The 92,918-nt window shown below is 39.9% G+C and carries 92 protein-coding genes and 1 riboswitch (1 of these 93 cut by a window edge); of the genes, 20 read left to right on the top strand and 72 right to left on the bottom strand.

The window, feature by feature from the left end:
- Positions 1-415: 415 nt before the first annotated feature.
- From raiA to PCY16_RS04255, 3 genes are all read right to left on the bottom strand, one after another.
- A complete protein-coding gene (gene raiA, locus PCY16_RS04265; protein WP_002883786.1) occupies positions 416-964 on the bottom strand; it encodes a ribosome-associated translation inhibitor RaiA in 549 nt (182 codons plus the stop codon).
- Between the two features lie 78 nt (positions 965-1,042).
- On the bottom strand, positions 1,043-1,705 hold the full coding sequence (locus PCY16_RS04260) for a ComF family protein (protein ID WP_195413399.1): 663 nt from the start codon (positions 1,703-1,705) through the stop codon (positions 1,043-1,045).
- Positions 1,686-3,005, bottom strand: coding sequence for a DEAD/DEAH box helicase (locus PCY16_RS04255; protein WP_021143584.1), 1,320 nt, complete (start codon positions 3,003-3,005; stop codon positions 1,686-1,688). Before PCY16_RS04255 ends, PCY16_RS04260 begins: the two co-directional genes overlap by 20 nt.
- Positions 3,006-3,059: 54 nt before the next feature.
- Here PCY16_RS04255 and PCY16_RS04250 point away from each other — a divergent pair, with 54 nt between their 5' ends.
- A complete protein-coding gene (locus PCY16_RS04250; protein ID WP_021143583.1) occupies positions 3,060-3,686 on the top strand; it encodes a YigZ family protein in 627 nt (208 codons plus the stop codon).
- 101 nt (positions 3,687-3,787) lie between these two features.
- Positions 3,788-4,714 carry a cysteine synthase A gene (gene cysK / locus PCY16_RS04245; RefSeq protein WP_002883742.1) on the top strand — a complete coding sequence of 309 codons (927 nt, stop codon included), beginning with the start codon at positions 3,788-3,790 and terminating at the stop codon, positions 4,712-4,714.
- A gap of 148 nt (positions 4,715-4,862) precedes the next feature.
- Here the strand turns inward: cysK and PCY16_RS04240 are convergent, their stop codons facing one another.
- The 11 genes from PCY16_RS04240 to PCY16_RS04190 form a co-directional block, all read right to left on the bottom strand.
- Positions 4,863-5,522, bottom strand: coding sequence for a CBS and ACT domain-containing protein (locus tag PCY16_RS04240; protein WP_002890017.1), 660 nt, complete (start codon positions 5,520-5,522; stop codon positions 4,863-4,865).
- Between the two features lie 134 nt (positions 5,523-5,656).
- Positions 5,657-6,367, bottom strand: coding sequence for an ABC transporter ATP-binding protein (locus tag PCY16_RS04235; protein WP_002883761.1), 711 nt, complete (start codon positions 6,365-6,367; stop codon positions 5,657-5,659).
- Complete coding sequence (locus tag PCY16_RS04230) at positions 6,367-7,131, bottom strand: ABC transporter ATP-binding protein (protein ID WP_021143582.1); 765 nt, start codon at positions 7,129-7,131, stop codon at positions 6,367-6,369. Before PCY16_RS04230 ends, PCY16_RS04235 begins: the two co-directional genes overlap by 1 nt.
- Before the next feature lies 1 nt (position 7,132).
- Complete coding sequence (locus tag PCY16_RS04225) at positions 7,133-8,083, bottom strand: branched-chain amino acid ABC transporter permease (protein ID WP_002883720.1); 951 nt, start codon at positions 8,081-8,083, stop codon at positions 7,133-7,135.
- A gap of 3 nt (positions 8,084-8,086) precedes the next feature.
- Entirely contained in the window at positions 8,087-8,971 is an 885-nt protein-coding gene (locus PCY16_RS04220; protein ID WP_002883743.1) for a branched-chain amino acid ABC transporter permease, read from the bottom strand.
- A gap of 43 nt (positions 8,972-9,014) precedes the next feature.
- Positions 9,015-10,190, bottom strand: coding sequence for an ABC transporter substrate-binding protein (locus PCY16_RS04215; protein WP_002883756.1), 1,176 nt, complete (start codon positions 10,188-10,190; stop codon positions 9,015-9,017).
- A gap of 154 nt (positions 10,191-10,344) precedes the next feature.
- Positions 10,345-10,626: a YlbG family protein gene (locus tag PCY16_RS04210; RefSeq protein ID WP_195413398.1), complete on the bottom strand. Its 282-nt coding sequence runs from the start codon at positions 10,624-10,626 to the stop codon at positions 10,345-10,347.
- Positions 10,619-11,068 carry a YlbF family regulator gene (locus PCY16_RS04205; protein ID WP_021143581.1) on the bottom strand — a complete coding sequence of 150 codons (450 nt, stop codon included), beginning with the start codon at positions 11,066-11,068 and terminating at the stop codon, positions 10,619-10,621. Before PCY16_RS04205 ends, PCY16_RS04210 begins: the two co-directional genes overlap by 8 nt.
- An 85-nt stretch (positions 11,069-11,153) precedes the next feature.
- Positions 11,154-11,744 (bottom strand): ATP-dependent Clp protease proteolytic subunit, encoded by a 591-nt coding sequence (locus PCY16_RS04200; protein WP_002883818.1) that lies wholly within the window; start codon positions 11,742-11,744, stop codon positions 11,154-11,156.
- 173 nt (positions 11,745-11,917) lie between these two features.
- Positions 11,918-12,547 carry a uracil phosphoribosyltransferase gene (gene upp / locus PCY16_RS04195; RefSeq protein ID WP_002883819.1) on the bottom strand — a complete coding sequence of 210 codons (630 nt, stop codon included), beginning with the start codon at positions 12,545-12,547 and terminating at the stop codon, positions 11,918-11,920.
- Positions 12,548-12,636: 89 nt separating this feature from the next.
- Complete coding sequence (locus PCY16_RS04190) at positions 12,637-15,552, bottom strand: glycoside hydrolase family 68 protein (protein ID WP_195413397.1); 2,916 nt, start codon at positions 15,550-15,552, stop codon at positions 12,637-12,639.
- A gap of 277 nt (positions 15,553-15,829) precedes the next feature.
- Here PCY16_RS04190 and PCY16_RS04185 point away from each other — a divergent pair, with 277 nt between their 5' ends.
- On the top strand, positions 15,830-17,434 hold the full coding sequence (locus tag PCY16_RS04185; RefSeq protein WP_229056604.1) for a glycoside hydrolase family 32 protein: 1,605 nt from the start codon (positions 15,830-15,832) through the stop codon (positions 17,432-17,434).
- Here PCY16_RS04185 and PCY16_RS04180 read toward each other — a convergent pair.
- The 5 genes from PCY16_RS04180 to PCY16_RS04160 all read right to left on the bottom strand — a co-directional run bounded on the left by PCY16_RS04180 (position 17,429) and on the right by PCY16_RS04160 (position 26,121).
- Entirely contained in the window at positions 17,429-18,907 is a 1,479-nt protein-coding gene (locus PCY16_RS04180) for an IS1182 family transposase (protein ID WP_195413395.1), read from the bottom strand. The genes PCY16_RS04185 and PCY16_RS04180 overlap by 6 nt on opposite strands.
- Before the next feature lie 124 nt (positions 18,908-19,031).
- Positions 19,032-20,195, bottom strand: a complete 1,164-nt coding sequence (locus tag PCY16_RS04175) for a MalY/PatB family protein (RefSeq protein WP_195413394.1) — start codon at positions 20,193-20,195, stop codon at positions 19,032-19,034.
- A gap of 10 nt (positions 20,196-20,205) precedes the next feature.
- Positions 20,206-21,300 carry a cystathionine gamma-synthase gene (locus tag PCY16_RS04170; RefSeq protein WP_002890005.1) on the bottom strand — a complete coding sequence of 365 codons (1,095 nt, stop codon included), beginning with the start codon at positions 21,298-21,300 and terminating at the stop codon, positions 20,206-20,208.
- A 293-nt stretch (positions 21,301-21,593) separates the two neighbouring features.
- Complete coding sequence (locus tag PCY16_RS04165) at positions 21,594-24,374, bottom strand: cation-transporting P-type ATPase (RefSeq protein WP_195413393.1); 2,781 nt, start codon at positions 24,372-24,374, stop codon at positions 21,594-21,596.
- Positions 24,375-24,489: 115 nt separating this feature from the next.
- Positions 24,490-26,121, bottom strand: a complete 1,632-nt coding sequence (locus PCY16_RS04160) for a polysaccharide biosynthesis protein (protein ID WP_195413392.1) — start codon at positions 26,119-26,121, stop codon at positions 24,490-24,492.
- A gap of 94 nt (positions 26,122-26,215) precedes the next feature.
- On the opposite strand from PCY16_RS04160, the gene PCY16_RS04155 reads away from it, so the two are divergent.
- Entirely contained in the window at positions 26,216-27,661 is a 1,446-nt protein-coding gene (locus PCY16_RS04155; RefSeq protein WP_195413391.1) for a UDP-N-acetylmuramoyl-L-alanyl-D-glutamate--L-lysine ligase, read from the top strand.
- Positions 27,662-27,723: 62 nt separating this feature from the next.
- Here the strand turns inward: PCY16_RS04155 and PCY16_RS04150 are convergent, their stop codons facing one another.
- The 12 genes from PCY16_RS04150 to PCY16_RS04095 form a co-directional block, all read right to left on the bottom strand.
- A complete protein-coding gene (locus PCY16_RS04150; RefSeq protein ID WP_195413390.1) occupies positions 27,724-28,956 on the bottom strand; it encodes a peptidoglycan bridge formation glycyltransferase FemA/FemB family protein in 1,233 nt (410 codons plus the stop codon).
- A 302-nt stretch (positions 28,957-29,258) separates the two neighbouring features.
- Positions 29,259-29,822 (bottom strand): TIGR00730 family Rossman fold protein, encoded by a 564-nt coding sequence (locus PCY16_RS04145; RefSeq protein WP_195413389.1) that lies wholly within the window; start codon positions 29,820-29,822, stop codon positions 29,259-29,261.
- Positions 29,823-29,886: 64 nt separating this feature from the next.
- Complete coding sequence (gene rbfA, locus PCY16_RS04140; protein WP_002883798.1) at positions 29,887-30,240, bottom strand: 30S ribosome-binding factor RbfA; 354 nt, start codon at positions 30,238-30,240, stop codon at positions 29,887-29,889.
- 93 nt (positions 30,241-30,333) lie between these two features.
- Positions 30,334-33,150, bottom strand: coding sequence for a translation initiation factor IF-2 (gene infB, locus PCY16_RS04135; RefSeq protein ID WP_195413388.1), 2,817 nt, complete (start codon positions 33,148-33,150; stop codon positions 30,334-30,336).
- A gap of 18 nt (positions 33,151-33,168) precedes the next feature.
- Positions 33,169-33,471 carry a YlxQ-related RNA-binding protein gene (locus tag PCY16_RS04130; RefSeq protein ID WP_002883776.1) on the bottom strand — a complete coding sequence of 101 codons (303 nt, stop codon included), beginning with the start codon at positions 33,469-33,471 and terminating at the stop codon, positions 33,169-33,171.
- Positions 33,464-33,760, bottom strand: coding sequence for a YlxR family protein (locus PCY16_RS04125; protein ID WP_195413387.1), 297 nt, complete (start codon positions 33,758-33,760; stop codon positions 33,464-33,466). Before PCY16_RS04125 ends, PCY16_RS04130 begins: the two co-directional genes overlap by 8 nt.
- Before the next feature lie 20 nt (positions 33,761-33,780).
- Positions 33,781-34,980, bottom strand: a complete 1,200-nt coding sequence (gene nusA / locus PCY16_RS04120) for a transcription termination factor NusA (RefSeq protein WP_195413386.1) — start codon at positions 34,978-34,980, stop codon at positions 33,781-33,783.
- Between the two features lie 65 nt (positions 34,981-35,045).
- The gene (gene rimP, locus PCY16_RS04115) at positions 35,046-35,519 is read right to left on the bottom strand and encodes a ribosome maturation factor RimP (RefSeq protein WP_002883745.1); all 474 of its coding nucleotides are present in this window, start codon (positions 35,517-35,519) and stop codon (positions 35,046-35,048) included.
- A 152-nt stretch (positions 35,520-35,671) separates the two neighbouring features.
- Positions 35,672-36,925, bottom strand: a complete 1,254-nt coding sequence (locus PCY16_RS04110) for an LCP family protein (RefSeq protein WP_195413385.1) — start codon at positions 36,923-36,925, stop codon at positions 35,672-35,674.
- Between the two features lie 8 nt (positions 36,926-36,933).
- A complete protein-coding gene (locus PCY16_RS04105) occupies positions 36,934-37,455 on the bottom strand; it encodes a GNAT family N-acetyltransferase (protein WP_195413384.1) in 522 nt (173 codons plus the stop codon).
- Positions 37,448-37,891, bottom strand: coding sequence for a tRNA (adenosine(37)-N6)-threonylcarbamoyltransferase complex ATPase subunit type 1 TsaE (tsaE, locus tag PCY16_RS04100; protein WP_073688670.1), 444 nt, complete (start codon positions 37,889-37,891; stop codon positions 37,448-37,450). Before tsaE ends, PCY16_RS04105 begins: the two co-directional genes overlap by 8 nt.
- Positions 37,892-38,163: 272 nt before the next feature.
- Positions 38,164-39,585 carry an NCS2 family permease gene (locus PCY16_RS04095; protein WP_002883789.1) on the bottom strand — a complete coding sequence of 474 codons (1,422 nt, stop codon included), beginning with the start codon at positions 39,583-39,585 and terminating at the stop codon, positions 38,164-38,166.
- Positions 39,586-39,793: 208 nt separating this feature from the next.
- On the opposite strand from PCY16_RS04095, the gene PCY16_RS04090 reads away from it, so the two are divergent.
- Positions 39,794-40,606, top strand: coding sequence for a Cof-type HAD-IIB family hydrolase (locus PCY16_RS04090; RefSeq protein ID WP_014633589.1), 813 nt, complete (start codon positions 39,794-39,796; stop codon positions 40,604-40,606).
- Positions 40,607-40,650: 44 nt separating this feature from the next.
- Here PCY16_RS04090 and PCY16_RS04085 read toward each other — a convergent pair whose 3' ends face one another.
- Entirely contained in the window at positions 40,651-41,382 is a 732-nt protein-coding gene (locus PCY16_RS04085) for a cyclase family protein (protein ID WP_155214078.1), read from the bottom strand.
- A 378-nt stretch (positions 41,383-41,760) separates the two neighbouring features.
- Here PCY16_RS04085 and PCY16_RS04080 point away from each other — a divergent pair, with 378 nt between their 5' ends.
- The 9 genes from PCY16_RS04080 (at position 41,761) to serS (ending at position 49,922) form a co-directional block, all read left to right on the top strand.
- Complete coding sequence (locus PCY16_RS04080) at positions 41,761-42,768, top strand: PTS sugar transporter subunit IIB (RefSeq protein ID WP_195413383.1); 1,008 nt, start codon at positions 41,761-41,763, stop codon at positions 42,766-42,768.
- A gap of 17 nt (positions 42,769-42,785) precedes the next feature.
- Positions 42,786-43,586 carry a PTS mannose/fructose/sorbose transporter subunit IIC gene (locus PCY16_RS04075; RefSeq protein WP_038675307.1) on the top strand — a complete coding sequence of 267 codons (801 nt, stop codon included), beginning with the start codon at positions 42,786-42,788 and terminating at the stop codon, positions 43,584-43,586.
- Between the two features lie 15 nt (positions 43,587-43,601).
- Positions 43,602-44,516 carry a PTS system mannose/fructose/sorbose family transporter subunit IID gene (locus PCY16_RS04070; protein WP_070575920.1) on the top strand — a complete coding sequence of 305 codons (915 nt, stop codon included), beginning with the start codon at positions 43,602-43,604 and terminating at the stop codon, positions 44,514-44,516.
- Positions 44,517-44,528: 12 nt separating this feature from the next.
- On the top strand, positions 44,529-44,915 hold the full coding sequence (locus PCY16_RS04065) for a DUF956 family protein (RefSeq protein WP_021145046.1): 387 nt from the start codon (positions 44,529-44,531) through the stop codon (positions 44,913-44,915).
- Positions 44,916-45,180: 265 nt separating this feature from the next.
- Positions 45,181-46,173: a PTS sugar transporter subunit IIB gene (locus PCY16_RS04060; protein WP_002883770.1), complete on the top strand. Its 993-nt coding sequence runs from the start codon at positions 45,181-45,183 to the stop codon at positions 46,171-46,173.
- A 67-nt stretch (positions 46,174-46,240) separates the two neighbouring features.
- Complete coding sequence (locus PCY16_RS04055; RefSeq protein ID WP_014633901.1) at positions 46,241-47,056, top strand: PTS mannose/fructose/sorbose transporter subunit IIC; 816 nt, start codon at positions 46,241-46,243, stop codon at positions 47,054-47,056.
- A gap of 14 nt (positions 47,057-47,070) precedes the next feature.
- Entirely contained in the window at positions 47,071-47,982 is a 912-nt protein-coding gene (locus PCY16_RS04050; protein WP_002886601.1) for a PTS system mannose/fructose/sorbose family transporter subunit IID, read from the top strand.
- Between the two features lie 78 nt (positions 47,983-48,060).
- Positions 48,061-48,435, top strand: coding sequence for a DUF956 family protein (locus tag PCY16_RS04045; protein ID WP_002883765.1), 375 nt, complete (start codon positions 48,061-48,063; stop codon positions 48,433-48,435).
- Positions 48,436-48,644: 209 nt separating this feature from the next.
- Positions 48,645-49,922, top strand: a complete 1,278-nt coding sequence (gene serS / locus PCY16_RS04040; protein ID WP_037597435.1) for a serine--tRNA ligase — start codon at positions 48,645-48,647, stop codon at positions 49,920-49,922.
- A 34-nt stretch (positions 49,923-49,956) separates the two neighbouring features.
- Here serS and PCY16_RS04035 read toward each other — a convergent pair whose 3' ends face one another.
- The 8 genes from PCY16_RS04035 to PCY16_RS04000 all read right to left on the bottom strand — a co-directional run bounded on the left by PCY16_RS04035 (position 49,957) and on the right by PCY16_RS04000 (position 57,652).
- Positions 49,957-50,586: a ribonuclease P gene (locus PCY16_RS04035; protein ID WP_195413382.1), complete on the bottom strand. Its 630-nt coding sequence runs from the start codon at positions 50,584-50,586 to the stop codon at positions 49,957-49,959.
- 63 nt (positions 50,587-50,649) lie between these two features.
- Positions 50,650-51,960 carry a ribosome biogenesis GTPase Der gene (gene der, locus PCY16_RS04030; RefSeq protein ID WP_002886596.1) on the bottom strand — a complete coding sequence of 437 codons (1,311 nt, stop codon included), beginning with the start codon at positions 51,958-51,960 and terminating at the stop codon, positions 50,650-50,652.
- Positions 51,961-52,065: 105 nt separating this feature from the next.
- A complete protein-coding gene (gene dnaI / locus PCY16_RS04025; protein WP_073685887.1) occupies positions 52,066-52,968 on the bottom strand; it encodes a primosomal protein DnaI in 903 nt (300 codons plus the stop codon).
- Positions 52,969-52,971: 3 nt separating this feature from the next.
- On the bottom strand, positions 52,972-54,147 hold the full coding sequence (locus PCY16_RS04020; RefSeq protein ID WP_195413381.1) for a DnaD domain protein: 1,176 nt from the start codon (positions 54,145-54,147) through the stop codon (positions 52,972-52,974).
- The gene (nrdR, locus tag PCY16_RS04015) at positions 54,144-54,623 is read right to left on the bottom strand and encodes a transcriptional regulator NrdR (RefSeq protein ID WP_002883820.1); all 480 of its coding nucleotides are present in this window, start codon (positions 54,621-54,623) and stop codon (positions 54,144-54,146) included. Before nrdR ends, PCY16_RS04020 begins: the two co-directional genes overlap by 4 nt.
- 121 nt (positions 54,624-54,744) lie before the next feature.
- Positions 54,745-56,274, bottom strand: coding sequence for a HAMP domain-containing histidine kinase (locus PCY16_RS04010; RefSeq protein WP_118189659.1), 1,530 nt, complete (start codon positions 56,272-56,274; stop codon positions 54,745-54,747).
- The gene (locus tag PCY16_RS04005; RefSeq protein ID WP_002883757.1) at positions 56,271-56,960 is read right to left on the bottom strand and encodes a response regulator transcription factor; all 690 of its coding nucleotides are present in this window, start codon (positions 56,958-56,960) and stop codon (positions 56,271-56,273) included. The genes PCY16_RS04010 and PCY16_RS04005 overlap by 4 nt, the downstream gene beginning before the upstream one ends.
- Before the next feature lie 155 nt (positions 56,961-57,115).
- Entirely contained in the window at positions 57,116-57,652 is a 537-nt protein-coding gene (locus PCY16_RS04000; RefSeq protein WP_195413380.1) for a YceD family protein, read from the bottom strand.
- A 298-nt stretch (positions 57,653-57,950) separates the two neighbouring features.
- Between PCY16_RS04000 and rsmG the strand changes: the two genes are divergently transcribed.
- From rsmG to PCY16_RS03985, 3 genes are all read left to right on the top strand, one after another.
- Positions 57,951-58,664: a 16S rRNA (guanine(527)-N(7))-methyltransferase RsmG gene (gene rsmG / locus PCY16_RS03995; protein WP_195413379.1), complete on the top strand. Its 714-nt coding sequence runs from the start codon at positions 57,951-57,953 to the stop codon at positions 58,662-58,664.
- Between the two features lie 68 nt (positions 58,665-58,732).
- Entirely contained in the window at positions 58,733-60,097 is a 1,365-nt protein-coding gene (locus tag PCY16_RS03990) for a TrkH family potassium uptake protein (protein WP_195413378.1), read from the top strand.
- A gap of 39 nt (positions 60,098-60,136) precedes the next feature.
- The gene (locus PCY16_RS03985) at positions 60,137-60,808 is read left to right on the top strand and encodes a TrkA family potassium uptake protein (protein ID WP_002889958.1); all 672 of its coding nucleotides are present in this window, start codon (positions 60,137-60,139) and stop codon (positions 60,806-60,808) included.
- Between the two features lie 88 nt (positions 60,809-60,896).
- Here PCY16_RS03985 and PCY16_RS03980 read toward each other — a convergent pair whose 3' ends face one another.
- The 21 genes from PCY16_RS03980 to PCY16_RS03880 all read right to left on the bottom strand — a co-directional run bounded on the left by PCY16_RS03980 (position 60,897) and on the right by PCY16_RS03880 (position 79,765).
- A complete protein-coding gene (locus PCY16_RS03980; protein ID WP_037599013.1) occupies positions 60,897-61,727 on the bottom strand; it encodes an energy-coupling factor transporter transmembrane protein EcfT in 831 nt (276 codons plus the stop codon).
- Complete coding sequence (locus PCY16_RS03975; RefSeq protein ID WP_195413377.1) at positions 61,727-63,397, bottom strand: ABC transporter ATP-binding protein; 1,671 nt, start codon at positions 63,395-63,397, stop codon at positions 61,727-61,729. The genes PCY16_RS03980 and PCY16_RS03975 overlap by 1 nt, the downstream gene beginning before the upstream one ends.
- Before the next feature lie 65 nt (positions 63,398-63,462).
- The gene (locus tag PCY16_RS03970; RefSeq protein ID WP_002889953.1) at positions 63,463-64,008 is read right to left on the bottom strand and encodes an ECF-type riboflavin transporter substrate-binding protein; all 546 of its coding nucleotides are present in this window, start codon (positions 64,006-64,008) and stop codon (positions 63,463-63,465) included.
- A gap of 9 nt (positions 64,009-64,017) precedes the next feature.
- Entirely contained in the window at positions 64,018-64,866 is an 849-nt protein-coding gene (locus PCY16_RS03965) for an S-adenosyl-l-methionine hydroxide adenosyltransferase family protein (protein WP_002889951.1), read from the bottom strand.
- 150 nt (positions 64,867-65,016) lie between these two features.
- Complete coding sequence (sstT, locus tag PCY16_RS03960; protein WP_195413376.1) at positions 65,017-66,225, bottom strand: serine/threonine transporter SstT; 1,209 nt, start codon at positions 66,223-66,225, stop codon at positions 65,017-65,019.
- A 122-nt stretch (positions 66,226-66,347) separates the two neighbouring features.
- Positions 66,348-67,040 (bottom strand): methionine ABC transporter permease, encoded by a 693-nt coding sequence (locus tag PCY16_RS03955; protein WP_002883771.1) that lies wholly within the window; start codon positions 67,038-67,040, stop codon positions 66,348-66,350.
- Positions 67,040-68,107 carry a methionine ABC transporter ATP-binding protein gene (locus PCY16_RS03950; protein WP_195413375.1) on the bottom strand — a complete coding sequence of 356 codons (1,068 nt, stop codon included), beginning with the start codon at positions 68,105-68,107 and terminating at the stop codon, positions 67,040-67,042. The genes PCY16_RS03955 and PCY16_RS03950 overlap by 1 nt, the downstream gene beginning before the upstream one ends.
- Complete coding sequence (locus tag PCY16_RS03945; protein WP_301353891.1) at positions 68,100-69,473, bottom strand: M20/M25/M40 family metallo-hydrolase; 1,374 nt, start codon at positions 69,471-69,473, stop codon at positions 68,100-68,102. Before PCY16_RS03945 ends, PCY16_RS03950 begins: the two co-directional genes overlap by 8 nt.
- A 60-nt stretch (positions 69,474-69,533) precedes the next feature.
- Positions 69,534-70,436, bottom strand: coding sequence for a MetQ/NlpA family ABC transporter substrate-binding protein (locus PCY16_RS03940; protein WP_013990049.1), 903 nt, complete (start codon positions 70,434-70,436; stop codon positions 69,534-69,536).
- Between the two features lie 159 nt (positions 70,437-70,595).
- Positions 70,596-71,444, bottom strand: coding sequence for an amino acid ABC transporter substrate-binding protein (locus PCY16_RS03935; RefSeq protein ID WP_301353889.1), 849 nt, complete (start codon positions 71,442-71,444; stop codon positions 70,596-70,598).
- A gap of 165 nt (positions 71,445-71,609) precedes the next feature.
- The gene (locus tag PCY16_RS03930) at positions 71,610-72,326 is read right to left on the bottom strand and encodes an energy-coupling factor ABC transporter ATP-binding protein (protein WP_070575895.1); all 717 of its coding nucleotides are present in this window, start codon (positions 72,324-72,326) and stop codon (positions 71,610-71,612) included.
- 1 nt (position 72,327) lies between these two features.
- Positions 72,328-73,107: an energy-coupling factor transporter transmembrane component T gene (locus tag PCY16_RS03925; protein ID WP_301353887.1), complete on the bottom strand. Its 780-nt coding sequence runs from the start codon at positions 73,105-73,107 to the stop codon at positions 72,328-72,330.
- The gene (gene cbiM, locus PCY16_RS03920; protein WP_013990045.1) at positions 73,104-74,081 is read right to left on the bottom strand and encodes a cobalt transporter CbiM; all 978 of its coding nucleotides are present in this window, start codon (positions 74,079-74,081) and stop codon (positions 73,104-73,106) included. Before cbiM ends, PCY16_RS03925 begins: the two co-directional genes overlap by 4 nt.
- 3 nt (positions 74,082-74,084) lie before the next feature.
- Positions 74,085-74,924, bottom strand: coding sequence for an urease accessory protein UreD (locus tag PCY16_RS03915; protein ID WP_195413373.1), 840 nt, complete (start codon positions 74,922-74,924; stop codon positions 74,085-74,087).
- 1 nt (position 74,925) lies between these two features.
- On the bottom strand, positions 74,926-75,540 hold the full coding sequence (gene ureG / locus PCY16_RS03910; protein ID WP_002889928.1) for an urease accessory protein UreG: 615 nt from the start codon (positions 75,538-75,540) through the stop codon (positions 74,926-74,928).
- A 29-nt stretch (positions 75,541-75,569) separates the two neighbouring features.
- On the bottom strand, positions 75,570-76,283 hold the full coding sequence (locus tag PCY16_RS03905) for an urease accessory protein UreF (protein WP_002889927.1): 714 nt from the start codon (positions 76,281-76,283) through the stop codon (positions 75,570-75,572).
- Entirely contained in the window at positions 76,273-76,725 is a 453-nt protein-coding gene (ureE, locus tag PCY16_RS03900; protein ID WP_002949549.1) for an urease accessory protein UreE, read from the bottom strand. Before ureE ends, PCY16_RS03905 begins: the two co-directional genes overlap by 11 nt.
- Before the next feature lie 140 nt (positions 76,726-76,865).
- The gene (gene ureC, locus PCY16_RS03895) at positions 76,866-78,584 is read right to left on the bottom strand and encodes an urease subunit alpha (RefSeq protein ID WP_002886560.1); all 1,719 of its coding nucleotides are present in this window, start codon (positions 78,582-78,584) and stop codon (positions 76,866-76,868) included.
- A 15-nt stretch (positions 78,585-78,599) separates the two neighbouring features.
- Positions 78,600-78,911: an urease subunit beta gene (locus PCY16_RS03890; RefSeq protein ID WP_301353880.1), complete on the bottom strand. Its 312-nt coding sequence runs from the start codon at positions 78,909-78,911 to the stop codon at positions 78,600-78,602.
- Between the two features lie 11 nt (positions 78,912-78,922).
- On the bottom strand, positions 78,923-79,225 hold the full coding sequence (locus tag PCY16_RS03885) for an urease subunit gamma (RefSeq protein ID WP_002886558.1): 303 nt from the start codon (positions 79,223-79,225) through the stop codon (positions 78,923-78,925).
- Positions 79,226-79,249: 24 nt separating this feature from the next.
- Positions 79,250-79,765: an AmiS/UreI family transporter gene (locus PCY16_RS03880; protein WP_002886548.1), complete on the bottom strand. Its 516-nt coding sequence runs from the start codon at positions 79,763-79,765 to the stop codon at positions 79,250-79,252.
- A gap of 407 nt (positions 79,766-80,172) precedes the next feature.
- Between PCY16_RS03880 and PCY16_RS03875 the strand changes: the two genes are divergently transcribed.
- Positions 80,173-81,564, top strand: a complete 1,392-nt coding sequence (locus tag PCY16_RS03875; protein WP_195413372.1) for a DUF4153 domain-containing protein — start codon at positions 80,173-80,175, stop codon at positions 81,562-81,564.
- Between the two features lie 50 nt (positions 81,565-81,614).
- Here the strand turns inward: PCY16_RS03875 and PCY16_RS03870 are convergent, their stop codons facing one another.
- The 6 genes from PCY16_RS03870 to PCY16_RS03845 form a co-directional block, all read right to left on the bottom strand.
- Entirely contained in the window at positions 81,615-81,947 is a 333-nt protein-coding gene (locus PCY16_RS03870) for a DUF805 domain-containing protein (RefSeq protein ID WP_002886546.1), read from the bottom strand.
- Between the two features lie 110 nt (positions 81,948-82,057).
- Positions 82,058-84,154, bottom strand: a complete 2,097-nt coding sequence (locus PCY16_RS03865) for a peptide cleavage/export ABC transporter (protein ID WP_195413371.1) — start codon at positions 84,152-84,154, stop codon at positions 82,058-82,060.
- Between the two features lie 174 nt (positions 84,155-84,328).
- Positions 84,329-85,228: a helix-turn-helix transcriptional regulator gene (locus PCY16_RS03860; protein WP_049545716.1), complete on the bottom strand. Its 900-nt coding sequence runs from the start codon at positions 85,226-85,228 to the stop codon at positions 84,329-84,331.
- Positions 85,229-85,406: 178 nt separating this feature from the next.
- Positions 85,407-86,057, bottom strand: a complete 651-nt coding sequence (locus PCY16_RS03855; RefSeq protein ID WP_070575879.1) for a phosphatase PAP2 family protein — start codon at positions 86,055-86,057, stop codon at positions 85,407-85,409.
- A 2-nt stretch (positions 86,058-86,059) separates the two neighbouring features.
- Positions 86,060-86,617 (bottom strand): ECF transporter S component, encoded by a 558-nt coding sequence (locus PCY16_RS03850; protein ID WP_080611565.1) that lies wholly within the window; start codon positions 86,615-86,617, stop codon positions 86,060-86,062.
- Positions 86,618-86,698: 81 nt separating this feature from the next.
- Positions 86,699-86,821: riboswitch (FMN riboswitch) on the bottom strand.
- Between the two features lie 106 nt (positions 86,822-86,927).
- Complete coding sequence (locus tag PCY16_RS03845; RefSeq protein ID WP_002886541.1) at positions 86,928-87,437, bottom strand: tRNA (cytidine(34)-2'-O)-methyltransferase; 510 nt, start codon at positions 87,435-87,437, stop codon at positions 86,928-86,930.
- A gap of 277 nt (positions 87,438-87,714) precedes the next feature.
- On the opposite strand from PCY16_RS03845, the gene trkA reads away from it, so the two are divergent.
- On the top strand, positions 87,715-89,064 hold the full coding sequence (gene trkA / locus PCY16_RS03840; protein WP_037598979.1) for a Trk system potassium transporter TrkA: 1,350 nt from the start codon (positions 87,715-87,717) through the stop codon (positions 89,062-89,064).
- 6 nt (positions 89,065-89,070) lie between these two features.
- Complete coding sequence (locus tag PCY16_RS03835) at positions 89,071-90,510, top strand: TrkH family potassium uptake protein (protein ID WP_301353861.1); 1,440 nt, start codon at positions 89,071-89,073, stop codon at positions 90,508-90,510.
- Between the two features lie 22 nt (positions 90,511-90,532).
- Here the strand turns inward: PCY16_RS03835 and yidD are convergent, their stop codons facing one another.
- From yidD to xerD, 5 genes are all read right to left on the bottom strand, one after another.
- Positions 90,533-90,781 (bottom strand): membrane protein insertion efficiency factor YidD, encoded by a 249-nt coding sequence (gene yidD, locus PCY16_RS03830; RefSeq protein ID WP_002886534.1) that lies wholly within the window; start codon positions 90,779-90,781, stop codon positions 90,533-90,535.
- Positions 90,781-91,506, bottom strand: a complete 726-nt coding sequence (locus PCY16_RS03825; protein ID WP_195413370.1) for a pseudouridine synthase — start codon at positions 91,504-91,506, stop codon at positions 90,781-90,783. Before PCY16_RS03825 ends, yidD begins: the two co-directional genes overlap by 1 nt.
- A 91-nt stretch (positions 91,507-91,597) precedes the next feature.
- Positions 91,598-92,179, bottom strand: coding sequence for an SMC-Scp complex subunit ScpB (scpB, locus tag PCY16_RS03820; protein WP_195413369.1), 582 nt, complete (start codon positions 92,177-92,179; stop codon positions 91,598-91,600).
- Complete coding sequence (locus PCY16_RS03815) at positions 92,172-92,885, bottom strand: segregation/condensation protein A (RefSeq protein ID WP_195413368.1); 714 nt, start codon at positions 92,883-92,885, stop codon at positions 92,172-92,174. Before PCY16_RS03815 ends, scpB begins: the two co-directional genes overlap by 8 nt.
- A protein-coding gene (gene xerD / locus PCY16_RS03810) for a site-specific tyrosine recombinase XerD (protein ID WP_195413367.1) crosses the window boundary here: on the bottom strand, positions 92,885-92,918 show its final stretch. The gene runs 728 nt beyond the window's last position; only the last 34 of its 762 coding nucleotides appear in the window; its start codon lies beyond the right edge, outside the window; it ends in the stop codon at positions 92,885-92,887. The genes PCY16_RS03815 and xerD overlap by 1 nt, the downstream gene beginning before the upstream one ends.

The raw sequence follows: 92,918 nt of genomic DNA, 5'->3' as shown, positions 1-92,918 counted from the left end.
ATCTTTAATAATTGTTCGAGCGTTAACTCATTACCGTCATCTGACGATTTATTCTTGTAAATTGACAGGTTATAATTTCTTCTATCATAACCCTGCACTTGGTTTCTTATTCAGTTCTCAAAGGTCTTTGTCTCTCTTAAGACAACTCCTATATTCTAGCAAATCTAGAATGGCTTGTCAACACTTTTTTGAAGTTTTTTCACTTCTCGTGTCCGCCGCCTCTCTCGAAGCAGCTTATTTATAATATCATCTCTGACTTATCTTGTCAATAACTTTTTTAAAGTTTTGGAACCTTTTCAAGTTTATGGCAAGTCTGTTAAGACAACTTTTATATCTTAACATCCAAATCAATACTTGTCAATAGATTTTTGAAAAAAATAAAGGAAGCACGTTTCTCAACCTACTTCCTTTTTTATTATTTAGCTTCAATCAGACCGTAGTTACCGTCTTCTCGTTTATAGAGAACATTAGTTGTATGATCTTCGCTATCAGTATAGATAAAGAAGTCATGACCCAACAATTCCATTTGAAGGATGGCTTCTTCAACATCCATTGGTTTCAACTCAATGTTTTTAGTTCTTACAACTTCAACAGCTGGTGCTTCTTCAACTTGTTCGTTATTAAAATCAGCTGAGAATACTTCTCCTGTTGGAACTTTTTCACGATGCTTACGTGCAATTTTTGTTTTGTTTTTACGGATTTGTCTTTCAATCTTATCAACCACTAGGTCAATAGAACCATACATATCTTGCGAAACATCTTCTGCTCTTAGTGTTACAGAACCTGTTGGAATAGTAACCTCTACTTTAGCTGTCTTTTCGCGATAAACCTTAAGATTTACACGTGCATTCAATTCTTGGTCTTCGTTGAAGTATTTTTCAACTTTGCTAAGTTTACTTTCAACATAGTCACGAAGTGCTTCAGTTACTTCGATGTTTTCGCCACGGATACTATATTTAATCATAAAAGACCTCTTTCTCGCTTGTTAGCGTTTTCTTTATCTTTATTATATCCTTTTCATGAAAATTTGCAAGGATTTTTATTATCTAGCTAGTGAAAAGGTCAAAACTTCTTTAATACCTATACCTTCTAACAGTTGAACCATCTGATATAAAGTGGAACCCGTTGTATAGATATCATCCACTATAATAATCTTATCTGGTAGATTTATACCTTCCTTGAGACAGAAGGCATTATCTTGACTTAGACGCTCCTCGCGTGTTTTTGAGGATTGCTTCTCAATATCTCTTTTCTCAAAGATATCCCGATAGGGAATTCCCTCTATCAATCCCTCAACTTGGTTGAATCCTCTTTCTGCCAAGCGTTCTTCCGATAATGGGACTGGCACTATGGTATAACCTTTCTTCAAAAATGGTTTTAAGTTGTTTTTAATATCTTGTTGAAATATTTTTCTAAGACAATAGTCTCCCATAAATTTATAGCGACTAAAATACTCTTTCATATTTTCCTCATATCGATAAATAGCAAGGTGCTTAGGAATATAGCCTTTTTTCATCCAAAGTTTACAATCAATACAAGCATCTCCATATAACTCTTTATTACAATTTTGACATCTTTCTTTTGAGAGGTTTTTAAACTGATGTTTACATGATTGGCAAGAGTACTCTTTTCTTTGGTTAAACATAATGAGTTCTCTTAATTTTGGTAGTGATTCAATCCAATCATTACATAGCAGACACTTCATTGTTAAACCCTCCTTTTTTATTCATAACCTTTATCTCTTCTCGACACCGAAGCATTGATTTGGATAGTCCTTCATGAAAGAAATAAAGCTTTCCTGTCGGTCTATCTGGTGATCTTCCAACTCTTCCTCCAATCTGAATAAGACTCGAACTAGTATATAAGTGATGATTTGCCATACAAACAAAAACATCTACTTGTGGAAAGGTTACACCACGTTCGAGGATAGTTGTTGTCACTAAGATAGACAGTTCTTTTTTTCGGAACTTCTCTACGATAGTTGAACGCTTCTCGCTTTTTGAGGAAACAAAGGCCATTTTTTCATCTGGAAGATATTTTTGTAGAATACTTGTAAACTTTTCACCTATCGCTATATTTGGAAAGAAGATTAATAGAGGAAATTTTGATTTACGTTGCTTTTTAATCTGATAAAGAAGAGGTCTTGGAAGCTTGCCTCTTGTCAGAGATTTTTGTAATCTGCCCTGCCAGAAGAATTTAGGAAGTACTAAAGGATTTCCATGGAAACGTCTAGCAAGGTGATGCTTTTCTAAAGTCCCAAGTCGAACTTGCTCTTCTAAAGATAATGTTGAAGTCGCTGTTAAGTAAATAAATCGACCGGTTTCGGTCTTCGCCTGTTCTACAGCATGATTTAACATGACATTTCCTACAAAGGGATATGCGTCTACTTCATCTACAATAACTAAGTCAAAACTCTGGTAAAACTTTAGTAGTTGATGTGTGGTAGCTATTACAAGCGGACTACCATCATATGGTTCACTCTCAGCATGAAGCAGGGAAATACTACAAGTAAAATCCCTTTTCATACGTAGAAATAGTTCTCGACAAACATCAACCCGAGGACTTGCGATAGCTACATGACCTTTATTTTCCAGAACATAGGCAACGATGTTATAAATCATTTCTGTCTTACCAGCACCGGTCACAGCATGTACGAGACTATCTTTCTGTTTTTGATAAGTTCTCAAAAGTTTCTCTGAGACCTTAGCTTGATAGGGAGTCAGTTCTCCAAACCACTTCAAAACAGGAAATTCAATTTCTGATGTTTTGGAAGGAAAATAATAAAGTTCTTTTCCTTCTTGGTTTCTACCAAAGACAATACATGCTCTACAATAATACTGACCTCCCGGTAATTGCCAATCTTCCTCTATCCAACTGTAACATCTTTTACATCTAAGTTGTTTATCGACCTTTATCATACCTTCTAATGTTAAAGCCTCTGGGTGATAGTTCACTGGCAACTGCTCTTTCGTAAATAGTCGTCCATAATATTCTTTAGGTACCATATCTTTCTATTCGAAAATATGTTTGAATTCATCTTTTTATGATAAAATTTTTTTATGGATTACAAAACTATTGCCAACGATGGAATCGTTGAAGAAGAAATAAAAAAATCTCGTTTTATTTGTCACTTGAAACGTATCAGCCGTGAGGAAGAAGGAAGAGAATATATCGCTCAGATTAAGAAACAGCATCACAAGGCCAATCATTCTTGCTCTGCAATAATCGTTGGTGATGATGGCCAAATTAAGCGTTCCAGTGATGATGGTGAACCTTCTGGAACAGCTGGGGTTCCTATGCTTACTGTTCTAGAAAAACAAGGTCTTACTAATGTCGTAGCAGTTGTGACTCGTTATTTTGGAGGAATCAAGCTTGGGGCAGGTGGTCTTATCCGAGCTTACTCTGGTAGCGTTGCTCATGCTATTGAAGAGATTGGCCGAGTTGAAGTCAAGGAATTAACAGGACTAACCGTAGAGTTAACCTACTCTCAATACCAAGTCTTTTCCAACTTCCTTGAAAAAGAAGGACTCCAAGAATTTGATACAACTTTCTTATCAGATGTTTCTACTACTTTATTTGTCGAAGAGTCTGAGATTGAAAGACTCGGTCAGGAACTAACCGAATTCTATCAAGGGAAAGTTACTTATGAAAAATCTGGAAAGAAAATCGTTGAAATTCCTATCTGATAGTCAAACGTTATCACAGTGATAAAGAAGATGTATTTTACAAGTTGGCCCTACCGTCGTATACTTAGAACCATCAATCAAAGATTAAGAGGATTTTAAATATGACAATTTACAACTCAATTACCGAACTTGTTGGAAAAACACCTGTTATTAAACTTAACTCTATTGTTCCAGAAGGATCAGCAGATGTTTACGTTAAACTCGAAGCATTCAACCCTGGTTCTTCAGTAAAAGACCGTATTGCTCTTCGTATGATTGAAGATGCTGAAAAGGCTGGTACGATTAAACCTGGTGATACCATTGTTGAACCAACTTCAGGTAACACTGGTATCGGTCTTGCTTGGGTCGGTGCTGCTAAAGGCTATAAAGTTGTTATCGTAATGCCTGATACAATGAGTGTTGAACGTCGTAAAATCATCCAAGCTTATGGAGCTGAGCTTGTTTTGACTCCTGGTAGCGAAGGAATGAAGGGTGCAATTGCTAAGGCTAAAGAAGTTGCTGCTGAACGCAATGGTTGGGTACCTCTTCAATTTGCTAACCCATCAAACCCAGCTGTTCATGCGGCTACAACTGGCCAAGAAATTCTTGAAGATTTTGGTGCAGAAGGTTTGGATGCTTTTGTTGCTGGTATCGGTACTGGTGGTACTATTTCAGGTGTTTCAAAAACCCTTAAGGCTGCCAATCCAAATATCAAGGTTTATGGTATCGAAGCTGACGAATCTGCTGTCTTGAATGGTGATAAACCAGGACCACACAAAATCCAAGGTATCTCAACTGGTTTCATTCCTGACACATTGGATACAAAATCATATGACAGTGTTGTGCGTATTCCTTCTGATGAAGCTATCGCAACATCACGTACATTGGGTAGCCAAGAAGGTTTCCTAGCTGGTATCTCATCAGGTGCTGCTATTGCTGCTGCCCTAAAGGTTGCCGCTGAGCTTGGCGAAGGCAAAAAAGTCTTGACACTCTTGCCTGACAATGGTGAGCGCTACCTCTCTACAACACTTTACGATTTTCAAGACTAATAAAAAAGAAGCTGGAGCATAATGCTCTAGCCTCTTTTTATTGTATAAAGTTAAGCCTGTAGTTCATCAATTACTAGAAAAAGTAAGGATTTTAATCTCATTTCCACTGAACTGTTCCTACAAACTTTCTGTTTTTTTATCCTTGTTATTAGTCTAACTCTTTTGCTTCTGTTTCTGCAATTTCAGTAACTGTAAATCCTGCTTCTACAAAAACCTTCTTGAGTTGTTCAATCCCAATCTCTCCTTCAACTTGAAGTTCAACACGAAGTACAGTGTCATTTTTAGGGGCAACAATTGTACGTTCGATGTTGAGATTCTCACTAGCAATAAGGTTCGCAATTTTTTCCAAAACACGTGGAGTATCTGTAACTTCCAACCCAATACGAATTCCAGCTTGACCATAACCAGAAATTTCCAAGAAAGCACGAAAGACATCTTTATCTGTGATAATTCCTGAAATTTGGTCATTGTCCACAACTGGAAGGACTCCAACCTTATTTTGAAGCATGATATAGATTGCATCCTCAAGGCTAGCATATTTGGAAACAGTAAGGACATTCTTGATCATGATATCTCCTACTTTTGTCTTATTAAGGAGATAATTCATTTCATAAATTGACAAGCTTGTTGCTTTTGATGGTGAGGCCTCCGCCATTGTACCTTCTGTAACAAGCCCAACAAGTTTATCGTGTTCAATTACTGGCAAACGGCGCAAACCTTTATCACGCATAATATCTGCAGCTGCTGCAACTGTTGTTTCTGGTGAGACATAAACTACACGTTTCGTCATAAAATCTTTTACTGCCATGTTTCATTTTCCTCCGAATGATTTCTTACTTGTATTATACCACACTAATTGAAACCGATTGCAATATTTTACTGAAAAATTAGTATTTTACAATCAGCATAAGACGATAGAAAAACGCCCTCGGGCGCTTTTTCTTATCCTCCAAGATAGGCTTTACGAACTTCATCTGATGCAAGAAGTTCTTCACCAGTACCTGAAAGAACTACTTTACCAGTTTCAAGAACATAACCGCGATCAGCAATTGACAAAGCCTTATTGGCATTTTGTTCAATCAAAAGAACTGTAGTTCCTTGCGCCTTAATATCTTCGATAATATCAAAAATTTCTTGAATAAAGATTGGAGCAAGTCCCATTGAAGGTTCATCCAAAAGCAAAAGTTTTGGACGACTCATAAGGGCACGACCCATTGCAAGCATTTGTTGCTCACCACCAGAAAGTGTCGCTGCATCTTGATTCTTACGTTCTTCTAGACGTGGGAAACGTTGGAAGACTTTTTTCAAGAGAGCTGCGTTCTCTTCTTTATTTGTATGAAGGAAAGCTCCCATTTCAAGATTTTCCATTACGGTTAATCCTGCAAATACATGACGTCCCTCAGGTACTTGAGCCAAACCTTCGGCAACAATCTTACGTGCTGGTGTTTTGTGGATGTCGTTTCCAAGATAAGAAATGGTTCCCTCAGTTGGACGAACAAGACCTGAGATGGTACGAAGAATTGATGTCTTACCTGCACCGTTAGCTCCGATAAGAGTTACGACTTCACCTTCATTAACTTCAAAGCTGACGTTTTTTACAGCTTCGATCGATCCATATTTAATTGAGAGATTTTCAACTTTCAACATTGCCATTATGCTTCACCTCCCAAGTAAGCTTCAATAACGCGTTTGTTATTCTTAATTTCATCAGGTGTTCCTTCGGCAATCAAGCGTCCATATTCCAAAACATAGATACGCTCAGTAACATCCATGACCAAACTCATATCGTGCTCAATCAAGATGATGGTAATTCCGAAGTCTTTTTGAATTTGACGAATATGAGCAGTCAATTCAGCTGTTTCTTGTGGGTTCATACCCGCAGCTGGTTCATCAAGGAAAAGAATTTTTGGTTCTGTTGCAAGTGCACGAACAATCTCCAAATGACGTTGTTGTCCGTAAGCCAAGTTTTTCGCAAGTGTATCTGCCTCACCATCCAAGTTGAAGATAGCCAACAGTTTCATAGCTTTTGCTTTTAACTCTTCTTCACTTGAATAGTACTTAGGCAAACGCAAAAGAGATGCAAAGAAATTTGAAGGTTGCTTATTTGATAAACCAACAAGAACGTTTTCAAGTACAGTCATGTCTTTGAAAAGACGGATATTTTGGAAAGTACGTGACAAACCGAGTGAAGCGATTTTATAAGGTGCTTTACCGTTTAGGACTGTACCATCAAGTATAACAGTCCCTTCACTTGGCTCATAGACACCTGTCAAAAGGTTAAACAAGGTTGTTTTACCAGCGCCATTTGGTCCGATAAGCCCAACCAACTCACCTTCATTGAGTTCCATTGAAACATCACCAACGGCAGTCAAACCACCGAAGTTTTTAGTCAGATTTTTAACTTCAAGAAGTGCCATTTTATTTGCCCTCCTTAGATTTATTGAAGAATTTTGAGAGATAGAGTTCTTTTGTTCCAAGAAGTCCACCTGGACGGAAGAGCATTACAAGAATCAAAGCCAAGGCGTAAATAATCATACGAAGGTTTGAAACATTTTGTAGGAACATGTTGATAATACCAAGAACAACAGCGGCAATGATAGTACCTGTGATTGATCCAAGACCACCAAGAACGGCAATGATAAGGTAATCAATTGATTTCATGATGGTGAAGTCTTTCGGCACGACTGTACCGATGTAGCTGACATAAAGTGAACCAGCAATCGCTGAAATCATGGCACCAATAACAAAGATAAGAACCTTCATTTTTGTGACATTAACACCCATTGACTCAGCAGCAATTTCATCTTCACGAAGAGTGATTGCTTGACGTCCAGTTGCTGAACGTAAGAAATTAAGCACCAAAATGGTAATGATTACCACAAAGAAATAAATTACAGGCCAACTAGTATAGGGAAGGATACCTGTCAAACCAGCGGCACCATTGGTCAATTCACCACCATTAACGATAATGATACGGATGATTTCAGCCATACCAAGAGTTGCAATGGCAAGGTAGTCACCTTTCAAACGAAGGGTAGGTAGACCAAAGATAAGGGCAACAATAGCTGCGATGATGACACCGACAACCATTGAGAGGTAGAAACCGTCATATGTTGGCATCATACCAGTGATGATAGCTGATGAATAGGCACCAATTGCCATGAAACCAGCTTGACCAAGTGTAAATTGCCCTGAGAAACCAAGAACCAAGTTAGTACCAAGTCCCATAAGGATTGAGATTCCAATCCCCATTAAGATTTGGATGTAGTAAAGGTTCATGATACCTGAAAGTTCAAGACCTTTCAAGATAAGGAAGAGCCCAATGATAAGACCAAACCAAATAAGGTTTACTTTTAGATTTTTCTTCATGTCTTACACCTTCTCTTTCACATTTTTACCGAGGATACCCGCTGGGCGAACCAAAAGGATAACGATCAAGACACCATAAACGATGGCATCACGGTAACTTGACAAACCAATTGCAGTTGATAATGTCTCCAAAATACCGATAACAAATCCACCAAGTGCTGCACCAGGGATAATACCGATACCACCAAGAACGGCAGCAACAAAGGCTTTAATACCTGGTGTCATACCCATAAGAGGTTCGATAGAGTTATAGTAAAGACCAATAAGGACACCCGCTGCCCCTGCTAGTGATGATCCAAGAGCAAAAGTGAAGCTGATAGTATTATTAACATTAATACCCATCAATTCAGCTGCATCACTGTCTACAGATACGGCACGCATAGCTTTACCCATCTTAGTCTTTTTAACAATCAATTGAAGAGCAACCATAAGGACAAGGGCAACTACCAAGATAAGCAATTGCACATTTGTTACAGAGATTGATCCAAGATGATAAGTCTTAATTGCAATCTTTTGAGGGAATGAACGTGTATCTGCACCTACAAAGAGAACCATGATGTACTCAAGGAAGAATGAGACACCAATAGCCGTAATCAAGGCAGAAATACGTGTCGAATTACGGAGTGGGCGATAAGCCAAGAACTCAATGACAACCCCTAAAATCGCACAGACAAGCATAGCAAAGACAAGGGCAACCCAGAAATTCATTCCGAGGCTATTAATCGCATAGTAACCAACGAAGGCACCCATCATATAGATGTCTCCATGAGCAAAGTTAATCAATTTGATAATCCCATAAACCATGGTATATCCAAGGGCAAGTAGGGCATAGATACTACCCAAGATGATACCATTGACTAGTTGTTGGGGAAGTTGTTCAAAAAACATATATAACCAAACTTTCTAGTTCATTTTTAGTATAGATAACAGATTATTTTTCAATTTCAACGGCTTCCGCTGAAACTTCTTCACCATTATCTCTTTTAACCATAAGAGCTGCTTTAATAGGGTTATGATCCTTATCAATCGTCATTTTACCTGTAACCCCGACAAAGTTTTTCAAATGTGCTAAGTTATCGGCAATATCAACTGATGTTTTCGCACCTTTTGATGCTTCTGCAATCATATAAACAGAATCGTAAGCTAGAGCAGCAAACATATTTGGGTCAGTGTTATAAGCTTTCTTATATGCTTTAATGAAACCTGATGCCTTGTCAGAAAGAGCAACATTTGTTGAATATCCTGATACATAGTAGACGTTTGACGCATTCTTTTTACCTGCAAGCTCAGTAAATTTCGCATCACTAAATCCGTCAGGTCCAAGGATTGGTTTATCAATTCCAAGGTCACGTGCTTGTTTAGTGATAATACCAGTCTCAGTATAGTAACCTGGCATTACAATAGCATCATAATCAAGGTCTTTAAATTTTGTCAAGGCTGACTGATAGTCCTTGTCCCCTGAAGCAAAGGTAGCTTCAGTAACGATTTGACCTTTATATTCACGCTTGAATTCATCCGCAATACCTTTGGCATAATCTGAAGCATTATCATAGTAGAGAACTACTTTCTTAGCATTCAAATTATTGTAAGAATAAGCTGCCAAAACTTTACCTTGGTAACTATCCTTGAAGGTTGTACGGAAAACGAATTTCTTCGTACCATTAGCATCTACCGTAAGGTCATCCTGCGTACCTGAAGGTGTCAGCAAAGGAACCCCTGTTTTTTGTGATACGAGGCTAGCCGCAGCAACAGCACCTGATGTCGCTGGACCAACGATAGCATTTACATTACTCTGAATAGCCAAGTTCGTTGAAGATGTTGAAGCTTCAGCATTTTCAGATTTATTATCTTTTGTGACAAGCTCAAGCTTTTTGCCATCGACGCCACCAGCTTTGTTAATTTCGTCAACAGCCAACTTAATACCATTCTGCTCCGCCTTACCATAGGCTGCAACGGCACCTGTCAACTCCATGTTAACACCAATTTTGATGGTATCGCCAATCTTAGTACCATTGGCATTAGCAGTCACATCTGGTGACTTGCCACAGGCAACCAAGAAAATGGAAGCAAAAAAGGCTAACACAATAAGTGTGATCTTTTTAGACATAAGATTTCTCCTTAATATTTTCTTAAAAAAGTCCACCTTATAGCTTACAGAATTATCAGACAATTGTCAACTACACATAACTAAGCTTTAGCGGCAGTAATCGTTTCCATTACTTTAAGAATAACTCTTTAAAAAGAAAAAAACTTTTCTCTTATTAAAGAGAAAAGTTCTTAAACGGTTCAGGGACTGAGGTGTCGAAACGTTCCAGACTACCTACAAAGTCCATATCAATATCAGAATAGTAAGAAGGCAGAACTTTTTTCACTGCTTTCATTCCATCGAGCTCTTTCAAAATATCCTCGACCTTGTCCTCATCTACATAAAGGTGCACATAACGCATCTTATAAGAATGGTAGACAACATCCCCAAACTTGGCAATTTTACGTAAGTCTCTATTGTAGTATAAATAAACAATAATGCCTTGACGCTTAATCATGACTCATCTTCTCCTTTATGTTAGTGTCTCCCTTTTTATGATGTGGTTTATGAGGGGCAAGAGGTAGCCCAGTATCAATAAAAATCTGGTCTGAAACAGCTTGGGCAATCTCCTCACCAAGATTGGCTAAAATAGTCTGTAAATCGAACTCTGCCCGACGATAGCCAATAACCACCTCGTTTAAATCAATTTGGCGCTTCATTCGCAAAACCTGACGTTTCAACTCTCTCACATCTGGTCTAAAAGCCTCATACGCCTTAGCAGCATCATAGCTATCTTTTAATTCTTGAAATGCAAAGAGTTGCTCTTGAAGTTCTCTGTCATTTTCGAATTTCTGGCGTTTTAAACGGTAATTCTCTATCTCAGGTAGCTTTATAAAACACGAAACAAGACACTCTATAGCTTGATCAATCGCAAGCAACTCCTCATTGATTATTAACATGTTTTCTATTATAACACAAAAAGCCAGATGAAACGGTCCTTATACAACCGATTTGCATCTGACTTTTGTTTAAGACAAGCTCAATTTATTTTAATTGGTTATTAGCCATGATTTCATCGATGAAACCATATTCAAGCGTTTCTTGAGCACTCATCCAATTGTCACGTTCAGCGTCTACATGAACCTTTTCAATTGGTTGTCCAGAATTATCTGCTAAGATTTGCTCCAAGTTATTACGTGTCTTGAGCAAGTGTTCAGCTGCGATAGCCATGTCTGTTTGTTGCGTACCGCCACCAGTACCACCCATTGGTTGGTGAATCATGTACTCTGCATTTGGCAACATGAAACGTTTACCTTTGGTACCGCTTGAAGCGATAATTGTTCCCATAGATGCTGCCATCCCCATAACGATAGTCTGAACATCAGACTTGATGAAGTTCATTGTATCAACAATGGCAAGACCTGCCGAAACGGATCCACCTGGTGTATTAACATAAAGATAGATATCTTTTGTATTGTCTTGAGCATCCAAGAACAAGAGTTGGGCGATAATTGAGTTTGCCATATTATCTTCAACAGGACCTGTTAACATGATGATACGATCCTTGAGCAAACGCGAGTAAATATCATAAGAACGCTCACCGCGTGATGTTTGTTCAATTACTACAGGAATCATATGAATCCTCCTTTTAATATTGTCTTGATGCTATTATATGATTTTAGTCAAATTAGGTCAAATAAAAAACATCATTCTTAGCACTCTTTCTAAAAGAGTGCTAAACTCTTCTATAACAATTTCACTTAAAACTTATTAATCTAGTAAAAAAAGGGAAATTTTCCCTTTTCAACTTATTTTGTACCAAAGAGACGGTCACCTGCATCTCCAAGACCTGGAACAATATAACCGTTTTCATTAAGTTTCTCATCCAATGATGCTGTGTAGATATCAATATCTGGGTGAGCATCTTGCAATTTTTTGACACCTTCTGGTGCTGCAACCAAGCAAACAAACTTGATATTAGCTGCACCACGTTTTTTAAGTGAGTCTACTGCCAAGATTGCTGAACCACCAGTCGCAAGCATTGGATCTACTACAAAGATCTGACGTTGATCAATGTCTTCTGGTAATTTAACTAAGTACTCAACTGGCTCAAGAGTTTCCTCGTCACGATACATACCAATATGACCAACTTTAGCTGCTGGTACAAGGCTAAGGAAACCATCGACCATACCAATACCCGCACGAAGAATTGGAACAATCGCCAATTTCTTACCAGAAAGTTGTTTTTGTACAGTTTTAGTAATTGGTGTTTGAATTTCAACCTCTTCGAGAGGAAGGTCACGAGACACTTCGTAACCCATGAGCATAGCAATTTCATTAACTAGCTCACGGAAGTCCTTAGTAGAAGTATCCTCACGACGGAGGATTGAAAGTTTATGTTGAATCAGTGGATGTGAAATAACTTGAAATTTACCCATAATAGTTTCTTCCTTTGCTTTATATTCACTCCATTATATCAAAAAGGCAAAAAAAACGCTTGCTTTACTGCAAACGTTTTTGAAAAGGATTATTTTTTAGGCAAATGAATCTTTCCTGTGACCAAACCATAGCCAAGAAGAGCTAGACTTGCAATTGCTGCAAAGATAGTCGCCAAGATTGAAAGAATGTTGCTCTTTGAACCTTCTGAATCACTTGGTGTCTTAGGAGTCGTAGCAAGTTTGGCAGCAACTTTAGTATTGTTGTCTTTACTTGACTCATCAGACTTAGTTACTTCATCAGCTTTAGCGACTCCGTGAGACTGAACTTCCTCTTCAGACTTAGCTGGTTTTGGAGCTTCTGTTTCAGTGACAGACTCTTCTTTAACAGGAGTCGTTGAAACAGTTGGTCCAGTTGCTACAATAGCCTCTGGTACTGGTGACGCAATCTCTGTAGCTTGAGCTACTGGACGACGGTCACCCACAGAACTCTCTGTTGAAGGTTTCGCAGGAACCTCTACATGATGATCATCTGATGAATTATTATCATTAGATGGGCGGTCTGTGAAATAAGGGAACGGATTACGAACTGGAGAATCTGGATTCGTCGGCGTTGCTGGTTTATCTTCTTTATTAGTTGATGGTTGATTATTGTCTGCTGGTTTAGAAGGTGTATCTGGTTTGTTAGACTTATCATCAACAGAATGATTACCTTCTGTTGGATTTACTGGTGTTTCTGATTTATCTGATTTCTTGTCTTCACCATCTTTAACAGTTACAGTTAAGACACCGCGAGCTTCAGAAACGCCCGGTGAACCATCAACTGTAGGATAAGTATGTGGTTTAAGACCATAATCTGACACTGCATAATAATCTACGTTATAGTCCTCATTTGGCAATTTAGCACTGTTTTGATCGGCCACGTGTACCAAGCTTTCACTAGATTTATCCCAAATCCAGTCCCCTTGGTTGGTCATCTTAGGAAGAACTTCTGTAGTATCATCTGCATTCATCTTGATGAGGAAGCTTGGAGCCCATGTTGATTTATTCTCAGCACCAGCAATACCACCGCGGTTAGTCATGTAAGAAGTAACCAAGAGAGTATCTGATGATCCTTCAACAGGAACCGCATAGTAAGAATAGGTAGATGTACGCCAGTCAGCTGGAACAGAGGCTGTCAAGACCACACCTGAGCCGTTAAGTGGACGGTATTTCCCACGGAGGCTGTCTGATACGAATCCAAGCATGACAACGTCATCACCGACAGCTTCACGCGCTGCTACAGTACCTTCAGCATCCGTAGATTTGTTGATACGTGAAGCAGTGAAGAGGTAATACTTGCCACCCATCTTAACAACACTTGGACGTTCTACTTCATCAGTAACCATGTGGCTAGTGACAAGCGGTGTGTAAAGTTCAGCTACAGATGGATTTTTCTCATTATCATCAAGTTTCAAGATACCGATAGAACCATTTGCCCATGATGCAAGGTTGTAAAGGTGTTTATTATTAACAATATTGAGGAATGACTTAAGGTTAAAGGCGTCATCTCCTCCATAGTTTGACCATTTGTAAATTTGTTTTTCGCCTTGGTAGTTTTCGTCACCTGTATTTGATTCAAAAATAAGGTAACGGCTACCGTTATCTTCAATGATGTGTGGGTCACGAAGACAGTAGTTATCCGTACGGTCTGGATTACCATCATGGTTATGGTCATCATCAAAAGTACTCATAAATTTAGGATAGCTTTGATAGTGATAATTATCTCCACCAAAGAGAATGTGGTCATTTTCAACTGACTTGATAACAACTTCGTCGTTTTCAACAGCCAAGTTAAGTGTAGCACTAGCCAATTGTTGCCAGTTTAATTTACCACCACTAGTATCATTCTTAGTGTAATAAAGTTGGATACTACCATCAGAGTTAACAGTCGCTGAACCTGACCATTGTTGGTCATCTTCAAGGGCATTGTAACCAAAGATTGGACCCGCATTTTTCCAATGAGTAAAGTCATTATCCCCATATTTTCTATAGAGCAAGTAAATGTGGTTTGAATTTTTATTTGGTGCACCGGCCATTGAAATAACCAACTGGTAACCATTCCAGTTGCTAACTACACCTGACTTAGCATCTTGGACTGGCCAAGAATCCCAAACGTCGATTTCTTCTTTTTTCATCGTTTGGGCATCAACAGTGTTGAAAGCAGGCATATTGATGATTGTATCTGCTTTAAAGTAAGGAACTGCCAATTTGCTGTCTTGCTTCAAGAAGCTAGCAACGATATCTTTCAAGTTACGGTAAGTCAAGCTAGTACCTGTACCCTTGATTGCATCATCACTAAAGTCAACTTTATTAAGTGCTTTAATTTCTTCCTCAGTCAAGGCAACGATTTGATCTGAGGTCATATTATCTTCAACAATAGACTTGATACGACCATTAAGTTTGCTAAGGTTTGCATTAGCAGCGCTGTTTTCAGTAGGTTTAAGGGCTACTTCAGTGTGTGTATCAGCTGTTTCTGAGCTTGCTGTTGAAGTTGGTGCTTCTACTGCAGCCTCTGATGTATGAGCTGGAGCAGAAACCGCAGCAACTGTTGATGAAGGTGTTGTTGCATCTGATGAAGATGTCACTACTGTGCTAGACGCCTTTTCTTCGACTACTGATGGAGTTGTGTTGCTTGGTTGTGTCTCTGTAACTGGTGTAGTTGCAACCTCTGAATGTGCAACTGAAGATTCAACTGCTTCTGAAGTTGCCACACTTGTTGCTGTTTCACTGGCTACCGTTAGAGATGCTGTGCTTGTTTCTGGTGTTGCTGTCGCAGTAGCTACCGCTGGTGCTGTTTCTGTAACTTGATCAGCTTTTACCTGAGTGGCACCCAAAAATGCCAAGGTACCAACGAGCGCTGATGTTGCCCCTACTGTGGCAACCTTACGGATGCTATAACGCATCTTTTTGCACTCTGCTTGCTTTGGTGCTACTGTATTTGACTGTGAATTAACTGTACTATCCATATTAAACTCTCCTTTTAGGTTTTCACATGTTTTATTCTATCATTTTTTAATCTAAATTCCAATCTTTTTTTAATGACAAATTTATATTTTTTGTAAAAAACTATTTTTTTGTTAAAATAATAACTACAAAATAAGTAATTTTATCAGGAAATATCACTATATGGAATCAAAATATTCACCTCTAATTTTAGCTCTCGTTTTTTTAATTTTATTTTTTGTTTTTATAATAAAAAATGAGAACGCTAACAATCCTTCCCAAAAAACAAATAAGGTTTCTATGAGTCAAACCTTTCATCTAGCATCTCATAAAGGATGGTCTAACGACCTACAGACTATCGTGTGGAATCAAGAAAAAAATTACTATGATATCTATTTTCTACACTCTGTGGATGGGGCTACTGATCCTTTTGGACCCAACGGTCAAGATTGGACACATACAACGACTAAAGATTTTATCACCTATAGTAAACAAGAGACTGCTATACCAGCAAAGGGTGGTGACTCTAAAGAAGGATGGCATTCTGCTTGGACAGGGAGTGTAGTCACAGATAGTCAGGGGATTTCTGGTATCCAAAACGAAGAACCTGTCGCCTATTTTACTGGACTCATGGATGATGGAAGCCAGGCAATCTATGCTAGTGAGTCAAACGACAAGGGAGCTAGCTTTACTAAAGCTTTAAAAGATGGTAAACCTTTATTGACAAAGGAACACTCCTATAACGGTAAAGATTTCCGCGATCCTTATGTCTTCCACTTCAAAGACAAATTACTCATGTATGTCGCTGAAGGTGACGCCTTAGGTGTTTATCAATCTCAAGATGGTATCAACTGGACCAAAGCAGATAGCAAGGGAGACTCCAAAATCCTACCCGAAACATTTTTTAAGGGGCGTAACTGGCAGGACAACGCTCCTATCGAGTGTCCCATTCTCAAAACAATGACAACAACTGACGGTCAGGAAAAGCAAGTTCTCTTTTTTGGAGCTAAGGATACAGCTTCAGGCGAAACAACTGGAACCTACTATACTGTAGGGCATTTAGATGGTAACGGCTTATTTATTGTAGATACAGAAACAAAACGCTTAGATCAAGGCTCAGACTATTATGGCGCTAACTTCACTGGAAGCGATCGAATTGAAGAAAGCAACCATAACCTTATCAGTCTTGGCTGGGTTGGTAATTGGAACTACTTCACGTCAGGCATTCACAGTGACCAAGAGGCCAAGAGTGATTTTCTAAAAACTATCGGATTTTACGCTACACCCAGAAAGCTACAACTGGATAAAGACGGTATTATTCAGTCTGCTCCCCTCTATAAAAATGAACAATTAACCCTCAAAAATCAAAACGGCAACATTTCGAGTCAAAGACCACTCACCAGTGACAATAGAAAACCTTGGATTGATAAAAGTCACAATCAAAATGCTAATGGCCTTCTTGACCTTGCTGGAAAAAATAGTTCAGGGTATTACCAACTGCATTTTTCAAATATTAAGAAAGAAGGAGGCTATATCTACATTGATATCTGGCAAGGCTCTGATTACGTTAAAATCGCCTATCAAATAACAAGTGGTACCTATCAGGTCTCTACCTATGCTGCTGAACTGAACAACAGCATGGATGGTAGTCAAACTGCCTCTTCTTACTATTACGATGGTCTCTTGGGTAACGTTCAAGGTTATCAAGCTGACAGTCACTATAAGGAAACTGATAATATCACTATAACGCTTATTACAGACAATCGTAGCTTGGAAATTTTCTTCCCCAATGGCCAAACCTACACTCTAGCCAGATTTAATACCTCTGGCAAGCAGGATGTCAAGGTCTTCTCCACTCAGGAAGATCTTCTACTCAACTTGAAAATCTACGATGTACACTCATAACAATAATAAAAGTGATGCTGTTTGCATCACTTCAGAATGAAGACAAACATCGTTCTTGATGTTTGTCTTTTTTATATTCTTACCTAATTCTCCTATAATCCAATAATATTGAGATATTTGGGTAAAATAAGAGGTCTTTCCTGTCATCATTTTTACTAATTTTTTGATATTTAGGCACGCTAAAGTAAGCCCAACCTTAGCTTCCATTTTGGACTTTCCTTTTTCTCTGGTATAACGTAAGTTGTGGTATTCTTTAGCTGTTCCGAATAACCGTTCTATCGTTTCTTTCCGGTGTTGGTACAGTTCCTTCATCCCACTTTGATGGCGAATATCTTCACAGACTTCTAGGGCATCTTTCCAAATATGACGCACAATAATTTTTTGGTGCTGGCGACTTTCTGTACAAATGGCTAACAAGGGACAGGTCTTACAAATTTTAGGATTACTTTTATACTCTCGATAACCTTCACATGTCGTTGTACGATAAGTTAATATCTGGTTCTCTGGACAAAGATAGCAGTCAAAATGTTCGTCATAGACAAAGTCTTTTGGACGTAAAAAATCTTTCTTACCTCTTGGTCTAGTGTAAGGGAAAACTGGTGTCATCCCTTTTTCTAGAAGAAACTTGGCAATACTAGGTGTTTTATAGCCTGAATCCGCAATAATGAATTCAGGTGAGAAGGGTTCTAGCTTAGCAAAAAGAGCAGGGAAGGCCTGACTATCATGGATGTTACCTGCTTCAACTGTATAAGCCAAGGCCCAACCATGTTTATCACAAGCTACCTGAGCATTATAAGCGAAGACTTCCTTGTGCTCTCCCTTGTGAAACCAACCACTGTCTGGATCTGTCGTTGATTGTTTCTTAGGTTTAGCCTCGCCTTTTTTGGCGGGCTTTAAGAACTTTTTTGCATGCTTTCTCCTGTCTAAATTAATCTCAATCTCCAGTTGTTCACTCATGAATTTAGCTTTTTGATCAATAACAACATTTTTGTACTTATGATTATTAGCAGCTGCCTTGATATGGGTCCCATCAATGAAGATTTCTGAGGGATCAATGAGCCCTGCTTCCAAAACATGATGAAGCACATGACTAAAAATGTGTGCTAACACTTCCTTATTTTCAAAGCGTCGGCTAGAGTTCTTACCGTAAGTTGTAAAATGTGGTACCTTATCGTCCAGAGATAAGCCAAGAAACCAACGGTAAGCTGTATTCACCTCAATATCCTTGATGGTTTGGCGCATAGAACGAATGCCATAAAAACATTGAATCAACGGAATCTTAACTAATAAAACAGGGTCTAGACTAGGACGACCATTATCGGAGGAATAACTATCCTCGACAAGATCATAAATAAAAGAAAAATCAATCGTTTCCTCAACTTTTCTTAGAAAATGGTCTTTAGGGACAAGTTCATCAAGCGTATAGAATCCTACTTGACGTCGATTGTACTCAGGGTTTTCTTTGTGAAACATAGGAACACCTCATCAAATACCTTTTTCTTTTATTATACTCCTTCAAAGCAAGAAAAATCCCCAGAAGTATAACTTCTGAGGACTTTGTCTTCAATCTGAAGTGATGCTGTTTGCATCACTTTTATTATTTTCCAAAGACAGAAACGAGACGTTTAACCCCTTCTGCAACAACTGTAGTTGGCGTAGCTACGTTAAAGCGGAAATGCTTTTCTCCTTCGGAACCAAAAGTAATACCGTCATTTAGCACTACCTTGGCTTCTTCTTTAAGCAAACGTCCAAGTTCATTATGGTCTTGATCATAAGCTGAAAAATCAAGCCAAACCAAGTAAGTTCCCTCAGGTTTCATGACTTTGATATCAGTCTTTTCACTAAGTTCCTTGGTTAAAAGGTCAATATTAGTTTCAAAGACAGTCTTCAATTCCTCTAACCAAGGTTGCCCATAGGTCAGAGCTGCTTGGGTGGTAATCAAACCAATGGTTGGAATTTCATGTTGATTATTTGCCAATTGCTTTTGTTTAAAGGCTTTACGTAAGTCCTCATTTTCAATGATAGTAAAACTGTTTTTGGTACCAGCAATATTAAAGGTTTTAGTAGCCGAACTAAGCACCAAGGTAAAGTCCTTGTAAGCATCTGAAATGGTATTCATAGAGATGTGCTTATTCCCATATAGGGCTAAGTCTTGGTGGATCTCATCAGATACCAAGAGGACACCATATTTCTGACACAAATCTGCCACCTTAGTCAATTCCTCTTTGGTCCAGACACGCCCACCTGGGTTATGTGGGCTACAGAAAACATAAAGTTTAACATCATTCTCGACGATATCACGTTCCAATTGTTCAAAATCAATTTCGAAATGCCCATTAACCTTAACAAGACTATTTTCAATCAACCGACGATTATTCAAACGGACAGAACGAGCAAAAGGCGGATAAACTGGTGTGTTGATGAGAACAGCATCACCTTCTTTGGTAAAGGCTTGAATAGCCGTTGAAATGGCTGGAACAACACCTTCAATGAGAACAATACTCTCTTTATCAACGACGTAACCGTGTTGGTTTTTTTCCCAATTAATGATGGACTGATAAAGCTCTTCACTTGGATAAGGATAACCAAAAATATGTGTCTCAGCATAGTTGATAACTGCATCCCTAATCTCAGGAACAGGTAGGAAGTCCATATCGGCAACCCAAAGCTCAAGTAGTTCTGGATTGCTTTCGGCTTCGTGCCATTTCATGGTATTTTGATCCAAGCGATTTGGTTGTGTTGTAAAATCATAACGTGTCATAGATAACTCCTTAAAGACTAAGGGCATTTTCCAAGTCAGCAATCAAATCTTGTGCTGCTTCAATACCAATTGAAAGACGAAGCAAGTCGTCTGTCAAACCATAGGAAGCACGCACATCACCTGGAATATCTGCGTGGGTTTGTGTCGTTGGGTAGGTAATCAAGCTTTCAACACCACCTAGGCTCTCCGCAAAGGTAAAGACCTTTAGGGAATTGATAATGGTTGGAATCTTGTCTTGATTAGCCACTTTGAAGGAAATCATACCACCCTTGCCTGGATAGAGAACTTCCTTAACAGCTGGTGACTTTTCTAAGAAAGCTACAACTTCTTGAGCATTGGCTGTCGATGCCTCCATACGAAGTTTTAAGGTCTTAAGACCACGCATAAGCATATAGCTATCAAATGGTGACAAGGTAGGACCAGTCGTATTGAGGTTATAATAAAGTTTATCGTAGAATTCTTGGTTACTAGTCACAACAACACCAGCCAAAACATCATTATGCCCTGATAGGTATTTAGTAGCTGAATGTACAACGATATCAGCACCTTGAGTAATCGGGGTTTGATAGATTGGGCTATAGAAAGTATTATCAACAATAACCACCGCACCCTTGTCATGAGCAATTTTGGCCACTTTTTCAATATCAAACTCAATCATAAGTGGGTTTGTCGGTGTTTCGATGTAGACAATATCGGTATCTTCTGTGATAGCCGCAATCATCTCATCTTCTGTATTTGTGTATTCAAAAAAGAAACGCCCTTCTTTTTCCTTGTCATTAAACCAACGGAAAGAACCTCCGTAAAGGTCACGCGCAGCTACAACCTTGCTACCTACTGGGAAAATTTCAAAGGCCAAAACAATGGCGCTCATCCCTGAACTTGTCGCAATAGCATAATCTGCTTTTTCAATAGCTGCAAGTGTTTTTTCCACTGTTGCGCGTGTTGGATTTTTAGTTCGTGTATAGTCAAAACCAGTAGAATGGCCAAATTCTGGATGTTGGTAAGTTGTTGAAAAATGAATTGGTGAAGCCAAGGCTCCTGTTGCTTCATCCGAATTGATTCCTGCGTGTGCCAAAATGGTTTCTAATTGATATTCTTGTGTCATAATGCGCCCTTTCTACATGGTAAAGTGGATATACTCCATATCTATGACCTCTATTTTATCACTATTTTCTGAAAATAATGGTAAGTTCATCATACGGATTCTTGATAGTTAGTTATAGTTTATTTCTATAACCTAAAAAGACAGATAGATGCTGACTATAATTTAAAATAAGCCCAATTTTTGAGATTGTCAAAAGTAGGTTTTCAAGCATCAAAAAGTGCCTGAAACATCATAGTTTCAAGCACTAAGAAATGATTTAAAAGTCTTGCTTCAATCTGAGGTAAGCCACCGACTTACTTTTTATCAAATAAGCGATATCTGATTTCTTCCAAAGCCATAATAACAAACGGACAAGCAAGTAAATAGAGCCAATCATCAAGTCCAATAGGTGCAGTGTTAAATAGCGTGTGGAAGAAAGGCACGTAAGACAGGATGATAAAGAGAACAATTTCTAAAACAACCCCTAAGCTAATAATCCGATTAGCAAATGGTTTAACTTGGAATATAGACCCTCTACCTTTACGACTATTCATAGCCATACCAATTTGGGTAAAGATAATAGCTCCTAAGGTCATGGTAGTTGCCTCTCGATAGAGAGGACCTGAGCTGGCCAAATGGTTTAAGTTACCTTGATTAACCCAATAATTAAGGAAGAAAGCCCCCATAGCTAAGGCTGCTTCAATCAGTCCATACCAGACAAAAGCCTTAATCAACAATTGTCGATTGAGCAAGCGATCTGAAAGACGTCTTGGTGGTCTGTCCATAACGCCCTCTTCAGGCGGTTCAACCCCTAGCCCCAAAGCAGGCATCATATCTGTTCCCAGGTCGATGGCTAGGATTTGCATAACCGTTAAGGGAAGAGGTATGCGTCCCAAAGAGAACAAGAAGAAAGCAGAGGGTACGGCTTCTGGCGTGTTGGAATTAAAAATATAAGTCAGGAATTTTTGAATATTTCTATAAACCGCACGACCTTCTTCGACAGCATGAACAATAGAAGCAAAATGATCATCTGTTAAAATCATATCGGCAGATTCCTTGGCAACATCAGTTCCTGATAGCCCCATAGCTACACCGATATCAGCTTTTTTAAGGGCAGGAGCATCATTAACACCATCACCAGTAACAGCGACAACTTCGCCAAGTTCTTGAAGGGCATTGACCACACGGTATTTTTGTTCAGGTGCTACACGAGCAAAAACGATTTCGCCTTTAAGAGCTTCTTTAAGCTGATTGTCATCCATGTCTGCCAGTTCAAGGCCTGAAACAACACGTGCATCGTCCCCTTGTACAATTCCGATTTTCTTGGCAATGCTAAGAGCTGTCAAACCATAATCACCTGTCACCATGATAATACGAATACTAGCTCTATGGCATTTTTCAATGGCTTTACGCACACCCTGACGTGGCGGATCACTCATGGCAACCAAGCCTAGAAAGACCATATTGTCCTCCAAGGTCTGCATGTCCCACTTGTCTTCTCCAACATGCTCACTGTCTAAAGGTCTATAGGCCACTGCTAAAACACGTAAACCATCGCGAGCAAACTGGTCGTTAGCCGCAAGGATAGCCTGACGCTCTGTAGCCGTCAATGATACAATCATCCCTTGATTATCATAGTAGTCCGAGCAAAGCTCCATCACTTCTTTAGGAGCACCTTTGGTGATAGAGATATGATGACTGCCATCCAATCCTGCTTCAAGCTTATGCACTGTCGTCATCCGTTTACGATCAGAATCAAAGGGAATCTCCTTGATACGAGGGGCCCAAGTGTGATTGTCATTTAAATTAATTCCGGCTTTTTCGGCGAGAACATTAAGACAAGCCTCAGTTGGATCACCTAAAATTGTAAAATTGGGATTATCAGCACTAGGAGCCACAACTTGAGCATTACTAGCCAAATGAGAGAATCGGACCAAACGATTAAGAAGCTCATTTTCTTCAAGAGAAACAGGTTGTCCTCCCTGCTCAATCTGCCCTTCCGGTGCGTAACCTAGCCCAGTTACCCCATAACTGTCTGACAAGGTCCACAGGTGGTTAACCGTCATAGCATTTTGCGTCAAAGTCCCTGTTTTATCCGAACAAATAACAGAGGTTGCTCCGAGTGTCTCTACCGAAGACAACTTCTTAACCAAAGCATGATCCTTAGCCATACGCTGAACGGCCATGGCTAGAGAGAGAGTAACTGTGGGAAGAAGTCCCTCTGGAATAAAGGCCACAATCATCCCCAATGCAAAAATAAAGGCTTGAGACAAAGGCTGATGGACAAATAGAGTCGCTGCCACCATAAAGAAGAGACCTACAGATACTGCGATAACCGAAATCTGTTTAGTCAAATGGTCTAATTCTTTCTGAAGAGGACTCTTTTCCTGAGAAAGATTCTGTGTCAAATCCGCAATCTGTCCAAACTCAGTTTTCATACCGATAGCAGATACTATAAAATGTCCAGAGCCAGAAGAGACTGTCGTCCCTGCAAATACCATATTGTCATATTCTAACTCAGTCTTGTCGGGAGTCAAATCTGCTTGATCTGACTTATAAATAGGATTAGACTCACCAGTGAGGGCCGATTGATTAACCTGCAAATCTGTCACAGCGACCAAGCGTCCGTCTGCAGAAATACGGTCTCCTTCTTCAATGAAAACCAAGTCACCTGGCACCAAGTCTTGAGCTAGAATCTTGTCCTCCTTACCATCACGAAGAACTCGCGCATAGGATGGAAGAAGCTTGTTAAGAGCTGCCGTAGCCTGACTTGCTCTATATTCTTGAATAAAGCTAAAGAGACCATTAATAATGTTGACCAACCAAATTGCAATCCCCAACTCTAAGCTATGAGAAAGCATAGCGATAAAGCCACCGACCCACAATAAGAGTGCCATGAGACTGGTAAAATGTCTGAAAAAGACCAGCCAGATAGGCTCCTTCTTACTTTCCTTCAATTGGTTAGGTCCATAAGTCGCCTGCCTCTCCTTAACCTCTTGTGAGCTCAAACCTTGACGGCTTGTCTGCAAGACTTGGTAAACTTGTTCAGGAGGATAGGTCCCTAATTTTATCTTTTCTTGTCTAGAATCAGTCATAGTTCTTTCCTCGATTCTAAATCATTAAAACGATTTCATTTTTTCACCCCTATTATACTCCTTTTTCAGAAAATGTTGATAAGAAAAAACCAAGCCACACGACTTGGTTTAAATCTTATTTAATATGTAATTTAGCACGTAGGCTAGCTGCTCGGGTGCCAAGCAATTGGTCAGCCATACGAGTTACAAGTGCAAGAACGCCATAGACACCAATTCCAAGGCCTCCTCCAATGATCAAGTAAATCACACTGCCCACACGGCTTGTTGGTAAAAGTACAAACTGGAACACCCCATAGAAGACTGCAACTGGAATAGCCATGAGCACTGTAAGGATACAGATGAGTAAGGCTTTTCTAAACAATGTCTTACGACTAAAGTGCGTAACAGTGTGGAGGCGATTATACATCAGAGCAATTGGAACACCTAAGCCGATGGCTGTTGAAATAACTGGTCCAAGAGCTCCTAGGAAAATAATCAATGGTAACTGTAAGATCCCCTTAACTAAAACCCCAATCGCAAAATAGTTGATAGCTTTACGGGTTTCAAAGATTGCCTGAAGCATAGGTGCTAAAACGCTATACAAGGCCAAGAAAATAACTTGAATCAGACTGGCTACAAAGAGCAAGTGGGCCTGGCTATCTGGTGCCCCGTAAAAAACCGTGTAGAGTGGTTTAGCCAGAATCACTGATCCTGCAATGGCAGGTACAATAAAGAGCAAAAGCAACTGTAGGTTATTGATAATCAGTTTAGCCGCTCCCCTAAGATCCTTCTTAACCATATTTTCCGTTAAGAGTGGAATCCCAACCCCAGCAATGGAGATAGCTACAGCAATCAAAATCATAGTAATCTTACTTGGGTTTGAAGACAAGTAAGCATAGAGAACCTGAAGCTGACTGTTACTATAGCTTGTAAACTTCTCCATAGTACGGATAAAGGTCCATTGATCAATCAACTGGAAAAGTTGAACCGCTGACCCAGTGATAATGAAAGGAATGGCTTCCTTAAAGGTTTCAATAACAATTGCAGTCGGATTGATATCTGGATGAACAGCCTGCTTGCCAAAAAGACTCTTGAGCTTGCCCTCCTTCCAAAGGTAGAAGAAAAGCACCCCATAACTAGCCAACATACCGATGAAAGCGGCAAAAGTCGATTGGACAACTGCTGTCACATAATCGCCTGTCCCAATTTTCATGATGAAGAAGGTCGCCAACAGCATCCAAATAACACGGATAATCTGCTCCGCAATCTGACTTAAGGCATAAGGCTTCATGTTGTTAAAGCCTTGGAAAAAACCTCGTAAAACAGACATAGATGGGAAAATAACAACTGCCCAAGAGAGACTACGCATTACGCGAACCAGATCCTCGTCTCCCCCAGAAAGGTAAGACATCCACGGCGAAGCAAAGTACATGAAAACGCCAAAGATCAGTCCGAGACCAATCATGTAATACAAGATACGCTTGAGTAAGAAGAAACTCGTCTCCATCTTTCCAAGAGTGTTGTATTTAGACACCTGTTTGGCAATTGCGACTGGAATCCCTGCTGTAGAAATCAAAAGGAAAAGGGCATAAATGTTATACCCTTGACCAAAGAGGGCATTGGCTTGGTCGCCCTGTTTACCCATCCAAGCATACCAAGGAATAATGTAAAGTGCCCCTAATAGACGACTGATAATATTGGATGCTGTCATCCACGCCGTCCCTCTTAGCATCTGCTGCTGCTGTGTGTCAGTTTTTGTTTCAGTCATAATTTTCTTTCTAAAGAATAAAATATAATCTAGTTTATTATAAACTTTTGGCTGTGACTTGTAAAACAAGAACATTAAGGCTAAAATAGGAACTATGATTACTATTGAACAAGTTCTAGAGGTTCTCAAAAAGGACCGTAATTTTCGAGATATTATTGACCAAGACAACTACTACTATTCATGGACTGGAGTGACTTTTGATCATCTTTCTTACGACAGTCGTGATGTCACACCATCTTCCCTCTTTTTTGCCAAAGGAGCTGCTTTCAAGCCTGAATTTTTAGAGAATGCTGTCAAAGCTGGCTTGAGTTTCTACGTGGCTGAAAAAGATTATCAAGTGGGAATTCCTGTCATTATCGTAACAGATATCAAGCAGGCTATGAGCCTCGTTGCTCAGGCCTTCTACCAATACCCCCAAGACAAACTAAAATTGCTGGCTTTTACTGGGACAAAAGGGAAAACAACAGCAGCCTACTTTGCCTTCAATATTCTCAAGCAAAGTCATAAACCTGCTATGCTTTCAACCATGAACACGACACTAGACGGAAAAAACTTCTTCAAGTCTACCTTAACAACACCTGAGAGTTTGGACCTTTTCCGTATGATGGCTGAAGCTGTTGATAATGACATGACCCATCTGATTATGGAAGTCTCAAGTCAAGCCTATCTGACTAAGCGTGTCTATGGACTGACTTTTGATGTAGGTGTCTTTCTTAACATCAGCCCAGACCATATTGGACCTATTGAACATCCAACCTTTGAAGACTACTTCTACCATAAGCGTCTTCTCTTGGAAAACAGTCGAGTTGTTATCGTCAATAGCGGTATGGATCACTTTGCTCTTGTCGCTGAGGAAGTTGCGGATAAAGAGCATGACTTCTATGGTAAAAACTCCGACAATGCTGTTAAACATGGCTCAGGTTTTAGCTTTAAGGCAAGTGGGAAATTAGCCGGCGACTATGATATCCAACTTATCGGTGATTTTAACCAGGACAATGCTATGGCTGCAGGTCTAGCCTGCCTACGTCTTGGAGCTAGCCTTCAAGACATCAAAGGAGGGATTGCTCAGACCTCTGTTCCAGGGCGTATGGAGGTTCTTACACAAACTAAAGGTGCCAAGGTTTTTGTGGACTATGCTCACAATGGAGATAGCCTAGATAAGCTCTTACAAGTCGTAACTAGCCATCAAGATGGCCATATTAGCCTAATTCTAGGGGCTCCTGGAAATAAAGGTGAAAGTCGTCGTAAAGACTTCGGACATGTCCTCAATACCTACCCTGATGTTGATGTCTTCCTAACAGCCGACGATCCTAACAAGGAGGATCCTCTTGCTATCTGTCAAGAAATTGCCAGTCACATCAACCGTGAGGTACGTATCATTGTTGATCGAGAAGAAGCAATCAAAACAGCAATGTCTGAGACTACAGACTCCAAAGACGCTGTGGTTATTGCCGGTAAAGGTGCTGATGCTTTCCAAATCGTAAATGGGAAACGTGATAACTATGCTGGCGATATTGAAGTCGCTAAGAAATATTTGTAAACAACAAAAAGTCAATTGAGGTATTACAATTAGCCTCAATTGACTTTTTTCTATATAAGGAGCTAGTCTTTACCTAGTGTTTTCTTAAAAATATCATAGAAAGGATTTAGGGTCTTATCAAAAGAGGCAACAAGTGTTTCTAACTGCCCTCCAAATTGACGTTTGAAATGGAAGTTCCCTTTTCCAGTACTAGCTGCTTCAGTTTCAATTGTCCCATAAAAATTAAACCGCTCTTTACCCTTACGCTTAGCATATTGTAGCATTTCCCAATGAAGAAGAACTGCCCCACCAAAATTAAGGTAGGCTTCATCATTCCCGCCGTAAAAGCTGACGACTTCTGATCCATAATCCATAAAAAGATAAGCCGATAGAGGTAATTTGTCACCAGTGATTTGATAGGTCTTAAATTGCTCTAAACGTTTATAGTAGCTTCTAAGCTGATCTTGGGCATCCGCAATCTGACCCTTGGTTCGTTTTTTCTGAGGACCATCTTTTAAAGCCTGAATCCTAGTTTCAAAAGATTTAATGTTCTCATCAAGATAAGCCAAATAAGCTGGACAATCCAAATAAGCTAACATAAACTTTGCAGATTTTCCAAAGTTCCTCTTCAAATCTTGGAAATAGGTTAATGGATGAACTGAAAATCCTTTTCTCTCTGCTGTCCGAACTAGGATGTCATAAAACTGATCAATATTATCCTCACTTAACTCTTCAACTTTGACATTCAAAGCGGTAAATTTTTTTAAATCTCGCTTCAAGGATGGTAAGAAAGCTGCGAGCATCTCGTCAGAAGTAGTAAAGGTATCAATGGGTTTGACAAACATCTGATTAACAACTAGAGCCTGTTCTGGATCTAAATACTGCTCAAAACCTAATTTTTCAAATACCTTGGAGACTTCATCAGCCTTATCTTCTTCAAGGATTTCAAGTTCTTCATTCCTAATAAGATTGGTAAGATAGGGATGAATAGAAAGTGATGCAATATTTTTCTTTTTTAAATAGAGTATCAAGGCCTCAAGAAGGTCTGGCAAATCAGTTATAGAATTGTAATCTAGCAAGGGGCCATGCAATAAGAGTGCTTTCCTAAAGATACGAAAACTCCTCCTGTAAACGATAATGGTTTGCCCCACTATCAGGCCATCCCTTTCAAAAACCAGAGCCTCTACTTCACCTATATGATTACGGCTTAACTGAAGTTTAGCCATCTCAGCTGACTGTAAAAAATTAGTATCCTTATAGTTTGTCTGTGTCTTTTGATAATCATCAAAATTGACACTTTTAACCATAATAGACATTACTATCATCCCTTTCGTCTATCCTAAATCCCACATTTGCTGCTAAACGTTAAATTAGTCTAACGATTAGCAAAGTTTTCCAGACCAAGAGGGGTATTAAATAGTACGGATATTACTCACAGATGATGAGGAAAATTTGGTAAACGATTAAATTTACAAACACTATTATATACAAATTATTCATTTTTGTTAAGGAATTTTTAGTTAATTTTCTGAAATTTATAAGAAATACTAATTACTATCGTCTCTTCATCAAAAAAACTCTCCTCGTTTAAACTTAGAGAGTTAATCTATCATAAAAATTAGCGATAACGTCTCAATTGAGGAGGCGTGTATGACTGGACGAAAGCTTCAATTTCTGAAAAATCATCTGTAAAGAGGAATTTTGCTGCTGTTTCAGCCTCTAAAAAGTCATGAGTAACCATGGTATCCAACATTGTTTTCATAGCATCATAATAGCCATTGAGATTGAAGAAAACACAGGGTTTGTCCAGCTTACCGACGCGAGCACCTGCAATAGCTTCAGAAATTTCTTCCAGTGTTCCTAGACCTCCTGGAAGGGCGATAAAGAGGTCTCCTTGCTCTAGCATGGCAGTCTTTCGTTCTGCCATGGTTTCTACTATGGTCATTGAAGTCAATCCCTCATAAGCTATCTCCCTATCTTTGAGGAATTGCGGCATAATTCCATGAGCCTCTCCCCCATTTTTCAAAACAGTATCACCAAGAACTCCCATCAGCCCCATCTTACTACCACCATAGACTAGAGTATGCCCATTTTTAGCAATCCACTGGCCCAAGGCAATCGTTGCTTTCTTAAAGCTAGGATTGTCACCCATATTAGCTCCCAAATAGACTGTTACTTTCATTGAAGTCCTCCTTTTTATTCTATTATAACGCAAAATTCCTGCCATAACTGACAGGAATTTTTTCTTAGTCTTTACGCTCCAAATTACGAAGCATCTCATCAATTTTATTACCGTATTCGATAGATTCATCCTTAATGAAGGTCAAATCTGGAATCTTATACATAGTTAATTTTTTACCAAGTTCACGCTTGATTGTCCCAGTAGCCTTTTCAAGACCAGTTTGTGCTTTTTGGTTATCTGAGGCCAAGGTTGAATGAATAGTGTAAAAAATCTTAGCAGCTGACAAATCACCTAGCATTTGTACATCTGTGATAGTGACATCTTGCACGCGTGGATCACGAACCTTCTTTTGAAGAATTTCATTGACCTCACGTTTGATTTCCATACCAACACGGTCTACACGAAATGAGTTTCCCATAGTCTTATCCTTTCTCTCTTATTATGATGGAACAAAAGCCAGGCCAGATGACCTAGCTTTATCTCCTAAGTAAGCTTTTTAAAGCTAACAAAATTAACGTTTAATTTCTTCCATAATGTAAGCTTCGATAACGTCATCAACTTTAATATCATTGTAGTTTTCAATCATCAAACCACCCTCTTGAGCGTTTCCGACTTCTTTAACGTCATCTTTAAAGTGTTTCAAGCTTGCCAATTTACCATCAAAAATAACGACACCATCACGAATCACACGGGCACTTGAATCACGAGTGATTTTACCACTAGTAACCATGAACCCACCGATTGTTCCGACTTTAGAAACTTTGAAGGTTTCACGGATAATAGCTTCACCCATGACTTTTTCTTCAAACTCAGGATCAAGCATCCCTTTCATGGCATCTTCGATTTCTTCGATAACCTTGTAGATGATGCTGTGAAGACGAATTTCAACTTCATCAGTTTCCGCTTGTTGACGTGCTTGTGGTGTAGGACGAACGTTAAATCCGATAACAACGGCATCTGAAGCTTCCGCAAGAGTAATATCAGATTCGTTGATAGCACCTACCGCTGAGTGAACAACATTAACGCGAACACCCTCAACATCAATCTTAAGAAGTGACGCTGCCAAGGCTTCAACAGAACCTTGTACATCGGCCTTGATGATAACATTAACAGTCTTCAATTCACCGGCTTTAAGGGTGTCAAAGAGGTTATCAAGGCTAACACGATGTGTTTGTTGACGTTGTTTCATAAGGGCACGTTTGGCACGTTCTTCACCGGCTGCGCGAGCTGCTTTTTCATCTTCATAAACGGCAAAATGGTCACCCGCCATAGGCGCTTCGTTCAAACCAGTAATTGAAACTGGCGTTGATGGTGCTGCAGTCTTAATACGACGACCAAGGTCATTGGTCATAGCACGGACACGTCCGAAGGTATTACCAACAACGATTGGGTCTTGAACATGCAAGGTACCTTGTTGAACAAGGAGGGTTGCAACCGCACCTTTACCTTTATCCAAACGAGCTTCAATAACGGTACCGATGGCACGAACACTTGGATCCGCTTTAAGCTCTTCCACTTCAGCCACAAGAAGAACGGTTTCAAGCAATTCTTCAATGTTTTGTCCAAATTTAGCTGAGATTTCAACGAATTCACTATCGCCACCCCATGCTGTTGAAATGACTCCATGCTCAGCCAATTCACCGATAACACGTTCTGGGTTAGCACCTGGTTTATCAATCTTGTTAATCGCAACAATTATTGGAACACCAGCAGCCTTAGAGTGGTTGATGGCTTCAATCGTTTGTGGCATAACACCATCATCCGCAGCTACAATCAAGATAGTAATATCTGTAACAGAAGCACCACGGGCACGCATAGATGTAAAGGCCGCGTGTCCAGGAGTATCAAGGAAGGTAATTTTCTTACCACCCTCTTCAATTTGGTAGGCACCAATATGCTGTGTGATACCACCAGCTTCTCCAGTCGCAACACGTGAGTTACGAAGGGTATCAAGAAGGGTTGTTTTACCATGGTCAACGTGTCCCATGATAGTAACAACTGGTGCACGTTCTACCATAGCATCTTTGTTAAGGTAATCTTCGTCAACAAAGAAACGTTCGATATCAGCATTATCGACTTCTTCTTTCTTGGTTGCCTCAATACCATAGTCAACCATCAACAACTCAATGGTATCCCCGTCAAGAGATTGGTTTTGAGTTGCCATAACGCCCATCATGAAGAGTTTCTTAACGATTTCAGCTGGTTCGCGTTTAATACGTTTTGCGATTTCTGCAACCGTCATGCCTTCAGTGTATTCAAATTCTTTTGGTAATTCATGGAATTTACGCTCTGTTACTGGTTTTGGAGCTGAATTACCACGGTTATTTTTACCTTTTTTATTTTTGTTTTTGTTCCAGTTACTATTTCGTTGATTTCTCACTTGGTTTTGATTATTCCACTTATTATTTCTTGTTTGCTTAGGTCCATCTTCATTCTCGCGACGATTATCACGTGATTTATCTGGACGTGCCTTTTTACGACGTGTATCTTGTTCTTGTGCAGCCGGTGCTGGTTTTGGAGCTGGCTTAGCTTCAGCAACTGCTTTTTGAGCAGCGACTTCAGCCTGTTGTTTTTCTTTTCTTGCCTTTTCCTGCTCTTTCGCTCGGCGTTGCTCTGCAGCTTTTTCTTCACGGAAGCGTGTTTCACTTTGACGTGAATACTCTGCATTTTGCTCTGCTTTCAAGGCTGCTGCACGCGCTTTAAAGTCAATACGTGGTCCTGCCTGATTGTTACGGGCAGCATCGTTACGTTTATTGCGACCTTGATCATTGCGCTGTTTACCTTGGAAATTACGGTCACGATTACTCTTGTTATCGCGGTTTCCATTGTTACGGTTTCCTTGACCATTTCCATTTTGGTTGCGACGATCATTATTCTGACGTTTACCTTGATCGTTTCCTTGTTGTTTTCGGTTACGATTACGGTTGTCACGGCCTCCGCCATTTTGACGACGTTCTGCTTCTGCCTTGGCACGCGCTTCACGTTCTGCCTTAAAGTTACGGCTTTGTGGTTTCTTTGGAGTCGCAGGTGTTTCCTTTGCCTCAGCCTTTGGAGACTCCTTAGCAGGAGTTGATTTCGAAGCAGGAGCCTCAACAACCTTAGGCGCTACCTTTTCCTCTTTAGGAGCAGGTGCCACTTTGGAAGCTGGCTTACTTTCAGCCTTAACAGCTCCCCCTTTTAAACTTGAAGTGATACGATTAGCATCAGCTTCTTCAACTGATGAGGAGTGGCTCTTCACAGAAAGACCAAGTTCTTGAGCTTTTGCAACAACAACTTTGCTCTCTACACCAACCTCTTTTGCGATTTCATATAATCGTTTCTTTGACACGTGATGTCCTCCTATTCTTTAGTCCATAAGAGTCCTCATTTTCTTTGAAAATCCAGCATCAACTACAGCAACCGTTTTTCTTGGTTTACCAATAGCCATGCTTAATTCCAGTGCGTTAAACACTGTGGAGACTTCTATATTATAGTAGTTACATTTATCAGTCGTCTTTTTAGTCACGTTACTACCAGCATCATTGGCAAGAAAAACTAGTCTCGCCTGCCCTGATTGAACTGCCTTAATGACAAGTTCCTCGCCAGAAATAAGCTTTCCAGCTCTTTGTGCTAGTCCCAACATATTTGACAATTTTTCTGTGTTATTCAAGACCTAACTCTCTTCTTTTGACCTTGTGATCCACATAAGCAATGAGTTCATCATAAAAACTTTCAGGAACATCCATGGAGAAACTATGGTTAAAAGCACGTTTCTTTTTGGCTTGGAGAGCTTCTTCATTATCTAATTTAATGTAAGCACCTCGGCCATTTTTCTTTCCTGTTGGATCAATGAAAATCTCACCATCTTTAGTTTTTACAATGCGGAGCAAATCACGTTTATCAATGATTTCTCCTGAGACAACTGATTTGCGTAAAGGTATTTTTCGTGTTTTAGGCATCAAACACCTCTATGTTCTTCTTATTCTGCTTCTGTTGTTTCAGTTACTTCTTCTGTTGTAACATCAACAGGTGTAGCTTCTTCTGCAACAATCTCATCTACAACTTCCTCAGTAGCAGCCTCAGCTTTTTCAGCTTCGAGTGCTTCGTATTCAGAAGCTGACTTGATGTCAATACGGTAACCAGTCAAATGAGCTGCCAAACGAACGTTTTGCCCACGACGACCAATTGCAAGAGATAATTTGTTATCTGGCACAACTACTGTTGCACGTTTGCTATCATCTTCGTCGAAGAGAACATAATCCACTTCAGCCGGTGCAATAGCATTGTAGATGAATTCAGCTGGATCTTCAACCCATTGAATAACATCAATATTTTCCTCAACAGGAACTTCAATTCCTGTCTTAGCATCCAAACGTGTTGGGTGGAAACGGCTGACAACTTTCTTAATATTGCTTCCACCACGACCAACGATAGTACCAATAGCATCAACGTTAGGATTATGACTGCGAACAGCAACCTTGGTACGATCACCTGCTTCACGAGACACGCTCATGATTTCTACAGTTCCATCAAATACTTCTGGAATTTCTTGTTCCATGATACGTTTGATGAATTCTGGATGGCTACGGCTGACAAAGACGTTAACACCTTTAGGGTTGTTTTCAACTTTATAAACATAAACATCAATGACATCATGTGACTTAAAGCTTTCACCAGGAATTTGATCTTGGCGTGACAATTGAGCTTCGAGCGTTCCAAGATTGACATAAATGAAACGTTGGTCGAAGCGTTCAACTGTTCCTTGCATGATTTCACCTTCATGTTGCTTATAGTCATTATAAGTGATTTCACGCATCTGCTTGCGCATTTTTTCCATAATGGTTTGTTTGGCAGATTGCGCTGCAACACGACCAAATTCATCTACTGACTCTTCAAAACGAATCTTGTCACCGAGCTCGTAAGCAGAGCTGATAGCAAGTGCATCTTTCAAGCTAATTTCCAAACGACTATCAAAGACTTCGTCTACAACTTCACGAACGGTATAAACTTGAAAATCACCTGTTTTTTCATTGAATTCAACTACAGCTGATTCTGACTGACCATAACGACGCTTGTAGGCTGACTTAAGTGATTCAACCACAGCATCGATGATGTCTTCCTTGTTAATGTGTTTTTCTTCTTCCAAGACACGGAAGGCTTCTAGCATTTCTTTGCTCATATTCTTTGTTGTTTTAGCCTCTATTGGCCAAAACTGGCATCCTTTCTTTATTTACACTAAGAGTTTTAGAGTTTGACTGCCAAACGAGCTTTAGCAACTGTTTGATAGGGAATCTCAACAGTTTTATGGCGAGTCTTATCAAGGTAATCGATTGTTAGGGTTTCCCCATCAAAGGCCACCAAGTCACCTTGGAAAATCTTGATCTTATCAATAGCCTTGTAAAGACTAACATTGATATACTGACCAACAGCATTTGTCAAAGCTTCTTTGGTTTTTAAGGGACGCTCTAACCCTGGACTAGAAACTTCCAGCATGTATTGATCCGGGAAAGGATCAGGCTGAATAGTATCCAAGAGGGGACTGATAATTTCAGTCAAGTCTGCAGTATCTTCTACAGTAATACCACCTGGCTTATCAATCAAAACTGACAAGACATAGTCACCGCCAAGCTTTTCGTACTCGATATCGACCAGTTCGTATGGCTCAGGAATAGCTGGAGCTACGACTGCCGTCACGAGATCAATAATTTTTTGCGACATTATGACCTCCTTACACACACAAGAGACGAAGTTTCTACTCCGCCTCTCTTTCGTTATTTTCCTATATTATAGCATAGCTCAAAAGCCATTGCAAGGAATAACCATATCGCTGTCATTTCAAAGCAAAAAGGTTGGGAATCACCCAACCTCATTTATTGTGCCGCTGGAACAGTGCTATAGGTAGTCACACCCGATCCATTATTATTGTATGTAGGGGTTGTCGTACCTTGTTCCTGAACATAATTACCTGTGTTTTCACTATAATTATTACTATAGTTAGTACCTCCATTATAGGTACTTACCGATCCACCACCTGCTGCCTCAGATGGCCCAGCCTCATAATTTGAAGATGCTTCACTTGAAGCCGCACCTCCTTTAGAATTAACGAAATCATCTGAACCATAGTTAGAGCTACCAGATCCATAGAGAACCAAACTAGTCTTAAGATTGGATTCAGAGACTTTTTTCTTACCAACTTCCTTCTTAATACGGTTTTGCACCTTAAGAATATCCTCAGTAGAGGCCACTTGATAGCTTCCTCCGTTAATCATGGCATCCGAACCAGCCAATTGGTATGACTTAATATTTTTAAGTGCATCACTATAGCCCATCAAGCTACGCAGAGTATTGGTATCACCAAGATCAATGCTAGTTTGAACATTTGAACTTACAGCTGACAAGATTTTCTTGTAAGAACCAATCGAGTCCATCTTCAAGAGCTTAGCTACAACTTTTTGAATAACCTCACGTTGACGTTTTTGACGACCATAGTCACCATCAGGGTCATCGTAACGCATACGTGAATACACTAAGGCTTGCTCACCGTTGATTCTATGGGTTCCAGGCTCAACTTTTGCCTGAAATTCTGGTTCATTTTCTGCAATTGAAATAGGGAAATCAAAATGATTCGTTACCTCAATTCCACCCACGGCATCTACCAGATCAATCATACCCTGCATATTAATCAGGGCATAATAGTCAATATCAATATCTAAAACCTTTTGAATAGTTGAAATAGCCAAGTCAGCACCACCCTCAGCATAGGCTGAATTTAGTTTTGCTTCCCCCGACCCCTCAATATCTGTCAAAAGGTCACGTTCCAAACTGGTCATGGTTGTTTTCTTAGTCTTAGGGTTCACTGTTACCAAGATCATGGTATCAGAGTTCCCTTCCCAGGTTTCCTTACGTTCTTTGGATCCTGTATCTACCCCCATCAACAGAATAGTTATAGGCTTAGTCTGTTGAATGGCCTTACTATTCCCAGAAGTTGCTTTAGAAGCCCTAAACGTTTTTGACAATTCGCCTGTGGCGTAATTATAAGTTGTCGTTAGGTAAATACCAGCAGCTACTACTGTCGTTGCAAAAATCGCCAACAACATCAATAAAATTTTTCGTCCAAGTTTCATGTTTTTTCCTAATCTATGAGTTTAGCCATAAGGTAAACATCTAGAAATTCTCCATTTTTAGTTCCTGCACCACGTTTCTTAGTGCCTTCAATGTCAAATCCAAATTTTTGATAGAGGTGAACCGCCCGTTTATTACGTGCTTGAACCGTCAACTCTAAGCGGCGGATAATAGGTGTATGATCTGCCCAGTCAATCATTGTTTCCATCAGAAACTGGCCAACACCATTTCCCCAGTAGGGTTTAGCAACCGCAATAAATACGTCACCAATATGACTAGTCTTAGTATCTTGATCAGAGGTTACATTACAAACACCAATGACCTCACGACCCAATTTTGCCACCAAACAAATCTCATTAAGCATATGCTGATGGCCTTCAATATAAGATGCTAACTGTTCGGCACTTAGTATAGAACTTCTAGCATCTTGTGCTAGAAAATCCGATTCCAAGGCTACAGTCTCTAGCAAGCGAGCTAGAGAGGCAGCATCCTCTCTTTGAGCTTCCTCAATGACTAATTCTTGCTCAGCCATTTACCATTTCCTCCTGAATCTCCTTACTTCTAGGACCGAAAGATTCAAAAAGCAACTGACGCCCGTCTCCATGATGAGATATCGAAATTAGGAGATAGTCCCCTAACAGACTCTCATCTAGGAGCTCACCCCACTCGATGATTGTCACGCCTTCACCATACAGAAAATCATCCAAATCAATAGAATCAGGATCATCACCAATGCGGTAGACATCTAAATGATAGAGTGGCAGTCGCCCCTCATACTCCCTTACAATAGTATAGGTTGGACTCTTTATCATTTGAGAAATATCCAAACCTTTGGCAATTCCTTTGGTTAAGGTCGTTTTGCCAGCTCCCAGATCACCTGAGAGAACAATTATATCTCCAGAATTGAGCAGTCGCCCTAGCTTTTGACCGATACTAATCAATTCTTCTTCATTTTGACTGTAAATCATGTTTTCATTATATCAAAAAATAGAAATATGGACTAGAATCCACTGTAAAAATACAGTAGAAACTTATAAATATTGAATCATTTAAGTAAGAAATTAAGATCTATGTTTTAATTTTGCATTTATCTTAGACACATCATATGCTCATAGATTAGATTTTTTGTGGAATTTCCATGACATTGAAAATTCATCAAAAGAAACTCTCTCTCCTTTCTCCCACATAAAAATTGCAAAAGAAAAAGCCTGACAAATGTACAGACTTTTTCTTTCAAGCTTTAGAACACAGCCATACTGATGAAGTTAAGGATAAACAAGATATCCAAAATCCACATAATAAAGTGGACATCCTTAGCTTGACCTTTGACGATTTTGACCAAAGTATAAGTAAGGAAACCAGCTGCGATACCATAAGTAATACTATATGAGAATCCCATGAAAATAGAAGTGAAGAAGGCAGGAATAGCTTCAGACAAGTCTTCCCAATCGACACTCTTAAGGTTAGAGAGCATCATAACACCTACAATAATAAGAATAGGCGCTGTTGCCGCATTTGGAACGATTGACACCACTGGACTAAAGAAACTAGAAATGGCAAAGAGTACAGCAACCACAAGAGCTGTCAAACCAGTACGTCCACCAGCACCAATACCTGCTGCAGATTCAACGTAAGTTGTAACGTTTGAAGTCCCTGCAATGGCACCAATACTTGTACCAACAAGGTCAGAGTAAAGAGCACGGTCAAGAGCTTTTGATTCGTTGTTATCACCTGTTGAAGCAATGATACCAACCTTCTCACCAGTACCAATCAAGGTACCGATAGTATCGAAGATATCAGTCAATGAAAAGGCAAGAATAGCCATAAAGACACCAGGCAAACGAGAAACATCTGCAAAGAGTGATCCCAATCCCTTAGATCCAAGCGCTGCACCAAAGACCTGACCAAGATCCTTAATAGATGATGTCAAGCTAGCTGCGTGCCAGTCAATGCTTCCAAGATCAACGACACCAGCAAAGATAGCAATGATAGTCGTTACGAGGATTGAAAGAAGAACACCACCACGAATACCTTTAACAATAAAGAAAATCGCAATCGCAAGACCAATCAAACCTACAATTACAGTTGGGTTATTGAAAGCAACCAAACCTGGTGTAGCTGACGATGAAGCTGTAATTGAAGCCTTAGCCATGTCAGCACCTTTGCCTGCTACAGTGTAGGTATGTGGATTAATTGAGAATTTCAAGAAACCAGCATTTTTAATCCCAACATAGGCAAGGAAAACACCGATACCTGCTGAAATAGCAGATTTGAGAGCTGTTGGAATAGACTCAATAATCATCTTACGTACTTTAGTTACTGTGATGATCAATGAAATAACACCACATAGAAAGACCATTGCTAAGGCCTCTTGCCAAGTGTAACCCAAAGAAAAAACCACTGTGTAGGTGAAGAAGGCATTAAGCCCCATACCAGGCGCTTGGGCGTATGGTAGGTTAGCATAAAATGCCATCATCAACGTCCCTGCAACCGCACCAATAATTGTTGCTAAGAAAACACCTTGTGCAGGCATTCCTGTCTGAGCCAACATCGCTGGGTTAACAAAGAGGATGTAAGACATGGCAAAGAAAGTTGTCAATCCGGCAGTCACTTCTGTACGGACGTCAGTACCATGTTCTTTCAATTTGAAAAACTTTTCCATGAAAGTTTAGACTCCTTAATAAAAAATATTGTCAAAATCCGAATAATTTCGGAACATTCTCACGTAGAATGCAACATTACTATTCTACCTGAAATTATTTGACGGTGCAAGGTTTATTTCCTGAGACTTTTCTTATGAAAAACCGAACGTTCTTAGAAAGCTCTTTCTTAATCACCAACAAAGGACAGATTTTTGCTATAATAGGAACATGACAAAAAAATTGATTGCACTAGATCTTGATGGAACGCTCTTGCGCCCAGATGGAACTATTTCAGAATTTACACAAAAAACGATTAAAGACGTACAAAACAAAGGACACCAAGTCGTTATTGCTACAGGTCGTCCTTATCGTATGGCTATTGACCATTACAAAACACTAGGGTTAGAAACACCACTCATCACCTTTAACGGCTCTTTGACCAATCTTCCAGACCAAGACTGGGCTTATGAGCATTCGGTTAAATTAGATAAGAAATATCTGATTAGCCTCTTACAACGCCATGATGAATTAGAGATGGATTTTCTGGCTAGTGAATATCGAAAACACTTCTATATCACTATGAATCACCCAGAGCGTATTCAACCACAACTCTTTGGTGTTGATAAAATTATTGAGGCTATGCGTTTAGAACCAACTAAAATCACGCGCAACCCTAACGCTCTCCTTATGCAAACTCGTCATGAGGATAAGTACCAACTTGCCGATGACATCAAGAAGGACTTCAAGGAAGAAATTGAAGTTGATTCTTGGGGTGGCCCGCTTAATATCTTGGAATTTTCGCCTAAAGGCATAAACAAGGCCTACGCCCTAAACTACTTACTTAAGGCCATGCGCAAATCAACGGATGATCTGATTGCTTTTGGAGACGAACACAACGACACAGAGATGTTGGAACTTGCTAAAACTGGTTATGCCATGAAGAATGCTAGCTCTGTCCTTCTCCCCCACGCTAACGAACAAATTGAGTGGACTAATGAAGAGGATGGCGTTGCTCGCAAACTCCAGGAACTCTTTTTATAAATAACAAAAGACACCGAAAATTTCTTCGGTGTTTTTTCTTATGATTAAGGTAAAATAACCACTGCACGCACTGGGGAGCCTGTCGCCTTGTCCCAGTGAGGAAATGCAATCGAAATCAAAGCACCAACGGCTGGAACTTGATCCAATTGATTCAAGACTTCCACCTGATAAATGTTTTGTTCCAAGAGGTAGTATTCGTTAACCAAGCCATGTTCTGCTGCTGGAATACCAGCATCTGTATCAAAAGTCTCATGACCGACAGCCTTAACATGGCGTTCATGAATCAAGAATTCTAGAGCTTCGCGGCTCCAACCTGGACTTTGCTGAACCCCATTTTCATCAAGGTTGCGCATAGCATCTTGATCTGGCCAACGCTTCGACCAATCACTACGAAAAGCGACAAAGGCCCCTTCAGTAATTTTTCCATGCTCTGCTTCAAAGTCTAAGATATCTTGTTTGCTCAAGATAAAGTTTGGATTCGCAGCAACTTCTTTAGACTTGTCGATAACATAGAGTGGTAAAAGAAGATCTTTGAGGGCAATCTCATCCAACCAACGACCACCTTCTACAAAGTGAATCGGTGCATCAATATGCGTTCCGTATTGACCAACCACTGTAAATTTTTGAACATGGAAACCATCTTTTAATGTGAAAAGATCTTCTTGTTTCAAAGCAGGAAGGGCTGGGAAATGTGGACTTTCCGCATTAATTTTGTGGGTCAAGTCAACCCATTTCTTAGATTGCAATTCATTATAGATACTTAGTAAATCTGACATAAGGAGGCCCTCTTTTCTTATAGATTTAACCTTAAATAGTTAATTGAAGAAATTATAGCAGTCAACACCAGCTATTACAAGCTTTCATCTCATTTTTTCTTAATCCTATTTCCTCTAGTTAGATATAGCTTAAAACTATATTTAACACTTATTGTCTGAAAAAAAAGTATATTTGCAATAATTTGATGTTTTTTTCAATTATATGACACTTTTGTTACGAAAACCATTGACAAATTCATGGTAACGTCCTATAATTAGAGTGTTCTAATTTTCGAGGGACTAAAAAAATATTGTTGTCATTTCATACTGATCGATGCTAATACCAATAATCATTTTTCTATTCCTAAGAAACAATATATAAAAGGAGGAAGAACACTAATGGGTATCGGTATTATTATTGCTAGCCATGGTAAATTCGCTGAAGGTATTCACCAATCAGGTTCTATGATTTTTGGTGAACAAGAGAAAGTTCAAGTGGTTACTTTCATGCCAAATGAAGGTCCTGACGACTTGTACGCTCACTTCAAAGATGCCATTGCTCAATTTGACGCTGACGACGAAATTCTTGTCCTTGCAGACCTTTGGTCTGGATCACCATTTAACCAGGCAAGCCGTATCAAGGAAGAAAATCCTGATCGCAAGATGGTTATCGTGACAGGACTCAACTTGCCAATGCTTATCCAAGCATATACGGAACGTATGGTAGCTCCTGACGCTGGGGTTGAAGAGATTGTCGCTAACATTTATAAGGAAACAAAAGAAGGCGTTAAAGTCCTTCCAGAAGGCCTTATTCCTGAAGAAGACACTAAACCAGCCGACGCTAAACCTTCTATTCCTAAAGGTACCATTCCTGAAGGAACCGTTCTTGGTGATGGAAAAATCAAATACGTTTTGGCTCGTGTTGACACACGTCTCCTCCACGGTCAGGTTGCGACTGGTTGGACTCACTCAACTCACCCAGACCGTATCATCGTTGTTTCAGACACTGTTTGTCATGATAAACTTCGTACAAGCATGATTAAACAAGCCGCTCCATCTGGTATTCAAGTTCACGTTATCCCAATTAAAAACATGGTTAAAGCAAACAATGACCCACGTTTTGGTGATACACGTGCTATGCTTCTCTTTGAATCTGTTGAAGATGCTCTTGCTGCTGTTAAAGCAGGTGTTGATGTTAAAGAAATCAACCTTGGTTCTTCAGCTTATAAAGAAGGAAAAGTCAACGTTACTAAAGCTCTTTCATTTGACCAAACAGATGTGGATGCTATCAAAGAGTTGCAATCATTGGGTGTCAAATTTGACGTTCGTGGGGTACCAAGTGATAGCCCAGCAAACGTTGATGCCTTGATTAAGTCAGCTGAAACTAAATTAGCAGAGAAGAAATAATTTTGGAGGATGCATAAATGAGTTTAGTACAAATTATTTTAGTCGTAATTGTTGCTTTCATCATCGGTTGTAGCTCAGTTAACGACCAAATCGAAACATACCAGCCAGTTGTGGCTTGTTCCCTAATCGGTCTTGTTACTGGTCATCTCGAACTCGGCGTAATGTTGGGTGGTAGCTTACAGTTGATTACTTCGGGATGGGCAAACGTTGGTGCTGCCATGGCACCAGATGCTTCACTTGCCGCTGTAGCTTCTACAATCATCCTTATCTTGGGTGGCCAAGGAGCTAAAGGAATTGGTCCTGCCATCGCCCTTGCGGTGCCTTTAGCTGTTGCCGGTCTTGCCTTGACAATGTTTGTCCGTACAGCAACTGTTTTCATCTCTCATATTATGGATAGCCGTGCAGAAGCTGCTGATATCGCTGGTGTTGAAAGATGGCACTTCATCGGTATGGCCCTCCAAGGTCTCCGTGTTGCTATCCCTGCCCTCCTCTTGCTCTTGATTCCTGCACACATCGTACAATCTGGTCTTGAAGCTATGCCTGAATGGTTAACATCAGGTATGACAATCGGTGGTGGTATGGTTGTAGCTGTTGGTTATGCCATGGTTATCAACATGATGTCTAGTCGCGAAGTTTGGCCATTCTTCTTCCTTGGTTTTGCTTTGGCTGCCCTCAAAGAATTGACCTTGATTAGCTTGGGTATCATCGGTCTCTGCCTTGCCGTTATGTACCTTGCACTTGAAGCTAGTGGTTCATTGGGTTCTTCAAACGACGGAGGATCAGGTGATCCCCTCGGTGAAATTCTGGAAGACTTTTAATTAGGAGGAAAGAAAATGGCTGATTCAAAAATTAAATTAACAAAAGCAGATCGTTTCAAAGCTTTCTTGCGCTCATACTTCCTTTTAGCTTCATTCAACTATGAACGTATGCAAAATGGTGGTGTGGCTTACACCCTTATTCCTGCAATCAAAAAACTTTATCAAACTAAAGAAGACCGTGCTGCTGCTCTTAAACGTCACTTGGAATTCTTTAATACACAACCTTTCATGGCTAACCCAATCTTTGGGGTTACACTTGCCTTGGAAGAAGAACGTGCCAACGGTGCTGAGATCGATGATGCTGCTATCTCAGGGGTTAAGGTCGGTATGATGGGACCTCTTGCAGGTGCCGGTGACCCTCTCTTCTGGTTTACCCTTCGTCCAATCTTCCTTTCACTAGGAGCAGGTTTGGCAGTTTCAGGTAACGTCCTAGGCCCAATCGTCTTCTTCGTTCTCTGGAATGTTATGGTTGCCGCTGTTAAATGGTATACTCAAGAATTCGGTTATAGAGCTGGTGCTGCGATTACAGACGACGTGTCTGGTAACCTTCTTCAACAAGTAACTCGTGGCGCATCAATGATGGGGATGTTCGTTATCGGTTCTCTTATTCAACGTTGGGTAAGTATCACCTTCACACCAGTTGTCTCTACTGTTAAACAACAAGAAGGTGCTTATATCGATTGGGATAAACTTCCAAAAGGTATTGCCGGTGTTAAAGAAGCCTTCCATCAACAAGCTGCCGGTCGCTCTCTTGACGTTAACAAAGTGACAACCTTGCAAGATAACTTGAACCAATTGATTCCTGGTCTTGCTGCCCTTGGTTTGACTTTCCTCTGCATGTACCTTCTTAAGAGAAAAGTTTCTCCAATTGTTATCATCTTGGGTATCTTTGTTCTAGCTATTGTACTCCACATTATTGGTCTACTCTAATCGGAGCAAGGTATGGTTAAATCGCTCAATACCGAAATGGCTCACACATCTAAGGGAACTTGGTTCCGTGAAGGGCCTATTTACGGAAATATCATGGTCGGTGATAAGGCCTTCGAATTTTACAATGATACGAAGTTACAAGACTACGTTCAAATTCCTTGGGATGAAATCACTTATGTGATTGCCGATGTCTACTTCGGTGGTAAGTTCATCCCACGTTTTGAAATCCGTACTAAGCAAAATGGACGTTTCCGTTTTGCCAGTCGAAAAAGCCGAATAACTTTGAAAGAAATTCAAAAAAGAATTCCTCGAGAAAGTTTAAGAAAAGCACCTAGCTTCATCGTTGTTCTCAAACAAGGCTTTAAGAATCTTTTCCGACTCATTGTCAAGAAGAAATAATCTCCGAGTATTATAAAAAGATTGTCCAATCTAATGGTTGGGCAATCTTTTTATAATGTTTTGCTCATTTTTGAAAGAAATTGACTTCTTTTGAAATTTTTTCTCACTAGCTATTGACATCTGCGTGAAAGCGTTTTACAATATAATTGTTCTTGATTTCTTATGTTTAAAAAGATTGAGAGACGCTTTTTTTAGCGTCTTGAAAAAAATCGGAGATAGTCTTTTTAAGCCTAGGAAAAAATAATTTATAAGGAGGAGAACACGAATGGGTATCGGTATTATTATTGCCAGCCATGGTAAGTTCGCTGAAGGGATCCACCAATCAGGCTCTATGATTTTTGGAGACCAAGAGAAAGTTCAAGTCGTAACTTTCATGCCAAGTGAAGGTCCTGATGATTTGTACGCTCACTTCAACGACGCCATTGCACAATTCGATGCTGATGATGAAATTCTTGTTTTGGCTGACCTTTGGTCTGGTTCACCATTTAACCAAGCTAGCCGAATTGCTGGAGAAAATCCAGATCGCAAGATTGCCATCATCACAGGACTTAACTTGCCAATGCTAATCCAAGCATACACTGAACGTATGATGGATGCTAACGCTACTGCAGAGCAAGTTGCTGCTAATATCATCAAGGAAGCTAAGGGTGGTATCAAGGCACTTCCAGAGGAGCTTAATCCAGCTGAAGAAACAACAGCAGCTCCTGTAGAAGCTGCTGCACCTCAAGGAGCTATCCCAGAAGGGACAGTTATCGGAGATGGTAAACTCAAGATTAACTTGGCACGTTTGGACACACGTCTCTTGCATGGTCAGGTAGCAACTAACTGGACACCTGCTTCTAAAGCAGACCGTATCATTGTTGCTTCAGATGACGTTGCTAAAGATGAGCTTCGTAAAGAATTGATCAAACAAGCAGCACCAAATGGGGTTAAAGCAAACGTTGTTCCAATTCAAAAATTGATTGATGCTTCTAAGGACCCTCGCTTTGGTAACACACACGCGCTTATCTTGTTCGAAACTGTTCAAGACGCACTTCGTGCTATCGAAGGTGGCGTGCCAATCAAAGAACTTAACGTTGGTTCTATGGCTCACTCAACTGGTAAAACAATGGTTAACAACGTTTTGTCTATGGACAAAGACGATGTTGCTTGCTTCGAAAAATTGCGTGACCTTGGCGTTGAATTCGACGTCCGTAAGGTACCAAACGATTCTAAGAAAGATTTGTTCGACCTTATCAAAAAAGCTAACGTTCAATAACCTTCATTCGGATAAATTAGTTGATACTCTCAGCTAATCACAACTCAATAGAAAAGGAATTATTACCATGTCAGATATGTCAATTATTTCTGCAATTTTGGTCGTAGTTGTTGCCTTCCTTGCTGGTCTTGAAGGTATCCTTGACCAATTCCAATTCCACCAACCACTTGTTGCATGTACCCTCATCGGTGCTGCTACAGGTAACCTCACTGCAGGTATCATGCTTGGTGGTTCTCTTCAAATGATTGCCCTTGCTTGGGCTAATATCGGTGCCGCTGTCGCTCCTGACGCTGCCCTTGCCTCTGTTGCTGCTGCCATCATTTTGGTTAAAGGTGGCAACTTCACTCAAGAAGGTATCGGTGTTGCGACTGCAACAGCTATACCACTTGCAGTTGCCGGTCTCTTCTTAACTATGCTTGTTCGTACAGCTTCTGTTGCCCTTGTTCACACTGCTGATAAGGCTGCAGAAAACGGAAACATCGCTGGTGTTGAACGTGCACACTACCTCGCTCTCCTTCTTCAAGGTTTGCGTATTGCGGTTCCAGCAGCCCTTCTTCTTGCTATCCCAGCTCAATCTGTTCAACATGCCCTTAACTTGATGCCTGGCTGGCTCAACCATGGTATGGTTGTCGGTGGTGGTATGGTCGTAGCCGTTGGTTACGCCATGGTTATCAACATGATGGCAACTCGTGAAGTTTGGCCATTCTTTGCCATTGGTTTTGCGCTTGCAGCTATTAGTCAATTGACTCTTATCGCTCTTGGTGCAATCGGTGTCGCTATCGCCTTCGTTTACCTCAACCTTTCTAAACAAGGTGGCGGGAATGGTGGCGGAACTTCATCTGGTTCAGGCGACCCAATCGGCGATATCTTGGAAGACTACTAGGAAGGGGTGCTCTCATGGCTGAAAAAATTCAATTATCTCAAGCAGATCGTAAAAAGGTTTGGTGGCGCTCACAATTCTTGCAAGGTTCATGGAACTATGAACGTATGCAAAACTTGGGTTGGGCTTACTCACTCATTCCTGCTATCAAAAAACTTTATACTAACAAAGAAGACCAAGCCGCAGCTCTTAAACGTCACTTGGAATTCTTCAACACTCACCCTTACGTAGCTGCTCCTATCATGGGGGTTACATTGGCTCTTGAGGAAGAAAAAGCCAATGGTACTGAAATCGAAGATGCCGCTATCCAAGGGGTTAAAATCGGTATGATGGGACCACTTGCCGGTATCGGTGACCCTGTCTTCTGGTTCACAGTTCGTCCAATCCTTGGTGCCCTTGGTGCATCATTGGCACAAGCTGGTAACATTGCTGGTCCACTTATCTTCTTCATCGGTTGGAACCTTATCCGTATGGCCTTCTTGTGGTACACTCAAGAACTTGGTTACAAAGCAGGTTCAGAAATTACTAAAGACATGTCTGGTGGTATCTTGAAAGATATTACTAAAGGGGCATCAATCCTTGGTATGTTCATCTTGGCTGTCCTCGTTGAACGTTGGGTTTCAATCAACTTCATCGTAAATCTTCCAGGTAAAGTTATGTCTAAGGGTGCCTATATCGAGTGGCCAAAAGGAAATGTTACTGGTGACCAACTCAAGACTATCCTTGGTCAAGTCAATGATAAACTTAGCTTTGACAAGATTCAAGTTGATACCCTACAAAAACAATTGGATTCTTTGATTCCAGGTTTGATGGGACTTCTCCTTACTTTTGCATGTATGTGGTTGCTTAAGAAGAAAGTTTCACCAATCACAATCATCATCGGACTCTTTGTAGTTGGTATCATTGCAAGCTTCTTCGGAATCATGTAAAAAGAGTAAGAGTTTAGCAAAGCTGAACTCTTTTCTTATGCTATAATAAAAGTACTACAATCGAAAAGCGAGATAGATATGGCACAATCATTAAACAAAACAGTTGAACTGCATACAACGGGTGTTTCTTACATGGCTATCGGAGGAAAGGTCGGTAAATTTCTAATTGGAGATGTGGCTCTTGAATTCTACCCAGATGTCAATGTTGAGCAATACATTCAAATTCCATGGACCAGCATCACTCAAATTGGTGCTAATGTATCAGGAAAGAGAATTAGCCGTCACTTTGAAGTGTTGACAGACAAGAGCAAATTCCTCTTTGCTTCTAAAGATTCTGGGAAGATTCTAAAAATTGCTAGGGAACACCTTGGCAATGAAAAAGTCGTCAAGCTACCAACTCTCATTCAAACTATTGGGGCTCGACTCAAAGGTTTATTTGCCAAAAAATCATAATTTTTGTATAATATAACAGACGGATAAGTACTAGCTAGACCCTTACAGAAAGCCTGCGGTTGCTGCGAGCAGGTAGGGTTGACCTACGAAATTCTACCGTTTCTAATAATTAAAAACATAAACAAGTGCACTCCTGTGAAGTTGGATGGAACCGTGGCCTATGTCACTCCAACACTTTCACTGGAGTGTTTTACTTTTTGGAGGAACTTATGTTAGATGTAAAACGTATTCGTAACGACTTCGATGCCCTTGCCGAAAAATTGGCTACACGTGGTGTTGCTGCTGAAACTTTAAATGAACTTAAAGAGCTTGATGTTAAACGCCGTGAGCTTCTTATCAAATCTGAAGAACTCAAAGCTCAACGTAATATCGCTTCAGATGGTATCGCTCAAGCTAAACGTAACAAAGAAGATGCTTCAGAACAAATTGCAGCCATGCAAAAAGTTTCTGCAGAAATTAAGGAAATTGATGCCGAACTTGCTGCTATCGATGAAAAGCTTAATGCCATCGTTGTGACACTTCCAAATACACCAAACGACTCTGTTCCAGTAGGTGCTGACGAGGACGAAAACGTAGAAGTTCGTCGTTGGGGAACACCTCGTGACTTTGATTTTGAAGTTAAAGCTCACTGGGATCTTGGGGAAGACCTTGGTATCCTAGACTGGGAACGTGGTGCAAAAGTTACAGGTTCTCGTTTCCTTTTCTACAAAGGACTTGGAGCAAAATTGGAACGTGCGATTTACAACTTTATGTTGGATGAGCACGCTAAAGAAGGCTACACTGAAATGATCACACCTTACATGGTTAACCACGACTCAATGTTCGGTACTGGTCAATATCCAAAATTCAAGGAAGATACTTTCGAGCTTGACGGTACTGACTATGTCCTTATCCCAACCGCTGAAGTTCCTTTGACAAACTACTACCGCGGTGAAATCCTTGATGGTAAAGAATTGCCAATCTACTTCACAGCCATGAGCCCTTCATTCCGTTCAGAAGCTGGTTCAGCTGGTCGTGACACACGTGGTTTGATTCGTCTTCACCAATTCCACAAGGTTGAAATGGTCAAATTCTCAAAACCAGAAAGCTCATACGATGAATTGGAAAAAATGGTAGTTAACGCTGAAAATATCCTTCAAAAACTTAACTTGCCATACCGTGTCATCACTTTATGTACTGGCGATATGGGATTCTCAGCTGCTAAAACCTACGACTTGGAAGTTTGGATTCCAGCACAAAACACTTACCGAGAAATTTCTTCATGTTCAAACACAGAAGATTTCCAAGCCCGCCGTGCACAAATCCGCTATCGTGACGAAGCTGATGGTAAAGTAAAACTTCTTCACACTCTCAACGGTTCAGGACTTGCTGTTGGACGTACAGTAGCCGCTATCCTTGAAAACTACCAAAACGAAGATGGTTCAGTAACTATCCCTGAAGTTCTTCGTCCTTATATGGGCGGTGCTGAAGTGATTGCACCGAAATAAGAAGAAAAATCTCCAGAAAATAACTGGAGATTTTTTAGTTTTGATTAGCTTTCTCGTAATAGGGTCTTAATGTTTCAAATCCATCAGCAAGCTCTTCTACTAACTCTTTCATAGTTTTACTAGTAGTCACTACCACATCATACTTAACCAATACCTTGCGGATACGACCATCTCTAACTGATTCTTTAAGCATCTGACGGTTCGCTTCAGTTCCTTCCACACGATGGCTGACACCATCTTCCTGGGCAAAATAGTACAGAGGGTTGACAATCGGTAAGTCTAGGACCTTATGTTGCTTAGCTAGAGTGGTATCTGATTTTTTCCGTTCGACAAAGCTAACTTCTACTGAAATCCCCCATTTTTTAGGCTGACCATAAAGGCGAATCGCCATGGCAACATCGTCTAAACTGTCCTCAGGGGCCCTATAATAGCACCAAAAGTGTGGGCGACATATTTGTGCCTGATTGGCCCAATTACTGACACGATCCATCTTAAAGGGTGCCAAACGCTCCTCTAGAAGTTTTGCTAAAGTCTGCATCTCCTTACGAGCTGCTTGGCCAAGTGCCTTGAGCACTTCCATCTCTTCTTGATGCGGACCCGCTTTTTCAGGTTTGATATACTTAACCCCTTGTTTAGATAAATAAGCTTTAATATTTTCTAACATCATTTTCTCCTTACAATGACAAAAGACCAACCCATAAAGATTCTATTCTGGTTGGTCTCTTTTTTATTTACGTTTACGAGCAATCAAGTGGATCGGTGTTCCTTCAAAACCAAAGGCCTGACGAATTTGATTTTCCAAGAAACGCATGTATGAGAAGTGCATAAGCTCTTCTTCATTGACAAAGATAACAAATGTTGGTGGTTTAACCGAAACTTGTGTGCCGTAGAAAATCTTAAGGCGTTTTCCTTTGTCAGTTGGTGTTGGGTTGATGGCAATGGCATCCATAATAACATCATTCAAGACAGCCGATGAAATACGACGGTTTTGACTCTCACTGATGCGTTTAATCATCTCTGGCAACTTGTTAAGACGTTGTTTAGTTTCAGCCGATACAAAGATAATTGGTGCATAGCTCAAAAATTGGAACTGATCACGGATATCTGCTTCCCAGTTGGCAACAGTATGGTTGTCCTTCTTAATCGTATCCCATTTGTTAACTACGATGATAATCCCTTTACCAGCTTCATGGGCAAAACCAGCAATACGCTTGTCATACTCACGGATACCTTCCTCGGCATTGATAACCATAAGAACAATATCAGAACGGTCAATGGCACGCATAGAACGCATGACAGAGTATTTCTCTGTATTTTCATAAACCTTACCAGATTTACGCATACCAGCGGTGTCAATCATGGTATACTCTTGACCTTCACTGTCCACAAAGTTTGTATCAATGGCATCGCGAGTCGTACCAGCAATTGGGCTAGCAATTACACGGTCCTCTCCCAAAATGGCGTTAATCAAACTTGATTTTCCGACGTTTGGACGTCCAATCAAACTGAAACGGATGATATCTGGATTTTCTTCTTCAACTTCTGTTGGGAGGTTTTCAACGATAGCGTCGAGAACATCCCCTGTACCGATACCGTGAACAGATGAAACTGGATAGGGATCACCAAGACCAAGAGAGTAGAAATCATAGATATCTGCACGCATCTCAGGGTTATCCACTTTATTTACCGCCAAGATAACTGGCTTGTTGGTCTTATAAAGAATACGGGCAACATACTCGTCCGCATCTGTCACGCCTTCCTTACCTGAAACGACAAAGACAATAACGTCAGCTTCAGTCATGGCGATGTCAGCTTGGTGCTTAATTTGTTCCATAAATGGTGCATCAACATCATCGATACCACCAGTATCAATCAAGCTAAACTGGCGATTAAGCCATTCAGCAGAGGTATAAATACGGTCACGTGTTACCCCTTCAACGTCTTCGACGATAGAGATACGTTCACCCGCAATTCGGTTAAATAGGGTCGATTTCCCAACATTTGGGCGACCCACGATAGCAACTGTAGGTAATGTCATATGTTTAAGTCCCTGATTAAAATAGGGATTCCTTTCTTCATTTAGCAGTCTCACTTCCACCAAGGGAAGCAAACTCTCTTATTCTTTATCATTATGAGATTCAACTTAGCGGCGATTAACACCCTTCAAGTGAACCTCTTTAGCAAGAAAACGAATACGCTCCATCACACGTTTGGCCTGCCAAGTCTCGTCTCCTTGACGTCCATTGGATAGCTTAGCTTCTAAATCCGCAAAACTATAGTTAGACGTAAAGAAAGTAGGCAGCTCTTCAATCATACGATGCTGGAGGATGACTTGCAAAACATCATCCCTAATCCAAGAAGAGAATTGCTCTGCACCAATATCATCTAGAACCAAAACTTCTGCTTGTTTGACAGCGTCTATTTGTTCCTTGACAGAACCGTCCTTAATTCCATTTTTAACATCAATGGTAAAAGATGGGTAATGAATAATGGTCGTCGCAACCTTCTTGGTTTCGGAAAGTTCATGAGCCATAGCAGCCAACATGAAGGATTTTCCAACCCCCATGTCTCCGTAGATGTAGAGGCCTTTCTGGTCTGGACTAGGGTAATTCGCCACAAAATCCACGAGACTCTCAAAGGTATCCACACGTGCCACATCATCTAGAGCAATATCCGCAAAGGTAATCTTACGATAAGACTGAGGCAGACTCACCAAATTAATCCGTTTAGCGATAGCCTGTTGTTCTTGTTGCTCTTTGAGCTGACGCGTCTCCTTATAGGTCACATCAGCGTAGCCTTCATTCATGGTCAGAATCGGCTCATACCCTTTGGCAATATAGGAGGTATCACCTTCTTTGACCTTACGGCATTCCACCAGGAATTGATTAAACTTAGGAAGACTACGTTTAATTTCATCCTGGCTTAGGCTATGCTCTTGAATAAAGCTAGCCACTCTTGGATCCGCCAAAATTTGCTTCGTTAAATCTGTTGCATTGCCAGACCCATGATGCCCTGTTCGGTTTAGGGTTTGTCCAACTCTTTCCATAGGCTACTCCTTTCCTTTTTCTAGTTTTGCCAAAGCCCGACGTCTAATTTCATCCAACTTAGCCTGATCAGCCTGACTGGTTTGATTATCATAATCTGGATTACTCCAGCTCGGTACATTTGTTTTCTTCTTAGAATCAGCTTTTGCTTGTTGTGATTTCTTGTCGTAACCACTACGCAAAGCTAAAAGCCCTTGTTCGGCAGTGAGGATGTTCTTAAAGTCAAAGTCGTTAGCAAGTTTAGAGATATACTCTCGATTCACATTCGTCGAACGTGTCCGTCCCAAACTGTAGGCAACCATGAGGTTAATGACCTCATCCATAAAGCCTCTTTGTGCCAAATCCGTGAGAATCTGCTTCTCAGAATTAGTAACAGTCCCGCTTGGACCTTTGGCACCTTGTAAGTAATCTATAGGCTTTTCGGACCTAACCGCTTTAAGAATTTTTTCTTCAGTCTCCGTCAAAGCAGAGTCACCACCTAATGTTTGAGCTTGTGCCTGCTCTAATTGCACCTGCATACGCTTGACAATAATCTGGTGGTTGACGGCTGTCTTTTTAGCTAAGAGATAGGTATCATACCAATTCATGCCATGAGTCTCAGACAATTTATATATTTCTGGCACATCTGTCTTTTCATCTGTAAATACAAGCCCATCAGCCTGCATACGATTCCTAAAACTAGTTAAATCAAATGAATTTTTAGGCTTGATTTCAGACACAGACTTTTGAGCCAAACGCTCATCGGTAAAGACATCCGAAAAACGTTTAGATAAATCTTGCAATCCTTGGAGACCTGCCGGTTTCAAAGCGTCTACTGCTGGTTCACTAATCTTTTGCTCGAGAAGTGAACTATAAACGGCATGTTTTAGAAACTGCTCAATTGTTAAGGGAGACTTAAGCTCTATCACATAAAACCCTTGAGGTGACTGGTAAAAGGCCAAGAGATCTACTGCTGTCAGAACCGCCAGTGCTTCTTGAAGGGGCTGCATTCCAAAGTTAAGGTGATTCAGAATAGCCGCAAACTTATGGCGGCGATTACCATTGTCATAAAAAGCCACGAAATACTGGTAGAGAGCGTATCCCTCACTCCCAATAATGGGATAATAGCAACGCATTAAACTTGCCTGATCGGGAACGATTACCTGATTACCAACATAGACAAATTCTTCAATAGGTCTCATTTTTTAGACTCTTTTTTCGCACGTACAGTCTTGGTGATTTCTTGAAGCAACTCTTCAATCTCATCAACATCTTTGAAAGAACGGTAGACACTAGCAAAACGTACATAAGTAATTTCATCAAGGTCAGCGAGTTCTTTCATCACTAAATTCCCAATGACATCACTATCAACCTCTCCATCATGGTTACGGCGAATATTTTGCTCAATACGGGTGATGGCATTTTCGATATCCTCACTAGAAACCGGACGCTTCTGAGCACTCATCAAGATACCATTGAAAATCTTATCGCGAGAGAATTGTTCACGAGTACCGTCTTTTTTGACAACCAAAAGTGGAACTTCTTCCACTCGCTCAAAAGTTGTAAAACGAGCATGACAAGAATCACACTCACGACGACGACGAATGGTATTCCCATCCTCTGCCTGACGGCTATCGATAACACTAGATTTATTATGTTGACATTTTGGACAACGCATGCACTTCACCACCAATCTTTGAAATTCGGTACTCTATTTTACCATAAAAACACATAAAAAGCACGCCCTAAACGAGGCGTGCTCACGACCAAGAATCACTCTAAGACTCTTATAAATTGATTTAAAGCTCAAGTTGAGGTGTCGTCGTTTCTCCATCCGCAAATGGAATGTAAAGGTCGAAACGTGTTCCAACACCAAGTTCAGAACTAACATTAATACGGCAGCGATAAGCTTCCACAATTTGGTAAAGGATTGACAAACCAATACCAACACCAGATTGCGTTGTCGTACGATTACGTGCCTTATCTGAACGATAGAAACGTTCAAAGATATGCTCAATATCTTCTTTAGAAATCCCTTCACCATTATCTTGTACTTGTACCAACATTTCATCTTCCAGAGCCTTAATTGTAACCTGGATTTCCTTGTTAACAGGAGAATACTTGACCGCATTATCAATCAAAATAGTAATCGCCTGTTCAAAGTGTTGGCTGTAAATCTGTGCTGGACGCTCTGAGCTCTCAAAATCATTGAGATAGAATTGGTAATCTTCATGCAAGACACGGAAGTTACCAATAACCGTACGGATTGAAGAATTCAAATCACACGTATCATTTCTATGATTTTCAAATGATCCTTTGACACGGATAGAATCCAACATATCATTAATCATAATCGTCATACGGTTGGCCTCGTGACTTGCAGCCTCAAGACTCTCCTCAAGAATCTCAGGGTCATTTTTACCCCAACGTTGCAAGAGGTCCATATGGCCCTTGATAACCGCAATCGGCGTACGTAATTCATGACTGACGTCACTCAAGAAACGCATCTGCATCTGATTATTTTCTTGGATTTTATCCATCATACGGTTAAAGTTAACCGCCAAATCACCAATTTCATCGTGACTTTCAATCTTAGAACGAAGTTCCAAATCACTTGGCGAATCGGTGATAACTCCCATCGTTTCGTGCAACTGTCTCATCGGACGAAGAATAGATGTCAAGACAACCACAGTTGCTGCGATAACTAGGACCGTCATCCCCACTTCTAGGAAAATCAATAAGAAAATCAAACGCTCTTTCAGAGCATAGTAGAATTCCAAATCATGGAAAATCTGGGCATAACCAACGATGGTCTTTTTATCCTTACCGTAAATTGGAACTTGTAGTAAGAAACCACGCTTTCCTTTATAGGACACTGACTTCAGTTTGTTTACTTCAGACATGCCTGGAGGAGAGTCTGTGTTTTCCTCAGAAGTAAAGATAAACGTTCCCTTTTTGTCATAAACAAAAACAGATTGGTTAGAAAATAATTTATTAGAAATTGCAACTTGACCATCCAAAGAGTGCTTTTCAGAAAGCACACCATTAATGATTGATGCATAGATATTTTTAGGCGAATAAAGGGCCGCTAAAAGCGGTTCTGGACTCAACTCTTCATCAGAATCCCAGTCCTTTTCGATATAAGTAACAACTTTCGAAATTGTGTTATTTACATTTTGACGTTCACGTTGCAAAAGAAGCGTATTGGCCGAGAAAACAACAACCAGAGTGAACATCGACAATACAAGAAAGAAGACCACAGCAGTTGTCATGGTCAACTTTTTTCTAATGGTTACTTTACCAAATAATTTATCTTGTAATTTACTCATTTTTCACGGATAACGTAACCCATTCCTCGCACTGTTTGAATGTATGATTCCTTACCTGGAACATCGATTTTTCCACGCAAGTAACGAATATAAACATCTACAACGTTTGTTTCGATTGCGTCATCATATTTCCAAACTTGAAGCAAGAGTTCCTCACGGGTCATCACTTGGTTCATATTGCTCAAAAGTGTGTTCAACAAATCAAACTCACGTTTTGTCAATGGAATTGCTTCATCACCACGAACAACTGTACGATTTTGAACATCCAATTTCAAATCACGATAAGTTGACGCTTTAGCTGGTGCATTCTTAGCAGCTTCGATATCTTGGCGACGGAAGGTTGCACGAATACGTGCCAATAGTTCTTCAATCGCAAAAGGTTTTACAATATAGTCATCAGCACCACGGTCCAAACCAGCAACAATGTCCATGATTGAATCGCGGGCTGTCATCATCATAATATAAGTATCTTTTTCTTGTTGGAGACGACGTGTTACTTCAAAACCGTCCATCTCAGGCAACATAAGGTCCAAGAGAATAAGATCGAAATCTTTCTCGAGTGCCATTTCAAGTCCTTCACGTCCGTTGTCTGCTGTCACAACGTCGTATCCTTCGTGTTGAAGTTCAAGAGAGACAAAACGAGCAAGGTTTTTCTCATCTTCAACAATCAAAATGCGTTTGCTCATAATAAGTATTTACCACTTTCTTAAAATTTTTTGACTTCTATTTCCCTTAAAAAGTCTGTAGATTTACCCTATAAATAAATCCGAAAATTAACTTCTAATGATATAATAATACAGATTTTTAAAATTGTCAAACATTTTTAGTTTATTTTTTTGAATTAATTTTCGTCAAATAGACCGTTCAATTGGGCAAAGGGATTACTTGCCTCTTTTTTCTCCTGTTGAAGTGCGGCAAAATCCTCTTCTGACAAGACTTCCCAGTCATTACCTGAGAGCGAAATTTGTCCTGATTCTTCCTCAGGTGTTAATACTCTCAAAGGAATATTAAGAAGAATATTATCTAGAATACTCTCATCAAGATTAATGGTATCCCCATCCAAGATAAGAACTAGATTTTCTTCGACTAATTCCTTTTGAAGAGCTGCATCTGCCTCTTGTATAAAGGTTTCTGAAACCGGATAGTTAAAGCTAAGTGTCACAGGTTCAAGTGAACGGCTAGATGGCAAGGTAATATCATAGCTAAGTTGATAGTCCAAAAGGTACAAGCCATTATCATAGGCTACCTTACCACTTGCTTGAATCTTTTCAAGATTTAAAACTTGATCATAGCGTTCTTTAATAGACTCCAACAAAGAAGGTGCTTCGGTAAAGGCGAGCCCCTCTGGAGACTTTCTAACTTCTGAAAGATAAATCATTCTTAATCCTCAAATTAAATTTCCCCATAGGGATCTATTTTCAATCCACAAGACCATAATCCCCTACATTCACTTTTCATTAGAGAGCATGATTATGATTTTAGACTTAATTAGTATTATATCAAATTTTTAAGAAAAAATAACACCTTTAATATTACATATTTCTTAAACTTAGAACTTTTTTCAAAGCTAATGAGAAACTTACTCAGACCCAGTTTCCATCTGTCCTATAGAGTTAGATGAAAGCTCTTAATTATGGTAAAATAAGAGCATTGAAACTAGATAAAAGGAATATATAATGACACCTGAAGATTTTTACAAGGCTTTGAAAGAACTGGGGTTCGATCTCAGCCAAAAACAAAAAGACCAATTCCAACGCTACTTTGAGCTTTTGGTAGAATGGAACGAAAAGATCAACCTTACTGCAATCACAGAAAGAGACGAGGTCTACCTCAAACATTTCTACGATTCCCTAGCTCCTGTGCTTCAAGGGCATATTAAAAATCAAAGTATTCGACTTCTGGATATCGGAGCTGGAGCTGGATTTCCAAGTCTCCCTATGAAAATCCTTTGCCCTGAGCTTGATGTGACTATCATCGACTCTCTTAATAAACGCATCAATTTCCTCAATCTCTTGGCTGATGAACTTGAGCTCAGCGATGTTCACTTCTATCATGGACGTGCAGAGGATTTTGGACAAGACAAGGCCTTCCGTGCTCAGTTTGATATTGTTACTGCCCGTGCCGTCGCACGCATGCAGGTTCTCTCAGAATTGACTATTCCTTTCTTGAAGGTTGGTGGACAACTTATTGCACTTAAAGCTGTAGCAGCTGATGAAGAGTTAGCCGATGCTAAAAATGCCTTGAACTCGCTTTTTGCCAAGCCTATTCTCAACGAGAACTACAGACTACCAAATGGGGATGGACGTAATGTCACTATTGTCGATAAGAAAAAAGAAACCCCAAATAAGTACCCACGTCGTGCTGGAATTCCTAACAAGAAGCCGCTATAACGTTTATCCAAGGAGGTGTCTTACTCCTTGGATTATTATTTACTCTTTTGATAACTTGGAGGTTTTCATTGATCAATCGTCTTTCTGTCACGCAGAAGCTGGTGCTCAGCTTTGTCTTTGTCATTATAGTGGGGAGTATTTTACTTAGCCTTCCCATAAGCCACTATGTTAATAGTCCAGAAACAAGCTACCTGGATCATCTCTTCAATACTGTGTCAATGGTCTGTGTAACTGGACTTTCTGTTGTCCCGGTCAGTAAGGCTTACAATGGTCTCGGTCAAATTTTCTCTATGCTTCTCATGCAGACGGGAGGACTTGGGCTCGTCTCTCTTATAGCCTTTAGCACCTATACCCTGAAAAATAAATTAGGACTGAGTGATCAAGATCTCCTTCAATCCGCACTTAGCAGGGATAACCAAAAAGATTTGAAAGCTTATCTTTTTAAGGTCTATAAAATTACTTTTTCTATTGAAGCTTTGGCAGCACTTGTGATCATGACTGATTTCGTTCCTCGTTTTGGACTTGGTCACGGCATTTTTAATAGTCTCTTTCTAGCTGTCTCTGCCTTTTGTAATGCTGGATTTGACAACTTAGGTTCTAACAGTTTACAGGATTATGCAACCAATCCAACCATTAACCTTGCTGTAGCTTTTCTCATTATGTCTGGAAGTTTGGGATTTGCAGTTTGGATTGATTTGATTCAACTAATAAGACGCTATATGACAGATCGTCCTAGGAACTGGAAATTAGCTTGTAGGCCTTTCAGCAATCAAAGCCGTCTTGTTCTTATAAGTACAGGCTGTCTCCTCTTAGGAGGAACACTACTTGCTTGGTTACTGGAAATGGATAACTCTAAGACAATCGGTACTCTCAATGTCTGGCAGCAACTTCTGGTAAGTTTCTTTCAGACTGTAACCATGCGTACCGCTGGTTTTGCGACTATTTCCTACACCAATGCTGATTTTTCTACAAATCTTCTTTTTATGATTCAGATGATTATTGGGGGTGGTCCTGGAGGAACTGCCGGTGGTATCAAGGTAACCACCGCCTCCATTATGTTTCTTCTTTTCAAGTCGGAGCTCTCTGGTAACTCTAGTGTTGTTTTCCGAAATCGTATTATATCTAATAAGACTGTTTTACAAGCATTCACAGTTATACTCTTTTTCCTAACAATGCTCTTTGTCGGCTATGTTATTTTACTGGAGACTAATCCTACGCTATCGCCCCTAGGCCTACTTTTTGAGAGTGTGTCAGCCATTGCTACTGTTGGTGTTTCAATGGATTTGACCCCTAATCTAAATACTCTAGGACGACTCGTTATCATATCTCTGATGTTCATTGGCCGTGTTGGACCTATCACTGTTCTCTTGAGCTTGATGACCAAAAAAGAAAAGCATGTCTCTTATGCCCCAACTGATATTTCAGTTGGCTAAACAATTTTATTCATTGACAATATTCTGAAAGGATTTTCTATGAAAACACAAATTATTGGGGTCCTCGGTTTGGGAATCTTTGGACAAACCATTGCAACCGAACTCTCCTCTTTTGGACAAGATGTTATTGCCTTAGATAATAACTCTACAACAATTGATTCCCTTGCTGATCAGGTGACTAAGGCCGCTGTTGGTGACATTACTGACATTGACTTTCTACGTTCTGCTGGTATTGATACTTGCGATACGGTCATTATTGCAACTGGAGAACACTTAGAATCTTCTGCACTGGCGCTCCTGCAATGTAAAAAACTTGGCATTACAAATATTATTGCTAAAGCTATGAATAACAATTATGAGGAAGTCCTTTACGGAATGGGGGCCAACTGGGTCATCACTCCTGAGCGTAGCACAGCAAAAGAATTGGCTTCAAACATCCTCCGTTATAACATTTCAAATGTTTTTCATTTAGAGGACGACGTGGCTTTAATTGAACTTAAAATTCCAAAGGAATGGGCTGGAAAGTCTTTGCATACATTAAATCTAAGACAAAATTATAACGTCAACGTTATTGGTTTTAGAGATGAGCAAAATGGCAAGTTAAACACTCACTTTGACCCAATTAAGAAACTACCTGACGAAGGAATCATCCTAGTTGTCGCCGACAATCGGACACTAGAAAAATTTGATTATTTAGGCTATTTGAAATAACAAAAAACGTTCCAATCTCGTTCATCTGGACAAGACGGGAACGTTTTTTTATTATGCTTAATGGCAGATTCTCTCTATGCTAAGAGCATTATCTCCATGGATTATAAAAACGACCATGATTGAAGAAAATTAATCCAATACTAATCCCCAATATAAGGATAGCTGATAGGATGACAAGGTAATCTTGTTTCATCAAAGATTTATGCACATACCATGTACGTTTTTTGTAGCGACCAAATCGTCGTAACTCCATGGCTGTCGATATGGTATCAATTCGTTCGAGAGATGAAAAAATTAGTGGAAGAACAATTTGGAGATTCCCGCGAATGCGTTTGACCAATCCCACCTTTTGCGACAAATCCAAACCACGAGCCTCCTGAGCCTTACGAATCGTAAAGAATTCTTCTTGAACATCTGGAATATAACGCAAGGTTAAACTCACGGAATAGGCAAATTTATAAGGAACCCCAATTTGATTTAGGCTAGCCGCAAACTGACTCGGATGAGTGGTCATAAGAAAAAGAATGGCAAGAGGGACCGTTGAAAAATACTTGAGCAATAGATTTGCAAGGTAAAAAAGCTCCTGACTGGTTAGATAGAAACGCCCCCAGCCTTCAATAATAACTGTCTTAGCCCCATAAATTTCTTCACCATAGCCAGGTGCGAAAAGGTAGACCATAAGTAAATTAAAGAGAGCAATCGATCCAATAATCTTAACAACGAAAGAAATATCTCGCCAACGAATCTTGGCCAAATAAAAGAGATAAATAGAAAGTAAGCCTACTGCTAGAATAAAACGTGGGTCATAGGTTGCCATACAAGCAACTGAAACCAAGATAAAGAAAAGCATCTTACTTGCCCCAGACAAATCATAGAGGAAACCTTGACCTGACTGATAACCAATTAAACGATTAGACATTAGGGCCTCCTTTTTTCGATATAATACTGGGTTACTTCTACTGGATCACTTGACAATTTCTGACCCAAAGTATAAAGAGATGTCTGCTTGAGATTAGCTGACTCAAGTAAATCCTTCTGATTAAGAATTGTAACAGGATTATCGTCTGCAATGATTTTCCCCTCAACCACAACGAGACAACGATCACTATATTCCAACATGAGCTGCATGTCATGGGTAATCATCACAATGGTATGGCCTTGCTTCTGAAGACTGTCCAAGAAATTCATGATATCTGTGTAAGTCTTGTAATCTTGACCAGCTGTTGGCTCATCCAAGATAATGATTTCAGGTTTCAAGACCAAGATAGACGCAATGGTCACACGCTTTTTCTGACCAAAGGAAAGCGCAGAAATGGGCCATTTACGAAAACTATAGAGACCACAAGTCTTCAGGACCTCATGAACACGCTCTTCAACCTCAGTTTCTTCAATCCCTCGCAAGCGTAAACCAAGAGCCACTTCATCAAAAATCATAGTTTGGCTAATCATCTGATTAGGATTTTGCAAAACAAAGCCTATACGCTCTGAACGCTCGGCGATGCTATCCTGACTGATATCCTGACCCTTGTAAGTTAATTTCCCTTGACTAGGGACAAAACCGCATAGAGCTTTGGCAAGCGTCGACTTTCCAGCTCCATTTTTACCGACAATCGCTAGTCGCTCACCTTTTTTCAAGCTAAAAGACATATCCTCTATAATCGCTGGATTATCCCCATAGGAAACGCTAAGCCCCTCAACCTTCAAAATAGAATCACTTGAACTGTCTCTTTTATCTTTCAAAACTCTATCTGGCAGAACAAGGCCAGATAAGTCTAAAGCATCCAATTGACTAAGATTTTGTGCATCTCTTATGTCAAATCCCAACTGACGTAAAACCGTCACATATAGAGGTTCGCGAATCCCATTTTCCAGTAAGAGAGTACTTGATAAAAGCTCATCTGGGCTACCGTTAAAGAGGAGGGTGCCATCATTGACCAGTAAAATCCGGTCAACAGGACGATAAAGAACATCTTCTAGGCGATGCTCAATAATAATTGTTGTAGCTCCCACCTCTTTGTGGATTTTATCAATGAGGTCAATGGTTTCCTGTCCTGATTTAGGATCTAAATTTGCTAGAGGCTCATCAAATAAAAGAATAGGACTCTCATCAATCAAGACTCCAGCCAAACTAACTCGTTGTTTTTGGCCACCTGATAAGTCTTGAGGGCGGTGATTCAAAAGAGAAGTCAAGTCTAGACATTCAGCCCAGAGAGCTACCTTATCCTTCATCTCACTTTGATTAGCACAATCATTTTCCAAGGCAAAAGCCAAATCCTCGGCTACTGTTAAGCCAATAAACTGACCATCTGGATCTTGCAATACCGTAGATACTAACTGTGACTTATCATAGATAGATTGCTTGAAAATATTCTTTCCATCTATCCTTACCTGGCCTTGTGCCTGGCCTTTATGGATATTAGGTATGATACCATTGAGACACTGAGCCAGGGTCGACTTTCCGCTACCAGAAGGGCCTAAAATGAGCACTTTCTCGCCTTTGACAATATCAAAGCTGATATCTTTAAGCGTCGCTTCTGCTTGCGCATCATATTGAAATGTAAACTGATTAAAACTAATGTATTTATCCATGTTTCTACTAAAAAAGAGAGGAGGAATCAAAGCAAACTGACAGTCCCACTCTCCTATGATTCATGCTAGTCTTTGGTAAGACTACCAGATTGTGTACGTGAGCCAGCATAGATTGCAAGAAGGAGGGTTCCTCCGATTGCAATTGTAATAAAGTTAGCTACGCCAGCTACAAAACTTTGTGCATAAAGATATGACCAGGCTTGTGCGAATTGGAGTCTATCACCAATAGGGGTAACGATACCATAGGCAATAAGGAGGGCCAATGCTTGTGCTAGGTTAAACCAAATCATACTCATCAAAGAAAACTTGCCAGTTGTCACATCATATTTTTTGTTGAATAGACCAATTACAAGACCTGTAATGGCACTTGCAAACACCCAAGCCCATGAGATATTTCCGTATTGAATACCATCTTTAAGCGCATGCCCAATAAAGCCCATAAAGAAACCTGTAATAGGCCCAAAAATCACTGAGAATAGGGCTTGAACAGCATACTGAAGTTGGATGCTGGTATTCCCAAAAATAGGAATATTAACAAACATACCAATGATAATAAAGAGTGCTGCACCAATACCTGTCGCAACTACTGTACGAATTGAATTATTTTTCATAATCTTACTTTAATCTCCTAAACGTTTAATTTCAATGTGCCAGTTAGACCCCACACCAACATTATAGGCCTTGGCAAAAGACCCCTGGTTTATGGCTAAGCCAACACGATAGAGGGAATTGATATAAATAATTGGCTGACCGATACGAACATCCGCAAAAGATTTCCCATAGGTAACTTGATTTTGGTAGACCAACATATCATTGTTAAAGATGGTCACCTCGAATCGATCACCAAAGTTTGGTTCCAAGGCATAAAAGTCATCACGTGTGATAGAGGTCCAAAGAGAGCCGAAACGGACGTCCAAAATATCAATTGCACCACGAACCAAATTATCCTCTATGATGGTTTCAACCACTGGAAGCTCTAGAATTTTGTCCACAGGTAACTCAGGACCTACTTCTTCAAAACTGATATGACCAGAAGCTAATTTGGCACCTGTATAGGCATAAACATCACGACCATGGAAGGTATAAGACAGCTCCGTATTACTACGACGATTCTCAACTTCTGAAATTTCACGGACAGCAACGATACCGACATCCTTCTTGATATAAGAAAGTGTTCCGTTATCTGGTGTGACGATATATTGCCCCGTCTTTGTTAAGGCAACCACACTTTTACGTGATGAGCCTACACCCGGATCAACTACCGAAACAAAGGTTGTTCCCTTTGGCCAGTACTCGACAGTCTGAAACAGACGATAGGAAGCTTCAAAAGTGTTGTAGGGTGTAATATCATGTGTAAGGTGATGAACTCCCAAACTTGGTTCTTCTTGAAGAGCCACACCAATCATGGCCGAAACAGCACCGTCAACCAAACCAAAGTCTGATTGAAGCACCAATAAATTATTAGTCATAAATGTTTCACCTTTTCTCTTTGAACGGTTTATTTTACCATATTTTATGGGCTTTTTAAAGATGATAGATTCTTGAGCTAGCTATAGTCTTTGACTATGTTTTCTCCAAAATCAAAAAGCCAGCCAGATAGGCCGACCTTATACAATTACCTATACTTTCTTCCAACGGCTCTTTTCTGCTACTGCTGTAAAAAGTACGTCTGTTGAAGAGTTAAGGGCTGTTTCACAAGAGTCTTGGATGACACCTACGATAAAGCCAACACCAACAACTTGCATGGCCAAATCATTTGAGATACCAAAGAGGCTACATGCTACTGGCACTAATAGAAGGGATCCTCCAGCAATACCTGAGGCACCACAGGCAGAAATAGCTGAAACCACACTAAGAATGAGTGCTGTCGCAAAATCAACCTGAATTCCCAAAGTCGTTACTGCAGCAAGAGTTAAGACATTGATTGTCACGGCTGCCCCAGCCATATTAATAGTTGACCCCAAAGGAATAGAAACTGAATAGGTATCAGGATTTAAACCAAGATCTTTACAAAGCTGAAGGTTAACAGGAATATTAGCTGCTGACGAGCGAGTAAAGAAGGCTGTAATCCCAGAGTCTTTCAAACAACGGAAAACCAGTGGGAAAGGATTTTTGCCCATCATCACAAAAGCAATGATAGGATTAACAACCAAGGCAACAAAGGCCATTGTTCCCACTAAAACAAGGATTAGGACACCATAATCCGCCAAAACACCAACACCATTCTCAGAAATAGTATTAAAGACAAGACCAAGGATACCAAATGGTGCCAAGTTAATAATCCAACGAACGATTTGTGAAGTCACTTCTGCCAAGGTATGTAGCAAATCTTTCGTGTGAGTGCTAGCTGTTCGCATGGCGAAACCAAAGACAACCGCCCATACTAAAACACCAATGTAGTTGGCTTGAGCCAAGGCATTGACAGGGTTATCCACCATCTTAAGCAACAAACCTTTAAAGACTTCTCCCACACCTTGAGGTGCCGTCGCTTTAGTCGCTGCCGCTGCTCCCAACTTCAGAGAAATTGGAAAAATATAGTGAGAAATAACAGCCGTCAATGCTGCCGCAAAGGTCCCAAAGAGATAAAGAACAATAACTGTCTTCATGTTGCTTTGTTGCCCTTCTCGCGTTTGAGAAAGGGCATTGGCAACCAAGGCAAAGACCAGGAGTGGAGCAATTGCCTTCAAGCCACCAACAAACATATCCCCTAAGAGACCAATAACCGTAAACTTAGGAACAAGCAAACCAAGTACAGCACCAATTACCACACCAATGGCAATACGCTTGATTAGACTGGTCCTATTCCAAGTTGAAATAAATCGTTTCATAACTCATTAACTCCTTTTTATGGTTAGCTCAACCATAAAGTATTCGATAGCTTCCATACTATGATAAATATCTGAAATCGTCAAGACATGAGAAAAGCCTGTGGCAAACAGGCTTTCAAATCCTATTTATGACTCAATTTACGGGTCAAGAAATCACCCAAGAATTGGATAAGGAAAATCAAAATCAAAATCAAGAAAGTTGCCAAAATGGTAACTGAGGTACTAGAACGGTTATATCCATAGTAGATAGCGATGTAACCAAGACCACCGGCACCGATAGCACCGGCCATGGCAGTTTCACCCACAAGGGAAATCAGAGTTACGGTTGATACACGAACCAATTCTGGGAGCCCTTCACCAAGGTAAACTTTAATCGTATCCCAAAGTGTTGCACCACTAGCTTGTGCTGCTTCAATAACGCCACGGTCAAGATCTGCAAGTACCACCTGTACTTGACGTGCAAAGAATGGGAAAGTCGCAGCTGACAATGGAACCAAGGCCGCTGTCATACCAAGGTTAGTCCCCACGATAAAGTAAGTGAAGCCTTTCAAAATTGCCAAGAGGATGATGAAAGGAATGGCACGGAAGATTGAAGTGATTTTATCCAAGATTTGGAAAACAAATTTATTTTCAATGACTCCACGAGGACCTGTCAATACCAAGAAGAGCCCCATAACAAGACCAAGAAGCCCCCCAATGATGAAGGAAATAACCGTCATATAGAGAGTCGCATAGATGGCGTCTGGCCAAGAGTTAACCCCCTGCATACCAATACGATAAATATCTGGAAAGTTTTGTTGAATCCAATCTGCCATTATTGGGCTCCTTTCTTAAGTACTTGCAAGCTGACACCTGCATTTTCAATCGCTTTTTGGGCAGCAAGAACCTTATCTGCCTCACCATCCAATACAACGACCAATTCACCAACAGGTGTATCACCTAGAATCTCAACGTTACCGTAAAGGATGTTACTTGAAACTCCGTAATCTTTGAAAATTTCAGTCAAGAGTGGCTCATCTGTTGAAGAACCAGCATATTTTAGTTGAACGAGAAGGGCTGAGCTTGGTAAGTTTTTCACTAAGGGTTGTGCATTAATCTTAGTCAAGGCATCTTCAATCCCTGCAGCAGTTTCAATAAATTCTTGTGTCAAATCTTCTTGTGGATTTGAGAAGATATCAAGAACACTGCCCTCTTCCAAAAGTTGACCATTTTGCATAACAGCCACACGGTTACAAATGTCTTTAACAATTTGCATTTCGTGGGTGATCATAACCACTGTCAAACCAAGCTTTTTATTCAAATCCTGCAAAAGCGAAAGAATCTGCTTAGTTGTTTTTGGGTCAAGAGCTGAGGTAGACTCATCTGAAATCAAGATTTCAGGATCATTAGCCAAGGCACGGGCAATCGCTACACGTTGTTTTTGACCACCTGACAACTGTGCAGGATAGTTTTCGGCACGATCAGCCAAATCAACCAATTCCAAAAGACCACGAATTTTTTTGTCTTTCTCTTCATTGCTTAGTTTAGAATGACGAAGAGCAAAAGCTACATTTTCATAAGCCGTCTTTTGAGCCATAAGGTTAAAGTGTTGGAAAATCATCCCAATCGTTTGACGTTTCTGGCGCAATTCTTTTGTCGACAATTGGACCTTACCATCTGCAAAAGTCACATCTTTACCGATAGTGATTTTACCAGCTGTAGGCACTTGCAAAAGATTGATCGCACGCACAAGGGTAGATTTACCAGCCCCTGAATAACCAACAATTCCGTAAATATCACCTTTCTCAATCTGGATAGACACATCCTTAACCGCTTGAATAGTGCGGCGTTTCTGCGTAAAGGTGATATCAATATTTTTCAAATCAATAATGACATTACTCATAACTTGCAATTAACTCCTTAATTAGTTCAATGTGGGTGTAGTAATCTGCTAGACTAACATTTTCATCCCCACCATGGTCACGACTGTTAGCATTCCCTATACCAAAGGCTGCCATAGGAACACCCAAAGCCTGATGAATCATATGCATAGGCCCCGTACCTGCTGCTGTTGGAAGGACAGCGACACCTTCTTCATAAAAGCCTTTTGCTAACTCAATAACATTGACAATAGCTGGATCAGACATATCACTTCGATAACTTTCTTCACCAAGAGTGAAGGTTACCTTGATACGGTCAAATCCTTCTTTTTTGAGGTGAGCCTTAATACACTCCAAAACGTACTCAGGTGTCAAGCCAGGGACCAAACGCATCTCCATCTTAGCTCTGGCTTGAGCTGGTAAGATGGTCTTAACCCCTTGCCCCTGATAACCTGTTGAAATTCCCTCAATAGAAAGAGCAGGCTCAAAATAGTAAGTTTTTAAGAACGCTCGGCGGTCACTTTCTAAAATGGGTAGTTTTAAGCCGTAAATCCTACGAAGACTGTCTGCATTTTCAATAGCATAAGTTTCGATAAGATTCATCTCTCGTTCGTTTGGTTGGACAATCTTTTCATAGATGCCGTCGATAAGGATACGTCCCTGATCATCTCTCATGCTTGAGATAGCATTGAGCAAGTACCATGACGCAGATTCAATCACTGCACCAAATTTAGAGTGGATATCAACATCAGCACTCTCGACAGACAAGTCAAAGGTAATAATCCCCTTGTTGCCACCTGTGATTTCCAATTGACCTTTACTATTTCGGTTCCCTTGCTCCCAAACCAATAGGTCTGCTGGAAGAAGATCATCTCGGTATTTTTCTAAATATTTTTCAAGGTCTGTTGATGCAGATTCTTCAGCACCTTCCATCATAAACGTAATATTTACAGGAAGATCACCAACTTCTCGAATATATTTCCGAAGGGCTGTCAGACGAGCTGTAATATGCCCCTTATCATCATCGACACCACGACCATACATATATCCCTTTCGAACAGTCAGACGGAAAGGTTCATCGGTCCATGGCTGATCATTGTCCGCAGGAACAGTGTCATAGTGTTGATAGAAAATAATTGTTTTCGCATCTGGATTTGGACTCTTGAATTTCGCCAAGACAAAAGGTGCCGTATGGGTCTCGTCAATTATCACCTCTGCGCCAACACCAGAGAAAATCTCACCAAGGTAAGCAGCTACATCATAGAGACCAATATTTTGAGCAAAAATAGATTTTTTAGAAATCAAAGTCCGCAAAACTTCAAAATAGTGCTGAGCAATTTCATCGTTACGAAATTTTCGTAACTGCTCTTCTTCACTTGAAAATGCCATCAAATCATCTCCTTCATACACGACAAAACGGCGTGCTCTCACACGCCCTCTGTCCTTAGCTTATTTCTTTGAATTAGCTTTCAATTGATCTTGTGTTGGGGCACCTTTCCATGCTGGAAGGTCAACCTTGTTAGATGCATCATAGATGATTTGCGCTACTTCATCATTTTGGTAGGCTTTAATCAAAGTCTTGATAGCATCAGCTTTATTTGATTTTTCCCAATCTTTATTAGCTGCAATGATATTGACCCAATCTTTTAAATCTTGGCTTGGATCTTCTTGGAAGAGAGTTGTGTCATAGTCAACGTTTTGTTGTTGTGCGTATGAGTTGTTAACAACTGCTGCATCTACTGATGAAAGAGTTTGGGCAGCTTGTTCAGCTGCGATTTCTTTAATATCCAATTTCTTTGGATTTTCAGAAATGTTCTTGATAGTTGCCAATTCACCATCTTTAACATCCAACTTAATCAAACCAGCTGTTTGAAGAAGTGTCAAAGCACGGCTTTCGTTTGTACCATCATTAGGTACTGAGATAGTAGCTCCATCTGGAAGCTCTTTAACATCCTTATACTTAGCTTTACCGTTTTCAGTTCCTGAGAAAAGGTGGATTGGGCTAAGAAGTGTGTCAGCTGCTGCAACAACATCACCCTTATTTTCTTTGTTCCAGTTGTTCAAGAAATAAATGTGTTGGAAAGCATTAACGTCGATTTCACCATTTTTAAGGGCTTCATTTGGTTGGTTGTAGTCTGTGAACTCTTTCAACTCGATAGTAACACCCTTGTCTTTAGCCAATTCTTTGACTTTATCCCACAATGGCTCAGTAGTGTCATCCAAAGTCATGACACCAACTGTCAATGTTTTATCATCTTTAGCTGATTTGTTACCGCCAGCACCACAAGCAGCCAAAGCTACTGTTGAAGCGACTGCCAATCCTGTAATTCCAAGAATTTTTTTAAGTTTCATAACGAACTCCCTTTAATTGTTTTAAGTGTAAAATTATTATCCCATAGGATAAGAATTGTAGCAAATTGTTTATAATTGTATATCTCTATAGTTTTTAACTATAACATGTCCTAGATTTTAATTATATGAAAAAGCTGAGATTCATTCCCAGCTCCTTTCTTATTTTTTGCTTGGAACTTTCAAAGCGTCTTTAGTTGGAATATAATCTTTGTTTCCAAGGTATTTTTCAGCCAACTTAGCCAAAGTACCATCTTTTTGGAGTTCTTCCAAACGTTTGTTTACAAATTTTTGAAGGTCTTTTTGGTTATCTGCGAACAAGAAGTAGATGTATGGTTGTTGATCAGATTTAAGCTCAATCGTCTTCAAGTTGCTCAATTTATTGTTTTTGATGATTGCATTAACAGTTGGTGCATCAAAGATCTTGAAGTCATACTTACCTTCATTCAAACTTGTCAACATTTGTGTAATATTTTCATTTGTGTAGTTAAGTTCAACTGGCTTGTCTGAATGTTTCTCATTAAACTCTGTCAATTGAGTAGCTGTCGATGTTCCTTGAACAACCTGCGTTGAGTGTCCAGCAATATCATCATATTTCTTAATATTACTATCTTTTGGAACAGTCAAAACAGCTGGTGTGGTACCAATTGGATATGAGAAGAGATATTTTTGGTCACGTTCTTCTGAATAAGAGATATTGTTCCCAGCCATTTGGTATTTAGCTGAGTCAAGACCTGTGAAGACTGAAGACCATTCTGTTTTTTGAAATTTCACTTCATATTTGTCAGAGTCTTTGAAGACTGCTTTGGCCACTTCCACATCGTAACCAGTCAATTCACCGTTTTCTTCATATGAGAACGGTGCTGTTGTCCCAACAGTGGCAAAGTTAATTGTTTCTTTAGCACCTGAAGATTTAGATGCTTCTTTTAATGATTTAGATGAACATGCAGCAAGCAAAGCTACTGAAGCAATGGCTACACCCGTAATTCCAAGAATTTTTTTAAGTTTCATAATACTCTCCTTTGAGATTGATTGTTATTATTGTAACAGAATTCACTAAGCTTAACTAATACTTAAACATAATCAAGGTGATAAGAAAATACTATCACCTAAAAATATCAATTGTTTGACAAAGAAAAAAGTAGGAAACCTAGAACGATTTCCTACTTATCCTTATTAATAATGTGACAAACGCTCAACTACTTGCTGGTTACTGAGCACTTCCTGGGCAGGAAAGAAATCAGCTTTGCCATCTTCGAAAAGAAGAACATCAGCCTTTTCATGATGAAGGTGCTTGAAGTGGTGAGCAGACATGATAATAGTTTTTCCAGCTGAATGAAGGTCATGTAGAAGTTCCCTAAAAAATTCTTCATATTCTTTAGAAAGATTATTGAAGGGTTCATCAAGAATATACACATCTGGATTAGTTACCATGATACTGGCAAAAGCCACTTTCTTCTTTTCTCCACCAGACAGTTGATAGGGAACGCGATCTCTTAAATCGTCAATTTTAAGCAGGGATAGCGTGTCTTGAACGCGCTGTGAGACTTCTTCTTCGGTTAGACCTAGCTGGCGAGGACCAAAAGCAATCTCATCATAGACAGTACTATTAAATAACTGACTATCCACATCCTGAAAGAGGATTCCGAGGCGACTATAAAAATCTCGTTTTTGACGTTTGTCCTTCAGCCATTCTTTGAGGTCCTTCCCTAAGAAAAGAATGCGACCAGATTCTTCCTGCTTGAAGCCAGTTAATAAACTGATAAGACTTGATTTCCCAGTCCCATTTTCCCCCATCAACATCACATATTGTCCTTGTCTAATCTCCAAATCAAGACCAGTAAAGACCTTTTTTTGTTCATAGGCACAGGCCACTTGTTTCAATTGAAACATCTCATCCTCCTAACAGAATCTGTCCTAAAATCATTGCTACTAGACCTATCAAGGCCAGCCAGTCCTTCCATGTGAATGACTGTGATGACTTGACATACTCACCAACAAAGCAACGTGCTTCCATGGCTTGAGTCAGTTCCTCACCATAGCGTATAGCTTTAAGGTATAAAATTCCCCAGATATTACTTCCAATCCGGAAACGATGGTTGCCGCCAAAGCTTCGTGCTTCAATCCCTTTGAGCAAATCCATTAATTGTTTTCCAAAGACATCAATATATTTTATGGTGATATCTAACTGGAGCAGAACAAGATCAGGAAAATGCAACCCTTTTAATGCCACTAGCATCTCACTTATTGTACTTGTCTCTGAATAATAAGCAATGGCTACGGCAATCAAAGGAAGTCTAAAAAGAAAGAGCGATTGACCTCCGCTAAGTAAGAGATGCGGTAGATAAAGAACTAGTGGGAAAATCAACAACACTACAGTTTTTTTCAAAGTTCTTACTAAAACCGAATGCGGTAAAAAAGCCACGCCAGCTCCTAAAAACAAGGCTACAATCCACAAAACTGTGAGATTTCGGCTAATTCCCACTGAAACCAGTAAGAAAAAGAGAAGTAAAACCTTAGCTGTTGGATGAAAGACTGATGCTACTTTTAAAGGATGCGTTTCAAACTTTTGAAGAAGAGCTTCCAGATGGTGACGATTCCGGATAAGAAAGTTATTTCTACCGACTTTAGTGACTACTGGGCGCTCTTCCGACATCCAATCTGGAAGAATCATTTTTCAACCTTTCTACCGAAAATCAAGCGATAGAGGATGAAGAAAATCAAAACAGCAGAGGCAGCGCTCAGGATATAACCCAAAACTTCTGGAATGCCTGCGATACTATAATCTGGGAAGAGGGCATTGAATGAAAAACCATTCAACATTCCTTTTGGCGCTTGGGCTTCCACATGGTAATGAGACAATTTTTCTACCAACTCTTTGACATCCCATTCTGCAAAAGCTGTTCCCGTCGCCAATAAACCAAGTGGCGTTAGGATAATTAAGGCTAGGATAAAGAGCAATAAAGGACGTAGTTTTTTAGTCGTTATTTCCTGAGTATTATCAATATTCAAACGTTCAATGAATTCTTGAACACCGGCTGTGAAAAATCCTTCTACCAAGCCGATAAGCAGGTGAGTCAAGCCCATTACTGGAAGCGTCACTCTCAAAGGGTATGGATTGTAAAGCGGATTACCACTGCTATCTTTAAAGAGAATCGGTTGAATTCCTAGTAAAACCGCAACAGTCAGGGCCGCAACTACAATTCCAATATAACCTCCAAAAAAGCTAGCAATTATCCTGTTCTTTGTCCACTTATTCAAGAGTTTATAAACAGCATAACCCACAAATGGCATGACAACAGCCATACAAAAGGCATTCGCACCAAAGGCCAAAATCCCACCATCACCAAATAGCAAAGCCTGCATAGCTAGAGCCACACTAACTGCTAAACAGGAGGCCCAAGGTCCTAACAATATAGCAATTAGCACTGCCCCAACAGCATGGGCACTAGTTCCACCTGGGGCTGGAAGATTAAACATCATGATAAGGAAGGACAAGGAAGTCCCGATTCCCAACATAGGAATCGTTTTTTTATCAGTGTCAACCTTTACCTTCACTTCCTTGACAGCCTTATACCAAATAGGCAACATAACTGCCCCCATTGCCGCACAAGTCATAGGGCTTAAGTAATTTTCAGGAATATGCATTTCTTATCTCCTCATATCATTTTTTCTCAAATTCAAAGGGGTTAATCCATGTATTTCTTGTCTAAAATAGTCTGCACAAGAATAAATGACGCGACGATTATCCTCAGCAGTTTTTCCTAAGATACGTAACACCAAACCTGGGATATCTAAGGATGAAATGGCAAAATCAGACTCTAGATTTAGCCCTTCTAAGTGCTTCTGCAAAGCCTTAACAAAAGCCTCGTCAATATTTGGGGACACCATTACCAAGCTATTGTAATTACGCCAGCCTTCAAAATAACCAAGTTTAAACATATCTTGTTTCTGAGGTTCTAAGAGAGTCTGATCGCTATAAACAAGTTCATTATCTTGGTAAATTTGTGTCAAATTACGAAAATAATGGTATTGAAACGGTAAATCCTCATGAGACCAACCTGCCGTTACACCATCTGAATAAATCAAGTGGGCAGACTTATCCATATCAATACGACTTGTTTGGAAATAGCGTGATTTTAAATATGGAATAACTTCATCAGCCATGTACTCCAAATAACTATTTTCTTCAAGTGTGATAGACGTATTCTGTTGTGTCAACTGTCCTTTCTCACACTTGTAAACATAGGTCGGTGTTTGAGTTGTCACCAAGGCATGAGCATCTTTATTAACATCAATGGTCACTTGATACTGCTCACCCTCGACAAAGCCCCCACCCATATTAATTAGGAAATAGTAAGGAACGCCATTGTCATCTGAATTATCTGCCGACACTCGAGAGTTGCCTTCTTGGTATTTCTTGTGGGAAATTGTACGACCACTTCTGTTTGAAAATCCAAGATGGACAAAGCCATCATATGCTTGTGTCATCTTACAAGTCCTCTAGTAGGAAATTCTTACGAATCCATTCTTCTACTTCCTTAACATTGTCATCATTATTCAAATTTGTGAAAATGAAAGAATCTTCGTTACGGAAATGAAGGGTATCTTCACGCATACGGTCTAGGTTGGCTCCAACATAAGGTGCAAGATCAGTCTTATTGATCAAGAACAAATCACTCTTAATCATCCCTTGACCAGCCTTACGTGGGATTTTTTCACCCTGAGCAACGTCAATAATATAAATGGTAAAATCAACCAAATCAGGGCTGAAGGTCGCAGCCAAGTTGTCTCCACCACTTTCAAGGAAAATAACATCCAAATCATGATTAAAGCGCTCTTGAAGAGTTTCAATCGCTTCAAAGTTCATAGAGGCATCCTCACGAATCGCAGTATGAGGACACCCACCAGTTTCTACACCAATGATACGGTCTTCGTCTAAGCTTGAATTTTTAGCCAAGAAAAGGGCATCTTCTTTTGTATAGATATCGTTAGTAATAACTGCTAAATTTAAGTCGGACATACGTCGTGTAAGACGCTCAAGCAAAAGGGTTTTACCTGAACCAACAGGTCCACCAACTCCAATAATTACAGTACGTTTTGTCATTGTTTTTTCCTCTCAACCTTGTTGATATTTTAGGACATGAATAGGCGGAATACCTGTGTTTCATGTTTCATCTGAGCTAATTCAAGACCAGGCGTATTGGCCCCAAGGTAGGACGCATCCAATTCTTGAATTTCTTGTGTCATTTTTTCTAATTGCGAAAAGCTACGTAAAACAATCTCCTGTCCAGCAAACTGTCCAAGGGGAATGGCACGCACAGCATTTTGAACCATCGTCGAAATCACGCTATAGCCATAAAGTGCTATGGCTTCATTACATCCCAAGCCCTTGTTAAACACATAGAGCGCAAAGACAATAGCTGGATTGCCGAAGACCACACCCTTACGTATTTTAGACTGATAGTCATCCAATACCGGAATAGCATGAAGCCTTTGAATGAGTCGAAGCATTTGCTTAGCAATCATTTTAGTCCCCTGTCTTGTTTCACGCGCTTGCGTCGAAACTGTCAAGACCTTATCATAATGCCAAACCTGCTCTATGTTATCTGTAACCATAGCATCATAAACCAGTTTGATTACAAGACCTTCACCATATTTAAACTGACTAGCTAAATAGGCTTCTTGCCACTCTTCGTAACCTTTATCATCTGTTACAGTGTCTTCACGCAGATAATTTTCCATCCCAAATGAGTGGTTAAATGATCCAATTGGAAAGGTTGAATCGACAATTTGCACAATTTCAAGATAATCTTGCAAAGACACATTAGCAAAGGGATTAATGTTCATGGGCAGTTAAATTCACATGGCGTAGGGGTTTATCAAGGACCACTTCTTCAATCGTGTAGGCAATCTCTTTTTGAGTCAAGACTTGCTCTACTACTGGGTCAACCTCTAAATAAATCTTGGCATCTTTCACCTCAATTGGTTTATGAGTATTCCCAAGAATGTGAGCTGTGATTCCCATTTCATCCATATCTTTAGGTGAGATGACAATCAAATCCTGTGACTCAACACCAATAGCTAGGACATGGTGATCATCGATAAAAAAGGCAGATCCATTTTGCAATTTTTGTCCCTTATCAAGACGAATACCAAATTCATTCCCATGATCACTCTTCACACGAATAATTTTTTTGTTAAGATCGTCACTCGAAAGAATGACTGTTTCAATATGGTATTTGTCCACATCGATATCCTTAACAAGAGCATCTACTTTTGTAAAAATCATACTTTTTCCTTTTCTATTACATTTTAAAAGTCTAGCATCAGACTCATATAGCAACCTAATAAAGTACTAAAAACGTTATGGCTGTAAAATACAAAAGAGGTTGGAGGAAAAATTCCAGCCTCATGTATATAGCGTTTTCCTTAGAACAAGAAATAACGTTGAGACAATGATGTCGTATGGATTGGCTCACAAGTAACCAACTCATCATCAATAAAGACATCAAAGGTCTGTGGATCGATACGGATTGTTTTTGGAGCGTAGTCATTAAGCTTCATATCACGCTTAGTCAAGTTACGCGTATTCTTAACAGGAAGAACAATCTTATTCAAACCAATTTCTTCTTTGATACCGTGATCATAAGCATATTGAGAGACAAATGTAAGATTTGTTTCATGAACCGCTTGACCGTAAGCACCATATAATTTACGCATGATACGTGGTTGAGGTGTTGGAAGACTTGAACCAGCGTCACCCATAACACCATAAGTTAACATACCACCCTTAAGCACCAACTTAGGTTTTGCACCAAATTGTGCTGGTTCCCAGATAACCAAATCTGCAAATTTACCAACTTCTACAGAACCGATATAGTCTGCAATACCATTGGTGATGGCAGGGTTAATTGTATATTTAGCCACGTAACGTTTAATACGGTTATTATCGTTAAACTCTGAATCCCCTTCAAGTGGACCACGCTGAGCCTTCATCTTATCAGCTAGTTGCCAACAACGCATTGCTACTTCACCGACACGTCCCATTGCCATGGCATCTGAAGTCATGATACTAAGGGCTCCCATATCGTGAAGAACATCTTCTGCAGCCACAGTTTGTTTACGAACACGTGATTCGGCAAAGGATACGTCTTCTGGGATTTTTGGATCCAAGTGGTGACAAACCATAACCATATCTAACAACTCACCAATAGCATTTGTAGTATATGGGTTAGTTGGGTTAGTTGATGATGGCAAAATATTTTCCTTACCTGCAAAGACCATAATATCTGGAGCGTGCCCACCACCAGAACCTTCGGTATGGAAGGTATGAACGGTACGACCTTGGAAAGATTCCAAAGTATTTTCCATAAATCCACCCTCATTCAAAGAGTCGGTGTGGACCGCAAAAGAAACATCGTATTTATCCGCAACTTTAAGGGAATTATCAATTCCTGCGTAAGTCGCACCCCAGTCCTCGTGTGTCTTAATTCCTGCTGCACCAGCTTTAATTTGCTCTTCAACCACTTCAGTCTCAGAACCAACACCTTTGGCAAGGAAACCAAAGTTAGCAGGCATATCATCAACAGCTTGCAACATACGAGTAATATGGAATTTACCTGGTGTACATGTTGTTGCATTACTACCGTCAGCGGGACCAGTACCACCACCAAAGAGGGTCGTGATTCCATTATCCAAACCAAATTCAGGAAGGTCAGCAGAAATATAATGTACGTGGAGGTCAATACCACCAGCAGTCACAATCAAACCTTCTGCAGCAATGGCTTCTGTACTAGCACCCACAACAAAGTCCACATTGTCCATTGTATCTGGGTTACCACCGCGACCAATAGCAACAATCTTACCATCACGAATACCGATATCTGCTTTAATAATACCTGTATAGTCAATGATGGTTGCACCTGTAATAATGGTATCAACAACTGATGGATTGTCACGTGTTTCCGTAGCACTAACACCCATACCATCACGCAAAACTTTACCGCCACCGAACTTAGATTCCTGTCCATAAACAGTAAAGTCTTTTTCAATGGCTGCAAAAAGATTGGTATCTCCAAGACGTACGCTATCCCCTACAGTTGGTCCATAGTGTTGAGCATACTCTTCACGATCCATTTTAAAACTCATCGATTTGTCCTCTTTCTAGTCTAAGAAACCATTGACCTTGTTATTGAAACCAAAAATACGACGTTTCCCTCCAAAGTCAATAAGTTGTACTGTTTTCGTTTCACCTGGCTCAAAACGAATGGCTGTACCTGCTGGAATATCTAGACGTTTGCCTCGCGCCTTTTCATGATCAAATTGAAGACCAGCTTCGTTTGCTTCATAAAAATGGTAGTGAGAACCCACTTGAGCAGCACGGTCACCCACATTTTTCACTTCAAGACTAATGGCTTCGTAACCACCGTTATAATCAATTGGCTCACTCGCCACATGGTATTCACCTGGAATCATTACACTTCTCCTTACTGAATAGGATCATGAACAGTAACCAGTTTTGTACTGTCCGTAAAAGTAGCTTCAACTTGAATCATTGGAATCATTTCTGCAATACCTTCCATAACATCTTCACGTGTTAAGAGATTGCGAGCTTCATCCATCAGTTGGGCAACAGTTTTACCTTCTCTTGCACCTTCAAGCACATAGTCAGTGATTAAAGCAACTGCTTCTGGATGATTCAATTTGATTCCTTTGTCTTTACGTCGTTGAGCAATCATAGCCGCAAGGCTAATCATCATTTTTTCCTGCTCGCGCATTGTCAATTGCATCGTTTTTCCTCCTTAAATCAATGCTTACCACTTGCCCCAAAGCATCAAAAGCCCTGGAATCCAAGCTGTTACAATTCCTTCAAAAATAGCTAGGTAAGGGACAAATTTTCCTAGATTCTTCTTAAGATTAATTTCAATAAAGGCAGTTAGCCATAGGATACCCCACAAGAACCAAATAATACCATACCAAGCATTACCACCGTATCCAGATGTTAAGCAAAGAATCCCTGCTGGTAGCGTATTAATTGCCACAAATAAACTAAACCACCCATACAAACGTTGATCAAAATCGAAAATCGTATTGATCGCTGAGTAAAGATAGGTGAAAGCAAATAAAAGACCAGTAGCGCTACCATAAAACCATTCAGCGCCTTGCCCTGTACAAGCTCCGTAAGCAATGACAATAATGTTGAGAATCAAACCCAGACCACCCGTAAAGATATTCATGACAACATTTGATTTATCAGGAATACCCTCTAAACGATGGAGTCCATTACTCATCAAAACCATACCAACATAGAGTAGGATGACACCTAACATAAGAACCTCCTAAGTTTTTTTATGTTATTATCATACTACTTTGAAAACACATGTCAACGAATTTTCAGAAATTTTGCAACATTTAGATGGTAGTCAATCTAACATATAGTGTCAAAAAATGACATCACCTTTAGTGATCCTCGATAGAAGTCCTTTGCTCAATCCCAGATAAACAAACAGTTAATCTCTAAAAAACTATCTTTAGCATTTGACAGTTTCTGACAATATAGCCCGTACAATCTATCATTCAATGTGAGCATAATATTTTTTACTCACCTATTTTTCCAACTCATTCTCCAGACCTAAGTCCATAGACCTATTTTTAGTAATTTTACAGTTGGGTGACAAAAATGAACATTTTTTATGATAAAGTCTTTTTTGGACTAACATCCAAAAGGAGAATTATGATGGAAACAAATAACTATACTACTAATTTACAGCTAGTCTCCCAGGAATATTCCGACGAAAAGACTAGTCTTCAAACCAAAACCAAGAAACTCTTGGAATATTTTTCACCAAAAGACATTTGGAAAATTAAGGGACTGATTGTCGCCTGTCTCGTGGCCTGCTTCCTATATGTCACTTACTTGACCCATTTTTCCTTTGCCTTTCCAGCAATCGTTGTCTTGATAAGTACGATTGAACTGGGCTGTCGTCTATTAGGTGGAAAAGCAAAGGGAATGCGACTTGAATCGGCAATATTTATGGTCACTAGTCTACTACAAGGTTTACAAATTAGTCTTTGGGGTCTGCACGACAACTGGGGGAGCGCTCAGATTCTTTGCCTTCATGCGAGTATCCTCCTTTACTTAATGGCACGTACTGGACAAAGTAGTCAAGACCGTTTGGGAATTATGGTTTGGCTAGACCTCATATACACTAGCTGCATCTTCCCACTGAAATATTTCTTTATCGGAGCCTGGACACTACTCTATAAAACAGCACCTAAACAAGAGCTCTCTGAAGAAGAAAAACACGCAGTTCAGAACCACAAATGGATGATTCTCATTAGTATCATGATTGCCTTGGTACTGACTGTATTCGCTGCTAGTCAGCTTAGTCAGGTCTTGCCTGCTTTCGGACAACTTTGGCAACAGTTCTTCCAGACACTTGCTTCTCTACTTGATTTCACTATCACCTTCAAGGATAACGGATTATTGTTCTCTCGTTTAATAACCAGTATCCCTCTGGCTCTAGGACTTTTTGCTCAACTCGTTGCAACCTATTTGGCAAAAGAAAAGCCACTTAGTCGAAAACGATTTGAAGGCCGTCTTAAAACAACCCGTCAGTTTCCAAAAGTAGCAGCTTATATCGTACTCGGAAGCCTCTGCCTCACTTATGCCCTATTCATATTAACTGCCACTAGTCAAATGGGAGAACTCCTTTCTCTCAACCAAGCCAACATTCCAGCCCATCAAGCCTCACATATTGCTGTTCAGGGCTTCTGGCAATTAGTTCGAGTCTCTACCCTTAACTTGGGAATCCTAGCTGGACTTTACATTTTTTCTAAAGAAAACTTCTTCACCCACAAGGGGCTTCGTTTGTTGAGTACCCTACTCTTTACTTTTGCTAGCCTCTTTGCCCTTATCGCCGGCTGGAAACTCTTTGGCGTTTATATAGCACTCTATGGTGTAACGCCACGTCGCTTACTATCAGGTTGGTTTGTCACAGTACTCTTTATTTGGTGTGTCCTAACACTTATTAGACTTTATAAGCCTATCCAGGCAACCCATCTCGCTGTATTTTATGCAACTATCAGCTTCACCTTGGTTAGCCTCTTAGGTAGCTTTATTTTATAAGAAAAAAGAGTGGAACTAGATTAACTAGTTTCACCCTTTTTATATTGGAGTTATTTTGAATCTCTTGTAGGAAAGGCATACATCACCCAAAGTACTACTAGTAGTGGTGTCGCTTTTAATACAATCCAAGCAACATTGAAATTGGCATCACGTAGACGACGAATCTGCATAGAAATGGTAGGAAGCGCCGTTGCTGCTATAAATAGAATGAAAGCTGTCAATGTAAAGCCAGCAGCTCTTGTTTCCCCAAGTAAGTCCATCAGTAGGAAAATCAAACTACCGATAATTCCATTAATCAAGACAACCCACCAATAGTCTGATCGTTTTGTACGACCATAAAAATCGAGATAGCCTAACCAAAAATTTTTATATGCCTCTAACATGTTTACACCTCTTAATAGTCTGCTACCAGTATACTATATTAATAAGATAGGTGCAAGATGTGAAAATTTAGACTTCTTAAGTTTTCTACATATATAATAGGAAGATTATTTTAAATAAACTGGAATGGATTGAAATTAGCACTGTCTGACTCAATCTGGCCACTCACCATGGTCACTACACGACTAACATGTTGACGTACACTATTGCGGTGAGCAATAAAAATCATTGTTCGTTTAATCTTAGCAAGGTTAGCCATGACCCTGCTTTCAGTATCACTATCGAGACCACTGGTAGCTTCGTCAAAAATCAAGATAGGCTGTTTGGACAAGAGAGCCCTCGCTATAGCCAAACGTTGTTTTTGACCACCTGATAGACCACCGTCTTCAGATACTTGGGTCTGAAAGCCTAGTGGCATTTTTTGAATATCCTCTAAGATATCAGCTTGTTGGCAAACTTTAAGAAGCTTTTTCTCGTCAACTTCTCCTTCAAATCCTAATAGCAGATTTTCTAAAATGGTTCCCGTAAACACATAGGTCTGCTGGGGAACGTAAGTCACCATTTGACGCAACTCCGCATGGCTAATGGCATCTTTATCTAGGGTTACATGACCACTAGATTTCGTATAATAACCTGACAACATTTTAGCTAAGGTCGTTTTTCCAGATCCACTTTTACCCATGAGGGCGATTTTCTCACCCTTATGAATCGTTAAATCAATCTTACTAAGAGTCTCTTGCTGATAACTAAAACGGTGACTGACTCCTTTAAAAGCAAGTTGTTTAAAAGATAACTCTTTAAGTTTTCCTTTTTCTTCCTTGTCCACAACATAAACTTCTTGAAGACGATTATTGGCTACTTTGGCTTGCTGAATTTTAGATTGGAGATTGATGATATTAATTAAAGGAGTTGTAAAATAATTGAGCAACATATTATAGGTAATCAACTGACCTGCAGATAGTTGCCCTTCCATAACCAATTGTGCCCCATACCAGAGGATAAAGACATTAGAAACTAACTGAACCCCTGTCTTTAACCCATCCTGCGTTAATTGCCACTTGGCCTTAGACAAGGACTTCTTCAAATAGTCATGGAATTTCACCTCAATTTCCCGATAACGTCTTTCCTCAACCCTCAAGGATTTTAAGGTTTCAATGCCTCGCAAATCATCAATAACAGCGGTATTGACCTGACTATTTGCCTCCATCAATTGATAATTTTCTTTTTCAAAAAGCTTATAGAATGCCAGAATGATTAAAACATAAAGAGGAACTACCGTGAGAGTCATCAAAAAAAGTGACTGATTTTGTACAATAAGAGCCACAGCTAGAGTCATCACAATGGTCACATCTAGGAAAATCGATAAAATCGTTGAAGCTAGAGCATCTATAATAGTGTTGGCATCTCCAAAACGTGACGTGATTTCACCAGTACGACGTGAACTAAAGAAACTAATAGGCAAGGAAAGGACATGCTTGATATAAGGAAGAATGACAGCAATGGACAGGTAATTACCCAATCGATGTAGAAGATAATCTTTGAAAAAAGTAAAAACTTGTTGAGCAAGATAAGAGATACATAAGCCTAGCGAAATCATGGTCAGAAGATTATAGGCCCCCTGAGGAATCAAGCGGTCGATAATAGCTTGCAAATAATAAGAACCAATAATATTAACAAGGGTCACTAGAAAACTTAATAAGACAATAACTGCAATCAACCCCTTACGACGAAACAAAATTGGTAAAAATGAAAGAAGTCCAGGTACATCTTCTTTGTATTTAGTATAGGCTTCTCCTGGAACAAAAAAGAGAGCAACTCCCGTCCACTCTTTGGCAAATTCCTCTAAGGGCATTTTAATGACCTTCTTGCTAGGATCTGGATCACCAATAACAAGCTGCCCCTTGATTTGACCAAACACCGTATAATAATGTTGCAGCCCACCTTCTTTAACCACATGTACAATAAAAGGATAAGATAGGTTTCCTTGTTTAAACAAGTCTAAATCCGCACGAATAGCCTGAGTTTCAAGACCCAACTGCTTGGCCGCTTCCACCAAACCAAGCGCAGAAGTACCTTCACGAGAAGTCTGAGCCAACTCTCGCAAATAAGCTAAACTATAAGATGAACCATAGTGTTTAAGAATCATGGCCAAGGCAGCGACACCACAATCACGCTGATCAACCTGTGAAATATATGGATATTTTGACATGGTGACTCCTTATTAAAGACAACCTGCAAAATAAGGCAAGATAGTGATAAGTAGTGAGAATAGTGTAAATAATTTTAGTTTTTTCAAAATAAAACTCCTTTTAACTGTTATTTATGTTTCTATAGTAAACATTTAACCATTAAAAAAGTAGTGACATTTATGTCACCACCATTTCTATAAACCATCTGCCGCTTTACCTGCCTTTATACTTTCTTCTAGTACCGAGTCTTCTAAAACGGAAGCAAACATTATGGCCTTATCGTAATTTTCTGCAGCCTCTTTCTTGTTTCCTTTATGAAGAAGTTCATATTTGGCTTTGAGAACAAAAACACTAGGTTTATAGCTATAGAATTGTGATTTTTCTATAACAGCCAAGGCTTTATCCACAACTGTTAAGAAGTCTGAGAAGGAATTGTGAAAAATCTTCAAAGCAGCGATAGCCATCAAATCATTAAACAAAACAATATTATAGACATCATCTGTCCAAATTTCCTGATTTAATACTCTCTTTACGATTCTTTCAAAAAGTTTTTTATCATACTGTTTTCTTCCATAAAGATGGAAGAAATAGTAGTCAATAACTAATAAATCGTTAGTTGAGAATTTCCTCTTCCTTTTGACTTGTTCAAACAAGTCTTCATATATCTCCTCAACTTTAGGACTCTCTTCCCAACTAGTAAAACTCAAAATATTTTCCAAAATATCTAGAGTTAACAATTCTTCTTCTGGGAGAAGTTCAAAGAATTTCTCATAGACCTCCTCAATTAAGGCAAGTTTAGCCTTTATTCTTTCTGGATTTCTATACGTTGGAAACTTAATCAGACGATTCTTCATCTCGTAGTATTCGTCAGGGATAGTAATATTATCATGATCCAATAAATCGGTCATATTTTTTCCTAGACGTTTTGCAATATAAGATAATTTATCCAAAGACGGGAGCGACTCCCCTTTTTCAATGCGAATTAACTGACGAACAGTCAATTCCGCACCATCTAAACATAGCACTTCACGTGACATCTGCTGGCGTTCACGCTCAGTTTTGATTCTTAGTCCAATGCTGTCTTTTATGTTCAAGAGACACTCCTTTATTTCAAAATTTTAAAAACATTATATCATAATTATAATACAATTAAAATACAGTTAATGCATTTTTAACAGAACAATAGTGAAAATAAGCTATTTTTATACATTTTATATAGGAAAGACCTTCCTTTGTATCAAAAAAACATGCAGTTTAAAACTACATGTTTTTTTATTTCTGTTTACTTTGGAATCGCCATTCAAAGCGAATGCGATCATAAGTTGGATAAATAGCATTAAGCAACCCAAAGGCTAAGGTAAAGCCAGCTAAAACATCTGTTGGATAATGAACTCCTACATAAATACGCGAAAGTCCAACAAGGAAAATCAGAAGCCCAGTAATAGCATAAACTACTATTTTAGATTCTTTTTTCTCCAAACGCTGAGCAAGGACAATGGCAATTGCTCCAAGAATCATAAAAGTTCCCAAAGAATGACCACTAGGGAAAGAATAACCACTAGCATGCACTAAATGCGTAATTGATGGACGCTGACGCTGATAAATATACTTCAAACTTACAATCAAGATACTAGCGAGAAGCCCACTGGCTCCCACAAAGATAGCTTCTGATTTATACTGACGTAGATAAAGCCAGATGACTGCTACGATTGCAATAATAGCCTGTACAGGCGTATTCCCAAGCATGGTAATAGTTTTAAAAAAGCGTGTCAATCCTGCTGGTAAGCCTCCTCGAACCCAAGTTTGAATGTTGCTATCAAATCCTGTCAAGACTTCAGGGTAGAACTTAACCATATAACCGAGAGCAACAAATAACAATAAGGCAAAAGAAGCATAAATATAATGTGTGTGTGTGTGTTTCATATTTATAATTTTACTAGATTAGACTTAAGTGGAGCATAAATCAAAGCAAAGGCTACCGCAAAAATCAAACCTTCAAGTAAATTGAAAGGTACTACCATAGCGAAAAGGTATTTATAGAGACCTATAAATTGCGCAATATCAAAGTTGGCAAATTTAGCATAGAGTGGTACTGCATAAATATAGTTAAGAATAACCATAGCAACTGTAAGCAAAACAGTTCCTAAAACAGAACCAAGAATATAATTCTTGCTTGTTTGATTTTTCTTCCAAAAATAGCTTAGGCCCCAAACAAAGACGCCTAGAGCAACAAAATTCATAGGAAGTCCAATCATTGATCCTGGTCCACCATTGTTTAGCAAGAGCTTCAACAATGAACGAAGCAAGAGAACACCAATGGCACTCTTAAAATCAAAGATAACCAAGGCAATAAGAACAGGAAGGATTGAAAAATCAACCTTCAAAAAATCTGCTGCTGGAATCAATGGAAATGAAAAATAAAGCAACAAGAATGAAACTGCGGATAAAATGGCAATGTAAGCCAATTTACGTGTGTTTGTCATAAAAAAATTCCTCCAAATTTTAACAATTTGAAAGAAGTTCCCAATGGATTTGCCCATGCCAAAAAAAGCCTACGCAAAAAGACTGGTCTTCTTCCATCCAGACTATACTGTCGGTTGAGGAATCACACCTCATCAGCTTGCGCTCGCGGACTTATCCAAAGAATCACCGCCGGTCGGGAGTTTCACCCTGCCCTGAAGACCTTTTAAGGATAACATAAAAAAACCTTGGTGACAAGGTTTTCAAATTATGGATTTCTAATCTGTTGATAGTCAATGACTATAATTATTCTTTTAAAACAAAATAAAGTATCTATTTTAACTTATCATGCTGATAACGGTGACTCAGCTCTAGCCCCTCAAATTGTTGCTGACGAAGCGCTTCGTAAACAATCATACAAACAGTATTGGACACATTTAGACTACGCACATGTTCATCATTCATCGGAATACGAATAGCTTTTTCAGGATGCTCACGCATAAAATCTTCAGGTAGGCCTGTATCCTCACGACCAAACATAAAATAGTGGTCCTCACCATCGGCATAGGCCTCTTCTGAATAAGTCTTATCCGCAAATTTCGTGACTAAATGCAAACGCCCCTCTCGATTTTTAGACATGAAATCTGCCAAATTGTCATAATAAGTGATGTCAAGCTTATCCCAGTAGTCTAAACCTGCACGTTTCATTTTCTTGTCATCAATTGGAAAGCCCATAGGACGGATGATATGAAGAGGGCTATTAGTCGCTGCACAGGTACGTGCAATATTTCCGGTGTTTTGTGGAATACGAGGTTCAAACAAGACAATATGATTACGTGACATCTCAATTCTCCTAGACATAAAAAATACCATGTCGCCCGGAGTCAAGCTCAGCAGACGACATGGTTGTGGACGTTCATTAGCTTAAATCATGACAGGTTAGATTTAAAATAACGAATCTTTGAATATATTTTAGCACTTCTGGTCTAAAAGTCAAGACAATTTAAAGAAAAATTTCACCTTTATTCACTTAAATAGGAATAGTTGATAAAGCTAGCTGAAAAGGATGATTTTTCCGCTAAAATAGAGTATCATAGTAATGATTATTTGGAGGTAACTCATGCGTATTATTGTCGTAGGTGCCGGTAAAGTCGGTACCGCACTCTGTCGTTCTCTTGTTGAAGAGAAGCACGATGTTATTTTAATTGAAGAAAAGGAAGAGGTCCTCAAACGCCTCAGCAAACGCTATGATGTTATGGGCTTTGCTGGAAATGGAGCTAATTTTAAAATTTTGGAACAAGCCGAGGTTAGCAACTGTGACGTCTTTATCGCGATGACTGATAAAGATGAAGTGAACATGATTTCAGCAGTTCTGGCTAAACAAATGGGTGCCAAAGAAACTGTTGTTCGCGTACGTAACCCAGAATACTCTAATGCTTATTTCAAAGACAAGAACTTTCTTGGATTCTCATTAGTAGTTAACCCTGAACTTTTAACAGCTCGCTATATTGCCAATACAGTTGAATTTCCAAACGCCCTATCAGTTGAAACTTTTGCTAATGGACGCGTTATTCTTATGGCATTTAAAGTTACTGAAAATAGCCAATTATCTGGTATGACAATGGAACAATTCCGTAGGAAATTCGGCAATATTCTAGTTTGTACGATTCACCGTCAGGGTGAACTCATCATTCCAGATGGAAATGCTACCATGCAAATTGGGGATAAGATTTATGTCACTGGTAAACGTGTTGATATGGCACTTTTCCACAGTTACATCAAGCCAAAAAGCATCAAAAAACTTTTGTTGATTGGTGCTGGGCGCATCTCCTACTACTTGCTCAATATCTTGAAAAACAATCGTATTAAGGTCAAATTGATTGAGCAAAAAATGGACCGTGCGCAAACCTTTAGTCAGGTCTTCCCTGAAGTTTCTGTTATCTTAGGTGACGGTACTGCTAAAGACCTTCTTCTCGAGGAAAGTGCAGCCAGTTATGATGCCGTAGCTACCCTAACCGGAGTAGATGAGGAAAATATCATTACCTCTATGTTCCTCGAAAGCCTCGGTATTCACAAGAATATTACTAAGGTTAACCGTACTAGTCTCTTAGAGATTATCGATCCACGTGAGACAACAACAATTGTCACTCCTAAGAGTATCGCTGTTGACACTGTAATGCACTTTGTACGCGGGCGTTTTAATGCCAAAGACTCTAGTCTTGATGCCCTTCACCATGTGGCTAATGGTCGTATCGAAACCTTGCAATTCCAAATTAAGGAAAATAACAAAATCGCTGGAAAGAAACTTTCTGAGCTTGAATTTGCTAACGGTGTCCTTATCGCTGCTATTATCCGCAATGGAAAATCTATTTTCCCAACAGGAGAAGACAGACTCGCTATTGGGGATAAAATCGTGGTCGTTACACTCTTACAAAATGTAACTCACATTTACGACTTGTTGAAGAGGTAAGCTGCCATGAATCGATCTATTGTCCGTTTTCTTATTGCCAAGCTCCTACTGATTGAGGCTGCTCTCTTGGTTGTGCCACTTATCGTCGCTCTTATTTATCAAGAAGATGCTAAAGTATTTGCCAGCATCTTGGGTACGATGGGGATTCTCCTCTTTCTCGGGGTGCTTGGTACTCTCTTTAAACCGAAGAACTACCATATTTACACCAAAGAAGGAATGCTTATTGTAGCCCTCTGTTGGGTGCTCTGCTCTTTCTTTGGAGGATTGCCCTTCGTCTTTGCTGGTCAGATCCCAAGTGTCATTGATGCCTTTTTCGAGATGAGCTCTGGTTTCACAACCTCGGGGGCTACTATTCTCACAGATACTGGAGTACTTACCCACTCCCTACTTTTCTGGCGAAGCTTCGCCCACTTGATTGGAGGGATGGGGGTATTGGTCTTTGCCCTAGCCATCATGAACAACAGTAAAAATGGTCACCATGAGGTTATGCGTGCAGAGGTGCCTGGTCCAGTATTTGGTAAAGTCGTTGCCAAGCTCAAAAATACAGCTCAGATTCTTTACATCATCTATCTGACTATGTTTGTTATTTTTGCTGTTATTCTCTGGCTTTGCGGTATGCCAATCTTTGATAGTATCATCACTGCTATGGGGGGCGCAGGTACTGGGGGATTTGCTGTCTATAATGACTCTATCGCCCACTACCACAGTGATCTGATTACCTATGTGGTTACTGTTGGTACCCTACTCTTTGGGGTTAACTTCAACCTTTATTTCTATATCCTCCTTCGCAAAATCAAGTTTTTCTTCCAAGATGAAGAACTACGTACCTACTTTGCGATTGTGGCTATTTCAACAGGTTTGATTTTCCTCAATATTTTTGGGATTTACCACAATTTGGCTGACTCTTTCAAATACTCATTTTTCGAAGTGTCAACTATCATCACAACAACCGGTTTTGGTCTAACGGATATTACCAAATGGCCACTCTTTTCTCAGTATATCCTACTCCTCCTGATGTTTATCGGGGGATCAGCAGGTTCTACTGCCGGTGGTTTCAAGATTATCCGTGCTATGATTATTGCTAAGATTGCACGAAATCAGACCCTGGCTAGTCTCTATCCTAATCGTATCCTGTCACTTCATATCAATGGAAGTGTTCTCGATAAAGAAACTCAACACAGTGTTCTTAAATATTTAGCTGTATATGTACTCATTATACTAAGTTTAGTCACTGTTTTATCACTGGATAATCAAGACCTCTTGATTGTGACAAGCGCTGCTGCTTCAACCTTTAACAATATTGGACCTTTACTTGGAACGAGTGATAGCTTTGCTATTTTCAGTCCTTTGTCTAAGCTTATCATGGGATTTGCTATGATTGCAGGACGTTTGGAAATTTATCCTTTACTACTCCTCTTCCTGCCAAAAACTTGGTCAAAAACTTAAGCATAGAAAAACTCCTTTGGATTCATTTATCCAAAGGAGTTTTATTACGTTTTAGACTAAAATAATCCGGCACCGGATCATCGCCAGTCTCTGATAAAGGGTGACATCTCAAGATACGGGCAACTCCCATAAGAACTCCCTTTAAACCGTGCATTTCTATTGCTTGGATCATATAAACCGAACAAGTTGGACGAAAACGGCAAGAGGGTGGAAATAGGGGAGAAATCCATCTCTGATAAGCCCTTACTAAGGCAATCAGAAATCTTTTCATTATTTAACCTTATTGACAGCAGCGTTATGAAGCTGACTGATTTCTTTCTTATTCAGACGGCGTGATTCACCTGGGCGAAGCCCTGTTAAATCAAGGGTACCAAAACGCGTACGTGACAACTTATCAACAAGCAAGCCCACTGATTCAAACATTTTCTTAACCTGGTGGTTACGCCCTTCATGAATTGTCAATTCAACAACTGAACGGTTCTTTTCATGGTCTACTTTGATAATATTGTAACGTGCTGGTTTTGTCTTCTTACCATCAATGATCACACCACGAGTCAAAGGACGAAGGTTCTCCTTGGTCGCAATACCTTTGACACGCGCCAAATAAACCTTGTCAATCTCATTACGTGGGTGAATCATCTTATCGGTAAAGTCACCATCATTAGTCAAAATAAGAAGCCCCGTCGTATCCCAGTCAAGACGACCAACAGGATAGATACGTTCCTTAACGTGGGGCATGAGGTCAATCACCGTCTTACGATTTTTCTCATCAGATACCGAAGAAATAACCCCTCGTGGTTTATTAAGAAGATAATAGACCTTCTCTTCATTATAAATTGGGCTACCATTTACCTCTACAATATCACCATTTTTGACAATTGTTGCCAATTCCGTAACGGTCTTACCATTTAGGGTCACACGACCCTCTTTAATTAGTTCCTCAGCCTTACGACGGCTGGCCACACCAGCGTGGGCAATATATTTATTAATTCGCATTCTTTTTCTACAGCTTAAGCTGTATCCTTTCTACCTAGCATCTCTGCTATGTTTCTTTATTTTTAATGATTAGTTTCAACAAGGTTTACTCTTAATTGTCCAAGTCCTCAAGCTCCTCTGAAGTATCTTCCCTAAAGAGACTCGTTTCTTGCTCTTCAAGTTCTAGTTGATCAATCGCCACAAGCTCGTCTAAACTGTTAATGCCCATATAGTCTAGGAAATAATCAGTAGTCGCATATAGGTTAGGACGACCGACAGCATCCTTTTTACCAGCCTCTTGAATAAGATCAAAGGCCTGAAGTTTAGCAATAGCACCACTAGAATTAACACCTCTAATGTCATCGACTTCAGCGCGAGTAATGGGCTGTTTATACGCAACTATAGAGAGGACCTCAAGACTCGCTCGTGATAGACTCTGGTTAATAGGCGTTTTAGAATAGTCACGAAGGAGACTTGCAAAATCTGGTTTAGTCACTAACTTATAGGTATTTGATGATTCCAATAAACACAGAGCTGAATCCTCATCTGTCTCGTACTTAGCTTGCAATTTCTCCAAAGACTGAGTCAGACCCGTCACTGGCATTTCCAAAAGCTGTGCCATAGTACGTAGACTAAGACCATCTTCACCAGCCACAAAAAGTAAAGCTTCTAATCGTGCTAAGTGACTACTCATTCGTCCATTCCTTTCTTAGTGTGATTGTGCCAAAAATTGTTTCCTGTTGTACTGATATGCGATGTACCTTAATCAATTCAAGAGTTGCCAAAAAGAGGGTGATTACTTGATTCATATCTTTAGCATCTGTGAAAACTTCATCCAGATATAGCTCATTTTTTGAGCCAAATGCTTCTTCAATAATCAGCATCATGTCTTCAATTTTATAATCGTCACGCGCAATGGTCGTGTGATTTCGCCGAATTTCTTCTTGCTTTTCAGTCATGATTTTTGAAAAAGCCAAGAAAATGTCTTGAATGGTCTTATCCTGATTCAGCGTCACATCTTCATAAACTAATTCAACTTTTGGTTTTGAAAAATACTGAGCTCGCACTTCATGCTGCTTAGCCAACTCTTGACTAGCTGCTTTGAAGCGTGCATATTCTTCCAACTGACTCAAGAGCTCTAGTTCTGGATCATCTGCTTCTGGCTCAGCTTTCACCACTGTCGGCAGAAGCTTACGACTCTTAATCAGCATGAGCTGACTAGCCATAAGCATATATTCCCCAGCAACTTCAAGCTTCATGGCTTGCAAGGTTGCCAAATAAGCCAAGTATTGCTCAATAACCTCAACAATGGGGACATCGTAAATATCTACCTCATACTTAGAAACCAGATGGAGCAACAAATCCAGTGGTCCCTCAAAATCTTTTAACTTAATATCCATTAGATTTTATAGTATTTCTCCAAGGTCACTGGA

It is taken from the genome of Streptococcus sp. SS4 (assembly GCF_030440125.1).
GTDB lineage: Bacteria > Bacillota > Bacilli > Lactobacillales > Streptococcaceae > Streptococcus.
Note: the sequence above shows the minus strand (reverse complement) of the source record. Positions and strands in the feature narration are given on the sequence as shown.

What these genes read in the sequence shown, in the direction of transcription:
- PCY16_RS04185 (WP_229056604.1), top strand. Translation starts at nt 15,830, where the DNA reads ATGAGTCAAACCTTTCATCTAGCATCTCATAAAGGATGGTCTAACGAC.
- raiA (WP_002883786.1), bottom strand. Translation starts at nt 964, where the DNA reads ATGATTAAATATAGTATCCGTGGCGAAAACATCGAAGTAACTGAAGCA.
- PCY16_RS04230 (WP_021143582.1), bottom strand. Translation starts at nt 7,131, where the DNA reads ATGGCACTTCTTGAAGTTAAAAATCTGACTAAAAACTTCGGTGGTTTG.
- PCY16_RS03970 (WP_002889953.1), bottom strand. Translation starts at nt 64,008, where the DNA reads ATGAAAAATAATTCAATTCGTACAGTAGTTGCGACAGGTATTGGTGCA.
- PCY16_RS04065 (WP_021145046.1), top strand. Translation starts at nt 44,529, where the DNA reads ATGGTTAAATCGCTCAATACCGAAATGGCTCACACATCTAAGGGAACT.
- trkA (WP_037598979.1), top strand. Translation starts at nt 87,715, where the DNA reads ATGCGTATTATTGTCGTAGGTGCCGGTAAAGTCGGTACCGCACTCTGT.
- tsaE (WP_073688670.1), bottom strand. Translation starts at nt 37,891, where the DNA reads ATGATTTACAGTCAAAATGAAGAAGAATTGATTAGTATCGGTCAAAAG.
- nusA (WP_195413386.1), bottom strand. Translation starts at nt 34,980, where the DNA reads ATGAGCAAAGAAATGCTAGAAGCCTTCCGTGTCTTGGAAGAAGAAAAA.
- PCY16_RS04080 (WP_195413383.1), top strand. Translation starts at nt 41,761, where the DNA reads ATGGGTATCGGTATTATTATTGCTAGCCATGGTAAATTCGCTGAAGGT.
- PCY16_RS03835 (WP_301353861.1), top strand. Translation starts at nt 89,071, where the DNA reads ATGAATCGATCTATTGTCCGTTTTCTTATTGCCAAGCTCCTACTGATT.
- ureC (WP_002886560.1), bottom strand. Translation starts at nt 78,584, where the DNA reads ATGAGTTTTAAAATGGATCGTGAAGAGTATGCTCAACACTATGGACCA.
- PCY16_RS03955 (WP_002883771.1), bottom strand. Translation starts at nt 67,040, where the DNA reads ATGGCAGATTGGATTCAACAAAACTTTCCAGATATTTATCGTATTGGT.
- PCY16_RS04020 (WP_195413381.1), bottom strand. Translation starts at nt 54,147, where the DNA reads ATGAGACCTATTGAAGAATTTGTCTATGTTGGTAATCAGGTAATCGTT.
- serS (WP_037597435.1), top strand. Translation starts at nt 48,645, where the DNA reads ATGTTAGATGTAAAACGTATTCGTAACGACTTCGATGCCCTTGCCGAA.
- PCY16_RS04045 (WP_002883765.1), top strand. Translation starts at nt 48,061, where the DNA reads ATGGCACAATCATTAAACAAAACAGTTGAACTGCATACAACGGGTGTT.
- PCY16_RS04205 (WP_021143581.1), bottom strand. Translation starts at nt 11,068, where the DNA reads ATGTTAATAATCAATGAGGAGTTGCTTGCGATTGATCAAGCTATAGAG.
- dnaI (WP_073685887.1), bottom strand. Translation starts at nt 52,968, where the DNA reads ATGGAAAGAGTTGGACAAACCCTAAACCGAACAGGGCATCATGGGTCT.
- PCY16_RS04260 (WP_195413399.1), bottom strand. Translation starts at nt 1,705, where the DNA reads ATGAAGTGTCTGCTATGTAATGATTGGATTGAATCACTACCAAAATTA.
- PCY16_RS03925 (WP_301353887.1), bottom strand. Translation starts at nt 73,107, where the DNA reads ATGATTCTTCCAGATTGGATGTCGGAAGAGCGCCCAGTAGTCACTAAA.
- PCY16_RS04000 (WP_195413380.1), bottom strand. Translation starts at nt 57,652, where the DNA reads ATGATTTATCTTTCAGAAGTTAGAAAGTCTCCAGAGGGGCTCGCCTTT.
- rsmG (WP_195413379.1), top strand. Translation starts at nt 57,951, where the DNA reads ATGACACCTGAAGATTTTTACAAGGCTTTGAAAGAACTGGGGTTCGAT.
- PCY16_RS03885 (WP_002886558.1), bottom strand. Translation starts at nt 79,225, where the DNA reads ATGCAATTGACAATGCGCGAGCAGGAAAAAATGATGATTAGCCTTGCG.
- scpB (WP_195413369.1), bottom strand. Translation starts at nt 92,179, where the DNA reads ATGAGTAGTCACTTAGCACGATTAGAAGCTTTACTTTTTGTGGCTGGT.
- PCY16_RS03935 (WP_301353889.1), bottom strand. Translation starts at nt 71,444, where the DNA reads ATGAAACTTAAAAAAATTCTTGGAATTACGGGTGTAGCCATTGCTTCA.
- PCY16_RS03950 (WP_195413375.1), bottom strand. Translation starts at nt 68,107, where the DNA reads ATGAGTAATGTCATTATTGATTTGAAAAATATTGATATCACCTTTACG.
- PCY16_RS04075 (WP_038675307.1), top strand. Translation starts at nt 42,786, where the DNA reads ATGAGTTTAGTACAAATTATTTTAGTCGTAATTGTTGCTTTCATCATC.
- PCY16_RS03975 (WP_195413377.1), bottom strand. Translation starts at nt 63,397, where the DNA reads ATGGATAAATACATTAGTTTTAATCAGTTTACATTTCAATATGATGCG.
- PCY16_RS03940 (WP_013990049.1), bottom strand. Translation starts at nt 70,436, where the DNA reads ATGAAACTTAAAAAAATTCTTGGAATTACAGGATTGGCAGTCGCTTCA.
- PCY16_RS03870 (WP_002886546.1), bottom strand. Translation starts at nt 81,947, where the DNA reads ATGTTAGAGGCATATAAAAATTTTTGGTTAGGCTATCTCGATTTTTAT.
- PCY16_RS04250 (WP_021143583.1), top strand. Translation starts at nt 3,060, where the DNA reads ATGGATTACAAAACTATTGCCAACGATGGAATCGTTGAAGAAGAAATA.
- PCY16_RS04215 (WP_002883756.1), bottom strand. Translation starts at nt 10,190, where the DNA reads ATGTCTAAAAAGATCACACTTATTGTGTTAGCCTTTTTTGCTTCCATT.
- PCY16_RS04070 (WP_070575920.1), top strand. Translation starts at nt 43,602, where the DNA reads ATGGCTGATTCAAAAATTAAATTAACAAAAGCAGATCGTTTCAAAGCT.
- upp (WP_002883819.1), bottom strand. Translation starts at nt 12,547, where the DNA reads ATGGGTAAATTTCAAGTTATTTCACATCCACTGATTCAACATAAACTT.
- cbiM (WP_013990045.1), bottom strand. Translation starts at nt 74,081, where the DNA reads ATGCATATTCCTGAAAATTACTTAAGCCCTATGACTTGTGCGGCAATG.
- PCY16_RS04165 (WP_195413393.1), bottom strand. Translation starts at nt 24,374, where the DNA reads ATGACTGATTCTAGACAAGAAAAGATAAAATTAGGGACCTATCCTCCT.
- PCY16_RS03980 (WP_037599013.1), bottom strand. Translation starts at nt 61,727, where the DNA reads ATGTCTAATCGTTTAATTGGTTATCAGTCAGGTCAAGGTTTCCTCTAT.
- PCY16_RS04060 (WP_002883770.1), top strand. Translation starts at nt 45,181, where the DNA reads ATGGGTATCGGTATTATTATTGCCAGCCATGGTAAGTTCGCTGAAGGG.
- PCY16_RS03865 (WP_195413371.1), bottom strand. Translation starts at nt 84,154, where the DNA reads ATGTCAAAATATCCATATATTTCACAGGTTGATCAGCGTGATTGTGGT.
- PCY16_RS04055 (WP_014633901.1), top strand. Translation starts at nt 46,241, where the DNA reads ATGTCAGATATGTCAATTATTTCTGCAATTTTGGTCGTAGTTGTTGCC.
- PCY16_RS04170 (WP_002890005.1), bottom strand. Translation starts at nt 21,300, where the DNA reads ATGACACAAGAATATCAATTAGAAACCATTTTGGCACACGCAGGAATC.
- der (WP_002886596.1), bottom strand. Translation starts at nt 51,960, where the DNA reads ATGACATTACCTACAGTTGCTATCGTGGGTCGCCCAAATGTTGGGAAA.
- yidD (WP_002886534.1), bottom strand. Translation starts at nt 90,781, where the DNA reads ATGAAAAGATTTCTGATTGCCTTAGTAAGGGCTTATCAGAGATGGATT.
- PCY16_RS03855 (WP_070575879.1), bottom strand. Translation starts at nt 86,057, where the DNA reads ATGAAACACACACACACACATTATATTTATGCTTCTTTTGCCTTATTG.
- PCY16_RS03880 (WP_002886548.1), bottom strand. Translation starts at nt 79,765, where the DNA reads ATGTTAGGTGTCATCCTACTCTATGTTGGTATGGTTTTGATGAGTAAT.
- ureG (WP_002889928.1), bottom strand. Translation starts at nt 75,540, where the DNA reads ATGACAAAACGTACTGTAATTATTGGAGTTGGTGGACCTGTTGGTTCA.
- PCY16_RS03905 (WP_002889927.1), bottom strand. Translation starts at nt 76,283, where the DNA reads ATGAACATTAATCCCTTTGCTAATGTGTCTTTGCAAGATTATCTTGAA.
- PCY16_RS04225 (WP_002883720.1), bottom strand. Translation starts at nt 8,083, where the DNA reads ATGAAGAAAAATCTAAAAGTAAACCTTATTTGGTTTGGTCTTATCATT.
- ureE (WP_002949549.1), bottom strand. Translation starts at nt 76,725, where the DNA reads ATGATTTTTACAAAAGTAGATGCTCTTGTTAAGGATATCGATGTGGAC.
- PCY16_RS04235 (WP_002883761.1), bottom strand. Translation starts at nt 6,367, where the DNA reads ATGGCAATGTTGAAAGTTGAAAATCTCTCAATTAAATATGGATCGATC.
- PCY16_RS03845 (WP_002886541.1), bottom strand. Translation starts at nt 87,437, where the DNA reads ATGTCACGTAATCATATTGTCTTGTTTGAACCTCGTATTCCACAAAAC.
- PCY16_RS04085 (WP_155214078.1), bottom strand. Translation starts at nt 41,382, where the DNA reads ATGTCAGATTTACTAAGTATCTATAATGAATTGCAATCTAAGAAATGG.
- PCY16_RS04090 (WP_014633589.1), top strand. Translation starts at nt 39,794, where the DNA reads ATGACAAAAAAATTGATTGCACTAGATCTTGATGGAACGCTCTTGCGC.
- PCY16_RS04005 (WP_002883757.1), bottom strand. Translation starts at nt 56,960, where the DNA reads ATGAGCAAACGCATTTTGATTGTTGAAGATGAGAAAAACCTTGCTCGT.
- PCY16_RS04175 (WP_195413394.1), bottom strand. Translation starts at nt 20,195, where the DNA reads ATGACACGTTATGATTTTACAACACAACCAAATCGCTTGGATCAAAAT.
- PCY16_RS04220 (WP_002883743.1), bottom strand. Translation starts at nt 8,971, where the DNA reads ATGTTTTTTGAACAACTTCCCCAACAACTAGTCAATGGTATCATCTTG.
- PCY16_RS04155 (WP_195413391.1), top strand. Translation starts at nt 26,216, where the DNA reads ATGATTACTATTGAACAAGTTCTAGAGGTTCTCAAAAAGGACCGTAAT.
- cysK (WP_002883742.1), top strand. Translation starts at nt 3,788, where the DNA reads ATGACAATTTACAACTCAATTACCGAACTTGTTGGAAAAACACCTGTT.
- PCY16_RS03915 (WP_195413373.1), bottom strand. Translation starts at nt 74,924, where the DNA reads ATGACACAAGCATATGATGGCTTTGTCCATCTTGGATTTTCAAACAGA.
- sstT (WP_195413376.1), bottom strand. Translation starts at nt 66,225, where the DNA reads ATGAAACGATTTATTTCAACTTGGAATAGGACCAGTCTAATCAAGCGT.
- PCY16_RS04200 (WP_002883818.1), bottom strand. Translation starts at nt 11,744, where the DNA reads ATGATTCCTGTAGTAATTGAACAAACATCACGCGGTGAGCGTTCTTAT.
- PCY16_RS04160 (WP_195413392.1), bottom strand. Translation starts at nt 26,121, where the DNA reads ATGACTGAAACAAAAACTGACACACAGCAGCAGCAGATGCTAAGAGGG.
- PCY16_RS04255 (WP_021143584.1), bottom strand. Translation starts at nt 3,005, where the DNA reads ATGGTACCTAAAGAATATTATGGACGACTATTTACGAAAGAGCAGTTG.
- PCY16_RS03945 (WP_301353891.1), bottom strand. Translation starts at nt 69,473, where the DNA reads ATGGCATTTTCAAGTGAAGAAGAGCAGTTACGAAAATTTCGTAACGAT.
- PCY16_RS04110 (WP_195413385.1), bottom strand. Translation starts at nt 36,925, where the DNA reads ATGAAACTTGGACGAAAAATTTTATTGATGTTGTTGGCGATTTTTGCA.
- PCY16_RS04035 (WP_195413382.1), bottom strand. Translation starts at nt 50,586, where the DNA reads ATGTTAGAAAATATTAAAGCTTATTTATCTAAACAAGGGGTTAAGTAT.
- PCY16_RS04190 (WP_195413397.1), bottom strand. Translation starts at nt 15,552, where the DNA reads ATGGATAGTACAGTTAATTCACAGTCAAATACAGTAGCACCAAAGCAA.
- PCY16_RS04050 (WP_002886601.1), top strand. Translation starts at nt 47,071, where the DNA reads ATGGCTGAAAAAATTCAATTATCTCAAGCAGATCGTAAAAAGGTTTGG.
- PCY16_RS04240 (WP_002890017.1), bottom strand. Translation starts at nt 5,522, where the DNA reads ATGGCAGTAAAAGATTTTATGACGAAACGTGTAGTTTATGTCTCACCA.
- rimP (WP_002883745.1), bottom strand. Translation starts at nt 35,519, where the DNA reads ATGTCGCAAAAAATTATTGATCTCGTGACGGCAGTCGTAGCTCCAGCT.
- PCY16_RS04145 (WP_195413389.1), bottom strand. Translation starts at nt 29,822, where the DNA reads ATGAAAGTAACAGTCTATTTGGGAGCTAATATGGGTGACAATCCTAGC.
- PCY16_RS04210 (WP_195413398.1), bottom strand. Translation starts at nt 10,626, where the DNA reads ATGATTAAGCGTCAAGGCATTATTGTTTATTTATACTACAATAGAGAC.
- PCY16_RS03985 (WP_002889958.1), top strand. Translation starts at nt 60,137, where the DNA reads ATGAAAACACAAATTATTGGGGTCCTCGGTTTGGGAATCTTTGGACAA.
- PCY16_RS04150 (WP_195413390.1), bottom strand. Translation starts at nt 28,956, where the DNA reads ATGTCTATTATGGTTAAAAGTGTCAATTTTGATGATTATCAAAAGACA.
- PCY16_RS03930 (WP_070575895.1), bottom strand. Translation starts at nt 72,326, where the DNA reads ATGTTTCAATTGAAACAAGTGGCCTGTGCCTATGAACAAAAAAAGGTC.
- rbfA (WP_002883798.1), bottom strand. Translation starts at nt 30,240, where the DNA reads ATGGGAAACTCATTTCGTGTAGACCGTGTTGGTATGGAAATCAAACGT.
- PCY16_RS04095 (WP_002883789.1), bottom strand. Translation starts at nt 39,585, where the DNA reads ATGGAAAAGTTTTTCAAATTGAAAGAACATGGTACTGACGTCCGTACA.
- PCY16_RS03875 (WP_195413372.1), top strand. Translation starts at nt 80,173, where the DNA reads ATGGAAACAAATAACTATACTACTAATTTACAGCTAGTCTCCCAGGAA.
- PCY16_RS03850 (WP_080611565.1), bottom strand. Translation starts at nt 86,617, where the DNA reads ATGACAAACACACGTAAATTGGCTTACATTGCCATTTTATCCGCAGTT.
- PCY16_RS03825 (WP_195413370.1), bottom strand. Translation starts at nt 91,506, where the DNA reads ATGCGAATTAATAAATATATTGCCCACGCTGGTGTGGCCAGCCGTCGT.
- PCY16_RS04125 (WP_195413387.1), bottom strand. Translation starts at nt 33,760, where the DNA reads ATGCCTAAAACACGAAAAATACCTTTACGCAAATCAGTTGTCTCAGGA.
- nrdR (WP_002883820.1), bottom strand. Translation starts at nt 54,623, where the DNA reads ATGCGTTGTCCAAAATGTCAACATAATAAATCTAGTGTTATCGATAGC.
- PCY16_RS04010 (WP_118189659.1), bottom strand. Translation starts at nt 56,274, where the DNA reads ATGAGTAAATTACAAGATAAATTATTTGGTAAAGTAACCATTAGAAAA.
- PCY16_RS03890 (WP_301353880.1), bottom strand. Translation starts at nt 78,911, where the DNA reads ATGATTCCAGGTGAATACCATGTGGCGAGTGAGCCAATTGATTATAAC.
- PCY16_RS03965 (WP_002889951.1), bottom strand. Translation starts at nt 64,866, where the DNA reads ATGACTAATAATTTATTGGTGCTTCAATCAGACTTTGGTTTGGTTGAC.
- PCY16_RS04105 (WP_195413384.1), bottom strand. Translation starts at nt 37,455, where the DNA reads ATGGCTGAGCAAGAATTAGTCATTGAGGAAGCTCAAAGAGAGGATGCT.
- PCY16_RS03815 (WP_195413368.1), bottom strand. Translation starts at nt 92,885, where the DNA reads ATGGATATTAAGTTAAAAGATTTTGAGGGACCACTGGATTTGTTGCTC.
- PCY16_RS04180 (WP_195413395.1), bottom strand. Translation starts at nt 18,907, where the DNA reads ATGTTTCACAAAGAAAACCCTGAGTACAATCGACGTCAAGTAGGATTC.